At 39.3% G+C, this 115343-nt stretch carries 104 protein-coding genes (2 of these 104 running past the window's edge); 25 read left to right on the forward strand and 79 right to left on the reverse strand.

Translation table 11 applies throughout. The annotated features are described in order from the left end of the window. Positions 1–794 carry the 3' portion of an ATP-binding protein gene (locus tag IHV11_RS13280; protein ID WP_197195093.1) on the forward strand. The gene continues 748 nt to the left of window position 1, outside the view, so 794 of the gene's 1542 nt are visible here — the last part of the coding sequence; its start codon lies beyond the left edge, outside the window; it ends in the stop codon at positions 792–794. Between the two features lie 193 nt (positions 795–987). On the opposite strand, the gene IHV11_RS13285 is transcribed toward IHV11_RS13280, so the two are convergent. From IHV11_RS13285 to IHV11_RS13300, 4 genes are all read right to left on the reverse strand, one after another. Then, positions 988–2361 (reverse strand): GntP family permease, encoded by a 1374-nt coding sequence (locus IHV11_RS13285; RefSeq protein WP_197195094.1) that lies wholly within the window; start codon positions 2359–2361, stop codon positions 988–990. 87 nt (positions 2362–2448) lie between these two features. Next, positions 2449–3480: a 4-hydroxythreonine-4-phosphate dehydrogenase PdxA gene (gene pdxA, locus IHV11_RS13290; protein ID WP_197195095.1), complete on the reverse strand. Its 1032-nt coding sequence runs from the start codon at positions 3478–3480 to the stop codon at positions 2449–2451. Between the two features lie 31 nt (positions 3481–3511). Then, positions 3512–4819, reverse strand: a complete 1308-nt coding sequence (locus tag IHV11_RS13295; RefSeq protein ID WP_197195096.1) for a four-carbon acid sugar kinase family protein — start codon at positions 4817–4819, stop codon at positions 3512–3514. Next, positions 4816–5586, reverse strand: a complete 771-nt coding sequence (locus IHV11_RS13300) for a DeoR/GlpR family DNA-binding transcription regulator (RefSeq protein WP_231620339.1) — start codon at positions 5584–5586, stop codon at positions 4816–4818. Before IHV11_RS13300 ends, IHV11_RS13295 begins: the two co-directional genes overlap by 4 nt. Positions 5587–6081: 495 nt before the next feature. On the opposite strand from IHV11_RS13300, the gene IHV11_RS13305 reads away from it, so the two are divergent. Then, complete coding sequence (locus IHV11_RS13305; protein ID WP_197195097.1) at positions 6082–7212, forward strand: fused response regulator/phosphatase; 1131 nt, start codon at positions 6082–6084, stop codon at positions 7210–7212. 42 nt (positions 7213–7254) lie between these two features. Here the strand turns inward: IHV11_RS13305 and IHV11_RS13310 are convergent, their stop codons facing one another. The 4 genes from IHV11_RS13310 to IHV11_RS13325 all read right to left on the reverse strand — a co-directional run bounded on the left by IHV11_RS13310 (position 7255) and on the right by IHV11_RS13325 (position 12664). Continuing rightward, the gene (locus IHV11_RS13310) at positions 7255–8109 is read right to left on the reverse strand and encodes a CheR family methyltransferase (protein WP_197195098.1); all 855 of its coding nucleotides are present in this window, start codon (positions 8107–8109) and stop codon (positions 7255–7257) included. 13 nt (positions 8110–8122) lie between these two features. Then, positions 8123–10879: a CHASE3 domain-containing protein gene (locus IHV11_RS13315; RefSeq protein ID WP_197195099.1), complete on the reverse strand. Its 2757-nt coding sequence runs from the start codon at positions 10877–10879 to the stop codon at positions 8123–8125. Positions 10880–11026: 147 nt separating this feature from the next. After that, on the reverse strand, positions 11027–11626 hold the full coding sequence (locus tag IHV11_RS13320; RefSeq protein WP_197195100.1) for a hypothetical protein: 600 nt from the start codon (positions 11624–11626) through the stop codon (positions 11027–11029). 270 nt (positions 11627–11896) lie between these two features. Beyond that, a complete protein-coding gene (locus IHV11_RS13325) occupies positions 11897–12664 on the reverse strand; it encodes a LamB/YcsF family protein (protein ID WP_197195101.1) in 768 nt (255 codons plus the stop codon). Between the two features lie 257 nt (positions 12665–12921). Here IHV11_RS13325 and IHV11_RS13330 point away from each other — a divergent pair, with 257 nt between their 5' ends. Next, a complete protein-coding gene (locus IHV11_RS13330) occupies positions 12922–13827 on the forward strand; it encodes a C39 family peptidase (protein ID WP_231620340.1) in 906 nt (301 codons plus the stop codon). Between the two features lie 41 nt (positions 13828–13868). Here IHV11_RS13330 and IHV11_RS13335 read toward each other — a convergent pair whose 3' ends face one another. The 4 genes from IHV11_RS13335 to IHV11_RS13350 all read right to left on the reverse strand — a co-directional run bounded on the left by IHV11_RS13335 (position 13869) and on the right by IHV11_RS13350 (position 21615). Then, complete coding sequence (locus IHV11_RS13335) at positions 13869–15008, reverse strand: glycerate kinase (protein ID WP_197195102.1); 1140 nt, start codon at positions 15006–15008, stop codon at positions 13869–13871. A gap of 15 nt (positions 15009–15023) precedes the next feature. Continuing rightward, on the reverse strand, positions 15024–16697 hold the full coding sequence (locus IHV11_RS13340) for an alpha-amylase family glycosyl hydrolase (protein WP_197195103.1): 1674 nt from the start codon (positions 16695–16697) through the stop codon (positions 15024–15026). Further along, positions 16697–19363 (reverse strand): glycoside hydrolase family 38 C-terminal domain-containing protein, encoded by a 2667-nt coding sequence (locus tag IHV11_RS13345; RefSeq protein ID WP_197195104.1) that lies wholly within the window; start codon positions 19361–19363, stop codon positions 16697–16699. Before IHV11_RS13345 ends, IHV11_RS13340 begins: the two co-directional genes overlap by 1 nt. 290 nt (positions 19364–19653) lie before the next feature. Continuing rightward, entirely contained in the window at positions 19654–21615 is a 1962-nt protein-coding gene (locus IHV11_RS13350; protein ID WP_197195105.1) for a fructose-specific PTS transporter subunit EIIC, read from the reverse strand. A 165-nt stretch (positions 21616–21780) separates the two neighbouring features. On the opposite strand from IHV11_RS13350, the gene IHV11_RS13355 reads away from it, so the two are divergent. The 5 genes from IHV11_RS13355 to IHV11_RS13375 all read left to right on the forward strand — a co-directional run bounded on the left by IHV11_RS13355 (position 21781) and on the right by IHV11_RS13375 (position 25633). Beyond that, positions 21781–22527, forward strand: coding sequence for a MurR/RpiR family transcriptional regulator (locus tag IHV11_RS13355; protein ID WP_197190359.1), 747 nt, complete (start codon positions 21781–21783; stop codon positions 22525–22527). Between the two features lie 397 nt (positions 22528–22924). Beyond that, positions 22925–23650, forward strand: a complete 726-nt coding sequence (pssA, locus tag IHV11_RS13360; protein WP_137790872.1) for a CDP-diacylglycerol--serine O-phosphatidyltransferase — start codon at positions 22925–22927, stop codon at positions 23648–23650. Between the two features lie 146 nt (positions 23651–23796). Further along, positions 23797–24483 carry a hypothetical protein gene (locus IHV11_RS13365; RefSeq protein ID WP_197195106.1) on the forward strand — a complete coding sequence of 229 codons (687 nt, stop codon included), beginning with the start codon at positions 23797–23799 and terminating at the stop codon, positions 24481–24483. Positions 24484–24609: 126 nt separating this feature from the next. Continuing rightward, positions 24610–24966 carry a hypothetical protein gene (locus tag IHV11_RS13370; RefSeq protein ID WP_137790873.1) on the forward strand — a complete coding sequence of 119 codons (357 nt, stop codon included), beginning with the start codon at positions 24610–24612 and terminating at the stop codon, positions 24964–24966. A 199-nt stretch (positions 24967–25165) separates the two neighbouring features. Then, on the forward strand, positions 25166–25633 hold the full coding sequence (locus IHV11_RS13375; protein ID WP_197195461.1) for an NUDIX hydrolase: 468 nt from the start codon (positions 25166–25168) through the stop codon (positions 25631–25633). A gap of 353 nt (positions 25634–25986) precedes the next feature. Here the strand turns inward: IHV11_RS13375 and IHV11_RS13380 are convergent, their stop codons facing one another. Further along, a complete protein-coding gene (locus IHV11_RS13380) occupies positions 25987–26739 on the reverse strand; it encodes a hypothetical protein (RefSeq protein ID WP_197195107.1) in 753 nt (250 codons plus the stop codon). A gap of 588 nt (positions 26740–27327) precedes the next feature. On the opposite strand from IHV11_RS13380, the gene IHV11_RS13385 reads away from it, so the two are divergent. Then, the gene (locus IHV11_RS13385; RefSeq protein ID WP_197195108.1) at positions 27328–27822 is read left to right on the forward strand and encodes a hypothetical protein; all 495 of its coding nucleotides are present in this window, start codon (positions 27328–27330) and stop codon (positions 27820–27822) included. A gap of 115 nt (positions 27823–27937) precedes the next feature. On the opposite strand, the gene IHV11_RS13390 is transcribed toward IHV11_RS13385, so the two are convergent. Together IHV11_RS13390 and IHV11_RS13395 are read right to left on the reverse strand one after the other, a co-directional pair. Beyond that, positions 27938–29680 carry an ABC transporter ATP-binding protein gene (locus tag IHV11_RS13390; protein WP_197195109.1) on the reverse strand — a complete coding sequence of 581 codons (1743 nt, stop codon included), beginning with the start codon at positions 29678–29680 and terminating at the stop codon, positions 27938–27940. 254 nt (positions 29681–29934) lie between these two features. Beyond that, on the reverse strand, positions 29935–30093 hold the full coding sequence (locus IHV11_RS13395) for a hypothetical protein (RefSeq protein WP_197189997.1): 159 nt from the start codon (positions 30091–30093) through the stop codon (positions 29935–29937). Between the two features lie 224 nt (positions 30094–30317). Between IHV11_RS13395 and IHV11_RS13400 the strand changes: the two genes are divergently transcribed. Next, complete coding sequence (locus IHV11_RS13400) at positions 30318–31595, forward strand: helix-turn-helix domain-containing protein (protein WP_197189998.1); 1278 nt, start codon at positions 30318–30320, stop codon at positions 31593–31595. A 406-nt stretch (positions 31596–32001) separates the two neighbouring features. Here IHV11_RS13400 and IHV11_RS13405 read toward each other — a convergent pair whose 3' ends face one another. After that, a complete protein-coding gene (locus IHV11_RS13405; RefSeq protein WP_197195110.1) occupies positions 32002–34437 on the reverse strand; it encodes a bifunctional diguanylate cyclase/phosphodiesterase in 2436 nt (811 codons plus the stop codon). 372 nt (positions 34438–34809) lie between these two features. On the opposite strand from IHV11_RS13405, the gene IHV11_RS13410 reads away from it, so the two are divergent. Together IHV11_RS13410 and IHV11_RS13415 are read left to right on the forward strand one after the other, a co-directional pair. Next, positions 34810–35073, forward strand: a complete 264-nt coding sequence (locus IHV11_RS13410; protein WP_197195111.1) for a hypothetical protein — start codon at positions 34810–34812, stop codon at positions 35071–35073. A 28-nt stretch (positions 35074–35101) separates the two neighbouring features. Then, positions 35102–35389 carry a YesK family protein gene (locus IHV11_RS13415; protein ID WP_197195112.1) on the forward strand — a complete coding sequence of 96 codons (288 nt, stop codon included), beginning with the start codon at positions 35102–35104 and terminating at the stop codon, positions 35387–35389. A 42-nt stretch (positions 35390–35431) separates the two neighbouring features. On the opposite strand, the gene IHV11_RS13420 is transcribed toward IHV11_RS13415, so the two are convergent. From IHV11_RS13420 to IHV11_RS13475, 12 genes are all read right to left on the reverse strand, one after another. Further along, on the reverse strand, positions 35432–35725 hold the full coding sequence (locus tag IHV11_RS13420; protein ID WP_066398362.1) for a ferredoxin family protein: 294 nt from the start codon (positions 35723–35725) through the stop codon (positions 35432–35434). Next, entirely contained in the window at positions 35726–37021 is a 1296-nt protein-coding gene (locus IHV11_RS13425) for an FAD-dependent oxidoreductase (RefSeq protein WP_197195113.1), read from the reverse strand. Then, positions 37014–38039 carry an electron transfer flavoprotein subunit alpha/FixB family protein gene (locus IHV11_RS13430; RefSeq protein ID WP_197195114.1) on the reverse strand — a complete coding sequence of 342 codons (1026 nt, stop codon included), beginning with the start codon at positions 38037–38039 and terminating at the stop codon, positions 37014–37016. The genes IHV11_RS13425 and IHV11_RS13430 overlap by 8 nt, the downstream gene beginning before the upstream one ends. Then, the gene (locus IHV11_RS13435; protein WP_197195115.1) at positions 38029–38868 is read right to left on the reverse strand and encodes an electron transfer flavoprotein subunit beta/FixA family protein; all 840 of its coding nucleotides are present in this window, start codon (positions 38866–38868) and stop codon (positions 38029–38031) included. The genes IHV11_RS13430 and IHV11_RS13435 overlap by 11 nt, the downstream gene beginning before the upstream one ends. Before the next feature lie 145 nt (positions 38869–39013). Next, positions 39014–39940 (reverse strand): tetratricopeptide repeat protein, encoded by a 927-nt coding sequence (locus IHV11_RS13440; RefSeq protein ID WP_197195116.1) that lies wholly within the window; start codon positions 39938–39940, stop codon positions 39014–39016. Between the two features lie 16 nt (positions 39941–39956). After that, on the reverse strand, positions 39957–40304 hold the full coding sequence (locus IHV11_RS13445) for a hypothetical protein (RefSeq protein ID WP_197190006.1): 348 nt from the start codon (positions 40302–40304) through the stop codon (positions 39957–39959). Positions 40305–40425: 121 nt separating this feature from the next. Next, a complete protein-coding gene (locus IHV11_RS13450; RefSeq protein WP_197195117.1) occupies positions 40426–40632 on the reverse strand; it encodes a hypothetical protein in 207 nt (68 codons plus the stop codon). Between the two features lie 11 nt (positions 40633–40643). Continuing rightward, positions 40644–42188, reverse strand: coding sequence for a glycoside hydrolase family 32 protein (locus tag IHV11_RS13455; protein WP_197195118.1), 1545 nt, complete (start codon positions 42186–42188; stop codon positions 40644–40646). Positions 42189–42299: 111 nt separating this feature from the next. Beyond that, positions 42300–43757 (reverse strand): glycoside hydrolase family 68 protein, encoded by a 1458-nt coding sequence (locus IHV11_RS13460; protein ID WP_197195119.1) that lies wholly within the window; start codon positions 43755–43757, stop codon positions 42300–42302. Positions 43758–44043: 286 nt separating this feature from the next. Next, entirely contained in the window at positions 44044–45318 is a 1275-nt protein-coding gene (locus IHV11_RS13465) for an ABC transporter substrate-binding protein (RefSeq protein ID WP_197195120.1), read from the reverse strand. Between the two features lie 38 nt (positions 45319–45356). Next, positions 45357–46499 carry a response regulator transcription factor gene (locus tag IHV11_RS13470; RefSeq protein ID WP_197195121.1) on the reverse strand — a complete coding sequence of 381 codons (1143 nt, stop codon included), beginning with the start codon at positions 46497–46499 and terminating at the stop codon, positions 45357–45359. Positions 46500–46521: 22 nt separating this feature from the next. Beyond that, positions 46522–48300 (reverse strand): sensor histidine kinase, encoded by a 1779-nt coding sequence (locus tag IHV11_RS13475; protein ID WP_197195122.1) that lies wholly within the window; start codon positions 48298–48300, stop codon positions 46522–46524. Positions 48301–48870: 570 nt separating this feature from the next. Here IHV11_RS13475 and IHV11_RS13480 point away from each other — a divergent pair. The 3 genes from IHV11_RS13480 (at position 48871) to IHV11_RS13490 (ending at position 51538) form a co-directional block, all read left to right on the forward strand. Beyond that, positions 48871–50043 (forward strand): MFS transporter, encoded by a 1173-nt coding sequence (locus IHV11_RS13480; RefSeq protein ID WP_197195123.1) that lies wholly within the window; start codon positions 48871–48873, stop codon positions 50041–50043. Positions 50044–50146: 103 nt separating this feature from the next. Next, positions 50147–50860 (forward strand): purine-nucleoside phosphorylase, encoded by a 714-nt coding sequence (deoD, locus tag IHV11_RS13485; protein WP_197195124.1) that lies wholly within the window; start codon positions 50147–50149, stop codon positions 50858–50860. A 108-nt stretch (positions 50861–50968) separates the two neighbouring features. Next, positions 50969–51538 carry a hypothetical protein gene (locus IHV11_RS13490; RefSeq protein WP_197195125.1) on the forward strand — a complete coding sequence of 190 codons (570 nt, stop codon included), beginning with the start codon at positions 50969–50971 and terminating at the stop codon, positions 51536–51538. 203 nt (positions 51539–51741) lie between these two features. On the opposite strand, the gene IHV11_RS13495 is transcribed toward IHV11_RS13490, so the two are convergent. The 3 genes from IHV11_RS13495 to IHV11_RS13505 form a co-directional block, all read right to left on the reverse strand. Further along, entirely contained in the window at positions 51742–52500 is a 759-nt protein-coding gene (locus IHV11_RS13495) for a TrmB family transcriptional regulator (protein WP_197195126.1), read from the reverse strand. Positions 52501–53165: 665 nt separating this feature from the next. Continuing rightward, the gene (locus tag IHV11_RS13500; protein WP_197195127.1) at positions 53166–53645 is read right to left on the reverse strand and encodes an immunity protein YezG family protein; all 480 of its coding nucleotides are present in this window, start codon (positions 53643–53645) and stop codon (positions 53166–53168) included. A 5-nt stretch (positions 53646–53650) separates the two neighbouring features. Next, a complete protein-coding gene (locus tag IHV11_RS13505) occupies positions 53651–55654 on the reverse strand; it encodes a T7SS effector LXG polymorphic toxin (RefSeq protein ID WP_197195128.1) in 2004 nt (667 codons plus the stop codon). Positions 55655–55990: 336 nt separating this feature from the next. Here IHV11_RS13505 and IHV11_RS13510 point away from each other — a divergent pair, with 336 nt between their 5' ends. Beyond that, the gene (locus IHV11_RS13510) at positions 55991–56209 is read left to right on the forward strand and encodes a hypothetical protein (protein WP_197195129.1); all 219 of its coding nucleotides are present in this window, start codon (positions 55991–55993) and stop codon (positions 56207–56209) included. A gap of 164 nt (positions 56210–56373) precedes the next feature. On the opposite strand, the gene IHV11_RS13515 is transcribed toward IHV11_RS13510, so the two are convergent. The 7 genes from IHV11_RS13515 to IHV11_RS13545 all read right to left on the reverse strand — a co-directional run bounded on the left by IHV11_RS13515 (position 56374) and on the right by IHV11_RS13545 (position 60683). After that, the gene (locus IHV11_RS13515) at positions 56374–57006 is read right to left on the reverse strand and encodes a hypothetical protein (RefSeq protein WP_197195130.1); all 633 of its coding nucleotides are present in this window, start codon (positions 57004–57006) and stop codon (positions 56374–56376) included. Continuing rightward, complete coding sequence (locus tag IHV11_RS13520; protein ID WP_197195131.1) at positions 56993–57628, reverse strand: ABC transporter ATP-binding protein; 636 nt, start codon at positions 57626–57628, stop codon at positions 56993–56995. The genes IHV11_RS13515 and IHV11_RS13520 overlap by 14 nt, the downstream gene beginning before the upstream one ends. Before the next feature lie 12 nt (positions 57629–57640). Next, a complete protein-coding gene (locus IHV11_RS13525) occupies positions 57641–58372 on the reverse strand; it encodes a DUF2705 family protein (RefSeq protein ID WP_197195132.1) in 732 nt (243 codons plus the stop codon). Position 58373: 1 nt separating this feature from the next. Then, on the reverse strand, positions 58374–59078 hold the full coding sequence (locus IHV11_RS13530) for a WxPxxD family membrane protein (RefSeq protein ID WP_197195133.1): 705 nt from the start codon (positions 59076–59078) through the stop codon (positions 58374–58376). Further along, positions 59068–59652: a hypothetical protein gene (locus tag IHV11_RS13535; RefSeq protein WP_231620341.1), complete on the reverse strand. Its 585-nt coding sequence runs from the start codon at positions 59650–59652 to the stop codon at positions 59068–59070. The genes IHV11_RS13530 and IHV11_RS13535 overlap by 11 nt, the downstream gene beginning before the upstream one ends. Before the next feature lie 349 nt (positions 59653–60001). Continuing rightward, positions 60002–60427, reverse strand: a complete 426-nt coding sequence (locus IHV11_RS13540; RefSeq protein WP_197195135.1) for a DUF2712 domain-containing protein — start codon at positions 60425–60427, stop codon at positions 60002–60004. A 100-nt stretch (positions 60428–60527) separates the two neighbouring features. Then, a complete protein-coding gene (locus IHV11_RS13545) occupies positions 60528–60683 on the reverse strand; it encodes a hypothetical protein (protein ID WP_197195136.1) in 156 nt (51 codons plus the stop codon). 189 nt (positions 60684–60872) lie between these two features. Here IHV11_RS13545 and IHV11_RS13550 point away from each other — a divergent pair, with 189 nt between their 5' ends. Together IHV11_RS13550 and IHV11_RS13555 are read left to right on the forward strand one after the other, a co-directional pair. Further along, positions 60873–61772 (forward strand): helix-turn-helix domain-containing protein, encoded by a 900-nt coding sequence (locus IHV11_RS13550; RefSeq protein WP_197195137.1) that lies wholly within the window; start codon positions 60873–60875, stop codon positions 61770–61772. A gap of 155 nt (positions 61773–61927) precedes the next feature. Next, the gene (locus tag IHV11_RS13555) at positions 61928–63616 is read left to right on the forward strand and encodes a bifunctional metallophosphatase/5'-nucleotidase (protein WP_231620342.1); all 1689 of its coding nucleotides are present in this window, start codon (positions 61928–61930) and stop codon (positions 63614–63616) included. A gap of 148 nt (positions 63617–63764) precedes the next feature. Here IHV11_RS13555 and IHV11_RS13560 read toward each other — a convergent pair whose 3' ends face one another. The 4 genes from IHV11_RS13560 to IHV11_RS13575 form a co-directional block, all read right to left on the reverse strand. Beyond that, entirely contained in the window at positions 63765–64715 is a 951-nt protein-coding gene (locus tag IHV11_RS13560) for a hypothetical protein (RefSeq protein WP_197195138.1), read from the reverse strand. 193 nt (positions 64716–64908) lie between these two features. Continuing rightward, positions 64909–65643: a hypothetical protein gene (locus IHV11_RS13565; protein WP_197195139.1), complete on the reverse strand. Its 735-nt coding sequence runs from the start codon at positions 65641–65643 to the stop codon at positions 64909–64911. A 164-nt stretch (positions 65644–65807) separates the two neighbouring features. Then, positions 65808–66683, reverse strand: a complete 876-nt coding sequence (locus IHV11_RS13570; protein WP_197195140.1) for an aldose epimerase — start codon at positions 66681–66683, stop codon at positions 65808–65810. A gap of 86 nt (positions 66684–66769) precedes the next feature. After that, a complete protein-coding gene (locus IHV11_RS13575) occupies positions 66770–68035 on the reverse strand; it encodes an O-antigen ligase family protein (protein ID WP_197195141.1) in 1266 nt (421 codons plus the stop codon). A gap of 192 nt (positions 68036–68227) precedes the next feature. Between IHV11_RS13575 and IHV11_RS13580 the strand changes: the two genes are divergently transcribed. Continuing rightward, the gene (locus IHV11_RS13580; protein ID WP_197195142.1) at positions 68228–68791 is read left to right on the forward strand and encodes a hypothetical protein; all 564 of its coding nucleotides are present in this window, start codon (positions 68228–68230) and stop codon (positions 68789–68791) included. 186 nt (positions 68792–68977) lie between these two features. Here the strand turns inward: IHV11_RS13580 and IHV11_RS13585 are convergent, their stop codons facing one another. From IHV11_RS13585 to IHV11_RS13710, 26 genes are all read right to left on the reverse strand, one after another. After that, positions 68978–70030, reverse strand: a complete 1053-nt coding sequence (locus tag IHV11_RS13585; protein WP_197195143.1) for a DUF4179 domain-containing protein — start codon at positions 70028–70030, stop codon at positions 68978–68980. After that, positions 70020–70589, reverse strand: coding sequence for a sigma-70 family RNA polymerase sigma factor (locus tag IHV11_RS13590; RefSeq protein WP_197195144.1), 570 nt, complete (start codon positions 70587–70589; stop codon positions 70020–70022). The genes IHV11_RS13585 and IHV11_RS13590 overlap by 11 nt, the downstream gene beginning before the upstream one ends. 661 nt (positions 70590–71250) lie before the next feature. Further along, positions 71251–71676, reverse strand: a complete 426-nt coding sequence (locus IHV11_RS13595) for an SMI1/KNR4 family protein (RefSeq protein WP_197195145.1) — start codon at positions 71674–71676, stop codon at positions 71251–71253. An 18-nt stretch (positions 71677–71694) separates the two neighbouring features. Continuing rightward, positions 71695–73446: a T7SS effector LXG polymorphic toxin gene (locus tag IHV11_RS13600; RefSeq protein ID WP_197195146.1), complete on the reverse strand. Its 1752-nt coding sequence runs from the start codon at positions 73444–73446 to the stop codon at positions 71695–71697. 203 nt (positions 73447–73649) lie between these two features. Next, positions 73650–74936 carry an alpha/beta hydrolase gene (locus IHV11_RS13605; protein ID WP_197195147.1) on the reverse strand — a complete coding sequence of 429 codons (1287 nt, stop codon included), beginning with the start codon at positions 74934–74936 and terminating at the stop codon, positions 73650–73652. Between the two features lie 196 nt (positions 74937–75132). Beyond that, entirely contained in the window at positions 75133–75852 is a 720-nt protein-coding gene (locus IHV11_RS13610; RefSeq protein WP_197195148.1) for a GntR family transcriptional regulator, read from the reverse strand. 65 nt (positions 75853–75917) lie between these two features. Beyond that, the gene (locus IHV11_RS13615; RefSeq protein WP_197195149.1) at positions 75918–77255 is read right to left on the reverse strand and encodes a glycoside hydrolase family 30 protein; all 1338 of its coding nucleotides are present in this window, start codon (positions 77253–77255) and stop codon (positions 75918–75920) included. 25 nt (positions 77256–77280) lie between these two features. Continuing rightward, on the reverse strand, positions 77281–78624 hold the full coding sequence (locus IHV11_RS13620; protein ID WP_197195150.1) for a glycoside hydrolase family 30 protein: 1344 nt from the start codon (positions 78622–78624) through the stop codon (positions 77281–77283). After that, positions 78621–79247, reverse strand: a complete 627-nt coding sequence (locus IHV11_RS13625; protein WP_197195151.1) for a YesL family protein — start codon at positions 79245–79247, stop codon at positions 78621–78623. Before IHV11_RS13625 ends, IHV11_RS13620 begins: the two co-directional genes overlap by 4 nt. 305 nt (positions 79248–79552) lie before the next feature. Beyond that, positions 79553–81157: a sugar ABC transporter substrate-binding protein gene (locus IHV11_RS13630; protein WP_197195152.1), complete on the reverse strand. Its 1605-nt coding sequence runs from the start codon at positions 81155–81157 to the stop codon at positions 79553–79555. A 74-nt stretch (positions 81158–81231) separates the two neighbouring features. After that, complete coding sequence (locus IHV11_RS13635; RefSeq protein ID WP_197195153.1) at positions 81232–82119, reverse strand: carbohydrate ABC transporter permease; 888 nt, start codon at positions 82117–82119, stop codon at positions 81232–81234. Between the two features lie 14 nt (positions 82120–82133). Then, complete coding sequence (locus IHV11_RS13640; RefSeq protein ID WP_197129899.1) at positions 82134–83096, reverse strand: ABC transporter permease; 963 nt, start codon at positions 83094–83096, stop codon at positions 82134–82136. After that, positions 83077–83253: a hypothetical protein gene (locus IHV11_RS13645; protein ID WP_197195154.1), complete on the reverse strand. Its 177-nt coding sequence runs from the start codon at positions 83251–83253 to the stop codon at positions 83077–83079. The genes IHV11_RS13640 and IHV11_RS13645 overlap by 20 nt, the downstream gene beginning before the upstream one ends. Positions 83254–83493: 240 nt before the next feature. Further along, the gene (locus IHV11_RS13650; protein WP_197195155.1) at positions 83494–84513 is read right to left on the reverse strand and encodes a LacI family DNA-binding transcriptional regulator; all 1020 of its coding nucleotides are present in this window, start codon (positions 84511–84513) and stop codon (positions 83494–83496) included. 277 nt (positions 84514–84790) lie between these two features. After that, positions 84791–85564: an endonuclease/exonuclease/phosphatase family protein gene (locus IHV11_RS13655; RefSeq protein ID WP_197195156.1), complete on the reverse strand. Its 774-nt coding sequence runs from the start codon at positions 85562–85564 to the stop codon at positions 84791–84793. Further along, entirely contained in the window at positions 85564–87714 is a 2151-nt protein-coding gene (locus IHV11_RS13660; RefSeq protein WP_197195157.1) for a glycoside hydrolase family 3 N-terminal domain-containing protein, read from the reverse strand. Before IHV11_RS13660 ends, IHV11_RS13655 begins: the two co-directional genes overlap by 1 nt. Then, a complete protein-coding gene (locus tag IHV11_RS13665; RefSeq protein WP_197195158.1) occupies positions 87711–89114 on the reverse strand; it encodes an alpha-galactosidase in 1404 nt (467 codons plus the stop codon). Before IHV11_RS13665 ends, IHV11_RS13660 begins: the two co-directional genes overlap by 4 nt. A gap of 5 nt (positions 89115–89119) precedes the next feature. Continuing rightward, positions 89120–89857 carry a 6-phosphogluconolactonase gene (locus IHV11_RS13670; RefSeq protein WP_197195159.1) on the reverse strand — a complete coding sequence of 246 codons (738 nt, stop codon included), beginning with the start codon at positions 89855–89857 and terminating at the stop codon, positions 89120–89122. Positions 89858–90546: 689 nt separating this feature from the next. Beyond that, on the reverse strand, positions 90547–91377 hold the full coding sequence (locus IHV11_RS13675; RefSeq protein WP_197195160.1) for a sugar nucleotide-binding protein: 831 nt from the start codon (positions 91375–91377) through the stop codon (positions 90547–90549). A 48-nt stretch (positions 91378–91425) separates the two neighbouring features. Then, complete coding sequence (locus tag IHV11_RS13680; RefSeq protein WP_197195161.1) at positions 91426–92064, reverse strand: DUF4304 domain-containing protein; 639 nt, start codon at positions 92062–92064, stop codon at positions 91426–91428. Positions 92065–92512: 448 nt separating this feature from the next. Beyond that, positions 92513–92689, reverse strand: a complete 177-nt coding sequence (locus IHV11_RS13685; protein WP_197195162.1) for a hypothetical protein — start codon at positions 92687–92689, stop codon at positions 92513–92515. A gap of 257 nt (positions 92690–92946) precedes the next feature. After that, entirely contained in the window at positions 92947–95049 is a 2103-nt protein-coding gene (locus IHV11_RS13690; protein WP_197195163.1) for an SA1320 family protein, read from the reverse strand. A gap of 14 nt (positions 95050–95063) precedes the next feature. Next, entirely contained in the window at positions 95064–95966 is a 903-nt protein-coding gene (locus IHV11_RS13695) for a DUF1672 family protein (protein WP_197195164.1), read from the reverse strand. A 167-nt stretch (positions 95967–96133) separates the two neighbouring features. After that, complete coding sequence (locus tag IHV11_RS13700) at positions 96134–97144, reverse strand: hypothetical protein (protein ID WP_197195165.1); 1011 nt, start codon at positions 97142–97144, stop codon at positions 96134–96136. A gap of 439 nt (positions 97145–97583) precedes the next feature. Continuing rightward, on the reverse strand, positions 97584–98033 hold the full coding sequence (locus tag IHV11_RS13705) for a transposase (protein ID WP_197195462.1): 450 nt from the start codon (positions 98031–98033) through the stop codon (positions 97584–97586). Positions 98034–98041: 8 nt separating this feature from the next. After that, complete coding sequence (locus tag IHV11_RS13710; RefSeq protein ID WP_197195166.1) at positions 98042–98506, reverse strand: hypothetical protein; 465 nt, start codon at positions 98504–98506, stop codon at positions 98042–98044. Positions 98507–99182: 676 nt separating this feature from the next. Between IHV11_RS13710 and IHV11_RS13715 the strand changes: the two genes are divergently transcribed. Next, positions 99183–100130, forward strand: a complete 948-nt coding sequence (locus tag IHV11_RS13715) for a hypothetical protein (protein ID WP_197195167.1) — start codon at positions 99183–99185, stop codon at positions 100128–100130. 528 nt (positions 100131–100658) lie between these two features. Here IHV11_RS13715 and galU read toward each other — a convergent pair. Further along, on the reverse strand, positions 100659–101546 hold the full coding sequence (gene galU, locus IHV11_RS13720; protein ID WP_197195168.1) for a UTP--glucose-1-phosphate uridylyltransferase GalU: 888 nt from the start codon (positions 101544–101546) through the stop codon (positions 100659–100661). Positions 101547–102186: 640 nt separating this feature from the next. Here galU and IHV11_RS13725 point away from each other — a divergent pair. Next, entirely contained in the window at positions 102187–103086 is a 900-nt protein-coding gene (locus IHV11_RS13725; RefSeq protein WP_197195169.1) for an LCP family protein, read from the forward strand. 283 nt (positions 103087–103369) lie between these two features. Continuing rightward, positions 103370–103603 carry a hypothetical protein gene (locus tag IHV11_RS13730; RefSeq protein WP_197195170.1) on the forward strand — a complete coding sequence of 78 codons (234 nt, stop codon included), beginning with the start codon at positions 103370–103372 and terminating at the stop codon, positions 103601–103603. Positions 103604–103840: 237 nt separating this feature from the next. Here IHV11_RS13730 and IHV11_RS13735 read toward each other — a convergent pair whose 3' ends face one another. Continuing rightward, positions 103841–104710: a hypothetical protein gene (locus tag IHV11_RS13735; RefSeq protein WP_197195171.1), complete on the reverse strand. Its 870-nt coding sequence runs from the start codon at positions 104708–104710 to the stop codon at positions 103841–103843. 161 nt (positions 104711–104871) lie between these two features. Between IHV11_RS13735 and IHV11_RS13740 the strand changes: the two genes are divergently transcribed. Continuing rightward, complete coding sequence (locus IHV11_RS13740) at positions 104872–105738, forward strand: SDR family oxidoreductase (protein ID WP_197195172.1); 867 nt, start codon at positions 104872–104874, stop codon at positions 105736–105738. Between the two features lie 199 nt (positions 105739–105937). Further along, a complete protein-coding gene (locus tag IHV11_RS13745; RefSeq protein WP_197195173.1) occupies positions 105938–106336 on the forward strand; it encodes a hypothetical protein in 399 nt (132 codons plus the stop codon). Between the two features lie 579 nt (positions 106337–106915). Here IHV11_RS13745 and IHV11_RS13750 read toward each other — a convergent pair. The 7 genes from IHV11_RS13750 to IHV11_RS13780 all read right to left on the reverse strand — a co-directional run bounded on the left by IHV11_RS13750 (position 106916) and on the right by IHV11_RS13780 (position 111137). Next, positions 106916–107149, reverse strand: a complete 234-nt coding sequence (locus IHV11_RS13750; RefSeq protein ID WP_197195174.1) for a hypothetical protein — start codon at positions 107147–107149, stop codon at positions 106916–106918. A gap of 2 nt (positions 107150–107151) precedes the next feature. Beyond that, positions 107152–107481 (reverse strand): helix-turn-helix domain-containing protein, encoded by a 330-nt coding sequence (locus IHV11_RS13755; RefSeq protein ID WP_197195175.1) that lies wholly within the window; start codon positions 107479–107481, stop codon positions 107152–107154. Positions 107482–107499: 18 nt separating this feature from the next. After that, the gene (locus IHV11_RS13760) at positions 107500–108126 is read right to left on the reverse strand and encodes a class D sortase (RefSeq protein ID WP_197195176.1); all 627 of its coding nucleotides are present in this window, start codon (positions 108124–108126) and stop codon (positions 107500–107502) included. Positions 108127–108129: 3 nt separating this feature from the next. Next, positions 108130–108852: an LPXTG cell wall anchor domain-containing protein gene (locus IHV11_RS13765; protein ID WP_197195177.1), complete on the reverse strand. Its 723-nt coding sequence runs from the start codon at positions 108850–108852 to the stop codon at positions 108130–108132. Positions 108853–108902: 50 nt separating this feature from the next. Then, a complete protein-coding gene (locus IHV11_RS13770; protein ID WP_197195178.1) occupies positions 108903–109682 on the reverse strand; it encodes a hypothetical protein in 780 nt (259 codons plus the stop codon). A gap of 94 nt (positions 109683–109776) precedes the next feature. Further along, positions 109777–110490, reverse strand: a complete 714-nt coding sequence (locus tag IHV11_RS13775; protein ID WP_197195179.1) for a TasA family protein — start codon at positions 110488–110490, stop codon at positions 109777–109779. A 113-nt stretch (positions 110491–110603) separates the two neighbouring features. Then, entirely contained in the window at positions 110604–111137 is a 534-nt protein-coding gene (locus IHV11_RS13780) for a signal peptidase I (protein WP_197195180.1), read from the reverse strand. Positions 111138–111537: 400 nt separating this feature from the next. On the opposite strand from IHV11_RS13780, the gene IHV11_RS13785 reads away from it, so the two are divergent. Continuing rightward, on the forward strand, positions 111538–113964 hold the full coding sequence (locus tag IHV11_RS13785; RefSeq protein WP_197195181.1) for an immune inhibitor A domain-containing protein: 2427 nt from the start codon (positions 111538–111540) through the stop codon (positions 113962–113964). A gap of 235 nt (positions 113965–114199) precedes the next feature. On the opposite strand, the gene IHV11_RS13790 is transcribed toward IHV11_RS13785, so the two are convergent. Both IHV11_RS13790 and IHV11_RS13795 read right to left on the reverse strand, forming a co-directional pair. Next, the gene (locus tag IHV11_RS13790) at positions 114200–114904 is read right to left on the reverse strand and encodes an LPXTG cell wall anchor domain-containing protein (protein WP_197195182.1); all 705 of its coding nucleotides are present in this window, start codon (positions 114902–114904) and stop codon (positions 114200–114202) included. Between the two features lie 124 nt (positions 114905–115028). Beyond that, a protein-coding gene (locus IHV11_RS13795) for a CalY family protein (RefSeq protein ID WP_197195183.1) crosses the window boundary here: on the reverse strand, positions 115029–115343 show its 3' portion. The gene runs 279 nt beyond the window's last position; 315 of the gene's 594 nt are visible here — the last part of the coding sequence; its start codon lies off the right edge, out of view; it ends in the stop codon at positions 115029–115031.

Genomic DNA, 115343 nt, shown 5'->3' on the forward strand with positions numbered 1-115343 from the left:
TGGATACGACGATCGTTCCATTTCTAGATCCAGAAGGTGTGGCTTATCAGCACATCTCAATCCAATACGATGTGACGGAGAAAAAGAAAACAGAGGAGATTCTATTAAAGTCTGAAAAGGTTTCGTTAATCGGCGATTTAGCCGCAGGAATTGCACATGAGATCCGCAATCCACTTACATCGATCGCAGGGCTCGTTCAGCTCATTAACGAATCCGATCAGGAGAAGAATACCTTCTTTAAAGACATCATTCTGACGGAGATCAATCGCATCAATTTTATCGTGAGTGAACTAATGGTCCTAGCAAAACCACATGCTGTCTATTTCAGCTGGTTCAATATCGTTGAAAGCATCCAGAACGTCATCGATCTCATGCAGCCTGAAGCGAATTTACGCAACGTCATTATTTCATTTGAAAAAGAAAAAGACATGCCTCTCGTCTACGGTGAAAAGAACCAGCTGACACAAGTGATCATCAACATGATAAAAAACGCGATGGAAGCCCTGCCTGACGGAGGTAAGATTTCGCTCTCTGCTGCTCCTGTTGACGGCCATGTTGTTCTTACGGTCAAAGATAACGGAGTCGGCATGACAGATGAGCAACAAAAAAGAATCGGTGAGCCGTTCTACACGACAAAATGCAACGGAACGGGCCTCGGGCTCATGGTCTGTTTTAAAATCATTCACAACCATGGAGGAACGATTCTGGTAGACAGCAAACGGAAAGAAGGTACCTCATTTCGGATCACATTGCCCGTTCATGCGGCATCAGCCGTTGATCCTGTTCATAAATAATGCTCGATAGAGAAGAATCTACATGATGTAGGTTCTTTTTTTATTGGATTTAGATGGCATGGGAGGAGTTAGCGGTGGTCGTGAGCTGCTTAGCGGTCGTCACAGCTTGATTACAAGCTGTAAAAGACCCCCTTCATATACAAAAGAGCCTCACCACGATTTCAACATGATGAGACTCTTTTTAAACATCTGTTTAAAAAATCATATTCGCGACTAACAGTGACACTAATCCTACGAACCAACAGATCGTCGTCGGTACAGACCAGACCATAATCTGTTCTTTTACCTCTTTAATGCCTAACATCCGGTTAACTACCCAGAACAAGCTGTCGTTAAAGTACGAGAAGATCATCGAACCCATCGCTGCAGCTTGAGCGGCGAGTGCCATGTTCACATCTAGCTGAGAAAGGATCGGTGCTGAAATAGAAGCTGCAGTTATCATCGCTACTGTTCCACTTCCTTGAACAAGGCGAACAATCGTTGCGACAAAGAACGGAATCAAAATCGCCGGTAATGGAAGATCTGCAATTTTTTCAGCGATAAAGTTCCCCGCTCCACTTTCACGAAGAACATTACCAAGTGCTCCACCTGCCCCTGTAACTAAAAGGATAATACCTGCTGTCTGAATTCCCTCTTCCATTCGGTCAAGTGATTCAGAGCGACTTAAGTTACCGGCTAAAGCGTAGATCGCTACAATGAGTCCGATACTTACGGCGATAATTGGCTTTCCTAAGAAAATCAGGATTCCGTAAAAACCAGATGTAAGTTCAAGTGCAGTTAATGTCGTGTTTAAAAAGATTAGTAGAATCGGCAGAACGATCGGTAAAAGTGAGCGTCCTAAAGAAGGTAGAGCATCCTCTCGCGCACTAGCTAGCTCGATAAACTCTTGATAAGCTGCTTGTTTAGTAGGTCGTGTGAAACCAAGCTCGGAATCATCCGGCACTTGATAGATTCGTTTACCAATCCATTTGGCGTAAAGAACACCCGCGATCATAGTCGGAATGGCAAAAAGAAGGCCAAGACCGATCATAAGTCCGATATCCACTCCAAAGATTCCCGCTACACCTAAAGGACCAGGCGTTGGCGGTACTAAAGAGTGCGTGATTACAAGACCCACTGCTAAAGCTACACCTAATGATACGACCGACTTGCCCGTTTTCTTAGATAGAGCTTTTACGAGTGGATTTAAAATAACAAACGCTGAGTCAACAAAGATCGGAATGGAAACCACATAACCCGCAATTGCCATCGCCCATTCTTCCTTTTTCCTGCCGACTGCTTTTATCAGTGAATATGCCAGTGTTTCAGCCGCTCCTGACACTTCGAGAATCCGTCCGATCATCACACCGAGTCCGATAACGATACCGATAGAGGCAAGCGTACTACCGAACCCAGCCGAGATGGTATCAGCGACTTTACCAGGTTCCATACCTCCGACAAGACCGGCAATTGATGCCGCGATGATCAGAGCTAGAAAAGCGTGAATCTTTGTTTTTAAAACGAGAAAAATTAATGCAATAACCCCAAGAACTAATCCAGCTACCATTTGTGCTCCTGAAACTTCCATTTCATTAACCCCCTTTAATGTAAGCGCTTTTATTTTATTGAAATAATAGTGAAGGGCATGAGAACCCTTCACTTTCATCTGACTATCTTAAAGGCTGTTCGCTGTAAATTTCGGTGCATATTGAGCTGCCAGTTTAATACATTCTTCCATACTCGTGCTCTCTGCAATGTTCTTACCCGCGATATCAAACGCTGTTCCGTGATCTACCGAAGTTCTTAAGAACGGAAGTCCGTTCGTGATAGAAATGGTTCTATGAAAATCCGTCATCTTAGCTGCGATATGTCCTTGATCATGATATAGGGACAATACCGCATCATATTTTCCGTTAAGTGCTTGGAAGAATACAGAGTCTGCTGGAACCGGACCTACTGCGTTGATTCCGTCTGCAACAGCTAGCTCAATACCTGGCTTGATCTGCTCGACTTCTTCCCAGCCAAACAATCCGCCTTCGCCGCTATGTGGGTTCAGTCCAGCAACAGCCCACCGTCTGTTTTCAACACCTAGACGAGCGAGCGCTCGATCACATCGTACTAAATAATCATGCACACGTTCTTTCGTCATAGCTGCAATCGCATCTTTTAATGAAAGATGGCGTGTTAAGAAGAAAATTCTCATCCCTTTTACTTCAAACATGGTTAATGGGTCATCTGAACCTGCAAGTGCTTCAAGCATCTCCGTATGACCGATATAAGGAACATTCGCCGCTTTTAACGATTCTTTGTTGATCGGTGTTGTTGCCAGCGCTTTAACCTCACCAGCTGTAGCAAGCTCTACTGCTTTTTTGATGTATTCAAACGCTCCCTGTCCGCCTTGAGCAGATACTTCACCATACTGAAGTTTGTTCATATCAATATTGTTTAAGTTGATTACATCAACTGTCCCTAGTTCGTATTTTCCTTCTGCTGGTGATGCTACTTCATTAATCGCGAGGTCTTTACCTACGATCTTGATCGCTTTTTCTAGTACCGCAGCATCTCCGATCACAAGTGGTTTACACACGTCATAAATCTCTTTTTTCGCAAGAGACTTCATCGTGATCTCTGGTCCGATACCTGCAGGATCACCCATTGGAATTGCGATGATCGCTTTTTCTGTTGTTGTCGTTTTTGTTGTTGTCATGTTTTGTTCCTCCTTCAGTTGTTTAAAAGATTTATTGAACTTGCTTTGTAGATGTTTGGTTTGCTAAAAGGTGCTTTACAATCGTGTGAATCGCTTTTTTGTCACCAACCATGCCGCCTTTTGTCGCAAGCGGTATACCATCAAAATAACCACCGATGAATTCACCGTATGCGACTAGGGGAAGCACCTCATTTTTCAGCTTAATTCCTTCTGCTCTTCCGACGGAACAGAGTGAAGCCGTAACATCTCCTCCACTAGAGAAGCAGCCGCCGATCTCATAATTCGTTGACTGAATGACAATACGCGTAATCTTTCCTAACCCATCTGCGATTCTTTTTGCGAGTTGATCCTGGCTCACACCTTGCTCTTCAGCCAATCGTTTTAGTTCTAATCGTTTTGCTTCGGGTGAATTGGTCGTGATGATCAGGATGTCTTGGTGATGGATAGCTTCTAAGGCTGCTGTCACAGCTCTTTGAACTTCTGTTTCCCAGCTCTCTGATAGACTTGCTAATTTCTCAGCATCCACGTAGACGGGTTTCGCATCCGTTTTATCGATCAAATACGTTAGTTGCTCACCACTTAAAGAGGTTACACTTCCAACTGTGACGAGTATTTTTTTACTTTGTGTGTGGAGAGACGTGTAAGCCTTTGCGTAATAAGCTGTTAATGGTCCAGGGTCTACCGGTACGAGTTGGTAGTCCTCGATCAATGCCATCGCATGGGCGATGTCTTCAATCTCTTCATCTGTTACCGCATCCATCACAAGAATACGATTTCCCTCGTCTATTTTTCCCTTTAACTCCTGCAGAATTCTTTTCTTTCCTTGTAAAACAGTTTCGAGCCCGATGTGTGATACAAGATGCTCACTCTGTTTACTGATAATAGAAGGAACATATGATTCTGTAAGAGGCATGACCGGATCCTTGGCAACATCTGTCACTTGAACAGGTACACCATCGACGAGCAAGTAACCGCCAGATGTGATTCGGCTTGAATCTGGAAACGATGCAACGACAACCGCAATCGATCGTTCGCCAAGTTCATTCAAGACCATGTCGATCTCTGTTCCGATGTTTCCTCTTACGGTACTGTCGATTCGTTTACAGATAACATCTGCACCCCAACGCTGAAGGTTGTTCAATGACTTTTTGATCCGCATCTCGGACACATCTTTTCGTGCATACCTGCTATCCGTATCGATACAAACGGCGTTATAACTTCCTGAAGCTGGTTCTTGATCGTAATACACCATTGTTGCCGCTTCAAAACCTTGCTTGATCAGTTTTACCCCTGTCGCATTGGCACCTGTTAGATCATCTGCGATAACGCCGACTTTCATCCCTTTTCACCACCTTCAACGGTTACGACTTCTAAATATTCATTCAGTATTTTTTCCGTTTCATCTAAAATGTGCTGATCTGTAATCAAACCGTGTATTTGGTTTAGATCACAAACTTTTGTTAATGATTTTTGATCAAACTTGCTAGAGTCAGCCACGAGCCATGTTTTTTCTGATGCTTCAATCATCAGCTTTTTGATCGCAGCCTTCTCATAAGTCGGTGCTGTAACACCCGCTCGGCTGTGGATCGCATGAGCTCCTAAGAAAAAGAGATCTACGTGAATCCCTTTTAACATTTGCTCTGTTAATGGGCCGAACAATGTTCCAATCGTATTTTGAAGTTCGCCGCCAGTAACGATTACTTTCACATCCGTATCTAGAAGCTCAGCTGCAATTTTTATATCATTTGTAACAACTGTGATCGTCGTTTTCTCTTTTAACAATTTTGCGATCTCTAACGTTGTCGTTCCTGAATCTAAAAGAATAGTAGAGTGATCCTGTATGAATTGTACAGCTCTCTCGGCGATTGCTCTCTTCCGATCGTTGAACTTTCCTTCTTTTGTTCGGAAAGATGATTCCACGACTAACGGCTTGTTAAGTATCGCTCCGCCATGCGTTCTAATAATCTGTTCCGTTTCTTCGAGAAAAGCAAGATCACGGCGGATTGTCATCGCCGAAACATTTAATTCGTTTACTAGGTCCTCAATCTCAATTTTTCCGTTCTCATTTAATTGTTGAAGAATTTGCTCTCTACGCTCTTTAGGCATTATTTTCATCACCTTTGTTATTTTCGAACACCTTATATGTATTATAATGTTACAAACGAACATTAATGTCAACTAAAATGTTTAAAATGAACACAAGGTTGAGCAATGTGTCTTTTCATGAATAATTACTGTGGCGATAAGTGTCGAAAATCGTTTAAATTATTTTATACGTGAAATTATTGTGGTTATCCGTGAAATTATTACGCTTATCCGTGAATATAATTTGGATTACCGTGGATATATTTCAAGCAGTCTATCTGGTGTGTACAAACCGCAACAATGTCCTTATCCTGCACACAGTCTATTACGTAAGACACCCCCACTTCTGCTATAACTAACAGAATCACTCCTAATAACTGTTCCACTACCGCTATCCCACTCTAAATAATCTAAAAAATAGTCCCTTTCCTCATTTACTTGTATACTAGAGTTATAGATATGAATGATATTTGAAGAACACACAATAAATGGTACATATAAGGGGAAGAAGTTTGAATGTCCATTCTGATCGTTGATGATAATACGGTAAATTTATTTGTAATAGAAAAAATATTGAAGAATGCAGGCTACGAAGACTGTACCTCACTCTCATCGGCTCAACAGCTTTTCGATCACCTCGAAGAAAATGAAAAAGAGCTGAACAAAAAGTCGATCGACTTGATTCTCCTTGATATCATGATGCCCGAGATCGATGGGATCGAGGCTTGTCAGCGCGTACAGAAAGACGAGCGTTTCAAAGACATTCCGATCATCTTCATCACCGCGCTTGAAGACTCTACGAAGTTAGCAGAAGCGCTGGACTGCGGCGGGATGGATTATGTGACGAAGCCTATTAATAAAGTAGAACTACTTGCTAGAATTCGAGTCGCACTGCGATTGAAGTACGAAAAAGACTGGCATGCTGAACAAGAGCAAAAGATTCAGAACGAGCTCGACCTTGCGATGCAAGTTCAAAAAGGCTTGTTGAATCCTCCGATCAAAGAAGACAACATTACGATTAACGTGTCTCACCTGCCTTCCTTTAAGCTCGCAGGCGATATGTATTATTGGCATAAGTTCGATGACCACCGGTATGGCATCATCTTGCTTGATATGATGGGGCACGGAATTTCCTCTTCTCTTGTCTGCATGTTCATCTCTTCTGTTATGCGGGATAGCATTAAAGAGCTTAAAGATCCGGAGCTCGTGATCAAAGAATTGAACCGTTATATGGCACTTCTGCATAACCCGAAGAACGACTACAACTACTATTTCACAGGCATCTATCTTTTGATCGATACGGAGAAAAAGACGGTCGAATACGTAAATGCCGGGCATCCTGAAGGCTATGCGCTCGTTGATAACTCCCTTCAATCGATTGAACGCAGCTGCTTTGCGGTCGGTTTCTTTGAACAAATCGAAGTGAAGAAGTCTGTTATCCATTACGAAGACAACATTCAGATGCTGCTCTTTACGGATGGTGTCTTAGAAGCTGATGACGACGAAGAATTGATGCTAGAGAAGCTGAAGTACGTGGCTTCGGAAAAATGGAGTAACATTCGCTCGCCCATCCATCTTGTCATGCCAGAAGAACAGCAAAAAGGTCAGAGCGATGATATGTGTATCATGATGATTCAAGCCAAATAAAAAAGCAGGATTGAAGAGGTTTTCACACCCCTTCTTCCTGCTTTATTTTTTTTGATAGATTTTTACTTGTTCCGCAAAATCAGCGTACTTATCTGCACAGTCCGCAAATTGAATGGATTCTTTATCACCAAGTCCAAGAAAACCATTCGGGCTGAGGCTATCGTAAAACAGCTCATGCACTTGATTTTGAAGAGCAGCCGTAAAGTAGATCAAGACATTTCGACAAAGAATAACATGAAATTCATTGAACGAATGATCCGTCACAAGATTATGCTGCAGAAAGCTGATCTGCTTTAACAACGAAGGCTTTAAATAAGCAAAGTGGCCGTCTGTCGTATAGTATTCAGAAAATGCTTGAGTCCCTCCAGCCGCCATATAGTTCTTCGTGTACGTCCTCATCTTGCTCAGCGGCAGAATCCCTGTACGCGCTTTGTTCAGCACTGGTTCATTCATGTCTGTCGCATAAAATTTCGTCTTATGACTTAAGCCTTCTTCTTCCATCAAAATAGCCATCGAGTATACTTCTTCACCCGTGGCACATCCTGCGTGCCAAATGCGGATCTCTGGTAGATCTCTCAACTCGGGAATCACCTTTTTACGAAATGCACGAAAAAACTCCGGGTTACGAAACATCTCCGTTACGTTGATCGAAAAGTCATTGAGCAGCGTCGTCATAAAAGCGGGTTCGTGCAGAACTTTTTCCAGCACTCCCGTAATCGTTGGAATCTGTTCGAGCTGCATGCGGTTGTGCACACGTCTATGGATGGAGGACCGCATATACTGGCGAAAATCAAATCCAGATACGCGGTACAATCCTTCTAACAACAGATCCATCTCGAGTGTTTCCGTTATGCTATTTTCCTGGTTGTCATCGTTGTTCCATAAGAAATCATTCATCAGTGGTCGATCCTCACTTTGTCATCCAAACGTGCATTACAGAAAAGAGCTGTTCGAGCTTCAGCGGTTTGCTGATATAATCAGACGCCCCTGCTTCAAGACACTTTTCACGGTCGTTCTTCATCGCTTTTGCCGTTAACGCAATGATTGGCAAGTCCTTGTGCTCACCGGTTCCGCGAATGCGCTGCATCGTTTCATAGCCATCCATCTCTGGCATCATGATATCCATCAAAATCAGATCTATATTCTTGTTCGCATCAAGAACGTCCAGACACTCCATGCCGTTATTTGCAATTAGAATGTTCATTCCTTTTTGTTCTAGAGCTGTTTTTAGCGCGAAGATATTTCGGTTATCGTCATCTGTGATCAATACCGTTTTACCGTAGAATACGTTCTCTTCATCAACAGAGATCGATGGTTGTTCTTCCTCAGGTTCTGCAGGTACAATTTTAGCTGTTATTGGTGGTTCTGCGACAGGTAGCGGGTTGCCTGACTGTTCAAGTGCAGTTGCCACTTCAGCTGATGCACCAAGAAACGTTTGAACCGAAACATTTTCATCAGCGATACTTGGAATAAGAAGTTTAAACGTACTTCCTTTTCCTTCTTCACTTTGCAGCTGCAGTCTTCCGCCTAAAAGCTTCGCAAACTCACTGCTGATCGATAACCCAAGACCTGTGCCGCCAAATTTGCGAATCGTTGCTCCATCCCCTTGCTGGAAAGCTTGGAAGATGAGTGCATGCTTCTCTTTCGGAATACCGATTCCCGTATCCTTGATCGCAACTTCTAACCAATAATCAACACCGTTATAGATCACATCTGTCTGAACCTTTTTCACGCTAACAGATACGGATCCTTTTTCCGTAAACTTAAACGCGTTGGACAGCAGGTTCTTGACGATCTGCTGAAAACGTTTTTCATCTGTCTGTAGCAGTGGTGGGACGTCAGGAGCCATATTGATCGTAAAGTTAAGATTCTTTTGATCCGCGATATGCGTAAAGTTTCTTTCCAGGTTAGCCGGGAACTCACTGAGGTTCACCTCACTAAGCATGATCTCCAGTTTACCTGCTTCTACCTTCGAAAGATCTAAAATATCATTGATCAGATTCAGAAGATCTTGTCCAGATGAATGAATCACTCGAGCGAATTCTAACTCTTCGTCAGAAAGTGACTGGTTGCCATTTTCAGCAAGCATCTCGGAAAGAATCAAGATACTGTTAAGCGGCGTTCTCAGTTCATGAGACATGTTCGCCAAAAACTCTGATTTGTATTTAGATCCTGTTTCTAACTGCTTCGCCTTATCTTCAAGGTCCTTTTTCGCGATCTCAAGTGCCTTCGATTTTTCCTCAGCATCTTGTGATCGAGATTCAAGCTGTTCGTTGATCATCTGCAGTTCTTCCGATTGCATCTGTAATTCTTCAGATTGCGTTTGAAGCTCTTCAGATTGCGCCTGCAGTTCTTCTGTCATCGCTTGTGATTCAGATAGAAGTCTTGCAATCTCCATTCGGTCGATCACTCGGTTGATCGTGAGTCCGAATGTTTCAAGTACTTTTTCAATAAATGCAATGTGCTGGTTGCTGTAAGTCGTTAGGCTCGCTAGCTCGATTACGGCTACAATTTCATCTTCGTGCACAATCGGCGCAATCAAGATGCTGTTCGGTTTTGTTTCACCAAGTCCAGAAGAAATGAGCGTATAGTTTCCATCGATCTTTTCGATCACTTGAACTCGTTTTTCGAGTGCACATTGGCCGATGAGACCTTGTCCTAGCTTAAAGCTAGCTCGTCCTACATCTGCATTCGTGTCCGCGAACGCTCCTTTTTTAACAAAGCGAATGTTCTCGTCTTTACCTTCTTTAATATAAAAGGCACCGTACGACGATTCCGTGATCTGTGCTGTCGCAGAAAGGAAGATCTCTGCAAGCGTTTCAAGCGATGAAACGCCTTGGTTCCTACTCACAACATCCGTGACACTTCGTTGTAGCCAGTCGCGTTCTTCAAAAGAGTTCAACAGTTCGTTCGTCGCTTCTCCTAAGTCTCGGATCTCATCGTTCGATTTCACATGAATACGGCTGCTCAAGTTTCCGCCTGACGTCATGGCACGAATCGTCTCAACTACCGCTTTGATCGTCTTAATGATCGAACCGGAAATAATATAAGCAAGCGTAATAGATGCGATAACAACGAATGCGAGCAAACTAAAAAGACCGATCTCTAAGTATCGATTCTGGTCGTTCAGATCATCTGCGCGTTGTTCAGTAAGTACTTTTTCTTTTGTTCGAAAAGAATCGAATTGCTGAAGCACTTGTGCTGTCTTTTCTTGCCCTGGATCTAGTCTGAAGAATTCCGTGATACCCGCCGTATCGTTCTGCTGCTTCATTTTAATAGGCGGATCTCCCGCAACTGCGATCCATTCTTTAATGTTTTCATTAATCGTTGCAGCGTTTTTTTGCTGATTCGGATTATCAGAGAGAAGTTCGTTCAGCGTGTTGAAGTCCTTCGTCCATTTTGAACGAGCTTCATCATAAGACTGAAGATAGCTCTCATCTCCTGTAATCAGATAACCCCTTTTGTTCGTCTCCATTGTTAGCAAATCTTTTTCAATCTGACTCGTAAGGTCCCTGACCGCAATATCATGCTGGATGATAAAGTTCCTCTCACTCTTCATGTTATCCAGCTGGTTGGTCACCGCAAGAATAGCAGCAATTAAACAGACAATGATGACAATGTAGCCAGTAATGATTTTCTGGCGAATACCGAATCTAAAATTATTCATCCCCTATATTCCTGCCTTTTTACAAAAAATGTTTTTATGCCTAATTATACTGTTATTTGTCGGATAAAGGTAGCTCGAAGACGCGTGGAATGTGCTGGAAAAAGAAAAAACTAGATTTCCTTGTAATGGAGTTCTAGTTTTTGACGTTTACGCTGTATGTAGTAGCTTCTTTTTATAGTGAAGGGCGGATAGTAATTTTAGTCCACCTAAGGTACTTATTTGTTTATCGAGAATAGCGAACGCCTCGTCTCTGTTGCCGTTGCGTCGATGCTGTTCAACTGTTAACCATGTCACATAATCGCGGTCTTTCAATTGTTTCTTGTAATTCTCGTATTCGTCTTGTCTGCCTTCTTCCATCGCAACGATTGCAGAATAATAAAGGGTGAGATCACTTTTTTTCATAGTCTGTAGAAGCTCCTTCACATCTGCCCATCTTTCTTGTTGTGTGAAGAGCATGATCTCAGCATATTTTCTCGCCTGAGCTTGTTTAATTTTCGTGAGCTTCGTTTCAGCCTCACTTTCTTCATATAAGAATGCATATAAAAAGCGGTGGTACGGCTGCTTTGATTTTAGTAAGTATTTCTTTACTTGTTCAGCATCTTTTTGCCACATTAACGGATAGAGAAGAGTTAGAAAAGAGCCTGCTACAAATAATATTAGCAGCGTGATGAACATCCACGTTGGTGCACCAAGTATTGAGAGTGTCAATGATAGAATAAAAAAGATAAGGTAAAGAATCCAAATCATAGGTGTGATGCTTCCTTTCTTTAGTAGAAGTTTCCAGTTTTATTATGACATAGAGAGGGGTTTTACGGTACGTGTTTCTATATTTGTTACACGTTCGCCGGTAAAGTCGGTCGTTCCACCTGTAAAGTGGGAGTTTCCACCGGTGAGCCTTCATTTTTTACCGCTCATCGTCCCTCCACCACCTGAAAACCACTCCTAACCACCTGACCAATCTACCACACATTAAAAAAAGCTCAAAGGTGCGTCCCTTTGAGCTTGCTGCAATCTAATTTAAATACTTTCTCCGATTTTACGTACAGAGATCCCAGCATCCTCTAACGTTTGTCTGATTTTCTTCGCAAAACTCAGTGCATGCGCACCATCTCCATGGATGCAAACCGTATCTGCCTTAATATCGACATCAACATCTTGCTGCGTCATCACTTTTCCCTCTTTAGCCATACGAATCACTTGTGCGACAGCCGCATCATCATCCGTAATCACAGCATGTGGCAGTTTGCGTGAAGTAAGTGTGCGATCTTGCTGATACGTACGATCGGCGAAAACTTCAGATGCTGTGCGCAGCCCGACCTTTTCACCAGCTTGAACGAGCTCACTCCCTGCAAGTCCAAATAAAATAAGCTCAGGATTCACTTTGTAAACGGCTTCGGCAATCGCTTCTGACAGTTCACGACTCACCGCCGCCATGTTATAAAGCGCACCATGCGGTTTCACGTGTTGAATCGTTCCGCCTTCAGCCTGTACAAATCCCCACAACGAACCCATCTGATAAACCACCATCTCATATGCTTCCTGTGGAGAGATATCGATGTTTCGGCGGCCGAATCCAGCCAGATCAGGCAATCCCGGATGAACACCGATTCCAACTCCATGCTCTAATGCTAATTTAACGGTTTTTCTCATCGTCGCAGGATCTCCCGCATGAAAACCACATGCGATGTTGGCTGACGTTATGTATTTTAAAATCTCTTCGTCTGTTCCAAGTTTGTAAGCCCCAAAACTCTCGCCCATATCACAGTTAATATCAATAATACTCATGAAATGACCTCCCAATTTTTAAACAGTTGTTTAATTTACACCAACTGTACGATAAGTTTAAACACTTTGTAAAACGATTTATTAATCAGTAGTTTACCAAAAGTTTTATATGCACAATATGGTCTATGCCATATCTCCCGTCGTTTTTCTAAGTAATGGTTATTATGTTAATAAAATAAAGAAGATTGCCCATTGCTGAAAATTCTGTCATTTAATAGAGTTTAAGAGTGCCATAAATTAAATGATGGAGGGGAAAAATGAAGGGGATTTTAAAAAGTTTACTTGTTGTTTGTTTATTGCTTAGTATTTCTACATATTTTTCAGGAATAAACGTTTCTGCTGCTACTAAAGTTAGTAAAACTCTTTATGTAAATGTAGATGTTGCCAATATCCGTTCAGGTGCGAGTACAGACTATAAGATAGTCACTCAGCTTAAAAATGGAACAAAAGTAGTCGCTTTTGAACAGTTTACGAATTCTAGAAACGAGCTCTGGTATCGCATCACGTTACCTGATAATCGAACAGGTTGGATCGCGAGTTGGCTTGTTAAAACAACTGTTCCTACAAAAGTGTTATTGAATGCACCTCTCGTTTCTCAACTTCCAGAGCTTCCAAGAGGTTGTGAAGTTACGAGTTTAGCCATGCTGTTAAATTATGCTGGTGTAAAAGCAGACAAGATGACACTTGCAAAACAAGTTGTAAAAGATCCAACGCCTTATCGCAAGGTAGACGGAAAAGTGTATTTTGGTAATCCAAACGTAGGCTTTGTCGGCGATATGTATGACAAAAGCAAACCTGGTTATGGCGTATATCAAAAACCGATCGACACGTTGACAAGGCAGTATCTTGGTAATCGGGTTGTAAACTTAACAGGAAAACCTTTTACAAGTGTTACAAACCAGCTTGATAAAAAGAAACCTGTTTGGGTAATCGCTAATACGTGGTTCACTAAACTTCCTTCTTCTCAGTTTCAAACTTTTTATACGGAACAGGGACCCGTCAAAATTACGTATAGAGAACACTCTGTACTCGTTACAGGTTATGACAGTCAATATATCTACTTCAACGATCCTTTGACGAACGAGAAAAACCGTAAGATCAATCGAACAAACTTCGTTGCCGCTTGGGAACAGATGGGTAAACAAGCGATTAGTTACAACTAGAAATCATAAATAAGAGAGAGGCATGGAGATTCCATGCCTCTTTATTTAACATACTTTATAACACGAGCTATATTTTCCGCTGTGTTTTCCACATTAGTCGCTCCATGCAGCAATGCTTCCTCTAACGTCACCACACTGTTCATCACGCTAAAAACAGCATCAATTCCGTGATCATACACCGTTTCATAATCAGGACCTATGCTGCCAGCAATCGCAACAACGGGTACACCGTCCACAACAGTCTTCGCTCTTTTCGCTACACCAACTGGCGCTTTCCCATGAATGGTTTGAGAATCGATCCTGCCTTCTCCAACAATGACGAGATTCGCATCACGAACCCTATCTTCAAAATGAATTACATCAAGCACAAGATCAATTCCGCTCTGCAGCTTTCCGTCTAAAAACGCCACAACTCCTGCACCAAGGCCGCCAGCAGCGCCCGCGCCTGGTAACTCATCTACTGCAACACCAAGATTTCGCTCCACTACTTCAGCGTATCGTTTTAAACTTTCATCTAAAATGCCAACCATTTCTGGCGTCGCACCTTTTTGCGGTCCAAAAACAGCCGATGCCCCGTGCGGTCCCGTTAACGGATTTGTTACATCACACGCCACATCTATCTTCACTGACTGCAGTCTAGCATCTAGTCCAGAAACATCAATGGTCAACAGTTCACGAAGCGCTTCACCACCAGCACTCAACTCATCGCCGTTCACATTCAAAAACTTAACACCGAGTGCAGATGCCATTCCAGCACCGCCGTCATTTGTTGCAGATCCACCAAGACCGAGCACGATTCGCTCTACACCGCGATTTAAAGCGTCTAGAATCAGTTCACCTGTTCCCCGTGTTGTTGTCACACAAGGATTCCGCTTCTCTCTCGGAACAAGATGAAGACCGGAAGCAGCAGCCATCTCAATCACTGCCGTCTTCCCGTCACCTGTTACTCCGTAAAATGCATCTACTTTTTCACCGAGCGGACCTGTTGCCTGGACTTCGACCATCTCGCCGCCTGTTGCATCTACAACCGATGTAACGGTTCCTTCTCCACCGTCGGCAACAGGAACGTGCACATATTCTGCTTGGGGAAACGTACTTTTAAAACCAGCTTCCACTGCTCTACAGACCTCAGCCGCTGTCATACTTTCTTTAAATGAATCAGGAGCAATGACAATCTTCATCCGTGTCCACCTACTTTATTTTTTAATCCACATAAACTGATACGGAACAAGTTCAACAGTTCCTTCAACTGAAGTTCCGCTCCACAAGTCTTGCCCGCCGAAAGGAAGTTCCACATCGATCAGTTTATTCGATGCATTCATCACGAACAGCACCGTATCACCTGTTTCTTCATTTCTGCGAATCAGTGAGAATACCTGCTTCCCAAGATCTACAATCGACTGTGAAGCGAATGGCGAGAACGCCGTTTCCTGCTGACGCGTACGAATCAAACGCTTCAATCCCGTAAACACTTTTTGACGTCGAGTAGATGTTTCCAAATCAGCTACCAACTCATCGTATTGAAACTTTTGGCGATTGATTCGACGGTTGATTCCTGACGACTCCAATCCTTCATAATCGTTTTCAGACCCTAACAGCGAATGATAATAGACGGCTGGAACACCCATCACGGAGAACAAAACGGAATGTGCCGCAAGCATTTTTTGCACTTGCATATCTTCACTCGTATCTTCGTCTTTGTTGATGATCGCATCCATGTAATTGATGTTCAGCTCGTAAGGAGATTCCGTTCCGTCTGGGTTACTTTTATACGAAACACGACCGCCGTTACTCAGTACTTTCTTAGCCAATGAGGAACGCTCTTCTTCTGTTAAAATTCCTTCTGTTGGACGCATGCCGATACCGTCATGACTCGCTAAAAAGTTAAAATACGTAGCCGAATCAGACACCTTTTCAATCGACTTCGCCCAACCGGTCAGCTTACTCGCATCATGAGTCGTTAACGTGTGCAATACGAGCGGCGGCAATGAAAATTGATACACCATATGTGCTTCATTGTTTCCGTCACCAAAATAGCTGATATTTTCTTTATGAGGAACATTCGTCTCTGTGATTAAGAGCGTGTTTAATTGCAATTCTTCTAAAATCTCACGCCACAACTGGATGATGGCATGTGTTTGAGGAAGGTGAATACATGTTGTACCAGATTCTTTCCACATGAAACCGATCGCGTCTAGACGAATGCTTGTCCCACCGCGGTTCGCATAATTCAGTAAAATATCCGTCATCTCAAGCAACGCAGGAAAATGCTTAAAGTTCACATCCACCTGGTCCTCAGAGAATGTGGTCCACGCTGTCTTTCCGCCTTCGTACTCGTGAAATAGCGGAGAAGTACGAGGACGCACAACGTTTGAAGCGTCGAAACCTTCTTCTTTCGGGGTAAAATAGTTCGCATATTCTGCCTCACCCTTCAGATAGCCTTGAAACCACTTGCTCGACTTCGACATATGGTTCGCCACAAAATCAAACATTAAACGATAATCGCTTGAGAAATGTTCAATATCCGACCAATCCCCCAGTTCAGGGTGGATCTCACGATAATCAACGACCGAAAAACCATCGTCAGACGTATACGGAAACATCGGTAACAAATGTACATCCGTAATCTCATCTGCCGCGTATTCGTTAATGAACTTGTTCAACGTTTTTAACGTCGGCTCCCCTTCTTCTTTGATGATGTCGCCGTACGTGATCAGATACACATTTTTTTCAGAAAGTGGAGCTGTTTCGCTCCACTTCTTCTTTCTCCAACCCTCTACAAGCATAACGATCTCTTCTTTATAATTAGGCGAAAAATCTTCGCCATAGATTGTTTTTAACAAATTCTCAACTTTTTTTGGAAAACTCATTACACATTCTCCTTCATACGAAGCTTTAATGTAACGTATCCTCTTGCTCGAACCGTCACTTCGTCTTTCACGTCGATCACAATTTTTTCGTTCAGTTTCGTTTGTAGAACAGATTGGATGTGTTCACTTCTTAATAAGACTGTCTGTTCTACCTCACTCGGGTTAAACAAACGTAAGACGACCGAATCATCGTCATGCGCTTTTTTCATCGTGCTTAGGAACAGGTCACCTTCTGTCTCAAACAAGCTGAATCTCGCAGGTAAAATATCCACTGGATAAGGAATTTCAAAACGGTCGAGTCTCTCTTCAAACGTGTTCAACGCTTGCTTTTGATAACTCACACTATGTCCGCGATAATTATTTACCGTGTTAAACAACTGTTTAACATCATGACCTTCTGTGACCGTAATTGCGTACTCGAACGACATTTTCGTCTGCATTTGGGCATCTGGCGTGTAAACGACTTTGTTGTTGATACCTGACGCGCGGCCTGGTCTCCAAGCTAAGTTGTCACGTCCTAGCAGCCCAACACTTCGGAACAGCGTTAAAGCGAGCTGCCCCGTTTCTTTCATCAACTCATACTCTTTGATGCCTTTCGTGATAACAGCAGAAGTTAACTCTCCGTTCGTTACACCTGCTAGATTTTCAAGCGGATAGATCGGCACCGGTGCTTCAGCGAACTTTTCTTTTTTCCAGTTCTCCATGTAAGGATTAACGGTAGGGCGCTGAATCAAGCTGAAGCCTTGATCGCCGAACGAGTAATCTGGTGATTCAACAGAAGTTTGCAGCAACACGCGCACGCGGTGATCTTTTACTTCGTTTTCAATATCATGTGTAACGCGTATAAAGTCTTCACCCCTACGAAGTTCGAATCGGGTCACAATAGCTAGAGACCCTGTTGCGTCTCCAACTTTTCGTTCTTCCAAGTCTTTCGACACCTGCAACAGATGCACGACCTCCATGAATTCTACAGCTTTACTTCCTTCTACATAAACAGATTCGATCTCTCGGGAATAAATCGGAGAATCTCCTGCAAGCGGAGAGAAATCATAAGAATCGCCCGCATCCGCAACATTTTCAAACTTCATAAAATCTGAGATCGTCTTGTTCAATGTCTTCACCGTTAAATGAAGTCTGCCATCTTCCTCAAAAATGCGGAAGCTCTCATTCTGTATCGCTCGGTTATCTTCAACTTTCGGAGCTACATGTTCAATCACTTCATCTTCCACTACTTCAAATGTTTCATATCCCATTGACGGAAGTTTCACATTCTGTAAAAGCACTTCGTTTCTGTAATAACCTGGCGCTTCTACTTCTTTCTCACCTTCTGCTGTCACAACGATCGTCTTTCCACCTGAGATATATTCCTGATTCAATACGTCGAACAAAACAGGATTTCCGTCTAGGTCACGAACACCGAACCCTTTTTCTTTTGTAAAAAGAACGACTTTTTTAGAGCCTTCAAACTCTTTAGGAAGCAGATGGAACATCACAAAGATCGAATCTTTGCCTAGCTTACGGCTCACAGCTTCTGATATCTGTTTTTTTAATAGATTCAAACAGCCGTCAGCAATTCGTATAACTTTCGTAAGACGATTCACAATTTCTTGGTTCGTGTCATCAGAATTACAACCACCAATGCTGTCATGCGCGTGAACATCGAAAAGCATCTTCCACATCTCGTCCAGCCATCTTTGCGGATATTTAAAACCTAGCGTACTTGCAAAACTCGCTAAAGGTTCAAGTTCATAAATGACCTTTTCTTCAGCAATATCATTAAGTTTCTTGATATCATAACGCTGAGAACGAATCGTATTATGGATACGAGATTTTTGAGTCGCGATCAGCTCACCTTCGATCACGTTCTTAAAATCTCCTTCTTGCCACGTATCCTTCATGAACGTTTCATAGTCAGATAGCACATATTCGTGTTTGTCATCTTTTTCGTTCAGCTTTTTTACCGTTTCAGGAAAATGCTCACGCACGAGCACTTGGTCACCACCGGCTGGCAACAACAAGTTATCCGTGCTCGCGTTCAGATCAGCTATTTTTTCTAAAATAGGCAGCAATCGTTCTTCCATGTACTGAGGATCATCAGATAAAAATTTTCCTGGACCGTAGCCGAAGTAGATATTGTTTGCCTTCACGCTCTCGCCGTCTGGGGATTGCCACGTGAAGTTCAGATCACCGTTCAACTGATCGGTATAGATTCCGCGCTGCAACACGCTATAATCGATATCAAACTCTTTGAACAGGGACGGAAGGTACGTGTTTTGACCAAAAATATCAGGCAGGTAACCAACGTTCAGGGAGTGACCCATCTTTTCAGCGATTCGCGTTCCGTACATCAAGTTGCGGATCAATGACTCTCTGTTTACTAATAGGGAATCCGCTTGTGTGTACCATGGTCCTACGAAAATTCGCTTATCGGCGATCAAACGGCTCAACCGTTCTTTTTCTTCTGGACGAATCTTTAGATACTCATCAATGATCGAGCTCTGCGCGTCAAATACATAACCTGTATACTCAGGGTCTTTCTCCATAACATCCATCAGTCGGTCCATGTTTTCTACGAGTAGTAGGTTTGAATCTTCTATAGTAAAGTACCACTCGCGATCCCAATGCGAATGCGGTACGACGTATACCTTTTTTTGTTTCTGTTTCATGCTGTTTCCCTCCCGAGTTGCTCACGTTTAATAGAAAGAGGGGTCACCTTTTTAACAAGATGCGCCCCTTTTCTTTTTTAATATTTTTAGAGTTAATGCTTCAATTTCACTTTGTCCTCTTCGACCTTGTAAGTTGATTGGAGCGTAAGGTGCGAGACTCCTGGGGGATCAGCGGGACAGGTGAGACTCCTATCAGCGCAGAGCGCTAGGAGGCTCACCGCACGCCCCCCGGAAAGCGAGCATCCTGAAGCGGAAATCAATCTCTTCCAAGGACAACAGAGCTTTTCTTTTTACGCTTGTCTCTCTTTTTTCTTTAAAATCGCAAAGCGTATAAAGATGTTGGAGAATGCGATGAATGCTGCGCCGACAACGAGTCCGAGCAAGTAAGCCCAAAGGTTCTCAACGAGTGGCCAGCCCCAAACTGCCGGAAGCGGAAGCCATTGAACAGCTCCAAGCAAGACAGCCGTACTTGCGCCAAGGATCGCACCAATAATGTTGATCGGTATCGTGATCAACGGGTTACGAAGCATGAACGGTATCGCACCTTCAGAAATTGCAAGGAATCCTAATAACAACGAAGTATTTCCTGCTACACGAAGGTCTGCTGGGAATACACGGCGACCGACGATATATTTATCAATGACAACAGCGATTCCAAGGCCGATCGGTGGAATAACGATCGCTAGAACGCGAGCTGTTAACGGATACACTTCATCAGCGGCAAGTCCGATCGCGATTGCACCAGCTGCTTTATTGATCGGTCCACCTAAGTCAAAAGCAGTTGCAGAAGCGATGATCGATGCAAGCACAACGTCACCCGTTCCTTGTGCAGACTCGATCCAGTTGCGTAACACAACGTTCAGACCGCCAAACACAGGGTCTACAATATAAAAGTTCAAGAAAAAGATCGATAGTACAGAGATCGCTGGGATGAGAAACATCGGCTTCATCGCAGCTAAGTTTTTGTTCAACTGTATTTTTCGGTTCAAGAAGCGAGCGATATAACCTGCTGCAAGACCAAGGATCAATGCTCCTAAAAATCCAGACGGAATGCCTTCCGGATTGTTCCAGAACGTGTAATGAAGTCCGCCTGCAAAAGCTCCTCCGATAAATCCAGCTACAAGACCAACGCGGTCAGCCAGTGAATACGCGACGAACGCGGCAAATATCGGATACATGAATTTGAATATGAGTGCACCAAACTTATCGAGATGGTGCAGAATAACGAATAGCTCGTTTGAATGTGTAGCGTATTTCGGATCTGCGAGTTCATTCACAAGCCCGAACGGCATCGCACCGAGTTTTGCGATCCCCATCATCAATCCACCTGCTACGATAACGGGAATCATGTAAGAGATCCCTGTCATTACCGCTTGGACCATATCTTTAAAGAATCCGCCTCCGCCACTTGATTGTGAAGTAGATGATTCTTCTTCCTCAACTTCAACAACACCATCAGGGTTACTCAGCGCTTTTTGGATCATGTCTTTCCCTTTTCGTAACGGTTCAGCTACTCGTGTCTGCACATACGATTTACCTGCAAAACGGTCTTTTTGCTTTGGTGCAATATCCGTTGCAAAGATGACAGCGTCTGCATTTTTGATCACATCTGCTGATAACTCATCTTCAATTCCGCTCGCACCTTGCTTTTCAACGAGTACAGAAACACCTAGCTCACGTCCCGCTTTTTCCAGAGCTTCAGCTGCCATGTACGTATGTGCGATCCCTGTTGCACAAGCTGTAACAGCAACAACGGTCTTCGTGAACTCTTTTTCTGGAGCAGCTTCTTTCTTCTCTTCAACATCCAGCCTGTTTAAAAATTCCTCCGTTGTTCCCGCTGACATCAAACCTTCCGAGTAACCGTCACGCATCAGATTCGTGCTTAATGTAGACAATACTTTTAAATGCGTCGTTCCGGCTTCACTTTCAGGAATGGCGATCAAGAATACGAGCTGAACTCTATTGTTCGGATCGATACTTTCCCAATCTGCGAGTGGTGTTTTGAGACGAGCTACCGCAAAGACGGCTTGTTTTACCGTTGCCGATTTTCCGTGCGGAATCGCTAGCCCTTTCTCCATGCCTGTCGGAGATTGCTCCTCACGTTTTAACACCGCTTCCAATAAAGCTTCTTCAGATTCTATATAATTTTGTTTTTTAATCTTTGAAATTAGCTGCCGAATAACTTGCTCTTTATTTTGAGCATCCACATCGAACAACACTAAATTCGGATGGGTCATGTTTCTTAGTTCCATGACGTTCACTCCAATCTCCCCTAGTATGAAAGCACTTCCAACTTTCTATACTCTATTTGTAACATGAAAGTAAGCGTTATCTTTGTACAGAGTCCGTACATTTGTACAGAATGAAAAATGGGCTATACTAAAAGAAAGAATCGTACGGAAATGAGGAAGTTAACGATGGGGAAGTTTCTAGATCAGTTCAGTAGCAAGTTAGCTGAACTTACACCGACTGAAAAACAAGTACTGTATTACATAGACAACCATATAGATGAAGCAAAAACGCATTCGTTAACCGAGATCGCAAAAGTGAACAATGTGAGTACAACAACGATTGTACGCATGTCGCATAAGCTCGGACTTGAAGGCTTTTCGGAACTGAAATACATTTTAAAAACGATTGAAAATCAGCATGTGATGTTGAGGGATAATCCGGTTGAGCGCTATAAAGAGGAATTTGTCTCCGCGTTTGAAACCATTCAAAAAACGGAGCTCGAAAAATTGAGTGAGAAGATCGTGAACGCAAAACGTGTAATGGTGGTAGGTGTAGGTCTATCAAAAATGATGGCGGAGTATTTTAGTAAATTGCTCATGCAGACGAACAAGCAGACTCACTATACATACGAATCACACATGATCGACCTTTTACCGAATATGGTAGAACCGAACGACCTCGTGTTCTTTATCTCGTCAAGCGGCGAAACGAAAACACTCGTGCAAGCAGCCGAGAAGCTTTCGTATAAAGTCGTTGATACAGCAGCGATCACGAACGCATCCGACTCTACTTTAGGCAAGATGGTGAAGACGAACCTGAGCATGACCGTCGGCAGAGTGAAGTTCGCAGGCTATGATATTACAGCAAGATCAACATTGATGCTGTTGATCGACCTTTTGTTTGAGAGTTATTTGAAGAGAAGTGTGAAGTGATCTTCATGGGGTGGACTCAAATTATCATATTTTAGATGAACAAAGTTGTTTTTACGGTACGTGTTCTTATATTTATTACACGTTCGCTCAATATGGCTATCGTTTCACACCAAATGTTGAGCGTTTCGCTCACGGTAGCTCACGTTTCACCCCAATCCTCTTCTTTTTCGCTCAATCGTATACTTGTTTTGCTCAGACCAAGCACATGAACCGTACCAAGTCTCTTTCTGTACATTTTTGAATGTGTTTAGTTCATAAGCTATCACTCACTTAAACATCTCCCCTACCCCAACCACCCAAAAAATATGGTAAACTACTCACTTAACCAAAAAAACATAACTTTTTCCAATAAAATCATCTATTATATAGAGAAGAGTATTTTTTAAGGACGTGAACAATGAAAAAGCATATTCCAAACTTATTAACTTTAGGAAATCTATTCTGTGGGTTTCTTTCCATCGGTTACGTTTCAAACGGTGATATTCGAAACGCAGCTATCCTCATTTTCATCGCGATGATGCTGGACGCGGTCGACGGAAGAGCAGCTCGGATTTTAGGAGTCTCAGGAAACCTCGGAAAGGAACTCGATTCACTTGCGGATGTTGTATCATTTGGGGTAGCACCCGCCTATTTTGTAGCGAATACCTACTTCGCTCATCTGGGGATGTGGGGCTTTCTGTTTGCAGGTCTTTTTCCACTATTCGGTGCATACCGTCTAGCACGATTTAACATTACGGCTGCAGAAGAATCGATGAAATATTTTAAAGGAATTCCGATCCCGCTTGCAGGTGGAATCGTTGTATTCTTAGTCTTTTTCGTAAAATGGATTCCACTTTGGATTTTTGTACTTCTGTTTTACGGACTCGGTCTCTTAATGGTAAGCACGATCAAGATTCCAAGCTTCAAGGATATCCCGATGCCGCGATACGGAACGATCATCTCGCTATTCTTGTTTTACATGTTTTACTTGCTTGCGAAGAACCGATTCGAAAGCGTACCGATCTTCTTTTATGTCGCACTAGCTACTTACTTCCTATTTATCGGGGTTCGTTTTATTAAGGTAAAAGAGATCAAGATCAGACGGCCGAGACGACCTCGTCGTAACAAAAGAAGAAGGTTTTAATCAAAATACTTTATTAAAAGATGAATTTCCAAATTGGGAATTCATCTTTTTTCTTTTTTTTCCTTTTGTTATTGCAATGCACTAAATAATGGTTTATTATAGGTAAGGTTTTACATTATATTGGAAAAATAAAAGGGGATATTATATTGAATAAATGGGTTGGGGTTTTAGGTAGTTTTGCATTAGTTAGTTCTTTACTTATTGGATGTGGATCCGCTGAAGAGACAAGCGGGTCAAGTGACACAAAAAAAGAAGCAAAAGAAGCAGAGCAAAAAGAAGTAAGTAATAATGTAAAAAAAGACAAGGATGGAAACTACATTCTCGATACAGTTGGTCAAAAAGTAGAGACTAGCGGTGCAACTGCAGAGCTTCTGAAAATCAAAGAGATAAATGAGACAATTGAAATTGCACCGATTAAAGTAACGATTAATGACGTTAAAGTAATCAAGGTAACTGAAGTTAGTAACGAATTCGCAGTGGATGTCTCTTTAGGGTCTATGGTTGACTCAGACGTCCTTGAAAAAGGTTTTTCTTATGTACAAGTTAGTTTTACAGCAGAAAATACAGAAGAAAAAAATGTTGAATGGTATGAATTAATGAAGGTTGTGACAGATAAAGGTGAGCAAGTTGATGCTCAAATGGTCGACTTTCTTGTAGATGACTCTGAAACAGATTCTGTGTTTTACGGTAAAGTTAAAAAAGAATATAAAGACGGTTTTATTATCAAAAACGATGATATAAATAAAGTAAAATTCATTTTCAGTTCTTCAATGGATGCAGATTCTTATGAAGACATCACACCTGAACAACAAGTTGAATATACATTTGAATAATACATTGAGAGCTGAGAATAGCTCTCTTTTTTTATCATCTTTTTCTCTCTCCCTTCATATAATGTCACAATAAGCGAAACATGTACTTTGTGAAATGGACAAATCATGTTTGAGAGGAGAGATGGTATGAACAACTACCCAAACCTTAGGGAGTTCTATGAAAAGGTGCCTATTTTAATCGGCGAAAATGATCGGGCTGCTCTAAAGAACACAGCTCAGGAAGACGACGCAGCACTCGAGAGCTCCACACATTGGCTCATCGCGATGGAAGGCAGTGAAAAGCAACGAAATGTTTACCACTGGAAGGTGCTCATCTATCCTTCACAAACGAAAGTGATACATTGCTATAAATCTCCTTACTATGCATCACAGCACTTTACATCCATTTATGAGGCTATTGAGTACTCTAATGAGCTAAGTCAAAAAGCCCGCGAAGATCTGCTAAGTACGATTGAAAAGCCTGCCTTACAAAGAGAAGCTTAACGAGATTCACCCTCGCTTTTCTTTTTGTAGTAGATTGTGAAACAGTGTACAAAAGACCTCAAACTCTATAAGAAACACACCAATGAAGTGGATGATAAACCAGTTCATTTTTATTATGTCTTTTTACAAAAAAATGCAGACGAACTTACATAATGAAGGTATAGTAGAAAAATAAGGAAATAGAGAAATGGGGATTCTGATGGATTACATAAAGTATGTGAGAGCAATGGTGGGTCACTCCAGGATCATTACGGTGGTCGCCGGAGCTTTTGTTTTTAATACAGAAAATGAATTACTTCTTAATAAACGGAGTGACAACGGTCAATGGGGTTTACCAGGGGGCTTTATGGAATTCGGAGAAACGGTGCAAGATACAGCCAGACGAGAAGTTTTTGAAGAAACAGGACTTACACTAGGTAAACTTGAGCTGTTTGGCGTTTATTCTGGACAACGCCTTGATAAAACCTTTTCAAATGGCGACCAAGTATCCATGGTAATGCATGTGTTTACTTGTCATGATTTTACGGGGGATCTCCTTACTTCTAATTCGGAATCAATGGATAATAAATTTTTCCCAATAGATAAGCTTCCACAAAACCTATTTACGGATCACCTTGAGATGATACACGATTTTCTGAACGGTATTGAAAGACCTGTAGTGAAGTAACGTTGTTAGAATCGTCTTTTATGTTTACTTTGACAAGTACATGTATGAATCGAATCAAGTCTATATTAAAGGGAAAAACTTAACGAAGATGATTCAATTGATTATGAACTATATATTGAGGAAAATTCTTGGTAATTAAAAGGGAGTTGCAAGCAGCTCCTTTTTTCTTATATCGTTCTCCATTCACAACCCGTGTAAAGCTTTAGCTCTCCTTTGTAAAATACCATGCGTCCCGCAGTAGGATTATTAGGTAAGCTTGATACATTTATATTAATACCGCCTTTTGCAATGACTTCTCCAGAATCTGTAATGGTCACTCACTACATTGGAAGTTCCGTTCAGATCAGTAATGTTTAAGCTGTATCATCACGAATTGTCCATTTTCGCATTTTGTTCGGCGTGCTTAAGCTAATTTCCAAGTTATCTGTATGTGATTCAAATTTCACTTCCCCTTTACAGCCACGCTTTGTTTTAAAATAAAATTCTTTGTCAGGATTCGCCATTCCGCCGAAACCCCAATATCCATTCGTTTTGTTGATAGCCAGCATCGTTTCAAGTCCTCTACCACCGGCTACTTTATTACCTATGATCTTAAAATGGGCTAATTCATCATCTGATGCGCCTTTTGAAACACCACTCGATACTCCTGCTGTATTGATTCCTTGGCCCACTCCCCAAGCCACTTCTCCTTTTATTCCTGTAAAATAAGTGGCTCTTCGGTTATTCGTGCTTTCTCCTTCATGCATCAGCATGAAGGCTGGGTGCCAATTTCCATTTAGCCACTGTGTATTTCCATCATTTTTGCCAGCCGTCTCATTGTGAGTCTTCGTAATGATTCTGTATTGCATACCGTCCCCGTTATATGAATCATAACGAGTGTTGATGGAATAATCATGAATCAGAATATCATGGCGTGCTGAAGAAAAATCAGGATAGGTACTTGGGATTCCACGTTTATATCCATAATCAATCTCTGGAGGTACCACGACTACTCCTCTACCCCTGCTGTCTACATCCGCGATTGCCGCTTGGAGTGCAGCGCGGTTATGATACTGCGAGCGCATTGGGGCAGCACCATAAAAAATAACTGAGACCATTTGCGGCAAACATCTTACCACTCCTTAAAACGTTACGTTCTTTTCTAATATCCAAAACGAAGAAACTTCAACCTTCTAAATAATGGTACGATAAAGATAGAGAATCATTAGAAGAAAGTTGGGGTCGAATGCGTACTATCATTAAAGAAAGTCCTTTATACATAGGTGCAGGTACCACATTTTTATTCACCATGTTTTATTTCTTCCTGAGCACAGGATTTAGCGGAGAAAATGACGGGCTTCCTTTTCTTATGCCTTATTTCATCTTTTTCGTTTATTTCATATGTTTTCTAGGAGAAGCTGTACTTTATCTTGTTCCTAATAAGAAACACTCATTGAATCTATCTCTATTATTGCTTCTATCTATCACAATTAGTATATTTTTTAGTTTACTATTTTATGGGGATTTATATTTTATGATCTTAATCACCCCGTTATTAACAGTGGGCAGCTTCGTCTATTATATTTCTAGTAGAATGATTAAAAGCAAAAACATAGCACTGCTTCTATCTACATCCCCTTTGTACGTCATAGTATTAATGTTAGGATTCATTCTATAGTAGATATCTATAAAATAAGAAAAAGGAGTATGTAAGAATGGAAGAAGCTTTTGGAAAACGCAAGATCTTCGCTACCATAATAACATGTTTTCTTTTTTCACTAGTTTTGACAGTACTGTCTGTTTTAGACCGCGATACTGGTGAAAGTGGGTTAGAGATCATCTTGATTCCGATTTTTGCCGCATTTATAGCGTCAGGTGTCATCGTATGTTTTGGGTTTATAACATCAGCGGTTATTGAGTATATCATTTGTAAAGTAGGTATGAATTACATCATTAGTATTCCTGTGTACATTGTTTTACTTGGAACAATGGGCCTATTAATAGGGCGACTAATCTTTGGTTTCTGGGGATTATATACGTTTACAGGGGGAGTATGTGCGACAGTATTCGCAACCATTGACATGTGGTTACTATTTAGAGTAAAGAAAGGAAAAGGCACCTCTGAAGAGATTCTAAAGATCTATCTATGGACCATACTCACCGTTATTGTTGTTACGCTTTCTCTATTTTTATTTATTCAATTCTTTTAGATAAAAGGGTACGGCAAGTGCAGATGATTTACCGATTTTTTTTACAATTCGATACTTACCCTTTCTCAAATAAAAAAGCCTCTCCGTTTTATTGGAAAGACTTTTTTGAAAACATCTAATACAGCACTTCAAACTGCTTATTGTAAAGCTGCGCATACGCTCCATTATAGCTAAGCAATGCATCGTGTGTACCTTCCTCCACAATGCCTTCGTTCGTTAGAACAATAATTCGTTCAGCATTGCGGATTGTGGAAAGGCGGTGAGCAATAACAATCGTCGTACGCCCTTTTGCTAGTGACTCAAGTGATTGCTTGATTACAGCTTCGGATTCATTATCCAGTGCACTCGTCGCTTCGTCTAGAATGAGTACAGACGGATTCTTCAAGAATACGCGGGCGATACTGAGCCGTTGCTTCTGACCACCAGAAAGCTTCACTCCTCGTTGACCGATGTCAGCGTGATACCCATTTGGCAAGCTCATAATGAACTCGTGAGCGTTGGCTTGCTTTGCGGCCGCCACCACTTCTTCATCAGTCGCTTCATTATTACCATAGCGAATATTATCGATTACCGTTCCCGCAAACAAATAAACATCTTGCTGAACAACACCGATTTGATTTCTTAAATCATTTAAATCAAGCTCTCTTATGTCCACACCATCAAGCTGCACTTCCCCTTCTGTCACTTCATAAAATCGAGGGATGAGCGAGCATAATGTTGTCTTTCCCGCACCTGATGGACCCACTAGCGCAACGTACTCTCCAGGCTTTATATGAAGGTAAAGATTCGAAAACACAGAATCTAAATGCGGTTCGTACTGAAAGCTAACTTCCTTAAAAACAACCTCCCCTTTCACCGTGGAAAACTGTAAGGCATCTTTTTGACTTTCAATATCTGGCTTCAGGTTCATGATCTCCATAAAGCGCTGAAAGCCTGTAATGCCTTCTTGAAACTGTGTGCTCATATGAGTCAGACGCTGAATGGGCTCCACCATATAGCCGACATATAACAAAAACGTGATCAGATCAGCTAAATCCAACGTTTGATTAACGATACTAGCGCTTCCGAACACAACAACGGTAATCGTGATGAGTTGAATCAAGATCTGTATGCTGTTATAAAAAGTTGCTTCTACTTTATACGTGTTTCTTCGACTTTCTAAGAAACGAAGATTTTCTCTATTAAACTTACGAATCTCTACTTGTTCGTTTGCAAAGGACTTTACGACTCGAATGCCTGAAAGTGTATCTTCAAGCTGTGCGTTGATATCTGCAATACGCTCCTTATTTCGCCGCAAAGCAACGTTCTCTTTCTTATTAAAATAGAGCGAGAGAAAACCGATGATCGGCAGGAATAAAAATACAGCAAGCGTTAAAGGCACATTGATAAAGAACAGAATCACAAATGCCCCTACGAACCTCACGAAATATTTGACGTAATCTTCTGGACCATGATGATACAGTTCAGCAAGTAAAAATAAGTCGTTCGTTACGCGAGACATGAGTTGGCCCGTCTTTTCTTTATCGTAAAAGCTAAAAGAAAGTTTCTGCAGATGCTGAAACAACTCGCTGCGAATATCACTTTCCATTCGGGCACCGACCACATGTCCTTTATAGTCTACAAAGTAGGTTCCAAGATTTTGTACGACAACTAATAGGAACATGATTCCGCCAATCCAGTAGACTTTATGAAGAGCAACAGACAAGTCCCCTTCTAAAACATCTTTAGTTATATACCGAACAAGCAGCGGAAGGATGAGTGTGATTCCAGAAACAATAAACGCAGTAATTAATACAGATAGAAATAACCCTAAATACGGTTTGTAATAGGAGAAAAAACGTTTGATTGGAAAATTCATGATTTACCCCTTTTGTGTTTTTTTACGAGGCACACATAAGGGGACACACCGTCTATAAGTTAAGAACGTGTTCCACCCTTATATGTTTGTACGGTTTGAGTAGTCATGTTTTTCATGTTAAATTCCTCCTTAATCATTAGTACTATTATTGTAAATGATTACAGAAAATTCTGATACATTATTTTATAAGTCAAATAAAAAAACTCAAGTGTGGTAACATCACTCTTGAGTCAGTTCATGTATATAGTTATTTATCATGGCTGGGCATTAACTTCCGATTTATGAACCAAAATAACACGTGGTATATATGGTTCGTTTACTTTTCTGATCTCAAGAAAATCAGATGAATACACGTGAAGCACTTTGTGTAATTCATCATGGTATGTTACAAGATCGCCTCTTTCAATAGTCATAGCCTTCACCCTAGTTGTTAGTTTCTATAGATAATTATACCTAATAATTAGCCCATGAAAATTGGGAAACATGAAGTGATTTAGGGGATATATTGCAATTATTAAAGACTAGTTTCCTCTTACAGTTAAAGTTCATGTATATTTAGAGAAGGGAAAAAATTTACCGTGAGCTTATACCTAATAATTGTAAATCCAATTTATGAACAAAGGCGGGGTAACAAAAAATGAACTTAGGGGAAAAGATTCGTTATTTCCGAAAAGTCAAAAACTTATCCCAGCAAGAACTCGCTGTCGGGATATGTTCAGTACCTTATTTAAGTAAGATTGAAAATGGAGTCACTGAACCATCAGAAGAAATACAGCAGCATCTAGCAGAACGATTAGCTATCAGACTACATACTAAAAACGAAAAAAGTATCATGCAAAATTACGTAGATCTCTTCTATTCTCTATATATGAGAGATTATTCAACTGCAAAGCAAAAATATGATAATTTGATAGATTTACCTTCACAATCCGTAGAAGAGGATATCTTGAACAAAATTTTTAAAAGTATGTACATCATGATGACTACACAAGAAATAGATGGTGTACCTGAAATGTTAGATGAAGTTGGTTATATTGACGATGTGATCAAAGGGGAAAAAGCTTTTTACTATCTGCTGGCTAGATCACAACTCAGTTTTTTTATGGAAGAATTTGAAGACTCACATAGCTATGCTTTAAAAGCTGAAAAATTGTTAGAAGAACATCGTTTTCAGGAATGGGAAAGAGGCTACTTGCTCTACATGATTGGTCTTACAGCTAATCAGCTATTTAAAAGCATTACCGCTCTAGAATACACACAATCGGCTCTGACCATATTTGAAAAAACCTATTTCTTTAAAAGATGTGCAGATTGTAGGATTATACTTGCTATCGTCCAAACGAGGATTAAAAATTTCGATGAATCTATTAAGCAATTACTCCTAGCCGAAACCATCGCGAATTCGTTTGGTGATGAAGTGATTAAAGGGATTGTCTACCATAATTTAGGTAGTATTGCGAATCATAAAGGTGAAACGGAAAAGGCGATCGAACTATTTTCTAGAAGTTTACAAGCAAAAGAGAGTGAACCTTTTATCGCTAAAGTTATGACGATTTATGCATTAATCAAAAGTTATGAAAAAACAAACCAACCAGAAAAAGGCCTACAGTTACTGAACACTTGGATGGATCATGTGAAGGATAACCCCATTTTCAGAGGATATGAACTTCATTTCCTTTATCACAAAGAACTCTTTACTCATGGGGAGCTTAATGACTCAACTGTTCAATTCATGATAAAAGAAATGATTCCTTACTTTAGAAAAAGAAACGAGTGGATCTTTTTAGCAGAGTATTATCCTATACTCGGAAAATACTTTGAGGATCACCAGAAATACAAACAAGCAAGCATGTACTATAGTTCCGCCATGGAAGCCATGAGAAAGATGTATGACTTAGGTGTTACATATATTTAAGGATGCAACCGACACTATCGTTGAACAAGATAAATGAAGAAGAAACATAGGAATAATGATAAAAAAGCATAAATGAGAGACTCTTTTTTAGATATTCCTTGTAATTCAAAGTAACTTCTCACAACGTATAATAAATATAGTGTCGAAAATAACACCAACATATCAAATAAGAAAAGACCAGCACTAAATGCACTAAAAGAACTCTTCAGTTCTTCATTAGTAGTGGCTAAAACACTTAAGTAGAAGATACAAAAATAAGCAAGAAGCTGTTTAATCTTCATATTTGTTTCTCCTTCCCCAGTTTGAGGTTCTTATTTTACCACAAATCTGGTTTTATTCACTTAAAAACCCCATCTCAATGTGTATGATGGGGTTTTTTTCGTGTTATTTTTGTATCAATTCAGACTTAACTAACTTCACTTACCGATCGCTCTTGTAAAATCACTGCCAGCTCCTCCGCCGAAATCGGCCGGCTGAAGTAATACCCTTGTGCCTCGTTACATTGCTTTTGTTGCAGAAACTGAAGCTGTTCTTCCGTCTCTACCCCTTCTGCAATTACCTTCAAATCTAAATTATGTGCCATCGCAATGATAGTTTCTACGAGTGACGCATCTTTCGGATCGGCATAGATGTTACGCGTAAAGCTTTGATCAATTTTTAACGTATGAATCGGGAACGTCTTCAGATAGCTTAGAGACGAATAGCCTGTTCCAAAGTCATCAATCGATAGATGAATTCCCATCTCTTTTAGCAGCTGCATCTTAGCTACAGCATACTTCGAATCTTGAATGATACTTTCTGTCAATTCAAGCTCTAAATATTGTGGTTCAAGCTCTGTTTCTCTCAAAATTCTACTCACCCGCTCAACTAGATCACTCTGCTGAAACTGACGAGATGAAATGTTGACGGCCATTCGTAACGGCGCGTATCCTGCGTTTTGCCACGCTTTATTTTGACGACAAGCCCCGTGAAGCACCCATTCTCCGATCTGTAGAATCAGTCCTGTTTCTTCAGCAATCGGAATAAATTCAGCTGGTGAGATCGTACCCCATTCCGGATGATGCCAGCGTAAAAGAGCTTCAACTCCAATGATGCCGCCGGTTTCCACATCGATTTGAGGTTGATACACAATTTTAAACTCATTGCGTTCCAATGCCTTTCGAAGACCGATCTCAAGCTTCATTTTCTTCGTAACCGCCTCATTCATCTCTGGTGTATAAAATTGAAAGTTATTTTTCCCTTGTTCTTTCACTCGATACATTGCAGTATCCGCATTTTTGATCAACGTTTCTATATCACGGCCATCTCCTGGATACATCGCAATTCCGATCGACGGAGTCACAAAGAGCTCTTGCTCATTGACCATAACGGAACTGCTAAACAGATCTACGATTTGCTGAGCGATTTTCGAGACTTCATCTGCCGTTGTATTTGGTATGAGTACGATAAATTCATCCCCACCTTGGCGGCAGACCGTATCGTTCTTCCCTACACATGCTTGAATCCGCTTTGCAATTTCAATCAACAGTTGATCTCCAACCGCATGTCCTAACGTATCGTTTATATACTTGAATCGATCGAGGTCGATAAACATGATGCCGATCGTCTGCTTGTTCTCATCTGCCAGTTCAAGTGCTTGAGAAAGACGGTCGTTCAACAGAAGTCGATTTGGCAGACCTGTTAAGGGATCACGGTAGACCATCTGATTAATCTTTTTCTCGTTTCTTTTTCGCTCTGTAATGTCACGAATGATGCTGCTAAAATAAACTTGATTATCTTCTTGCCAAGCTGCGAGCGACAATTCGATTGGAAACTCACTTCGATCTTTTCGAACTCCCTCTAATTCAACCGTATTGCCAATAACTTTTGGTTCTCCAGACAACAGATAACGTTCCATGCCTTCTTTATGAGCTTTCCTAAATTTGTACGGTATAATGATTTGTAGATTTTTTCCAAGCACCTCTTTTTCTGTAAAACCAAAGATCAGCTCTGCTCCTTTATTCCACGAGATGATGGTTCCTGTTCGATCTGACAGAATAATAGAATCGTTGGCAGACTCAATAACAGAGCGGAACTTTCTTTCTGATAGAATCGACTGATACTCAAACCTTCGATCGATGAACGTGCTGATGAACACCATCCCTAATAGAATAAGGATTACGATTCCGATCGCATAAGCTAATAGGGTGCTGTTAAACGGTGTTGATGCTAGATCCGTGTGATGCTGATGCGACTTATAGGTAGCAGCCGACATACCCGTATAATGCATGCCGGAAATCGCGATACCCATGAGCACCGCACTTCCTAGCTTCACGAGCCATATTTTACTGGTTTTATAGTTTTGGCTAACAAACGAAAGTAGATACAGAGCTACGACTGATGCGACAAAAGCAATGACCGCCGAAAGTGTCCATAATACTGGATTGTAGTTTATTTCAGCGTTCATTTTCATCGCTTCCATACCCGTGTAATGCATAGAAACGATACCCGTCGCCATGAAAAGAGCTCCTAACAATACCTGCTTTTTCCCCATAACAGGGCGGCTGATGATATAGAGTGCGATTCCGGAAGAAAGAATCGCTGGAATGATTGAAACAATGACGAGTGTTACATCATAAGTGACCGAGATCGATAAGTGAAAAGCAAGCATCGCCACGAAATGCATGGCCCAGATGCCCATCCCCATCGCAAAAGCTCCCGAGATCATCCAAATGTACCGTGCGTATGATTTTGTTTTTTGTACCTGTATCCCTAAATCCAGCGCAGCATAAGAAGCTATGACTGCAATAATGATTGATAGAGAAACAAGCGGAATGTGATATGTACTAGAAACGGCGTCCATTTATAGAAACTCTCCTTGTTAATGAATCGAAATTACTTTACATATTCTATATCGGTAAAATATTTACCGTATTTAGAAAGAGTAATAATAATATTTTAAACAGTTGTTTAATTGGAAAGTAGACCCTTTTGAGCGAAACAGGTGCTAGTTTGGAGTGAAACGTTGACGGTTCTGGGTGAAACAGCATTCATTCTGAGTGAAACGGCTGTAGAATTGAGCGAACGTGTAATAAAAATAAGAACACGTACCGTAAAAACAAGCTAAAATCATGTGACTATCGTTAATTAAAGAAGACTCATACAAAATAAAGGGAAATTATGTATAATGTAATTAAATGGAATTAAATCTGAATCAATTATTAGGAGTGGTCTTATGGTGTTAAAAAGAAATGCTGGCATACTTTCAATTCTTTCTTTATTAATCGCAGGATCTCCAATCATTCTCGCTGCATATAGCCCATTCATTGCGGACTATATGTTTCCTATTTTTTTCACGTTTATCGCCTTATCTTTGTTCTTGGCTTTTTACGCAAAAAAAGGGTCATCCAAACGTATTGCAACAACTTTAGTTTTTGGATTCATAGGCTTGGCCGCGCTCTTGTATTTAGGCATGCATCTCTTCTGGTCTAATCCTTAACCCACTATAATAGCAGGAGGAAATTAACATGTTTTTTGGAATGCCTTTTCTTATCAGCTTAATACCAGGCATAATCGTTCTTTTTCTCACGTGGTGGCTAAGAAAAAAGAACGTCTCTTTGTTCATAAAACTTCTGCCTTGTTTGTTAACCGTGATTAGCTCCTTGGTCATTTTTTATGCGAGTATAGAATTCGTTCGAGGTTTTGAAGGAGCAACTTACGGAATCCTTGCGTTTTTCTTACTTTGTTTTGGAGCTTCTGCTTATTTCCTTGCTACAAAAAGAATCACCGTCATGTCAAACACAAAAAAAGGATAACCTGGCTTAAACCCCAGGTCATCCTCATCTTTTCCAGCCTTTTTATCCCAAACGAAACACAATCCCATGCCCGCCTTTTGGGTATTCCCACTTTATGTTTTGATGGGGACAACCGATTCGGCAGCTTCCGCACTCGTGACAGCCCTCGTACCCGACGTGCATCCTGATTTCTTCCCACTTATACACTTCTGCCGGACAGAAGATCGTGCAGATTTTATCAGGACAGTGGTTCAGACAAACATCCGCATCCATAACGGTGAGATGTGACTTTGTGTCTGCGTTAAAACGAACGAGATACTGTTTTTCTTCGATGCTCTGACACTTTCTTTCGCTCATTTACTTCATCACCTTCCACGCCCGGTAAGCGTCACGAGCTAGTTTGAATTTCTCTCCAGCCGTTCCTACATCACGCCAAATTTTCTTTTGTTTCTCCCATTTCGATGAACCATCGACCGTAAACATTTGGCTCGCCGCTTTGTTCACCATCGGAATGTACTTATCGAAATACTGAGGAAACTTATCAAAGTGATGCGTCGAATCTTTATACTTTTTCATATCCTGACCGACAAAGCTGCTCATCAAGCGCGTTTTATAATGATTGAGTGTCGCTTCCGAATAGTCGTCACTTTCCTTCGCGAGGAGCACCGCTTCAGCTGCGAACTGACCCGACTTCATCGCAAGATTTGAGCCTTCTCGGTGGATGGCATTCACGAGCTGAGCGGCGTCTCCAACAACGAGCACCCCGTTGCCCGCTACTTTTGGCATCGATTTATAGCCACCTTCTGGAATCATGTGCGCCAAATATTCGACCGGCTCACCGCCCGCGATGTACGGTCGAATCATCGGATGATTCTTCACATACTCTAACAACTCATATGGTTTTATCTTATGCTTGATTAAGCCAGATAGAAGTGAGCCGACACCTAAGCTCAGCGTGTCTTTGTTCGTATAAAGGAATCCGGTTCCGAGAATTCCTTTGGTCGCGTCACCAAAAAGCTCGATCGTCGTTCCTTGGTTTTCTTCTAAATTGAACCGGTCCTCGATCGTCTTTTTGTCGAGCTTGATGATTTCCATCGTGGCGAGGGCCACTTCATCCGGTCTGAACTCTTTGTGAAAGCCGAGTGACTTTGCTAACAACGAATTTACCCCATCAGCCAATACGACAACGTCCGCATACAGGTCACCGTCTGGTCGATCCGTTCGCACTCCAACTACTTTCCCGTCCTTAACGATACACTCTAGAACAACGGTTTCATTTACGAGCAGTGCTCCCTGCTCAACAGCCTTACCCGCAAACCATTGGTCAAATTTCGCCCGCAGCACCGTAAAGTTGTTGTACGGCTCCTGTCCCCATTCCATCCCCTTATAGCCGACGGTTACCGCAGATTCTTTGTCCATCATCATGAATCGCTGCTCAACGATCGGTCGTTCGAGCGGCGCTTCTTTCCAGAACTCTGGGATCACGTCCTCCATCATTTTGCGATAAAGCACACCGCCCATCACGTTCTTTGAGCCCGGATACTCTCCGCGTTCGATGAGTAATACGTTTACGCCGGCTTTCGCAAGTTCATATGAACAGGAAATGCCGGCAGGACCTGCACCAACAACGATTACATCAAACTTTTCAGACATGATCTACCACCTCCTGGTTAAACGCTTGTTTAAATTGTTGAATCAGAAGCGGTACGATCTCAAAGGCATCCCCAACAATGCCATAATGGCTCGATTGGAATATTGCTGCTTCAGGGTCGTTGTTGATCGCAATGATCAGTCCCGAATTCTGCATCCCAACAATATGCTGAATCGCTCCAGAAATGCCGATCGCAAAATAGATTTTTGGCGTGACCGTTAACCCTGTCTGCCCTACTTGGTGATGGTGCTCGACCCATCCGGCTTCAACAACATCACGACTTGCGCCAACCGCTCCCCCAAGCGTTTCAGCAAGATCATGAATTACCTGAAATCCTTTCTCACTACCCAGCCCTTTTCCGCCCGCAACAACAATATCCGCTTCATCAATTCGGACCTTTTGCGTCGTGAACTGCACGATCTCGAGCACCTTCGTTCGAATGTCTTCTTCTTTAATAGAAGCCGTTTCTTCTATTAATTGTCCTCTTCGACCCGGTTCAGGCGTCAGTGCTTTCATCACTTTTGGCCGTACCGTCGCCATCTGTGGTCGATACTTTTTACAAAGAATCGTTGCCATGATGTTACCGCCAAACGCTGGTCGGCTCGCAAGCAGCAACCCTGTGTCTTCTTCTATATCTAAAATCGTAGAGTCCGCGGTGAGTCCGGTTGGAAGGTCCGTCGCAACAGCACTTGCGAGGTCCTTACCAGTTGAGGTGGCACCATATAAAATAACTTCAGGCTTATGCTTTTGACAGCATTCCAACAATGCCTTCATGTACGATTCGGTTCGGTAGTTTTTAAAAATAGTGTCATCATACACATAAACCGTGTCCGCTCCGTATTCATAAAGCGTGTCAGCGAGATGTGTAACGTTCTCTCCGATCAATACGCCAGCAAGCTCGGTGCCACGTTTGTCTGCGAGTTCCTTACCCGCTCCTAACAACTCAAGCGAAACCGGTACGACTTCACCGTCTTTTACCTCAATAAACACCCAAACGCCTGAATAATCCTCAAAGCTCAACGTCAGACCCTCCCTTCACCGCAAACAATTCTTTTTTCTCTAAAAGAAGGTTCAGGAGCTTTTCAGTCTGCTCAGCTGCATCCCCTTCTAACATCTCTCCGCCACTCGGTTTAGTCGGTGCCCACACTTTTGAAACAATCGTCGGTGAGCCTTTCAGTCCGAGCTGTGTTCTCTCCACATCCTCTAGATCGGCGACCGCCCAAATCACCGGCTGATAGCGAGCCGCTTTCAGCATGTTCGTCATCGACGAGTACGGAACGTCGTTGATCTCTTTTTCCACAGACATCAAGCACGGCATCGTCGATTGAATCACTTCATATCCGTCCTCCAGCTTTCGGTGAACGACCGCATACCCTTCTTCCACGTTGATCTCTTTTACCTTGTTGACCGAAGTGAGTGGTGGCATGTCTAATCGGCGTGCGATTCCCGGCCCAACTTGTCCCGTATCACCGTCGATCGTCATCTTTCCGCAGATGATCAGATCGACCGGCTGAATTTGCGAGATTTTCTCGATCGCTTTCGTAAGCGCATAGCTCGTCGCAAGCGTATCCGCTCCCGCAAACGCTCGGTCTGAGATCATGTAGCCTTCATCTGCCCCGATCTCGATGCATTTTTTGATCGCTTTTACCGCTGGCGGCGGACCCATCGTCAACACCGAAACCGTTCCACCGTATCTTTTTTTTAGACGCACCGCTTCTTCCACCGCATGCGCGTCGTATGGATTTAGTATCGCAGGAGCACTCGCGCGGTCCATCGTATTCGTCTTCGGGTTCATCTTGATGATCTTCGTATCCGGCACCTGCTTGATGCAAGCCACAATATGAAGCATTCGACCCCTCCTCTAATCACAGGCATTTCTCACATAAGAAACCAATGGTATGATGATTATTACTACTATATGGAGGGCTTGTTCAATACATGACGGATTTCTTTTGAACATAAAAAAGAGACTCTATTGAAAAGAGCCTCTCGTCTCACGAGTCTTGATAGTCAGGATGTTGATGGCGTTCACAGCCGAAAAGGTAACAGTCTCTTTTTGCTGAAGGTTCAAGGATAAATGCAGGAAGAATTCCAGTTTTTAAGTCCTGAAGCATGTTTTCGAACTCTTTTATTTCAGTCGTAATTTGAATGATGTTTTCCTGTTTATCTTGTTCTGTATAATCTTCATCTACTTCTTCATTTTCCCCATCTATCAATTCTTCTTTTTTGAAACGAAGAAACTCGTTTTTTATTTGGTTCGCTTTTGTTTCTTGATTTATTTGAGATAAAGAATAGATGTACCTTGCAACCCAATCAGCTTGTTTATAATAATTGTCCCATCCTTTTTCAAACCAGTGAGCTGCTTCTTCGTATACTTTCACCTCAACGAATAAATCAGCTAGATCGACGGCACCTATAAAGTCATCTGCATACTCATCAAAAGTACCAAGTAATTTTATAGCTTCATTTGATTGACCACATTCAATCAAACATTTTACTTGATTGTTAAGCGAGTAGTCTGAGTTACCTGCTGCTAGTCCAAAATGAATGGCCGCTTTATCTTTTTCACCAAGGTAATAATAAGCAACTCCAAGATTATGATAGGTAGTGTTCGTTGGTTGTATGGAGATTGCCTGGTGCAATATCGGCAATGCTTCTTCATAACGCTTGCTGTTAATAAGCAGTTCCCCACACAAACTATATGGAAAATGTGAAGTTGGATAAAGATGAATAGCTTCAGATACAAGTAACAAGGCCCGCTCCAGATCATCTTCCTCGTGCCACAGAACCCATGCTAAGTTCGTCAGCGATTGAACATCTCTCTTTTCTAATACAGCTTTTTGAAATAGTTTCATCGCTTTATCTAAATTATTTTCTTCTAGCTGATGAATAGCTTCTTTGTTCGTATTGATACTAAACATCTACCTTTCCTTGTTGTTAAAACGCGTAACGGAATAGCCCGTAATAAAGTGGGCCGATCATAATTAGTGCCGTAACACCGAATATCGCTGGGCGAGCTGCTCTTGGAATCTCGTTCGCATCTTCATTAAATTTTTTAAGTCCATACGCTAAATCCCACACCAGTCCGCCGATGAAAACAAATTTCCATAGAAGTGGTGTGAAGATTTCATTGCTCGTTACGTAACCGAATAATCCGATCCAGGTGATGATCGAGATAACGAAATCTAGTTTTGCTGAGTGAGTCTTGTATCCGCCCTTGATGAAATAGCCGATGGCAAAAGCTCCGATAATCCCTAGATAGATCGTCCAAAGAATGTCTGTCATGATCCTCATGTCCCCTTTTTTCTGTCTGTGATTTTATTATAAATCTTACAATAACTTCCGTGAAGGTTTGCTGTTAGTCTTTTTATTATATGAAAAAAGCAGCTCCACTTAGGAAGCTGCTTTAATTTAGTATGATAGTCGGTTTCACGGTACGTGTTTTTATATCTGTTACACGTTCGCCGGTAAAGGATGTGGGATCACCGGTAACTGGCCGCAGATCACCTGAAGCGTTGCTTGGACCACCGGTAAACAAAGCATGACCACCCCAAAACCACGAACAACCACCGACAACATGAACAAACACTGCTCGATAAACACACTTGAACACTAAAATCACACTCATTCTACATGCTTAACCTGTAAATTCTCAAATATAGCTTCTCCACCCTCAGAAAACAGTGTGATCCCCTGATCATTATGCTCCGGATACACTAAACTTGAGTGCGCGACTCTTCCATCATCTACAAACACTTCCACACTTGTCTTATCCACAAGTATTTTTAAGTGAACGTTTCTGTTTTCTGAAGAAAATGGCGCTTTGCTCTCTACATATTGACCGGTTTTATCTGGTTGGTTAGAAGCGGATCGGTTCACATACGAAAACTGTCCTTCTGTATGAATGCCCACATCCATGTGACGAGTCTTATCTTCGGACTCACGAAGTCTCAAACCAATATTTTGACTGTCTTCCCAACTAATATCCGTTTCTAGAACGTATGAATCTCCAGATACATCAAGCGTTTTTTCCCCATCCACTTTAATCTGCTGAAACGAATCCCTATAACCCGTCAAGTTATCTAGTGCCGCAACCGGTTGTGACGCTAAATAATAATGATCGGCATCAGCATCTCGTTTCAACTGTAGTTCACGCACCACAGAATCCATACCGTTAAAATCTTCTTTCTTCGTCGGCGTTTCATGCGGATAGCTCCAGTTGTTCATCCAAGCGAGCGCATACCTTGTCGCATTAGGATCACTCTTCTCTCCTTCATCAAACGTTACACCGCCATACCAATCAAAGCCGTGATCCAGCCATTCTGGTTCCTCATGATCAACGGTAAATGATTCTCCATTAAAGTCTCCTGTCCAATACGCGTATGTGTTCGGTTTTCCAGACGCGAGACCGTTCGCGCTCACACCGAGCACCCATTTCAACGTTCCATCTTCCGCACGCATCAAAAAGAGATCAGGACATTCGATCAACCCAATTTCTTTCGTTTGAAAACCGCTCGTAAATCTCCAGTTTTTCAGATCATCAGACTCATAAAATCCGATTTTCGTCCCTTCTGCCATCAGCAAGATCCACTTATTCCGCTCATCATCCCAGACGACTTTAGGGTCTCTGAAATCTTTCGTTCCAGGGTTATCTAAAACGGGATCCTCTCCATGAGGCTTGAACGTCTTTCCTTCATCCGTACTGTACCAAAGAAATTGCTTCTGTTTTCCTCCGTCTTTTGAAGGCTGTGTCAGAATCGCGATAAACGCATTCTTCCCGAAACCAGCAGTATTTTCTTTATCGATCACTACAGAACCTGACCAAACATCTCCGTTGCCATTTGTAAATTTCGGTATCGCCACGCCTTCATCCCTCCAGTTCACAAGGTCTTCTGACGTTGCGTGGCGCCACTCTGTTCCGTTACCGCCTGGGTAATCTTTGTTATACAGATAATAATAGTGATATTTCCCTTTATAATAGACCGGTTTCTGAGGATCATTCTTCCACTTATCAGGCGTTGTAAAATGATAATCAGCCCGGTACGAAGGGTCGTTCTCCTTTTTCGGAACAGGTTTACTCGATTCATCTATCAAATGATTCACGAGTATCATGCCTGCAAACAGTAGACTAAAAATGAATAATAAGGGCCATTTATCATACTTATACATAACTTAACCTCCTATCCTAGTGATCCCTAAATAAAAAGAAATGCCATCTCTGGCATTTCTTTTTGGTTGATGTGTAGGGTAGGTCGAAAAATGATTGATAGAAAATCTGTATTACTTCGTTAGTTGTCCTTGTTCAAGAATGCTATTTTTAACAACAGATGTTTTCTGGTTTTTGATGTTCATCTCGAAGCTTGGTGCAAATGTTGATTTGCGGTCTTCGAAAAAGCCTCGATTTGTCATATAGCTTGTTACAACGACATTGTCGCTATTTTCTTGAGGAATCGCGTAGTGTGCATATGTCCAAGTGATGTCGTTCGGATCTTGGTCTTGGTGCAACACGATACCTGTTTTGTTCAACGGCTTGAACGGGCCGTCTAGAGAATCAGCTGAATACCCGAGCATGTAGATGTCTCTGTCATCGATGCCGTCGATCGTCATCTTAGCGCCACGGCTGCTTGTGAAGAGGTACCATTTGCCATCTTTTTTGAAGATGTTCGGTCGCTCGATCTCATCTGTTACCGTGTTGGATACGATCAGTGGCTTCATCACTTTTTTCACAGAATAATCGTCGTTAATCTCGATGATTCCGATCGCACCGTTTGCTTTTTTAGCCGTTTCTTTCTTATCGCTTGCTAACAGCTTCTTCTTTTCATCTTGGAAGAAAGCGTTGCTCTTTCCGTAGTACGCTTGGTTATAAAGAGATTCTTCTCCTTGGTAACCTGTTTCTGTACCTGTGTTCGCTTCAAATACTAAATATTTGCGTCCATCTTCTTCAATATAATGAGGATCTCTGAACGTATGGTTATCGTTGTAGTCTCCACCACCGAACGCTTTTTCAACCGTTTGGTACATCTTGCTGTCTCCGCCTTCAAAGATAGACTTGTAATCTTCTACACCGTCGATCTCCAGAGTTTTGCTATCAGGTTGAGAAAGGTTTACTTGTGCAGTTGTTAATGTTTGTTTACCGAAACGGTCTTGATCTGGCTTGAATGCTTCACGGTTTGTATAGAACAAACGAACTTCACCGTCAGAAGTGAACGTTGCAGAGCCTGACCATTCTTCAGATTGATGCTTTAAGTATTTATCGTTCGCTTTGAACTTGTCATCGTCCTCGAAAACACGTCCAGCATTTTTCCAAGCATCGATGGATTGGTCATCCGCTTTTTTATAGAACATGTAGATGAACGTGTCGTTAGGGTTCTTCGGGTCACCTGCTAGACCGAAAACAATGTGGTAGCCCTTGTATTCAGCAACCGTTCCGTCCGCGTTTTGAAGTGGCCATGTATCCCACACGTCCATGTCGATCTTCTTGCCGTTTTCATCAACCTTTTTAGCTGATTCAACGTTCTTGATTGTAGATGCATCAAATTTTGGCACTGTATATTTTGGGTCGTTATGTTGATTGATCATCTGCTTCATGTCGTAGCGCGTGATCTGTGAAGTTCCGTACGTTTCTTTAAAATCTGAAGGGGTTTGACCTGACGCGAATGTTGTTGAGCCCCCTCCTAATAAAATCGCAGTACTGAGTGATACGACAGCTACTTTTTTCGCCATATTACGATAGTTCATACGTATTCCTCCTATGTGATTTTCGTTGGTCCTGTCTGGCAGTTCCAATCTGTTGTGCCTTGCAAGTACAAGTATAGGGGAGGTTTCGGCTTGTAGATATGGCATGGATTGATGAGGATTTCGTCTTAAATTGATATCTCGTAAATGTTGATGGTGAAAAGCGTCATTGATAGGTTGCTGCTGTGTAAGATGCGAGACAGGTAAAACTATTAAGTGCTAAGCACGCTCCCAGCAAGGGAGATCCACAACTTTAACAACAAAAAAGACCCATTATCAAGGAGTCTTATCATTCTTGTGTTTCACGTGCTCTGTCCCAAGAAAGCTGAAATTCTCGCAACAGCTGCTCACGTGTCAGTTGTTTACCTACATACATCTGCATGGCAGATCCAAACTCTTCTTTCACCCCAGCCGGAAAGCCGTTCCAGTTGGCATCTAACGTGTTGCCTTTTTCGTATGCGTCCATCGTTTCTTTTGCAAGCGGTCCTAAGTCATCCGTTTTAATGTTTTTGAAAACCGGAATGAACTTAAAACGCTTGGTGATGAACGATTGCCCTTTTTTTGAACTCACCATCCAGTTTAAAAATCGCTTCGCTTCTTTCTTATCTGATGAATCTGCCTGCTTGTTCACGACCCAATAGTTGGGCACGCTCACCACAAGCTGATCTGTCGGCTCGTCGTTAATTGGTATCGGCATAAAGCTTACATCTAGGTCTCGTGCTCGTTCATCGATCATCGGCTGAATCCAGTTTCCTTGAAGAATCATCGCGGCTTTTTCTTTTGTGAAAAGATCCACCTCCATGTTGTAATCCGTCGTTAACGGATCAGCGTTTCCGTATTTCAGCGTAACATCTAATAGATCAATCACATCGTGAAACAATGGATTGGCCGGAATCTGTTCTTCACCTGCATTCAACCTTTTTATAAAGACTTCCGGATCTTTTTGTCTCGCAAAAGCCACGTTTAATAGATGGACACCGAGCTTCCAGTCCTCGTAATAGCCAGTTGCGAACGGGGTGATTCCTTTTTGCTGTAATGTTGCCGCTGCATTTTTCAAATCTGATAGTGTCTCTGGTACTTGCTCAACACCCGCACGTTGAAACAGTTGCTTATTGTAAATAAAGCCGTAGCCTTCTAAGTTCATAGGCATGCCGTATACTTTACCGTCCATCTTTATCGCGTCCAGCGTACCTGGATAGGCTTCCTTGACCCAGCGCTCCTCTGACAAGTCTTCTAGGTACGGCCGCCACGTCTCAGCATTCTCATACCCCGTGTTTGTAAAAATGTCCGGTCCCTTACCTGAAGCGAGCTCTGCTTTTAAGTCGGAATAATCATCAGCCGCTCCTCCGACCGTACGAATCCGTATATCAATCTCAGGATTTTCTTTTTCATAGACTTTCGCAAGCTCTTCAAATTCAGAGGCAATCTCTACTTTCGGGTTTCGGATATCGAGAACGACCTTCTTCTCTATCTTTGCTTCTTTTTGAGGCCTCGAATCACTTTCTTTCTGACAGCCCGCAAGAAGAATCGCTATCATTCCAATGATTACATAATGCTTTTTCATGTTTCGTGGAATCACCCCTTTCTCTATAAAATCTCTGCTTACGAATTTTCACCATTTCGAAACTCAAACGGTGTTATCCCTACTTCTTTTTTAAAAAGCTTAGAAAAGTATTTTTCATCCTGATACCCAAGCATCGTCGAGATCGAAAAGATGCTTTCATCACTTTCCTTCAACCACCGTTTTGCCTGGTCAATCCTCAATTTTGTTATAAATTTTGATAACGTCATGCCCGTTTCTTGCTTGAATTTACGAGAAATATGCTCGCGGCTAAAAAAGAACCGGTTCGCTAGTCTTTCTAAGCTCATATCTTCCATGTAGTATGTTTCAACATACGAAATAATATCGTTCATGCGCTGTTTCGCTTCGAGTTCATCTAACCGCTGGATGGATCGGTAGTTTTGGTGTTCTAGTTCACTTTGAAGCTCCATATATGTGGCGTGAATCTCTTGAAGTGACTGCAGCTCACCCTTTACAAGGCGCACCGGAATATCAAGCTCACGGCTTAAACGCTCTTCAACGAAAAACCACTCTTCCGGCAAGGTGATGAGCACACTTTGATTAGAGTCACCCGGCAGCATCACAGCGTTTCCGATTCCTTGTTCCACTAGCTCATCAGCTAGTTTTTCGATAAAAGGTGCGGGCTGATGCATTTGATAGAACGTTAATAATGTAAAATCATATTTTTCCGATGGTGGCAGGTTTGAGGCGATGAAATCAAGGTCAGCCGGCTCACCGAGACAAGCGGCTAACATCGTCTGACTCCATCGAATCTTGACCGCGTCCTCTTGATACAGACGAGACTTGCTTTCCTCATCATAAGCCGCAACTGCTTTTTTCAGCACGTTGTTAAAAGCCTCATCCTCGACCGGTTTTAATAGATAATCGAAGCTATTATGCTGAATAGCTTTTCTCATAAACTGATAATCATCGTAACCTGTAATCAAAATAACCTTGCCTTCATACGCGATAGAATCCAGCCACTCGATCAGATCCAATCCACTCATTCCCGGCATCTTAATATCGGTAAAAATAATTTCCGGCTGCTCTTTTTCGATAACTTTCTTTGCTTCGTTTCCGTTCGCTGCTTCCAAGAGCTCTGTTATCCCGTGTTCATCCCACTTGCCGATATACCGGATCACATCGCGGACATTGAACTCATCGTCAGCTATCAACACCTTCATATCCGTTACCTTCTTTCTGTTACTAAACCCTTGGCTCGTCATTAAGATCTTTTGGAATAACAATCGTCACCGAAAAACCTTGTCCATTCGGTCTATCCACTAAGAATTCCGCTTTTGTGCCATAGTTTAGAATCAGTCGCTGATATATATTCTTCAGTCCGATATGCTCGTTTACAGGGGTACCTTCCGATGGTGATTCGTAAATGTTTTCTCGTAAACGTTCTAAATCACTTTGTGTGATTTCAGGTCCATCACTATTTTCAACAACAAGATAGAGAGAATCTCCTTTTAGCTCACCCGAAACCGTCAGTTGTGCTTCATAATACCCCTCTTCATACACATGCTTGAAAAAATTCTCAACGAGCGGTTGTAAAATCATGCTCGGAATCCTACTCTCTAGTACCTCGTCACTAAACTCAAATGAATAGTGCAGATTTTTTCCAAATCGAGCCTGTTGCAGAGTGAGGAAAGCCCTCATATAATCCACTTCATTCTGCACGCTCACCCACTGGTTGGCTTGCATGGAATAACGCATCATCTTAGACAACGACGTTATAAGGCCGTACACTTGCGGTGACTTGGAACGCAGCGCCACCGCTCCGATCGATTGCAGAGCATTGAACAAAAAGTGCGGGTTCACTTGTGACTTCAACGCGCGAAACTGATTTCTTCGGTTCTCAATTTCTAACTTATATTCACGATTAATATGAAGATTGATCCGATCCGTCATGTCTTTAATATGTCGTTCCAAGTGTCCGATTTCATCTTGCCTGTCTTGGTCAAATGGTATCGTAATATGTCCCCCTTCAATCCCGCGCACTTTCTCACTCAGTTTGCGAATCGGCCGAGAGATTTTGTATGAGATGAAACTGATCATGAGTAGACCTAAGAGACCCACCCCAAGTCCGACGAGGATATTGATCGTTGCCGTCTTCCGAACATCACGAAACAGTACGTCACTCGGCGTCTTTTTCACTAACTTCCAGCCTTCAACTGGTCCCGATAAGGTCTTTGTTAATGAAATTTCTTTATCTGTTGTGCCTTTTTCAATTCGATTTTCTAGGTTGGTGGGAACTTCTTTACCGACCAAAGATGAATCCGTCGCATACATAATCTCGTTTTGGTCGTTAATCAGATAAGCAGATGACCCGTTTTCTCCGGCTAAGTTACTCACGATCTTTGAATACTCACCTAAACTGATGTCCATCGTCATGATTCCAAGAAACTTGTCAGATGGCACTTCCTTAATTTTATGATGAATGCTTAGTACTTTCGTCCGGTCAGATTCTGGAATTATCGCCGCGTTGTTGTAGTTTTTAATCACATGAGGCGGCTCGATCACGTAATTTTTATTAGATTTAAACAATTGTTTAATGTGTTCTTGGTTCAGTAGATTCGGCTGCGGTTTTCGCGTACTAACTGTCGCGTTGTAAACGGTAAACGACTCTTTTCCTTCATTTAAATAAAATCGGAGCTGACGAATCTCATTTCTTGCTAAGTAAAACGTCTCAATACTCTTTTCAACCGAATCCTGATCAAAATAGATCGAGTCTTCAAATCCTTCCGTAAAAATGCGGAACAGATCTGGATTACGATACAAAATAAATGGCAGGTTCACCATGTCATCAAAATATTGTTGGAGGTCTTCCGCATTCTTCTCCAGCTGCATCTTGCTGTTGTTGAGTTCATACTCTTCAACACTGTTCTTCGTGTAAGCATATATAAGAAAAATCGTTAAAAAATACGGCACGATAATAAAACTTAACAGCATGAGCAACAAACGACTATGTATACTTTTCACGTGCGACCTCCTTTACTTGAAGCTTTTCCTATTATGGTTCAATCAAAACAAGGTTTGGATGTTTTAGTTGTTCGTCTTGGTGGGTGGTTTTGTGAGGATTTAGGGTGGTGAGGAATGAGCTGTGAAAGGTTTTTAGCAAGATATTTTGAATCGGACAGATTATCGGCCGAAATGGACAGATTATGTTGGAGATTGGACAGATTGTGGGGCTAACTGGACAGATTAATTGGTCAAACGGACAGATTAAACATCGAATCCGACAGATTACAGTCGCCAACAATATGATCAGCCCGGATGAAGACACATTTTCGGGGTGCACCGCCACCTCTACAACCACTTACTGTCGACTTTCATGAAAATACTGTCCACTTTTTGAGTTTTACTGTCCACTCTCGATGAAATACTGTCCACTTTTACATATTTACTGTCCACTTTCAACAAAATACTGTCCACTCCCAATTCCCCTCTCCCTCAAACCCTATTTTTAACATCATTTTCGTTATTGCCACCACACTCAAAATAAGTTACCATTACAGGGGTAACTTTTATATAAAAGAAGGTAGATAAAATATGAACAAAAGAGTTTATTTGTTAACTATCGTTTCATTTGTAGTTGGGATGGTCGAGTTGATCATCGGCGGCATCCTTGACTTGATTGCGGAGGATCTTGGCGTTAGTCTCGGTAAAGCGGGCTTTCTGATTACGATTTTCTCACTCGTGTTCGCCATCGCGGCACCTATCCTGCTTACAATGACCGCTCACATTGAAAGAAAACGGTTAACAATCATTTCTTTATTTGTTTTTCTAATAGGAAACGCACTCGTGATCGTAAGTCAGACGTATTCGATGCTGCTCATCGCTCGAATTCTATCCGCGGTCAGTGGTTCGTTGCTCGTTGTACTCTGTGTGACGATGGCGTCTAACATCGTGGAAGAAAAATACCGAGCTCGCGCGATCGGTGTTGTGTTCATGGGAATCAGCGCTTCGCTCGTACTCGGCATTCCGGTCGGCTTAATGCTCGGAAATGCGTTCGGATGGCGCTCACCATTCATCCTGATTACAGCACTTACCGTTTTATCCATACTCGGTGTGCATTTCTTCATGAATACGTTGGCTCCAAAACCAGCGATACCAATCAAAGAGCAGCTGCGCACGTTGAAAAACAGACGCATTTTGTTTGCTCAAATTACGTCGTTCCTGTTCTTAGCTGGTCACCTAACGTTATACGGATACCTGACTCCATTTTTAAAAATGGCACTTGGACTTAACGGAACATGGGTCAGCATCGTATACTTAATATTCGGTGTAGCCGCGGTCTTTGGCGGCGGAATCGGTGGTATGCTCGCTGACAAATTCGGCACAAAGCCTACGATTATTGGCGTTATTATTGTTTTTGCGATCTCAATCTTTATGATTCCTTATACAACGTTTGCTTTTCCGCTATTTTTAGTAGTCATGGTAATCTGGAGCATGCTCAGCTGGGCGATCACTCCGGCGATGCAGAGCTATCTGATCGAATCATCTCCTGAAACGTCCGATATTCAGCAGAGTCTGAACAACTCTGCGCTTCATTTCGGGATCGCGTTCGGGTCCATGATCGGCGGAATCGTGATTGAGAACGCATCTGTCGAAAATAACGCAACGGTCGGCGGACTGCTGATCATCTTAGCACTTGGTACCGCTGTGCTTTCTATGACAAAAAAAGCACGCCGTTCCCGAGAATCTGCACATACTATTAGCTAGGTTGCGAAAACTATGGCATGATGAAGGTAGAGAAATTTTTGGTAAGTTACAATCTTTTGAGGAGGTGAAACCATTACAATCGTAACGATGTAATGGTGAACAAATGAGTATTCATATCGGCGCTAAACAAGGTGAAATCGCAGAAAGCATCCTATTACCAGGGGATCCGCTTCGTGCAAAATATATTGCAGAAACATTTTTAGAAGATGTAACATGCTATAACGAAGTTCGTGGCATGCTTGGATTTACAGGAACATACAAAGGAAAGCGCGTATCTGTTCAAGGGACAGGCATGGGGATTCCATCGATCGGGATCTACACGAACGAATTGATCCGTGAATATGGTGTGAAAAACTTGATCCGCGTTGGTACGTGTGGTGCGATCCAACAGGACGTAAAAGTGCGTGACGTAATCCTTGCGATGACAGCATCTACAGATTCTCGCATGAACCACTTGACGTTCCCGAACATCGACTTCGCACCTTGTGCGAACTTCGATCTTTTAAGAAAAGCGTATGAAGCTGGAACGGCAAAAGGCTTGAAGATCAAAGCAGGTAACGTGTTAACAGCTGACCTTTTCTACCGCGACAGCATGGATATCGTGAAAAAGCTTGCGGATAACGGTGTGTTAGCGGTTGAAATGGAAACAACAGCACTTTACACGATCGCAGCAAAATACGGTGTGAACGCACTATCGATCCTAACTGTTAGTGACCACATCTTCACAGGTGAAGAAACAACATCTGAAGAGCGCCAAATGACGTTCAACGACATGATTGAGATGGCTTTGGAAGTTGTGAGTACTCAAGAAAACTAAAAAATGTTAGAAGCTAAGCTCAGAATTGATTCTGGGCTTTTTTTCTTACGTACTCTTTACTTCTAACTTTGATACAATTTTTAAGAATTTTAGATGAGGAGCCGCATAATGAAGATCGACCTAGAAGTTATACCTCATGAATCCATTTCTAACATGCCGGATGAAGGTGGCTATTTCCCTTTTGCCATTGATGGACCCAAGAAATATATTGTTGAGTGTTCTCTGATAAGTGAAGCAAATCCAGAAAAGTTAATCACAAAGTGGATGCAGCAAATAAATCAATTTCCCATTTTCGCAATGGCAGAAATCTATAATGATCAAAGAAAAGAACTCGAGCAAGATTATGAATCCCTACAAGTACACTATGAAACCATTCCGCCGGAAAAAAAGAATGATTGCTTTTATAAAGTGAAAATCGAGAACCATGACCAGTTTAGTGCTTTATTCCCTTACTTCTATGGAAACGGAAGCTCAAATAATCTGGTGTTATGGTCGTTGAAGCATGATGTTTTTAGTAATGGAAAAAGAAAATTTGCAAATTCCCGTTTTGACAGGGAAAAACAAACGGTTATCGTAAACATGAAAACTACGAGCTGTGTTTTTTGGATTAGTTATGATGGGTCTAGTATTGTTGCAATAAGTAATGAAGATTTGTTTTCTTTAATGAACAACGAATAAGCACAATTTGAGCACTACAAATAAAGAACCCTTAATTTAAACCTAATCAGTATCACCGCTTCAATTTACTTTTATCAATGTTTAACCCAGATGTTCATTTTGACTCAAAGGAATCTGTTCCTCAACTATCAGACTACAAAATGAAATAAGGCTGACCTACCAAGATCACGTGAAGTGCTCTTTTGTGGTCAGCCCTATCCTCTTTAATATCTCAATTTCATCAAAACGCTCTTAATCTCTTCATCATTCATCATCAGTTCCGAATGCTTCTCCGTAATCTTAGCTAGTGCCACATCATGATAAAAGAACTCGATGAAAACTTTGATGAATGGTCGAGATTTAGTCTTCAATGCTTGCCAGCTCTGCCCTTCCATCCCTGCAAAGATGACTTCTGTCTCATCAACGACAACAAGACGAAAACGCTCCAGGGAGTGATGTTCTTGTGCAGGAATCAAAGTATGCGCATGAGACAGCGTCGACACCAATTCACCTACAACAAGCACTTCCACATCCACACCCTGCTCTTCTTTTTCTTGGAGAATCGGTAGGATTTCTTGAATATCGTCTTGCCAGCCAGAAACTCGAATGGATTTCTCCGCGGTTTGCAGAAGCTGCTTCGTTTGTGCACGAATCGACGAATCTACCTTCAGACTCCAAACGTGTTCATCGTAGAACTTTCTTTTCGAAGTATTATTTTTGAGCTGCTCTACGTTTTCCTGAAATTCTGTAGTCAGCTTCTCGATCACAATTGATAGTGGCAACGCGGTATACAACTTCTTCTTTTCTGACACCGAATCCAGCACCATGCCTTTTTCGATCATGCGCGATAGCACTTCATATATCTTGGATTTCGGAACACCCGAGTATTTAACGATATTCGTCGCGTCCATCGGCTCCTCGCTTGATGCAAGAACCTCGAACACCTGACTTTCATATTGTGAAAAACCGAATTTTTGTAGCATGGTTCCTCCTAAAAATAGCCTCTTATCTTCTACAGCTATCTTAAAACAATTATGGCCCTACTGCTAGTGCTTGAAACGTTTCTTTGTAAGCTAATCCTATGATTTGTTTTAATCTCGCCAATAGCCCACAATATTATTGCTTATATAAATATAAATACAATGCAAATTAACCATTTGCATTGTTTTTGTTTTACTGTTTAATGAGCTTAGTCTAGTTATTTATGTAAGCTTTGGTTTTTAATATCTTGTCACTTGTATGGTCTTAATGATTTTCATCATCAGCAGGCCGAATACCTATTGAAATCAAACTCCCGAATATTAGCAACATGAGATCACCTAGAAATAGATAGAAAAATAATGTATATAAGGCCGAAGCATAATGTTAAATGATTGCAATTCCCTGATTCTTCTTTTTTCTAAATTTGTACTTGTCTCTCTTTCAGTTGTGAAAGAAGTTGCCATTCACTAGCAACAGTTTTGTAAGATTCTGTGAACCAGTTAAACATTTTTTCATTCCTGTCAAAATTCACAATTTAGTTAGAACGAATTCAGTAAATCTCTCCTACTTTAGTTAATATAAATATACTGAACTGAACCAATTGTAATTTAAAAAAACACTTGACCGCCTTTTGTTAAAGACAATCAAGTGTTTTCTTTTTTTTTGGCTACTTTTCTTCAAACTCTCTCATTTCCTCTATTAGATTTAAATCTAGTTCTTCGTTGTTATGATTTGCATATTTATATTCAAAATACTTAATTCTAGCTGTTGGACCAAATTTACTTTCATGCCATTTTGTATAATCAAAATGAACATTTAGTTTTCCTGTATCACTTAATAATATTGTTACTGAAAACCAAGGCTCTTGTTCATTTTTTATAAAAACGTTTTGTAGTTCAGCCGTTAATTGAAATAATTTGTGAAGCTCTTTATTATAGCTTCTTTTATCTACACTATATAATTTCGGAATATAATGTGAAAAAATGTGTTGTTGCTCACCTTTAGGAGTAAAAAAGAAATATACTCCTCCTTCTCCATCTTTAACTTCACCGTTAAAACAAAAGTTATCCCACTCAGTTGGTATCATATCGTTAACTTGTTGAGCAATTGTTTTATATAAAACATTTAATTCCGTCTCAAAACTCATTGATTTTAGCCTCCTAATTTATTTGCAATCTCGCGAATTACTGGGAATTCGCCTTCAATTTCATATTCGACCAAAAAGGAATCTGGCCTCATGGAATTATTTGAATACATCGGTTCTATGGTAACAGAGACTTTTTTTGGTGGTATCTCTTTCAATGCTTGTGCCCACTCAGACTCCATTTCATACCAAACTCCGCCTCTTCTATTAATCTGGCTGTTTTGAGGCACAAGATTATCAATATCAGGAGGGCCATTAAATTGTGCTCCAATTAAATGACCACCATCATCATCTGTTAATCTATCTTTTCCACCTACGGTTGCTTGTGCATATTTATTTCTATCAGCTTTTTTTAATACTAGTTCAGGAGCTTCCACATTTACAATACGTCCAATTTCATCTGTTGTATATTTGTAATTATCATTTGTAACATATTTAGTATTCGGAATTAATTGTTTCTTTCCATTTTCACCTTTAATAATATGTTTACCAAAATCTACTTCTTTAACTTCTTGAATTTTTTTAGGTTCGATAAAAGTATTCACATTATCTGTATTCTTACTAACCGCACTCTGCTGCATCAATTCCTTAACAGTCTTCGTCTCCGTGCTAATCGTCCTAATCACGTGACCGGTCGGTGACACCAATGCGTGGACTTTGAATCCTACTGGTATGTGTGTGTTGCCTACATTATGCTTTATAGTCTTAGCCATTTCTTCAGCCTGCAAAAGCTTTTGTCTCGCGTATTGTGTGCTATACGGGAACTTTGTCTGAACAAATTTCCCCATATCTACTTTACTCAAACCATATCCTGCACCGCTTACTCCTAAGATTGCAAACGCATTAAACAGACTCTGGTTACGCTGTTGTTCCGTTAATTTATTGCCAAACATGTCTTTCCCGGTGAAGTACTCCCCAAAACCGTTCGCTGACACAAGTCCGTATATGCCGTATTCGGCTTTTTGGAGATTCTTGAGTCCTTGCGCCGTTCGGTGGGCATCGAGCATATGATTCGCAGCGTTTGCTCCTTTTACCGTTTTGTAGATGGCCGATCCACCTTTGCCGATTCGTCCCGCCCAACCGACGAATGGAACAAAACCTGCTGCTGCCATCGCGCCAGATGTTACGCGTTCCGCATCACTCAGCTTGCGTCCTGTTACAGGATCAACACCCGTCGCGGCTCGCTGTGTATCGTAATAACCCGTTACTTCACCTGTAAACGTACAGACGGTGTCCCAAGCCTTCTCATAAAAAGGTCTGTTTTCCATTTCTTCGATTTCTTTTGCGATCCTTCGATCCTCTTTTTGTTGCTTTTTAAACGAAAGATAATCAGAAGTATCTTTTTTCGCTTGTCCGATCGCTTTATAGACTTCGCTATTGTGGTAAGCTTCGGCGTTAAAGTTGAGCGGAGATATGGTCTCCCCTTGCCTTGTGGCTTCCATCAGCTGTGCGAACAGCCCGTAAATATGCTGTTCTTGGTTTTGTGAAATGCTGTACTCTTCTGATAAGCGTTGGTCGAACTCGTTTACTTTCTCGACCGTATCAGAACGTTTTTTCTCTGCTTTATCCATCTGATCTTCAAATGCATCTTTAGAAAAAACCGATAAAGAGACAAGGTCATTGACTCTATTAAAAATATGCTGCAGCGCTTCTTGTTGATCAGCGACCATATCCTTCGCCTGTTTTCCCGCTCGCTCCACATTCTCTTCTAAAAAAGGCACCTGTACGAACGTATCTCCAGAAAGGTCCACGTCCTCCGTATCTCCAGGAATGCCTTTAAAAAAGCCAACATTCGTGTCGATCAACCGAATCCATGCATCGATAACATCCATCTGCCCCTGGTAGAATCCTTTGATCGCATCTGCTCCATGCCCCTTGAAGTCATGGTTCTCTACTATTTTACTAAACTCTTTTTTTAAAGTCTCAAATTGTTCTCTTAATTGCTCATAATGGTGGGCTCGTTCACTGGTTGCAGCTTTTAAGGTTGAGGCTTCATACACTTTGCTTCCCATTTACTGTTGCCCTCTTTCATCTGTAATGTTTACCTATTTTACACTTCCTTTATTATCCAATATGTAAACCGTGATTTTCAATGAAACTTGTGTACTATTTTCCGCATATGTTTATAAGTAACTTCTTAGAGGTTTCTATTTTATAAAGACTCTATTATAGGTTTACAAAGATATTTGAGAAATCACTAAAATCATATATATTTTTCATGATATGTAAGAGGATTGACTCTTCAAATTTAAACTTTCCTTCATACTGAAGTGCCTTCAATTTTTAGTGATAGTATTAATGCTAGGGTAATATTCTTATTTAGTTAAAGTATAAAGGGATGAAAACTAATGGATATTGTTTTTGCAATATTAAACGGATTTATTGTTTTTATTTATCTTGGCATTTTAAGAAAAGGCACAAAAAGAATTAGTATGAACACTTTAACTATAGAGAAAAAAGCTCTATTAATTAGTTTAATGATACTCATTTCTTCTTTGGTTCTAGTAATTCCAGAAGGTATTCATACTAGCTTTGCAAAGGGAGGTTTAATCATTGCTTTTTGTTAATAATGTTTACTATTTGGCTAGGAATTATAAAAAACATAAGTGATAAGACATATGAAAAATCTGTTGGGTTGCTGAAAAAATTCTTATTAAACCTTGTTTAACTGTTTAATACAGCCTAAAAAAGATAGGACTCAATTTTGCACGAAGCTAATTGAGTCCTATCTTTACTTTATAAGAGTTAATTCAATAACAACAGAATCATATTCTTCCTCTAAGGACTTACGTACATCTAAAATATTTCCAGTCTCCAGATTAATTTTATATGTTGATGCCTTCTCAAAGGCAAAGGAATCCAACTGATCTTTTCCGTAACCAGGTAATATTTGAACAAAAGGCTTTTCTTTTACTTTCCCTTTGCCCCTAACCTTATAGCTAATTTTATATTTACCCTCTAAAATTTGTTTTCCTACCATATAATTTCCGGAATGAACTATACGATACTTATTCTGTGCGTCCATTTTTAAAGGCACATATTCGGCTGGTAACAATTTTACACTTCCATTCCCTACAACAATGGCATGAGCATTATTTTCTAATCGTTGACCAACTATCATATCTCCTTTTGATAACTTGACAGGCATTAACGACACATCATCTGATAAGGAAATCACATCATAAAATCCAGCTTTTACCTGCTTACCTATTAAGTAATCACCTTTTGTGAGAGTAACTTCTTCTGCAGCATTCAAAAAAGTTGGGTTATCATTCTTAATGATTTTCAAGAGATATTTTGTCCCTAGGAAACATAAAAACAAAACGACCAGCGCAATAAAAACTACTTTTTTAAAATTGTTCATCTATTAACAATCCGTCTGACATCTTAAGCGTATAATCACACAATAAAGAAAGATCTTCTTTATTATGGCTTGCAATAATTACTATTGCACCACGTTCCTTTTCTTCCGTAAGTACTTTGTGGACAAGGCTAACTCCTTTTTCATCTATAGCGTTTGTCGGCTCATCTAACAAAAGTATATCAGGCTTCTCAAAAATTGCCTGAGCAAGATTTAACCTCTGTTTCATTCCTAGAGAATATTTCTTCACTTTAAGTTTCCCATGTTGTTCAAGTCCTACTCTTTTAATAGATTCATTGATTTCGTCTTTTGTAGCAATTTTTTTGATCTTGGCTAACATTTTAAGATTAGTAGCCGCGTCGAATTGCGGAAGAAGTTGCATATTTTCAATAATGATTCCTACACTAGGAGGTACGGATATATCGTTATGCAGTTCTTTGCTGTTTATTAGAACTTTACCTTCCGTAGGAATGAGAAGTCCCGCCAGTGATCGAAGAAGCATTGTTTTCCCTGAGCCATTCTTTCCGTAAATACCGTATATTTTTCCGCGTTCGAACTGAAAAGAAATATCTCTCAATACGTATGTTTGTTTGATTTTTTTACTAAGATCTTTAACTTCAATCATAGGAATCCCACCTTAGAAAATATCCATTTTTTTTATTTTCTTACTCGCGATAAATAATACAAACACTAAAATACTTATAAGTATCGTTATCCCTGTCAGATAAGAAATAACAGGGGTTTGAAATTCTGGTATTGAAGTTAAACCGTTTTTAAATCCCATTGCATAGTTTGGAAGAAGTAAATAATAAATGAATCCTCCAGCCCCGAAAACATACATCTGCTTTGCAAGAATGATTGAGATCACAACATAGGCATTTACCATTAATTGCGAAGCTTGTGGAGATATAAACAGTTCTATGGTTAGCTGCAAGGAAATTAACGTCGATATAGTTAAAAAATATATAAATAAAAGTTTAGTAATATCTTTTACTTCTAAATTGATGTTTGAATCTGTTAATAGATACTTAAATATAAGAGCCTGTATAACAACAAAGATAAAACTTATGATCAACATAGATAGGTAACGCTTATATAGCCATCTTGTTCTTCCATAGTTCCGTATAATTATTATTTTTCCATATGTTACAAGAGCATCTCTACAATATCCTGTAAAGTAGAAGCTCATTGCAACAAATGGTAATATCCAATAAACAAGAAATTTGTTTTCCAATGCATATGAAGAAGTAATTGGAACGCCATCCAGAAATGGTAGAGATGAATATAACGTTTCAAAATCATTAATTAATAAAGCTTGTATAATCATAATAATTATAACCAGTAAGAATAGAGCTTTATTTTTGACCATTTTATAAAATATCCTTTTTAAAAAATAACGGTGATCCAATTAGATAGAAGATAACACTTAATGCAAATAGTCGTATGTATGATAGAAAAACATCGGTTATTGTTTTTTTATTTTCTAATAACGATTGAAAGATATTTAAATCCTTATAAGGATCCCAAACATTTTCTGGAATTAATAGCAGACCAAAGGAATAGAGGATACCTACAAATAAGTAAGTTGCAAATATGGCTAAACCAAAAGAGTTACTAAAGTCATAGAAAATCCTATACATTATTCCTATCCAGGAAAAGTAGAAAACAAGCCCTATCATTTGAACAAAACTAATAAAAAAATAACGAACTTCTTTTAATAATTCTACATCTATAAAAAGAAACGTTAAAAGGTTGTTAATCATCATGTGGCTTAACGAAAACATAAAAGCTATTAAAAAAACTTTCCCTACAACTCTGAAATAATGTCTTTCTCTTGAAAGCCTAACAAGTGTATACGGTTTTTCTAAAGGTAAGAAAAAATTTAAAAAGAACAAAAATGGAATGATATAAAACAGAGCATACGCTTTGAAAGAATTATAGCCAAATGCACTATTATTCATATAAATTAAAGATTCTAATGTAGAAAATCCTAGATACCGGCTATTATTTATAAACCAGAGCACAATGAATAATAACAGAATTGCAAATGATACTATGAATCTTTTACCCGTCATTAAATTTCACCTCATAGAAGTAAATGAGCGCAGGTATCGAAATAAAAACAGCTAAGGCAGTAGCTAAGACCGGTAGAAGCGTATCAAACCCATACTCTGCAAATGGTTGGAATAAGTACATTAACGAATCATCTCTAATGACTAAAAAGAACCAAACAAAGAATGCCGCTGAATAAGAATACTTACGATCTTGAAAAAATAAACTGAACGATGCACCGAGCAGCCCCGCAAATCCTGCAAGCAAACACGCAGTAAAGCTAAATACAATGACCGCCAAATATGGATGTTCAATACTTAATGTAAAAAGCAGATTATCTGGCAAAGAATATTCTTTAGTGTTTTTGCCACCCATAAAAAAAAGAGAGACTAAAATAAAATTCAATATAAGAGAGATAAACATTGCAAAAAATGAGACAAGAAACGACGTAGCTAATTTATATGAAAAATATTTCTTTTTTCCGTATTTACTAATAAAGATGTTTTGACTTCCTGTTCGATAATCTTGAATGACGTTATCAGAACCTAAAAGCAATAGAAAAAGGGGAAGAAACCATAATAATAATGCTTGTGTCATATGCCCCCTGCTAGAGCCTGACAAAAAGAAAGAAAAGGGGGGATAGAGTTCATGACCTGATTGAAGCTTCACTAGTAATAATTGAACAACTTCAACACAGGGAATGAGTAAAATAATAAAAAAAATGGATCGACTTAGTTTTGTATGAAAAATACGATAGAATTCACTAGCCATTGTAATCACCCAGCTCATATATTATTTAATCCAGAAAACAAGTGTAAGAGAGCTAAAAATAATAATTAATATTCTATAAATATATTATTATTTTAATTTTTATTTATGCAAACATGTCCTACATTGTTTAAAAACAGTGGCAACGATAATTGCCACTGTTCCCTCTTAATATTAATTAGTTGATTTCTTCATCCCAATATCCAGAAGCAGTGAATCCACTCGTTGTGTAGTTATTATTTTCAACACCCAGCCTAACATCCTTTTGGTTTGCAGTACTAAATGCAGTATAGTATTTAGCACCTGAACCTTGAGCAACATCATGTGTATCAGATACTCGTGTACCGCTCTTATCTAACCAATATGTAGCGACTGTTCCTTTACCTTCACTAGAATAGGAATAGTTAACTTTCCACTTATTACTCGTATCAGTCGTTTGGCGATATCTTTCCTTAGAATAAGAATTACCATGCTCAGGTTTTAAGCTGAAACTATACTCAACGTTATCATTACTTGCTAATGCCACGTTTCCTGCTGTTAGTAATGTAATGCCCATCACACCTGCTAATCCTACTCTGTAATACTTTTTAATCGTTTTCTTCATTTCATTTCCTCCCTTATTTAAAAACAATTTATATTTAAAGATTGTAATTGGTTAACTTAAGCAAGTTACTCTATTACAAATCTTGAAATATCATTATGAATCAATGTTCAAACGGTAAATCATCTTCGTTTGCTTCTGGCGTTACAACACTAACCGATGCGTGGTGGTTAGATTTTTCTTTTGATTGATCTAAGTTGTACACACCCCCGGTTATCAGAAAAATACCTAGGACAAGATAAATTAGAATCTTTTTCACTGTTTTTCTCTCCTTAAAGTAACAAACTAATTACCTATATTTCGCTTAAATCAATGCTACAATATATGGAAAAATACTGTTTTCTCGAAATATACGGATTTTAGATACTACCTATCTCGTAATTTAGTTTTTTCAAGTCAAAAGACAAAAAATATAACTTTTGTTATATTTTTCTATAAGGGGTGGGAGATGCTTAACTTAAACATGAATAGACTAGGGGAAGAAATACATAGGTTACGAAAGCACTATAAGATGTCACAGAAGGATTTGGCGAAAGGAATATGTTCGCAGGCTGCAATTAGTAAAATTGAATCGGGAGAATGTTTTCCGAGCATAGATACGATTTATCTAATATCAATTAAATTGAGAGTTGAAGTTACTTATTTTATTTCCTTATTAATCCAGGAACGAAATGGATATGTCGCAACAACTATTGATATGATTGAAAAATTAAGCTCAGATAAGAAGTATGATGAAATTTTTGAAATTACAAAGTTCGAAAGATTGAATAACCTAAAGCAATATGGATATCAATATGAGCAATTTATTAGTTGGTATTATCATCTATCATCATATTATTTAGACTTAGTTTCATATGTGGAAGTTATCAAGAATTTGCAGCAACTATTATCAACTAAAAATTTATTGGATCAGGATAATTATCAAGACTTAAAGATACAAAACTCTATAGCCGCTATTTATGCCGAGAATACGGATTACACAAATAGTTATAGCTATTATAAGAGTATTCTTAGTAATACCATTCACATTGATTCATTCCAAAAATTCAGAATAAAAGTCATGTATAACTTATCTAAAGTGTATACTCTAGACGAAAAATATAATGAAGCTCTTATTATAATAGATAAGGCCATTGAGTCATGCCTGAAACTAGAAAGTTTTTATATCCTCGGTCAACTTTATTATCAAAAAGGTGTTTGCCAAGAAAAAACCAATTTTGACCTTTATGAAATTTCATCAAATTACAATAAGGCAATATTTATTTTTGAACTAACAAATCAAAAATCATATGTCCAACATATACAAGAAAAAAAGGAGAATTACTTAAAGATACATGCAGAGAACTAAATTTTTAGTGATTCTACTACTATTTCCCCAAGAATCTTTGTTAAATTTACGTTAAACTTTTAAATTCAAACTTTTTTCGACAAATTACGACTCCATTTCTAATTATTACATGCTAAATTAATATAGTATGACTAATTTGAAAGGATAGTGATGAAATGCCCCTTAAACAAACGTTTAAAAGATTACTAGCTAGTTCCCTTGCTGTTGGGTTGATCTCTTCCCAGCTGGCTATAACTGCATCAGCAGACTCGAATCATAAGCATGGTAAGAATCATCATAAGAACAACCGCCCTTTTAACTTATCTCTTATGCATACAAATGATGCGCACGCACGATTAGATAGTGTTGCCAAAAAAGTCACCGCAGTCAAAGAAGTCCGCGCGACAAAACCAAATGCCTTATTGCTTGATGCAGGCGATGTATTCTCAGGTACTCTTTACTTCAACGAATTCAAAGGACAAGCTGATCTTGAGTTCATGAATCTTATGGATTATGACCTTATGACTTTCGGAAACCATGAGTTTGATCTTGGTGCAAGTCCAGAAGGACACCAAGCTTTGGCAGACTTTGTTAAAAACGCCGATTTTCCATTTGTCAGTTCAAACGTTGATTTTTCAAAAGATGACAAGTTAAGAAGCTTATATAAAGGTTATGATTTTAGACCTAAAGATGGAAAAATCTACTCATCAATAGTAAAAAAAGTAAACGGCGAATACGTTGGTTTCATCGGCCTAACAACTGAAGAAACAAAAGATATCTCAAGCCCAGAAAAAGTTAGTTTCCAAAACTACATTAAAGCAGCTACTAAAGAGGTAAAGCTTCTCCAACTTCTTGGTATTAATAAGATCGTTGCCCTCACCCACCTTGGGTATGATGACAGTGTCGCTTATGATAATGATCTACAACTTGCAAAATATGTTGATGGTATTGATGTTATCGTTGGTGGTCATAGTCACACACAACTTGACGCTCCAGTTGTTGTATCAACAGATGAAAAAGGGAAAAAGAAAGACCCTACTGTTATCGTTCAAGCCTATCAGTATGGTGATTTCTTAGGAACACTGGATGTTCAGTTCAATCATAAAGGAAAAGTAATCGGACAAGCTGGACAGTTGATTAAGGTAGCAGACAAAGCAGCAGATCCAGAAGCTGCTGAGTTACTTGTTAAGTATTCCACTAAAGTGGCAGAAATTAAGAATAAACCCACAGGCGGAATTGCAGAAAAAGTATTACTAGCTCCTCGTACGAACGATGTTGGACCAAGTGTAAGAAATAGTGAAGTCGAGTTAGGTAACCTTATTACAGATGGCATGCTTGATAAAGCAAAAGACTATAATTCAAACGTCGTAATGGCGTTCCAAAATGGTGGAGGTATTCGCGCTACAATCGACCAAGGTGAAATCACATTTGGTGATGTGTTAACTACCTTACCATTCGGAAACACGCTTGCAACAATGAAACTCACAGGTGCAGAAATTAAACAAGCATTAGAGCACAGTGTTAAGGACGCCCCTAAAGAACATGGCGGATTCCTTCACGTGTCAGGCATGAAGTTCACTTATGACAGCACGAAAGCTGCTGGTAGCCGTGTAGTATCGATGGAAGTGAAAAATGCAGACGGTACATTCACTGCAATTAACCCGTCTCAAGAATACGTGATTGCAACTAATGCTTTCACAGCTAAAGGCGGAGACGGATTCACGGTATTCAAGAATGCTTATGAGCAAGGACGCGTTACAGATCTAGGTGCATCTGACTGGGAAAATCTACGTGATTATGTTGCAGAGTTAGTAAATGTTAATCCTGTAATTGAAGGGCGCATTGTAGATTTAGCACGACAATAAGCAGTAAAAGGCTGGCTCATTTTTGAGTCAGCCTTTTCATATTTTAAATTAATTACCTCGTATTAGTCTTTTATAGGTATCGATAAGGTGACAATCCATCTTTTCAATTCAATAAAAGATCATTCAGTCTTTATATTTGTACTCTTATTTAGAGCCGATATCCCATCTTTATATTCCCAGAAGATGTATAGCCTATAGTTTGGTTCTCTAGATAGTGGAGAGCAATATTCCTGTTTGGTGATGAGGATCTTTTGATAAAATGGTACATCTCTTCCCATGTTGTGCGTTTGAAAGTACCCATCCCTGAAGTTAGGTGTTTTCCAAATTCCCGTTCAATATTTCGCTCTTTAACTTTACGCACAAGGTTAATCAAATAAAATTCCTTCTTTTTTTGTTTTGCCATCCAAAGGCCAAGCAGCCAAAATCGTAACAGTTCATACTTTTTTTCTTGTATAGCAATCGTATAAAAACCTGCATTAAACACTTTTGTAAAGAACCAATTGTCAGCCTCTGTATATAACTTCTCTACTTCAGCACGAGACGGTATTGTGTTATTACTTGATCCGGTTTTACACTCAATTACTATGATGGCGTCCTCTGTTTCTATTAAAAGATCAGGTTCGCTTCCACTAGAAGGCTTTTCTCCAAATGTACTGCGCGCTTTTAATAGCAGTGGATATGCATTTTGAGACTCCTTATCATAGCACCAGTAATGAATTTTCGGATTTAGAGCATTATGGATCCCTATAGATTCTAAGTATTTCTCCAATTGATTACTAGTTTCCAAGTAACGAAACATATTCCACGTTACGGCATCTTCAGAATTATTTCGTGCCAATCGGTTTTCCCGCTTCTTTTTTAATATCGTTCTTAATAACTGTATATCTTCAGGACTTTTTGAGAGTAAGTTCATGGTGTAATCTGTGTATTCAAAGGTTGTGGGAGATAGGAAGATGTTATGAGTTGGACATAAGTAATCGTCTGTTGTTTTAAACGTTTTCTTTTGTCTAGGCACTTGATGTTTACAGTTTAGTACAGGACATTCAATCCACTCGGCAGTTTGGGAAACTTTTTCTTTTAATGTTGTCCGATTGTACATAAGGAAGCCTCCTAGCCCAATAAACAGAATTTATTTAAATATACCAATAATTGTAAATTTTTTCTACTTAATTCATTAAAAGGTTTTTTGTTATCAGATGCAAAAAAGGTCACTGCATAATTACTATGCCGTGACCTGTTAAGAATTATTGAATAAAACCGCTAAGAATACGAAGTTTGTATGCATTTTAAACTTATGAGTTGTATTCTGTCTTATTCTTATTTCTATAAAATAGAACAAGACTAGCTATAATTAAAATAGTTCCTATAAAAAACGTAACTATAGGATAAAACAATGGATAAATGAGAGTGAAAATGGTTGGGTATGCCGACCAGTCGTCTGAATAATATCCTGCTGGCCCTTGCTTCATGGGTGGAATTAGTTTTGTTTGTAATTTGGATTTTGTTTTGTAGGTAAAGTCTTCTGTTTTCACAATACCCTTTTCACTAATAGTAAAAATCCGATATTTTTGTTCTTCATTAGGTATGAACCCATTCATATCCCTCATGATTCCTCTTTTCATTTGAACGACAACTGCAAAAGAATCTTCTGTTGTCTTTTTGTTATGAACGAGCCAATAAGATACATAATGTGAATATTGGTTAAGTCCTTCATCCATTTGAACAGGGAAATTCTTTAAAACCTCTTTATTCTCACCATCTATTGTAATATACACATCCGCTAAGTTTATGATGTTGTCCCATGGATCTCGAAAAGGAGGCTCATCTTTTGTTATATGAAATGTTTCAATACTTGTTGATCCGAATTGATAGCTAGTCGGAGCACCTGCATACATTTCATTGATCTCCGTAATTTTGTATTTTTGATCCATTTCCCACTGGTAAATGAACTCTTTAAACATATCATTTTGCACTGAGAGTACCACTAATAGAACTCCTGATATGAATAGTTTTGTATACCTTTGCATGGCCTTCTCCTACCTCTTTATTTAGTTAATGATCTAATTATAACAGCACCAGCTAAGGATAATGAGAGTTTGGTATGAACTTAAGGAGCTAGAATCACCTTTAATAAATTTAAGTCTTTACAACAAGCAAAGTAAAAAGCACGCAAAATTGCGTGCTTTTTGTATTAGACAATATATGGTTCTAGTTGAATACTAATTTCCGTTTTCAGGCTTTCATTTCCCTTGATCATAGTAAGTTCTTCTTTTCTGTTGAACTCATCGGTTTTCGCCATCCAAGGTTCTACACAAATAAATTCTTTGGCGGTTTCTGCCCATAACATGACATACTTAAAGGGTTCACTATAGTTAATTCTAACTCTTCTCTTCAATGTGGGAAGGTTAAAAGTGATGTTAGGTTGTGTACCATTTAATAAAACTACTGCCTCTTTCAAGTTTCCTAGATCAACGCTGCCTTTAAACTCTTTCTCTTCATTATCATTATAGTCAAAGTATCTTGTTGCATCTGTTTCATAGGAAAGGTGCTTTTCACTCGTTTTAAAATAGGGATGGAAGCCAGCATAAATAGGCATAGGCATATCCCCCATGTTCATATATTCTTGATGGATAGTCAGCTTTCCCTTCTTTAATACATAGGTAAATAGGACTTCAAAGTCAAAAGGATAAGAGATTTTCGTCTGTTCATTACTCGTCAGCTTAATAGTTAGTGATGCACGGTCTTCCATCTCGCTATCAATCACTTCCCAGGTGGCGTTACGGGCAAATCCATGGTTATTCATGGAATACGTTGTTCCATCCCATTCATAGGTTCCATTAGACAACTGACCAGAGATCGGAAAAAGAATTGGAATACCGCCTCTTACATTCTTGTCTCTATCATAGAACGTTTCTTCATTTAGATAGATCAGTTCTTCGCCTTCTACCCCATATGAGAAGATGATACCTCCACGCTCTGGAGCTACCTTAACCCAAGAATTTGTAGCAGCATCCTGTAGTTCGTAAATTTTATATTTGGAATCACTTAACTGTTTTACGTGATACATGTATCCATTCCTCTCAATTAAAAATCGTACCAACTGTTTCACATTTATTTTAACTTATATTCACAATATCTGTAATCTTGTCATTTCTACATTCTTGTAGATTGTTTTTTGTTTTTCCAAGATTTAAAAGGAATTGATGAGACCCATTTCTTCACATAGTACATTACACGTGGACTTAAATGTAGTTGTTCCGTATACCTATCCCAACAAGCCATTAAGATGATAGCAAGTACTGCAACCTGAGGCGAATAGAGCACATAGTCAAAGACACCCGTTAGCAAAATGACTGGCAAGGAAAGCAAGAAAACATCCAGATGTTCTTTGTTTCCCGTCTTGGCTAAATAAAAGGATGCTACCTTATAGATATTAATGATTACAACGATAACAAAAGCCACTCCACCTAGAGCACCGTATTCGGTGAAAATTCCGATGATTAAGTTATGAGCATGAGGAATTCGTTCGTTAAAATGATAAAAGTATTCTTTATAAAATCCTAACGCTGTCACTCCAAATAATGAATGATCCTGCCATAATTCATAGGAATTTCTCCAAATTTCCTTCCTGATACCTGTCGATTCCACCAGTTGTTCACTTCTTGGCATCCAATTAACAATTATATGGTTGCTCATCCCTAACAAAAGAACAAATAGACTCGCCCATAGTTTGTTCCATCTGAAGGAAAGAAGAACGAAAATAATGAGCATGATGGAAAAACCCGCTCTCGATTCCGTTAAATAAATAGCATGGATAAACATTCCGATTATAACTGCTTGTAAGGCAGATTTTCGATAAAGCGTTCTTCTAATGTTTTTATGAAACTCTGCAAGAAGAAACGATAGTCCGAATAATAGCAGTGCTACAGAGAAGTTTGGATTATAAGCAGCACCCATTAATCTTTCATAATGCTGCACATTCGAATGACCAATCAACACTGTTCCCATAAAATAGCTTATAACTTTTTGATTCATGAGTACTTGCTGAATCGGATACAAGCTATAAAAGTAAATACCGCCTAAGATGTTAATCCATTTAAACGCGTAAATGGTTTTCTTCACACTATTATTTTTAATCTTTACGTACAACCCTAAGTACGCCAAAAGTAAGGCTGAAACAAGGAAATACGAATAATCACCCATCGCAATTGCTGCTCCGAAAGAGGATACAAACAGGGAGCTAATCAGAAACACACCCGGTGATAAAATGATTGGCTTTCTTTGTTTGAATATTTGATGTAAATAAAGCCACCCTGAAAACACAAATAGAGCAATCCCTACTGGGGGAAGTGTGAAACAAAGGAAGATACTTATCTCAGTAAAATTCTTTTTTAATTTATTCAAAATGGCATTTATCATAAATAACCTCTTTTTTGTCGCATAATGAAACATCATACTAAATAAAAGAAGCATCCATGCCATATTTACAATAACTAAACGATATCTTAATGGTGCAGCTATAGGCTGTCTTAAAATACTATTCTCTTTTTCAACTCTCTACGGATATAATTTCATTAGTACTATTTTAAGAATTGATGGGGGCAACAATACGTGTTGAAATTAATTAAAACTATTAACGAGCAATACCATTATTGGGAAGTCTGGAATGAAGGAAAGACCATTATTGAACATTGGGGAATAGTTGGAAATACTGGTGAAAGCAAAGAAATGAAAGTTTCCCTTTTCCAACGTACAAATAAGGTAATGGACAACTTAGCTGATGAAAAAGTTAAGCAAGGCTATGTTTTTTTAGATGAAGATCAACTTCCTGAAATCATTATTCAGCATACGAACGAAGGTTTAAGTATGAAAGAAGCTTTTGAAAAGCGGCATCAGATTGAAGGATTAATTAATGAATGCCTCGGATGGACTGGAAATGGAATTGTTGATGGTGGAGAAATGGAAGTGGAATCTTTTTTGACTAACGTTTTTTGCCCTGTAGTAGATGTGGAAGCTGCATGTAAGACAATTCTAAAAGAATTAAAAGCTAACCATTTAATAGATGGCGTTACGATTGCATACTGCCAACCCGAACAATCTGAAGAAGAACAAGATGAAGACTATGATAATCCGTATATCATTCTTTATCCTGAAGGTGGTAGTATCGAGTTTTAAGTGAATAATATTGTAAATTATCTCGAATAATTATTCTTATGAAAAATTTTGAAAAGCACCCATTTTACAGTGGATGCTTTTCAAGTATTTACAGATAGCAGCTGGATAGTTCTCCAATATACAAAGTTCTATTAACGTAGGTAGTTCATTTAATGATCTTCGCTCTCTAAGTTCCCGTTTAAAATTCTATTCTTTAAGCGGTACCTTAAACTGTACACTTTCAGTAGAATCAGATGGATTATAGGCTTTAATGGTAATAAACTCAGGTACTTCTTTCATTGGAGAAAAACTTGATTTAGTTGTTATCTGTATTTTACCGTTCTTTAACTTTTTAGCATCTGCTATTACCCCGTTATCTGCACCTACTTCAACGATACTAAATAAGAAGTAATCATCTTTATTCTCCTCAGTTATTTTTCTAATTATTTTGGTCTCAAGTCCAATGGCTGTTGGAGTAAAATCTACTCTACTCACTATGATCTCTCCATCTAATCCCTCTATTTTATAGTTAGGTTCAAAAGAATGTACATTTTCTTTTACTTTCTCATTAGTGACAGGTACTTTGAACTTCCATTCTCCTTTTACTCCTTGAATTTCTGTAAAGAAACAATCTATAGTAAACTTGTCTTCTTTTGGAAAATTATAAGGATAGAATTGTAAAACCCCTTCATATTCATTAGGACCGACTTTCTCAAATGAATCATTCTTTCCACCCATTACCTCTGTACCGTTTATTTTAAATTCATGAAGACCTTTAAGAATTAAGAAATGTGAAGCTCCAACTCCCATTTCAGGAGAATCTGCCCACTTCTGTGAAGTGTTGTTTTTCACTTTATAACCAACTGAAAGGTTCACTCCATCGTAATAAATTTTTGTTAACGTCACCTCAACACCTTCTGAGGTTACCGTTTTTTGATAGTCTTCTGTTAAACCTACTTCTTCAGCTTTTTGAAGTCCTATATCTGATTGATAATCTTTATAGATATAACCGACAACCGGAATCTTTTGTAATACAGTTCCTAGGCGTGGAGAAACAAAACCACTTCCAAATAATAAAATTAATATAATAAAAACTGTGCTAACACGCACAATATTTATCTTTAGTTTTAGCCAGGATCTAGTCGTGCTTTCTTCGCTTATTATTCTTTGCTTAATTTCGGCATGTAAGGATGATGGAGGATGAATGTTGTGTAAGTGGTCATTTAGATTCTTTTTTAAATGGTTATTTTCATTTAGCATTATTAATTTCCACCTCTCCTGTTATTGATGCTCGTTGTTTTTGTATATACTTAATAGCTGTATGATGTCTAGATTTAACTGTTCCAATTGGGATACGTAATAGACTAGCAATCTCTTTAAGAGGATAGTCATAAAAATAAACTAACAACAAAACTTCTTTTAGTTTGTAAGGCATGGTATTTAACTGCGATAATATCTCATCTTGGTTTTCACTTTTTAAAGTATCGTCGTTTGCAAAAGACTCTTTCAGACTAAACTTTTTGATCTTACGAAGTAACTCCGCACGCTTCCATGCTTTCATTTTCCAATTTTTAACCTGGCGAAACACTAGACCGTTCAACCAAAATAAGAATGGCGATGAATCATTATAATTTGAAATGGATTTCCAGACTTGAAAATATATTTCATTTACAATTTCGTTAACTTCTTGCTTATTAGGTGCAAGGACATAAACAGTTCTATAAACTTTATGAATAGTAGCTCCATACATCTCGTCAAAAGCTGCAAGGTCCCCTTTTTTTAAACGATCTATAACTTCTGGTGTTATTTTTGGTTCCATGAAGGTCCTCCTAATAGTTGGTCACTCATATGTAATTGTCTAAAATTCGGTAAAAGGTTCAGTTATTTCTAAAAAATATATTGTGAATCGTGCATTTACAAGTAGATTCTTAGATAACTCCTATTAAAGTAATAGCTCACAAGGAGAACTTACAAGTAACAATAAACTATTGCAAATTTCACATTACCATATTAAACCAGTTTTTTTCATAAAAAAACACCTAAGCCATCTGGCTAAGGTGCTCCTGTCTCCTCTTTTTTCGGTTTAGTGCTATCTAATTTTGGATAAGCACGCTCTAGAAACTTATTAAGAAGAAAAACATTTTTTGATTTTTATTAATTTACTATTTTACCACTCGACTCAACGGTTTAACAATGCTCGTTTTCCATGTTTTCATTAGTAGTAGCCTCCAATTCGTTATAAATGCATTTCATTCTTGTTCATTTCCCTTTCAAGACGTGCCATTTTTCTACTCTCCATAAGACTCTCCATATGGTTCCCGAGCTTTGCTAACACGACGGAGATAACAAAAAGAGAGACATAAAAAAACCTTGAAAGTATTTTCATCTTTCAAGGTTTTAAATGGATAAGTTATTATATTTTAGGAACATTGGAACATTGATCAGATCATGCAAACGGGTTGGTTTTAGGCAACTTGTTTTTACCAGTTATCAATTCCTTCTTGAAATATGTCTATTACATAGTCATCAAATGTATTATATCTTGGGTGTAAATCTTTTCTGCCCCTTTCCCAACTAAATACTCTGTCATCATTAATATCTGCACAATACATACATCTAACAAATTCTCCCGCGTCCTCTAATACAATTAAGTTCATACCTAACCCTAATTTTCTCCATCTCTCTGTTGCATCAACTACAGATGCTCCCAAATTACCCTGAATACCTTCAAGCTCAACTCCACATATTCCTCCCGAACCATATTTTTTTATAAAATCGCGATATATTGGAGGAAATTTTACTCTAAGTTTTTCTTCAGCCTTTATAATATATTCTTCTGATACTTCTCCAAAAAAATCATCTGCTTCACCATGATTTTCAATCATCTTAATAATTTTCTCATCCATAATTTATACTCACTCCTATTATTCACTAGCACGCATTTTCCAATAATTACTCCTAAAATTATTATACATTTTTTCAAGTTCTAGATTATTTCTAAAACTATTTCCATTTTCAACCAAACCATGTAGCGTCAAATCGTATTTATCATGAGTTAACTCCGCAATTTCAACCATTCCACCAGGTTCTTTTTGAATTAAATGGTGTAATTCAACTTTACTTTCCACCCCGTCCTTTACAATATATGGAGATTTACCCTTTTCCATTAATTCTCTATTCGACTTTCCTAATGCCCTCGGATTATTAGGTACATAATTTTTATCAATATCAATTTGGTACACTCTTCTGGATACATCTACTTCTTTTCCACCAACTTTAACTGTTCCTTTTACTTCTACAGCGCTATACTTGTCAGCTAGCCAATCTAATTCAATTTGTTCAGAAGATATTTTTCTGGATTTAAGCCCTGCAACTTTACTCGTACCCTTACCCTCAACCTCTCTCACCTTGGAAGCCTGCAAGACCATCATTTCTTCTTCAACATTATCAAAATCTTTTCCATCAAGATTATAACCATCTGTAGCCAATCTCTCTTTAGCAAACAAAAGATTAAATCTCTCAAGATAAGCAGTGGATTTCTTGTTCACTACATACGTGTGTTTCTTAACCTTCCCCATGCCTTTTGCCAGATCTGCTTTCGACACTTTAGAGAGTTTATCAATCCCTTTTCCACCTAAGACGCTGACTCCCAATTGGGTGCCCATATAGGAAAAGTAGTGCGCCCGGCTGCCCGCATCTCCGTGAATAACTTCTTCGTTAAATGATGTAGATAACTGATCCCAAGCCGCACTTCCTGTTTTGATGGGGTGCGCTGCGGCATATTTTAAACCATCGAAAGTTTCTAATGGGTTTTTCACCATATCCACAAGACCGTCTACGGTATCATCAAGAGCGCTTCCTGATCCACTCTGAACGTTATCCCAAATTTCTGTGAAGAAGCCTTTTTCTTTTTTTAATGTATATACTTTAGCTTCCTGAGATAGTTGCTTCATCGCACTCGGCATTCGTTCTGATCTCTTTTGCTTCACATAACCGGCTGCCTGCGTTTTTAGTTCGCTTTGCATCTGAAACACTGTGCTCGTCTTATAAGCTTCTGCGTTAAAGTAAAGAGGTGAGATATTCTCGCCTTGACGCGTTGCGTTTATCATGGCAGAGTACAATTCGTTTACTTGCTCTACTAGGTTCTGTAACCCAAGATATTCTTGAGTGAGCTGCTGGTCGATTGCGTTAACCGCTTCAACGGTTCGCGTCCGTTTCTTTTCAGCTTGATCCATCTGCTCATCAAATGGATCTTTTGAGAAGACAGTTAATGATACAAGATCATTAATACCATTAAAAATGTTCTGTAGAGATTCCTGTTGGTCAGCGACACTATCTTTTGCTGACTTTAATCCTTGGCTTACATTTTCCTCAAGAAACGGTACTTGGACCATTGAATTTTCGGCTAGATTAGCATCTTCGGCATACCCCGGGATGCTTTTGAAGAACTCAATGTTCACATCTATGAATCGAAGCCAAGCGTCTACGATATCACTTTGCGCTTGATAAAAGCCTTTGATCGCTTCTGCTCCATGTCCTTGGAATTGTCCGTCATCTACAATTTTACCAAACTCTTTTTTTAATCCAACAAACTGTTCTCGTAACTCCTCATAATGTTGGGCTCGCTCTTTGGTTGCAGATTTTAAGGTTGGTGCTTCATACACTTTGCTTCCCATATTCACCGTTGCCCTCTCTAAAGTTTTCATTCACAACACAGTTACCGTTAAAATTTACCATTAAATCTTATACCCTAATAATTGTAAATCCAACCGCATATTGTACTGGTTTTAGAGAGTTTGCCCTAGTAAGACATTCCTAGTTTCCACTCCTACTATCACGAAAAAAAGACTCACAATAAATATGAGCCTTTTTCTAAAAATCAATGCTTCTTTTGTTTAATACTAACTGACAACTCGTCTCCTGCATGTTTTGATGTAAAATCTAGCTTAATACGCAATCTTCCCTCTTCATCCGCACGTGTCTTCACAACTTTAGCACCTCTATCACCCTTAATCTTCAGTTGATATTTTCCGTTCGGCTTGAACCAAGGTGCTGTTTGAACATCTGCTTTTCCTGAACCCTGAAGTTTGAATCCTTTTTTCGTCACGTCAGATAATCTAGCAAACTCCATTTTATCCCGATTGAATGTAACATCCCAGCCGTAGACAGAAAAGGATGATTCAGCTGACTTATATTGAAAAGGAATTGGTGCTTCAGGGGGATTATTAAAGATGTCCATGAACCGCGGCAACGTTTGGTGCAGATCGCGCTGCCAATAGCCCCACGTATGGGAACCAGGTCCGTAACTATCCCACACATGCGAAATGTTCAGTTCTTCTAGTCGATTATGAAGACTCGTTGACATCACAAAACAAGTCTCTTCAACCGGAGATTCCAAACCACCATCCAACGGTCCGCCCGCTTCACCTGTTCCCGTGTGTATGGCAAGATCCACACCTTCCAAGTTCTCTGCTAGGTCCCAAGGATTATGGCTTCTCCAGATAATCTCGTTCGTTTCCCTGTCACCCCAAACCGTTCCAGGTGGCACTTTTTCCTGATTCTGAAAAATTGTTTTCTCTAAAAACTCAGGATCTAGGTTCGTATCGAGTACACCTGAAAATGATGCTGCAGCTACAAATAGATCAGGGTGTCTTGCCGCATAAGACATCGCACCAAAGCCACCCATGGATAAGCCAGCTACTGCTCGTCCTTTTCTCGTTCCTTTTGCACGATAATGTTGCTCCACCCAAGGAATGAGTTCTTCAATATGATATTTTTCCCACTGTGGCGGTCCATAGACACCTCCGTTATACCAATCCGAATAACTTGCACCTCTCCCTGCATCAGGCATAACAACAATCAACGGCAGATTCTCCGTGATCTTTTCAATATCCGTCCGAGCCGTCCATGCTTTGTAGTCACCACAGCAACCATGCAACAAATAAAGAACAGGGTATGTTTGCTCTGATTCCTCATACCCTTTAGGCAAAATAACTCGCAGTGATGTCTGTTTCCCTAATGCCGGACTATGGAGTGAAATGTCGTGAAGCCTCTCACTTAGGGGAGTGTCGGAAATCAGCTCCACTTGTGCATGAACGTGTCCACTTGGATAAAGGGGAATAATTAATAGAAATACAAGTAAACACTTAAGTAAAATCCGAAACATGGTATTGCCTCCTCTTCTACTTACCTTAAATTTCCTTATATAAGAATAAGATTACAGAGCATGAATTAGATTTACAATGAGGCGAACGGCATTAAGTGAGTTACAAGTGTTAGGTACAATTTCCTTGACTATCATTACATCAAAAAAGCTGGTCTTATGATTTCTCTATTGAAAACTCATAAAACCAGCTTTATTTTTAAGTCAACTCCACCGTATACGTAAACTTATCTCCTCTTGCAACCGAAACCGTGTATTCAATGATATCCGATTGTTCGTAGGCGATCCGCTCTAATTGAAGACATGGTGTTCCTTCTTCAATATTCAGTATTGCGGCTTCATTCCTCATTACACTTATCGCTTTAAAGCTTTCCGATGCTTTTGAGATATTCATATCGTACTTATTGCGGAACCATTCATACATAGACGTATTCTCTAGGTCTTTTCCACTCAGTTTCTTAAAACGACTGGCCGGAAGATAAGACGTTTCGATCAACATTGGATCTTGATCGGCGAGCCTTAGTCTTTTAAAGATGTACACTTCATCTTCAACAGACAGATTCATGACTCGGGCAACTTTACTGTTGCACACCGCCTTCTGAAAAGAGATGATCTGAATGGACGGAATCTTCCCTACCTTTTTCATCTCTTCTGTAAAACTATAAATTTTGACTAGATTCTGATTGTGCACTTTTTTGGCTACAAAGGTGCCTTTACCATGAATCTTATAAATATAGCCTTCTTTTTCGAGTTCTTGTATCGTTTGCCTCACCGTTGTACGGCTCACTTGATACGTTTCGCACAGCTCTCGTTCTGAAGGCAGCTGATCCTCTTCGGCAAACTCGCCAGATTTGATTTTACCGATCAATAGATCCATCAGCTGATAATATAAAGGAAGTCGATTATCTTTTAGAATCACGTTAAGCTCCTTACGGGTACGTATGTCATTACCAGTAGTATATAGGAAGCTTTCTGTTGAAACAATTAAGAAATGACACCTGTCACGATCGATCCTGCTGGTACTTCAAAATCACTCACTTTTCCACCTAGTCGAAGTGATACAGGAACGTCTTCAGCCGAACGATTCAATAGCACAATCACAAGAGAACCATTCGGGTTTTTTAAACTAACTACATCTAGCTTGTCCGTATATTTCGTTAATGCGATGCGCTTTGCTCCTGGTTCAATGTAACGGCTGAAGTGACCGATATACGTATACGACAGCTTTTCCTGCACGATATCGTTTTCTGTGTCACACATGATTGGCGCATCACAGAAATTGTTCACGTGGTTTGGTCCACCTTCTTTGTTCAGCAGGATGTTCCAGTCGATAAACGCGTTCATGCCGGCATTGATGTTCCCGATAATATCATACGCGTACATCTGTGCGTTTTGAAGCTGACCCGCTTCACTAAAACGGCTATACTCGACGCAGCCTTCTGTAAAGATCAATTTCTTATCCGGAAACTTCTCGCGAACAAGCTTGATCGCATCAAAATGCTCGCCCGTATACCAGTGGAACGCCACGCCTTGAACCATTTTATTCGTTTCTTCATCAATAATGTCACATGCGCGTTCGTACATTCTTTCTTTGTTGTGATCCCAAATCAGTACATCCACATCTAACAAATCATTCTCTTTTAACGCTGGATAGAGATAGTCTCTTAGAAATTCTTTTTCTTGTTGGGCTGTATATAGGCAAGAATCCCAAGTCTGTCTCGCGTTCGGTTCATTTTGAATCGTAAGCATGTCGACCGAAAAGCCTTTTTTGCGGTATTCCTTGATGTAGTGAGCGATGTATTTTCCCCAGAACTCTCGATATTCTGGCTTTAGTGAGCCACCTTCCACACGTTGCTCGTTCGTTTTCATAAAAGATGGTGGTGACCATGGTGATAGCATCACACTCAGTGACTTGCCTGCTGTTTTCTCTGCTCCCTCTAACATCGGAATTATATATTCTTCGTCTCGTTCCAGACTGAACGTGTTAAATTCCGTATCAGATGGATCGCTCATCGCTTCATACTGACCTACTGAAAAATCGCAGCTATCGATGTGTGTACGCACGAGGTTATAACGATTTCCTTCAGAGCTGAAATAAGCATCTAGAACTTTCTTTTTGTTCTCATCACTCATCAACGAGAAAGTGTGACCCGACGCTTCCGTGATAGCACCGCCAAATCCATCAAACGTCTGGTATTCCATATCTGGATAAAGATTGACGACTTTCATCTCAACGCCTGTGTCTTTGGAGAATTCTCGGCTGTCTTCAACGGTTTTCTTTGTGTCTTCTTGGTAGGTAGTTGTGATCCATTTTATCTGCATTTTTGTGTTCTCCTTTTGTAGAAAATCATTTTGTAAGTAGTGTCATCGCGCATTTTGAACCTAGTGTAAAGTGGAGGATCTCATCGTTATCCTGCTTGAGCTCAATGGATTGTTCCTTCTCACCATCATTAAAAAGTACAGTTACGATTGAATCATCAGTATTTTTAAAAGCGACTGTTCGGATTTCTTCTGTACTTGTAGAACCAATTCGTACTGCTTTTGGCCGGACGAACTTGCTAAAGTGCGCGAGGGCATAGTAGTCGAGTGTATAGGTTAACTTTTGGGTTTTCTGTTCGACCGTTACGACACCGCGACATGTACTCTTGCCAAAGCCTGGAACAGACGGTCCGTTCTCTTCATCTAGTGCCATGTTCCAGAGGACAAAGGACTTTGAATCGTTACGCATGATCTCGATTCCCGTACGCATAACGTTTGAGAACGCGGGTTCAAACGCTGGAATCCACTCTCCACCAGATCCTTCTGTAAAATGCACTTCTTTTTCCGGATAGACTTTATGTACTTGATGCTGAGCAACCGGACGCCCTCCGTACCAGTGCCACGCCACACCATCTACCGCATCTCCTACATCATCGATCACATGCAATGGATAATTCGGACGGTCCCAGTTATGGTCATAACAAAGAATCTTTGTGTCCAGTCCGTTCTCAATAAAACGCGGTTTCAGGTAGTTTTTTATAAAATCAGCCTGTCGCTCTGCGGTCATGAGCATGCCCGGATAATGCCCCGGCACAAAAAGAGGCTCGTTTTGCGGTGTAATCGCATAGATGGGAAGGCCTTCTTTTCCGTACGCTTTAATATAGTTCACGAAATAATCGGCATACACACTGTAGCATTCTTCCTTCAGCTCGCCGCCAATCATCGAATTGCTCGTCTTCATCCAAGCAGGCGCACTCCATGGAGATGCCATGAGTTTAATCGATGGATTTAACTGCAGCGCCTTTTGAACAAGGGGAACGATATCATCTAAGTCATGTGCGATGGAAAAGTGTGACTGTGAAAAGTCTGTCTCTCCGTCTGGAAGATCGTTGTAGCTATACATCTCACGCGCATAATCGGAAGATCCCATCGGATTACGCAACACAGATAGCCCGATTCCCCTCTCAGGGTGAAACAGCTTTTCCATAAGATCTGTTCGGTCGTTCTCATCTAGGATTTGATGAATGAGATACGCTGCAGAATCTGTGAACGAAGCACCAAATCCGTCGATCTCTTGAAAGGTTTCTTCTATATTCACAGTGACGGTCACCGTGGAATCAGAAGATGGTGTACTCACACGTACTTCTTCGATCTCTTTTTGAACAAACAGATCATGTTCTCCCGTAGATTGATAGATGGTTAAGTTTTTCATGCGATCTCCTTTTCTTCCTTGATGGAAGCATAGTTGTTAAATAATCTTTCAAATAGAAACGATTTTACATAGGCTGATAGAGAGAATCCTAAGAACAGCCAAAGAACGATCAATTGTGGCAAAAAGATAGGGATTAGTCCTAGACACAATAACGTAATCGCAAACAGTAGGATGGAATAAGCCATCGAATGAAAGCTTATGAAAATAGCATTTTTTATGATCTGTGTACTACGATTTTCAAACTTAGCAAGTAGGGGGAATACGTATAAAAACGAAAGCAACGAAACCGTGACTACGAACAGCAGTGGGAAGAGGATAGCAGAGCCTTTTCCCATTAAAAATTGAGCAGCGAATAAGAAAGTGACCGCTGTTGCGAATAAGGCTAGCCAGATTTTCGTGCTTTGTTTAAAGTTGCGTTTGAATCCGTTCGAGAAGTCAATGGCTATGCTGGTTTCTTCGTTTCGGACCATTTTAAAGGTTGTGGTGTACATGGCTGTAAGTGCTGCGCCGATTGTTATGATGGGCAGGCAGCTCATGATGAACAGCAAGTTTAGTACGAGTAGGTCGAAGATTCTGGCTAGCGTTGTGAAGATTTTGCCTTCTATATGAAAGATTTTTTGCACGTTTGATTCCCCCTTTTAGAGCTTTTAGAGCTAAGCTTTGCTGTCTTGAATGTGGTTGATTTCCGTTTCAGGTGCTCGCTTTCCGCGGGGCAGGCGGTGAGCCACTTGCCGCTTCAAGAAAGTATCTTGTTCCTGCGTCTACCAGTTATGCTACCGTAGTAAGCTTCCTCGTCACATGCCTTGCGAGAAGTTTCTCATGCGGTTGGCACGCACCTTCCACTACAATCAACTTGTCGATGAAGAAAATAACAAATCTTTAGATCAAACTACTTACATAGAAACGACTGTAACAAGCCTACCGCAGTTTATTTCATCCCCAACTTCTCGCGGTTTTGTTCCATTTTCTTGGTCTTGATGTCTGTGATCTTATCCCAGTTGTTTTCGTCTAGGAACTTTTCGTAGTTTTTTAGCTCTTTATCGAACTGATTGTCACTCTTCGCTCGGACCATGCTTACGACTGTTTTTTGCCACTCGGTGTCAATGGCACTGAATGAGCGTGCTTCTGGTGTTCCTTGATCAGGATTTGTTCCTTCTAGTACGAAGTGTGGCACGAGCTTTCCTTTACCCCATTCTGCCATCTGTTTGGTTGCTTCGATCGTTGAGTCATCGCTCAGCAGGTTATATTTGTCATGTCCGAAGAAGAAGAATTCTCCGAAACGATATTCTTTTTTGTATTGATCAGGATTCTTTGTACGCATTTCTTTGATTTCTGGCTTGTATTCGTATTTTCCGTCTGCGTTCACTGTGTACGTTTCGCCTTCAATTCCGTACGTTACGAGCGTTTGCCCTTTCTCGCTCAACAAGTACGTGAACAACTGAGTTGCTTTTGCTGGGTCTTTACTCTTTTTCGTAATATAGTTCATCATCCAGCCTGTGATACCCGACTGATTTAATGTTGGTGCATTACCTACTGTGCTTTCCGGTCCATCTACCGCGATGTATTCACTTCCAGGGTTGTTAGTCTTAAAGCTTTGCAGTGCGCCACCTTTTTGCGGAATACCACTGATTAGCATAGACGCATATTTACCTGCTTTGATCTTTTCCTCCATCGCTGTGTTGTCGTCGGCAAAGCTATCATCACTGATGCCGCCTTTTTGATACACGCCGTTAAACGTTTCTAACCACGTTAAGTAATCTTTATCTAAGTTACGGTTGTAAAACTTTCCATCCTTTGTTTCAAGCGGAACGCCGATATAGTCTTGCAGCACTTCACCAAACGCTTCACTCGGTCCAAAAGGAATCAGTTTCGGAAATTGCTCTTTGATCTTTGTCATTGCACTCTGGAATTGTTCTGGTGTTTTCATCTCTGGCTTTCCGATCGCTTCATACACATCTTTACGAATAACAAATGCTGTTGTTGCTGGGATCACACCTTGATCATAGTCTGCTTGTGTGTTGGAAAAGTTAGCGTAACCGTATGTTTTTCCGTCTTTCAGTTCGTGCCATTTTAACGTATCTTTTACCGCTACTTTATGAAAATACGGATCATACGTATCTGCTAATTCGTTTAATGGCAATGCCCATGTGTTCGCTTTTTTCGCGATTGGAGCATTTGCATCAAATAGGGAGATGATGTCCGGAATGTCTCCACCAGAGAATAGTGCGTTCAACTTCGTATCATCACCCGTGATGAACTTTACATCGATGTTTAAGTCTTTCTTGATCTGCTTTGTGACGAAGTCGTTACCGAAATCAGCATTCCACCAATCGGCGTTTACGTACCATGTTAACGTAGTCGTTTCATCTCGCTTATCTAGCTTCCAAGCAGGTGTCTCTTTATCCACTTTGTAGTCTGGCTTTTTTAATCCTGCACTCTCTGTTTCAGAATCACTGGAACAGCCTGTTAATACCATAAAAATCGCTAACAACAACACTAAACCTTTTCCAAACATAGATTTGATGCCCTTCATTTTTCTTCCTCCTTTGGATTAAAACTAAAACGCTTTCAAAACGAGTTAAAAGAGTCGTTAATTTTCGTTTCAAGCTATTCCTTCACCGCTCCAAGCATCATTCCTGATATGAAATGCCTCTGTAGAAGTGGATAGATTAGGATGATTGGTAAGGTGGTGATGACAATTGTAGCCAACTGCACACCTCTTGCCGTTGTTTCGATGACGACTGAACCGCCGATATTTTGCATCGTATTGGTTTGAGACTGAACGATAATTTCATAGATTTTCATCTGTAACGGATAGAGTGCTTGATCCGTTATGTACAATTTTGTTGTGATAAAATCATTCCATTGACCGACCCCGTTAAAGAGAGCGATTGTTGCTAGTGCTGGTTTGGATAATGGAAGGTAGATGCTCCAGAAAATTCTCCAATCGCCGGCGCCATCGATCTTAGCTGAGTCCTCTAGTGACTTGGGAACATTTCTGAAAAAGTTCATCAAGATAATAACATCAAAAAAGCTGAATAATGCCGGAATGATATACACCCAAAAGCTGTTTAACAATCCTAATGATTTAATAAGTAGGTACGTCGGGATCATGCCTCCGCTAAAGAACAGGGTGATGATTCCGAGTGCCGAGTAAAGCTTACGTCCTCTTAAGTTTTGTTTGCTGTAGGCATAAGCCACCATCGCACAAAACAGGACATGTGTACTTGCGCCAATAACTGTCTTTGCAACAGAGATGAAGAATGCCTGCCAGATCGTCTCGTGTCTAAACACGGCTCGATAGTTTTCCATCGAGAACTCTTGCGGCCAAAATACAAATCCGCCTTCTGCTAGCGATCTTCCAGAACTGAATGAAGAAACGATAACGTTCCAAATCGGAATAATAATGATAAAAGTAAAAATAATAAGCAGTGACATATTGATAAAGTTAAAAATCCGGCTATCTAGATCTCCTTTAACTACTTTTCCTGCCATGAATGCCCTCCTCTCTACAGGACGGATTGTCCTTCGTTTAATCTTTTCGTGACTTTATGTGCACCGACTAAAAGGATAAGCGACACGATCGACATGCCAAGACCAACGGCTGTCGCATATGAGAAATCGCCTTGTGTCATACCAATTCGATACACGTACGTACTAAGTACTTCTGCTTTCTCCTGATTTTGCGTGTTCATGAGTACTAACGTCTGATCAAAGTTTGATCCGAAGATTCCACTCACTGCCAGAATCAAGTTTAGGTTGATGATATATTTCATAGATGGAATGGTGATATGCCAGATCTGCTTTAAGCGGCTAGCGCCATCAATTTTTGCTGCTTCATAATAAGTAGGATCGATCTTAGACATAACAGCGAGATACAGGATCGTTCCCCAGCCGACTTCTTTCCAGATGTCAGACAGTGTGGCGATCCACCAATACTTGCCTGCATCGAGCAAATAGTTTTGTGGATTATCCATGAGCCCTACAGCCATCAACGTTTGATTCAATAATCCCGTCGTTGAAAACCATGTGATGAGCATTCCACCTAATACAATCCACGATAGAAAGTGAGGCAGATACGAGATCGTCTGCATAAAGCGTTTGATCGGACCATCGTGCAGTTCATAGATCATAATCGCTAAAATGATAGGAGCGATGAATCCAATCGCAAGCTTCATTAAACTGATGGCCACCGTGTTGACCATCGCTTCCCAGAAGAACTTGTCTGTCATGATGATTTGAAAATTCTTTAATCCAACCCAAGGTGCGGTGGAAAAGGTGTCGAGCGCTGTGTATTGTTTGAATGCAATTAAAAGGCCATACATCGGAATGTAGCTGAAGATAATCATGAATATGAGACCTGGGATAATCATGGATTGCAGTTCCCATTGATTTTTAAAGTCTTTGAAAAACCGTTTGAATCTTGGTCCTAGTGGCTTTTTTTCTTTTATTTCAACGTTGTTCTTTCCCATAACCGTAACCTTCACAATTCATCTCACTCCCTTGCTCATTTTTAATACGCTTTGTTGAACTTTGAAAGTCGTTGATTTCCGTTTCAGGTGCTCGCTTTCCGCGGGGCAGACGGTGAGCCACTTGCCGCTTCGCGCCATTAAGTGTCTCACCTGTCAAGTTGCAGTGGCTAGCCCCTCGAGGTCAAAAGGTAAATGGCTCAGAAAGCAGAGGGCGCCTTCAAACCCATTTATCTTTTGCTAGTCGGGGCTGAACGAGCCACTTCCACTCTTCGGACTGACCGCTTGTCCCGCATGAGTCTCCCACCTTACACTCCAATCAACTATTCTACGGTGTATGTAAAATGAAACAAATCTTAGAAAATACCTAAAAAAACGTTTTTATTAGAGAGTAAAAAAATTATCTTCCTACCATCTGTTCTACTTTTAGGTTGCTGGAACGTCGGACGATGATTTCGCCTTTTAGCTTTTGGATCATGCCTTTTTCTTTTTGTTGGATTAATTTCACAAGATGATCTACGGCTAGAATGCCTTGTCTTGCGATTTGATTCTTAACTGTTGTTAGTGGTGGCGAGAAATATTCGGCTAAGTTGATATCGTCAAAGCCCATTACGCTAATGTCTTCTGGAATCTGATAGCCTTCTGATTTCAGCGCTTTTATACAACCGATCGCACTCACGTCATTTCCTGCTAAGAATGCATCTGGTAACTTTTCAGGATGCAATTTGATAAAGGATTTTACGGCGTTATATGTACCTTCTTCTTCAAAGAACCCTTGTAGGACGTAGCTTTCGTCAAACGGAAGATTGTGTTCTTTTAGTGCTGCAAGATAACCCTCTCTACGCTGAACACTGTCATACATCGTGTCCACGCCTGAGATGTACGCGATTTTTCTATGACCTAAGCTGATCAGATACTTCGCAGCGTCATAGCCCGCTACATAAGAATCAAAGATTACGCTTCCCATCGTTTCGTTCTGCAATACGCGATCCAGAAAAACGGCTTTTACTTGTGCCTTTTCCATCACAGACACATCTTTGTCATCGATGAGCAGTTCTTCAAAGATAAGCACACCGTCTAAACGCTGTCCTAAGATGTTGCTCAAGATCACGCGTTTATCTTTTGCGACCACGATGTTTAAGCCATATCCTAACTTTTCGCAGTGACGAGCCATCGCTTCGACCAACACATAAAAATAAGGACCGCTGACACTTGTTGTAAAGAAACCTAGCATCTTGCTCTCACTTGCTTTCAAGAGCTTACCGTTAAGGTTGGGAATATAATTCAACCGTTCCGCAACTTCTAACACATGCGCTTTCGTGGCGGGTATGAGCACATCAACGTTATTTAACGCGTTGGAAACGGTGGAGATGGATACGCCGGCTTCCCTTGCCACATCTTTTATCGTTACTTTTCTCATTGCATTCTTCCTTCTTAAAACGTTTTTATTTCGGTGCAAAAAAAGGTTTTTACTTATCTTCCTATTATGTAAGCGTTTTCTAAAGATCTCAAAAATAGTGGGAGGGTCATTAATTTGTCCTCCCTTCGTATTTTCGGTTCTTTTCTCAGCGTTTGAAATATAAAATCTCGAATCTGCACAGAAATATAAAAACGTTTTTATTTTATTATAAATTACCACATCCATTTCTAACTCACAATCTATTTTTGTTAATTTTCTGAAATTTATATATTTGTACCTATTTTTTTAGCTCTATTTCCACAGTTACTGGATAGTGATCAGAGGGGTAACCGTGTTCCATTTTTGTTCTAATAACCGTGGATTGAGAGACCTTTACGTCTTGAGATGTAAAGATAAAATCTATCGGTTCACCTTGCACATCTCCTTTAAAATCATGAAAGGTTAGTCGGTCTTCCTTCTTTTCTTCCATTACCAAATAAACATTCTTCAACTCCAGCTCTTCTTCACAATACTGTAGAGTCTCACTGCTAGGAACATCATTAAAGTCTCCCATCAACAGAAAAGGCAGATGCGATGTCTGGTTCAATCTATGAATCGTCTCTCCAATAAGCTTGATTCCTTGAACTCGCGCCTCTTCACTCATATGATCCAGATGGGTGTTGAATACTCGGAATCTAGTATTGGGTTCTTCAATAAACGAGAACTCAGCCCACGTACACACACGTGGATAGCTCGTATTCCAGCTCATACTGCCTACCTCGTTCGGCGTTTCAGATAGCCAAAAAGTGCCTGAATCTAGTAAAGTAAATAGATCTGTCCGATAAAAGATCGGTGTCCCTTCATCACCTTTTCGGCGTGGCTCACCTGTCCAGTCATAACTTGATAGATTCTGCATCACATCACGAATCATAGACTCATTCGCTTCTTGCATGCCAACAATAGCAGGCGACTCGGCGTTAATTACCTGACTGACACCGTTATACCGATCACGCCAAGCGTTCTCTTGAAGACCAGGAATATCTACTCTTATATTAAACGTCATCACTTTCATCAGCTTTTCTGCACCCCTATCGTTTCAGCTACGTAATTGAACGTACCTACAGGTTTATTCAAATCATTGATATAAAGGTTGAATGCACCAGGCTCAATACTTGGTTGCAGATGATTATTTAAATACGTTAAGTCCTCTATCGTTAACGACAATTCCACATGTACCGTCTCGTTCGCTGGTATGTGCACCACTTTGTATTTCTTCATTTCGCGTGTTGGACGCACGACTTTTGACACTAGGTCTTCCAAGTATAAAATGACGATTTCTGAATACGCGTAAGAACTCGGGTTTTTCACACTAAACGAAATGGTTAGTTCATCGCCATCTTTCAATACGTTACTTGAAATCTTTATATCGTTATAAGTTGTGTTCGTATACGTAAGTCCATCACCGAACGAGAACAGCGGACCAACTTCACAATCCTGGTAACGGCTGCTATAGCTAGAGTCATTAGCCGGACGACCTGAACTATATTCGTTGTAGTGAATTGGAACTTGTGATGAGTAACGCGGAAACGACATCGTTAGTTTTCCAGAAGGTGTATCTTTTCCTGTTAAAAGTTCAGCAATCGCTCTACCCGCTTGAGTTCCCGGATACCAGCACCAAAGGAGAGCTGGAATATCATCAATAATATTTTGAAGTGCTAAAGGTCTTCCGGAGAAACAAACGCAAACATAAGGCTTGTTCAAACTCTTAATCTCCCGGATCAATTCCTGCTGCTTATCCTCGAGCTCAATATGCACACTGCTGTGTCCCTCACCACTTAAATCCCAGCGCTCACCAACAGCCGCAATGATATAGTCAGACTGAACCAGTTCATTCTGCGGACACTTCTCTAACGTTTCATAAGCTATTACATTTACCCCATCATTAATGAATCGCATGCCGTCCCATAGCGAGGTAACATCTTCAAATTTCCCTTTGCATGGCCAGTTGCCGAGCAGCTCTTTCGTTTTCGCGAACGGTCCAACGATCAAGACGTTTTTCACATTTATCGGAATGGGCAGCATTTCTTTATTCTTTAACAACACACAACTCTTTTTCGCTGCTTCCTTCGAGAATTGTTGAAATTCCTCATTTAAGATAACTTGTTTCTCTTTCTCCTCATCTACAAAAGGATTTTCAAACAAACCAAGTTCATTTTTAAGTTGTAAAACCTTAAAAACAGCCCCATCAATATCTTCTAGTAGATTTGGGTTTCTCGATAAAATCTCCTGATAGTTTTCCAAATACAGTGTGGACACCATCTCAATATCGATTCCAGCGGTTAACGCTAACTCTGCCGCTTCTTTTCCATTGGCTGCCACTCTATGATTTTGCAGCTCAGCGACTGCACCCCAGTCTGAGATCACAATGTCTTTAAACTGATAGCGATCTCGCAAGATTTCTTTCATCATCTCGTCACTCGCCGTAACCGGTGTTCCATTAAAAGTGTTGAACGAGCTCATTACAAACTTTGGCTTGTCCTTAAGCGCAATTTCGTACGGCTTACCGTAATACTCAAAAAACTCTCGCATCGACATATCGACCGTGTTATAGTCCTTGCCACCAACAGCCGCGCCATAAGCTGCAAAGTGTTTAAGACAGGCTGCTACTCCATCACCAGATATCTTTCCGTCACGATCTTTTTGGTAGCCTTTAATCATAGCTCCACCAAGGTTACCTGATAACCTATGATCCTCACCGAACGATTCCATCACTCTTCCCCACCTAGCATCCCGGACGAGGTCGACCATTGGAGAGAAGTTCACTGTAATGCCTGCAGCCCGTAATTCCGATGCCGTCTGTGCAGCAACTTTCTCTAAAATCCCCTCGTCCCACGTACAAGAAAGAGCAAGTGGGATCGGAAAGATCGTCTTATAGCCATGAATGGCATCGTGCATAAAAAGAAGAGGGATCTTCAATCGCGATTTTTCTAAATAGGCAGACTGAATCATGTTCGTCGCTTTGGCACTCGACACACCGATCACACTACCCATCGTATATAACGTGTCTCCTTCTAAAAGCTGATCCCAATAACCAGGACCCGTTTCAACCATCTCATCCTCGATCTTGCCGACGTAATGTTCTCCCGTAATCTGAATGAGCTGTCCGATTTTCTCTTTTAACGTCATTTCATTTAGCAAATCTTCTATTTTCTCGTTATTCATTGCAGCTCTTCACCTGACTTCCACTCTAATTTTGGCAGGATTTCTTTTTGCAGCTCACACATCTCATCGATCATTGCGCACGCTTGGTAATAGGTTGGTGCTTGCGGATCTAGGAGGATCGCTTGCAGTAACTTTGTCTTTGATTTTTCTAGAAATGCCTCGATCAAAAGCTTATGAATCGTCCCTTGAATATGAATGGTTCCGATGATCGCTGTTGGCAGTTCTACCGTCATCGGCTTTAACGAGATTCCGTTTCCGTTCACGATCGCTTGTGTTTCGACCACCATATCGTCAGGCAGTCCTTTTATCGCACCGTTATTCTGCATGTTAACAGCGTTTAGCTCAATCTCTTCATCGAAGTAAATCGCTTCAATAATGGGAATCGCATATTCATGACTTCGCTGTACGTTTTCCTTTTTAAAGATATAAGCTTGTTCCGTCCACTGCTCATAAGAATCGTCTTTCGGAAACAGCTTCTTATCTAAAATATGACCACTTGCACTGTATACAAAATCAGGCACCCTTGAATCCTTTTCCCACAGCTTCTCTCGGATTGGATCGTACCGGTACAGAAGAGACAACCCTGCGTAAAAGTCTTCGGCATATGACACATACTCACCAATATGGTTTGTTCCTGGATATGGATAGTACCCGTACGTGCGATACATCGTTCTCGATAAACCTAGATGGTCGAATTGCGCTAAGGCGTTCGCCTCTCTTTCTTTTTGGTCAAACAGTGGATACAGATTTTCGCCTGTGTTTTTATCGTAGATTTTTGTAAAAAAGCCGAAGTGGTTCAGCCCTCCACCTTCTACTCCAATTTCGTTCACATCTCGCTCTAAAAACTCTGATAACTGATGAATGCCCATGTCTAAGCCATGACACAAACCTACCACCTTAATTGATGTAAGTTTTGAGATGGCTTCAACTAACTTTGCTTCAGGATTTGTATAGTTAATGAACCATGCATCAGGGCAAACTTTTTCCATCGTTTTTGCGATTTCAAGCATAGGACCCATGTTTCGGAGCGTATGGAACATCGACCCGGGACCTCCGTTCTCTCCATAGATCTGTTTGCTGCCGTAACGGCGCGGAATATGAAAATCTTGAGACCAGTATTGGTAACGTTCTCTCTCAATGGCAACGATTACAAAATGGGAGTCACGTAAAGCTTCATCCAGATTTGTAGTCTGCCAAATCTTCGCCGGATTCTCAAAAGATTGAAACATTTCTGTCGCATATGTATACGTGCGGTTCACGTTTTCTTCACTGATGTCCATGAGCGCAATCTCTAGTTGAACTTCTGTTTTCAGTCGTTCTGACAGGACGAGATCCTGCAATGCTCCTAAAGCAAACGATATACTGCCTGCGCCGATTAGTGATATCTTCATCTGATTCATACCAATCATTCTCCTTTGTTAAGTGTTTCTTTGTTAATCCACTTTGCCGCTTCTCGATCTAGATAGAAATCAATATGTTCATGTCCTAACAGAACCTGAGCTGGTATTTGAGCTTCCCGGTTCATTATGATTTCTTTTGCGATTTCAGCTTTTCTTTCACCCGTCATCACTACAATGACCCTTTTACTTTTCATGATTTGACCTAGACCGAGCGTTATTCCCTTTTCAAGTGAAGTTGGTTGATTAAAGTACTTTTGCGCGACAATCTTTGTTTTTTCCGATAGGTCGACAACACAGCTATGATCTAAAATCGAACAGCCCGGCTCATTTAAACCGATATGCCCGTTCATCCCAACACCCATCAAGCTAAACGTAATGGGATTATTCTCGATAAAGTTATCAATGCGATGGCACTCTTTTTCTAAATCAAGCTCTGTGCCGTTAAAAAATTTAATCTGTGAATCCCGAAGTTCCAACGGAGAAAACAGATCCTTATTCAGCATCTGATAACAGCTTCCTTCAGATGTTCGACCAATGCCCACCCATTCGTCTAGACTTACGATTCTTAAATCTTCTAGCCTTGGATTGTTCTTTGCTCCCCCCGCAAATTGACGGTAGCTTTTTTCTGGTGTTGTGCCAGATGCTAAGCAGAACACGGGATTTTCGTCATTTAATAGATGTTGCTTCATTTCTTTGGCGATTTCGTTTGTTATGGCTTGTTTGTCTTCAAAAATTTTAATCATGATATTGTCACTCCAATTTGAGTACAAAGAGGTTACATATAGTAATGATGTCATTACCAGTTAAGGTAAGTATAACAGTTGCTTTTTAAAATGAAATACCTATTTCTTAATTTTCCAAAAAATATAACCGCGCTAATGTTGCATACTGGTTAGCAACTCACAATATACAAAAGAGCCTTTCCCTCTTGGGTTGGCTCTTTCATTAAGTATTATTCTTTTGTTTGATTTTATCTTTCTGTTTCTTCGCACTATATATTCTGTAGATAATCCCAATAGCTGCAATAACCAACACAACCACAAGGGAAAAAGTCGTTTTGAAATAGGTGTTATAACCCATAGCGAGTATAAATGCTAAGAGAATGAATATGTTTAGCATGGATCTAACCCCTTTCTCATAAGTTTCGGGATCTTTCCGCCTTTCTATCATAGATATTTAAGAACGCATCAACTACAAAAAACACGACTAGACCTACAATTAAAATAGTAAATGAATGCGTAATAAGCTCTCTATCTTGAAAAAATTCAAAGAACGAATTAATTAACAGTAACACTGACCATACGGTAAAGGTACACCAGCAAGCAATATTAACATTCCTCTTTTTAATTTTTTCGTTGTGTTTGAAGAACATCGTTATTTCCCTCTCTAAATGTATTATTGAATATCCTTTTTTGTATTCTTAAACATTTGTTTAATACAGTGTGCGAAATTTTGTACGAAGCAATTGGTGGGCTTTTTGAGTATTAAGTGTTGTATCAAGTGATAGAAATGGATCGTTAATTGTTGAAAATACAAGTGTTTCCGTGCTCCACCCCAGTTGTTTGAACCTTTTCATGTAGAAGGTATAGTAACTCTCTTTTTGTGTTGGTCCCACATGCAACGTTCCCGTAAAATTCATCATGCTTAATTCAAGGATTGCGTTCGCTAAATCATCCACATTTACAAACGTTTTATATACGTTCGATGCAACTTCAATCCGCTGAGACTTTCTAATACGTTCCATCATTCTTAAAGTCCTTTTTTCAATGATTGGATCGCTCACATCGCTGTATAAAGGACCGGTACGTATGATGACGTGATTTAAATGTTTCTCTCGAATTAATTTTTCTCCGGTGACCTTTCCATTTACATATTCAGCCAAGGGAGCTTCTTCAGGTAGCGTTCCGATTGAATCTGATTCTTTGTAACCACCATCACCACCTACAAAAACAGCATCTGTGGAGATAAAAATAACTTTGGTGCTTGGTTTTACTGCGTAGAGAAGATGGTTGAAACCTCTATCAATTACTCTCTTTTCATCTTCAAAACTCATAAGCGTCCAAATCACCACATCAGGTTCAAATTCAGCAACGACACTCTCAATGGAATGCTTTTGAATAGCATCAACTTGAATAATACCCGAATTTTCATGTGGAGACCGAGATGTTCCAATGACTGTGAAGTTTTTGTTATTTGAAGTTAGATTATAGATTTTAGACCCCAAAAATCCTGTTGCACCTAATATAAGTAGTTTCATTTTCATATCCCTCTCTCTTCAAGGAGGAAAGCATCTCTTTTTCCCAAGATGTACTTAAGATATTAAATCAGATACTTCATAACCTAGCCGTTTTGCAAAATTTTTTGTATCTGCCCTTTCTTCATCTGTTTCGCATTCCGCGTATACATTCTTCAAACGTTCTTTTGCAGCCTCTTTATCACCGCATTTATAGTAAAGAACTGCTAGTACATGTGGATTCTCATAATATCCTTGTACTTCTCTTTTCTCTAACCCCTGTATAACATCTTGTAAACTTTGAAACTGTTGAAAATATGGGATGATTATTTTCTCAATGTCTTGTTTAATTTGTTCTGTAAGATCATCTAAAATAGTGACTGGAGTTAGCTTGTACCAAATTTCTTCATGTTGATCCGATGTACTTTTAAGATCGGATATTCTTAGCCTCATCACAGAATCCACTTTTAATGGAAATTTTGACGGTTCATCCTGATAGTACGTTCCATATAAGCTCTCAACCGATATACCTATATTAATCGTGAACGCTACATCCTCACTGGTATTCCAACTAGAGGATTGAACATTGATTGTCCACGAAAACCCCAAGAATGTTCGTACAAAGTTATTTCCTTTCTTTTTAAAACCGTGCATTTTTAACAAAGGAGCTATCGTTTCCTTCAGTATTTGTTTAAAAACGTCTTGCATCTTCACCATAATTCTCTCCCTAATTAATGAAAACTTTTCACAAATATGGCTATTTTTCAGGTTAAAACAAGCCAATTATGATTCATAATAATGGTTCTAAAAGTCATTAAATTCTTTTAAAACACAAAAAGAAAGCACGTGAACTGACTCGTCTTCGTGCTTCCTCCCTTAAAATATTATCCATATTGTAACCACAATTAATATAGTAAGCAGCCATAAAGGCAGTGACAATAAAATTCCCCATAAGATGACCTTTGCCATCTTCTTTTTAGTCATATAGATCCCTCTATCATTTTTGAAATTATCATTTTCATTATATATTTTATACGCTGGTCGTATCAAAAAGTTTCGGTTTTCATCTCCTAATATTTTCTTTCATGGATATAACTCAGCAATGTGTTATTCGGGAATTTATGTATGAATAGCAAACTAGTAAGGGAAAAGTACATTAATGAAATTATTTGTTTTTCATTTCTCTTATTAAAGTTACAAACGTAAGGGTTGCTATAATTAAGAAGGTAGCAGAAGTCGCATCACTTAGACCAACTTTCCTAAAATACATGTTGTAAAAAAGACTTATAGATGCTGCTAAAAATAATAAGAGGGTAATTATAATGGAAATTTTGCTTTTCATTAGATAGAACCTCCAACTGTCAGTTAAAATTACTTTTTCATAAAATGAGTAGATGTATAAATGTATTTTAAACTACTTTTTTCACTCCTGTTTATCTTTTCCTGAGGTTCTGTAAATAAAGCATTCAAACGATTGGAAGAAATTAAAGAATAAAAATGAGTCCTTCTCCGTTTTGGAGGACTCATAAGATTTAACTCCAATTTAATTAAGATAAAAGACAGAGCTAAAAAAACCTCAAAAGCATGAAGCTTTCGAGGTCAACCATACGTCCCGCGTTCTGTTTGCTCATGCATCACGAGCATATTGTTTTTTACATGTTCCGAAATTTCACTCAAGGCATCGATCGCGAGTCCTTTGTTATGGGTCAGTTGATAAACGATGTCTTTGAATAGCATATCCATTTCTTCAAGAATACCGGTTGCCGCCGTATTATATAAGTAGATATTGAAATAGTTGCTTTCACTGAACAGAGCAGATTTCAGGTATGGCTTGAACTCTTGGATAAGTACAGGAAAGTAAACAATAAGATTGTCGAGTCCACGTCTAAGACCTTCTACGGTATCAGCAAGTTCATCGAGTGGCTCGAGCGCGTCATTTACCATCGCACGAAGCTTATCGTCGAAGTCCGTGAACATACCAGCCAATTTAACAGGTAAGCTTCCGTTTAAAATAACATACACCGCACCTTTTATCGCAGAGGATATGCCTTCTAGTATTCCTTCTAACGTGGAGGTGATTAATTCAAGTCCAACAAGTAGTGGTAATGCAATTTTATGAGCAAAATTTCCAAAAGCTGCGATAGCGAGCTCTAGTTGAATATCGAGAATTTTCATCCCCATTTTTAAGTATGGAGAGTCTAGCATTTTGAAATCCTCGGCTGAACCAAAGTTTGGTATGATAATCGACTGAGGAACACCAGTTGAGATCCCACTTGCGAGCAGCTTGTCTCTCTCTGTAAAATTGTCAGCCGTTGCCGTAACATCTGTGCTGTAAGAATCCATGTGCTTTTTAACCGTTATATTGTTCTTGCTCAATATCTTATAATGAGCCATAAACTCACCAACAACAGCATCGGTAAAATGATCCGTTCCACCTTCAAAAAGTTCAGGGATCTTTTGCGATACCATTCTAGGAAGTACATCGGTTAAATCTTCAACGTCTGAGCGCAGACTGTAGAGAAAGTTTCTAGCATCTCCAAAGAGCGATTCTACGTTAATATTTTTGTTCATAAGAAATTCCACGAGTTCGGCAGGTGGAGAGTTCAAGAAATAATTTAGAGATTGAACTTTGGATTCCGCGCTATCTAATAATGTGATGAGATGGTAGATCTCTGTTTTGATAACGTTACCCGTTGTGGTGATTCCTGCGAATAGAGGATTTTCAGCTGCCTCCTCGAACATATCGCGGAAAGTCTGTTGCAGCGTATGAAGTCTCTCGTAATAGCGGCTTCCTTCGTGATCCACGATATCAGCAGAGTTCTGTAAATAGGAATGAACGTATCCCATGCGGGTGCCAACATAACCTTCTAGAGACTTTGAAAGCTGGTGCATGTTCTCTGTATTCATGTCAATCCGTTCAGAACTTCCCGTGTGAAGGGATTGCCCCGTCCAGATGCTCGACACCACGCTTGAGTCAGCTTCATCAAAATAAATTTTCCCATAGCCAGGTTGTCCAGGTAGTCCAAGCACATAAACCAGCTTATCCGCTTCATCCTTACCGATATATCCGGTATGATTGTTTAGAAAATGCTTGGCATTTGGAATTCCATGATTGATTTCAATTTGTTTCCCAGGTATACGATGACCGAGCATCAACCCTGTTTCTAAACTGGTCAAGACATCATATCGTCCAAAATAATTCGTGATGTTACTATACTCTTTACCATAATCCACAACACCTTCTGGCAACATCGCGGGGTTAATCGTTACGGTTTTGACATCAGGATTTTCCACCCCGACCGCATTCGCATTCCCTCCTCCTAGTGAGTTGCCGCACACGTAGGAGATGTTGCCAAATTCTTTTTCCATTTGGTTAAAGTAGTTACGTGCCTCTTCTACTTGAACCGGAACCATGTCACTTAGAAGCTGTCCATCAGTTTTTAAATCATTAAAATCCGAAGAGTCAGTGCCTGTATAGGCTACGATATATTCCTTGGTATTGATAGATTGAAACGTAATGGCATCTAATCCATTTGTTTTATCAGAATGTACATTTACTACTCTATATTCGTTTCCATTAACGGTTACTCTATCAGAATTTTTGTAGTCCTGGTAAGCATGAAATCCAGAAATCTCAACTAAATCTTTGTCTGCTACACTATTTGTTTTTGTGTTTGTAATGTTTTTATTAATAGTAGTCATAGCAACCCCCTACGTTATTTCTTAATAATATAATTAGGATTACCGCGCATAAGAGTATTGTCTTTTTGGCTGTGCGCATTTTCTTTTTGTATTAGATTATCATTAAGTATTACTGTGTAAGAACCAGGAGGAAGACCATCCATTTTTTCTATATCTGCTTCAAGCTCATCGAAAATCTTTTGATCAGGTTCTTTGTTTTCTTCTTTCATAAATAATTCAATTACAATATTGTAATTTTCCGGATCAAAAGTTAAGGACTGAGATTTTTTCTGATACACTTCCTTTTTTGTTTCAGGGTTACTTAAATATTGATTTAAGTATGGAGTTAGACTGTCTCCATAAGTAATAATATAGTAATAAGGTGTTGTATAGCCTGTTGAAGCAGTATTCTTATATGCTTCTTCTCTAAGACCGACAACAGGATGCTTCTTAACAAATTCGTTTAAATAATTGTTCAGATTATTTAATTTCTTCTCATGAATTAAAGCGTAGATGCCACTCTCGATATCGCCTTCCACTTCACGTTCTTGGGTCCAAATACCATCTGGCCGCACGTTTTCTTGTGTGTCGATTGGGATAACAACGAATGTCTGAAAATGAGGCTCTCCAATGGATTCTACATATACAGTAGCACCGTCTTTATTCCCAACAATGTTGTTAACCTTCACTTTTGTATTATATTTTTTCAGAAAAAACTCTTCCGTTCCTGAAATCACTTTCTCTCTGCTTCCTTCAGCAATTTTGTCGTTCTTATCACCATTCTGCAGCCTAAACTCCTTACCCGTGTAATCCTGAACACGAACATATGGATTTTCTTCCTTTTCCACTTTTTCTGTTGCTCCTTTCAAACAGCCCCCAAGCAGCATGATACTTATTAGAGAAGCTGTGATTATTCCCATCTTTTTAGTCTTAAACATATGTAGTGAACCTCCCTGGTTGGTGAGAAATATGATATCAAGTATACGTCCTATATTATTGTAAAGTTACACATTATTGCCTGCCACCTAATATATACCCAAAAAAAGTAAAAAAACAACATCAAATGAACGATGTTGCTGTGAGGTTTTTACTATTTATTTAAACTTTATTGGTAATTATTCAAGGATCCCCCATGCTTACTTTTACTACAATAGTCTTTACTAGATACATACTCTACTAACTTAGAACACATACTCTTCGCAGCATTTGGATTATCGCACTCTATGATATTATTCATTGAATCAAGAGTGAGATAAAGAAACTCTTCGTCGTAATAAATTTGAAGGTAATACCCCTCTTCTCTTTTGGGCAGCCATTCTACAAATTCTTGTACTTTTTTAGATGAAGGCTGATCATCCTTTTTCATGATTGTTAGGTCTAGTGTATAACCATTTTCAAATGAGCGAACAGGATCAAACAGAAACTCTGGCTTCTCTTTCTTTATTTCTTTGTATAATTGATATAATTCTTTATCTTGTTCAAAACTACGGTGAACTTGTTTTTGAATTGTAGTTATTATAAAAACGGAAGGCAGCGTAACTACTGATATTGAAACACCCATAATGATGAATTTAAACCATGTCTCTGTTTTTAAATATTTCAGCCCAACTATTATAATAATTACTGCTCCTATAAGGATTGCTGCGTATAAGTTCCATAAATAACTAAAACTAAGATCACTGCTACGACTAAATTTTGATTCTAGCCAAATACCATTGCTTATAAAGACAACCAATACAGCTAAACTATATAAGACTTCCTTTGTCTTATTGTTCTTAAGCAATAAATAAAAAATGGCATAGAACAATGCCACGATATTCCCTAAGAAAGGAAAAATCGAGTGAGTTATTGAACCTCCCAAAGCGTGCAGCACAATGAACAAAATATAATATAGATATTTATGGTCAATCTTAATTAATTTTAATAGCCACTCAATAAAAATGGAAATTATACTTCCATAGACAAGCGTTATGATAAATCCTACTATCCCAAGCCAAAATGCTATAGCTATAATTTCTCCAACATTACCATCTTTCAGAATGCTAGAGATTAAATAAACTAAAAGAACACTCATAGATGCCATAGCTGATATGATCCTCGTAACTATCCCGCTCAAAATTTCACCTTCCTGTTTTTTTCTCCTTCCATTTTAATCCTATTGTATAATCACAGTAAATAATGAGTTGAATTATCCCCAATTTGATAAAAAAAACCCTATCTCATTCCGAGAAGGCTTAAATATTTAGTCTTTTCTTAACGTCATCTTGAACTGAACACTTACAGGAGTCAGATAGATTTGAACGGCTCTTCCTTTTTTCATCCTCTACGCCTTATACACAAGACTAGCCGATATTCCCAAAATTATGGCTATCTGCCGCTGAGAAAGTCATTTGATTTTTTTCATCTTTCTCAACGACTGTCCTCTGTTCTCATGGCAAACTCTTCACCTGCGGAATTTCTAAATTCCCAAGACATTTCTTCAACTTCACCTTTGCTTCGTCATCACTTAGCCTTCTTTTTTGAATCTCTTCAATATCTAGACATGTTTCATTAGTTTACAACTCATTAATTACCTTGAAAAGTTCGCGTGCTAGTTTGATATCAGAAAAGAACAAATTTAAGATAATGTGAGGCTTTAATAAGTCACGGAATGGCGTAGGTTTACCGTAATAATCAAGACAGATGCTCCACGACCATTCTTCGGGGAAGGCTACGACCCCGGCTTTAACTGAATTTTGATGGATGTATTTTGTAACAGTGAGCAGGTAATGTGTTGACTCTATATTCTCGCTTTTAAAACGGTCTTGAAAAAGATGGCCTGTGATTATGTACTTATAGTTGTAATATAGGGCAAAGCTTACGCCTATTCGTTTCATTGTGATCGAGATACTTTCATCTCCTTCTCTTAAAAGGAGATGGTTACTCATCAAGCACCATGCGTAGATTTTTACTCCAAATCGATGACTGCATCTCCTTAATTTATATGTTTCTCGGCATAAATTAATTAGAAATCCTAACGAATATTAAACTTCTCAGGCTCAATTTTATTAAGAATTTCTATATATTTTTCATCTTTTCGCTTTCCCCAATACTTTATTAATAGTAGTTCTTTAGTTTCTTTTTTATTCATTTTATCTGTAAACCCTATATAACTAGCTAACGATAGAACTACAAGCACAATACTAACAATGACTTGTGAAACATGTGCTATTTTCCATGCTAAAGGTGTAGCATCTCTAAAGTCATAAGAAATGTTAAAGAACGTAACAGTTGCACTATAAAGTATCATTTTAATAAGTTCATTGTATTCTCCATTTAATACGGTAGTTCTAATTGATGGATACACAGTACAATAAACTTCTAAACTATGTACTTTAAAATCGCTTAAAGTACAAGGAGAATTTAATGTTGATCCTATATACAAATAATAAAAAATCGAAAATAAAAGTAAAATCTCTATGTAGCTATGAACTGCCAAAGAAATTCTTTTCCTCCAGAGTACTTCTAGTTAATGTTATATTTTACCATAATCCTATGTTTAATTTATAGTGGGTTACATCTTGGTTTGGTAAATAAATTAAAGGTGCAAACCACTTTTCAGTAAGCATCTGCACCCCATTTAACTTAACTACTATTCAATGATCCGGGAGAGTAGTTAGTAACATTATCTTATCGAAAAGGCTGTTAAACACGATTGAATTCACTAACTTAATTAACTACCAATTGTTCAACTTCATTGAGCTGATCCAAAAACTTTCGCAATTGAACATAAGAAGATAAGAAAAGGATTGCAAAGATTCCATTAGCTTTTAAAAATACGTTTTAGAAAATACGACAAACCCCAACTCAACATAAAATGAAATGGGGTTTGTCAATGTTCTGTAAGGACTATAACTATAGTCCTCTTTTTTTATATTAATCGTTCTTTTAAAAGCACAAAAATTATTATATTGACAAATATTTACCACTAATTGTAAGATATAATAGTAATTTGTTCTTATTTAAGAACAACGACTAACTACACAAGTGAAAACACTTAGGTAGAAATACTTATAATACTTTCAAAAGTATTCACTAGTAAAAACAAATAAGTGTATTAAACGAACTGTAGGAAGATTTTAACTAAATTATAATTTGAAAGGTTGGGATTATTGATGGGCGTTATATCAACAAAGGTAGTTGCAAGCGCATTAGCACTTGGAGTAGTAGCAGGCGGGGTTGTTTGGCAAGGTGAAGCAACAGTAAATTATGCAAAGAATACATTTGCTGATTTACAAGCTAAAATTTCAAAATATGAAGCAGCAGAAGGATCACTATTGGAAAAAATAGGTTTTATTAAAGCAGATGCAACAGCTAAATTGACAGATGCTAATGGTAAAATCGTAACGGCCAAAGAAGAGATTAACAATCTTAAAGCAAACAAGGATAAGTTACAAACTGAGATCAAAGGTCTAAATGCTGAAATTACAGGTCTTAAGGCTGAATTGAATACTGCCAAAGAAACGATTACTGCGAAAGAAGCAGAATTGGCACAAAAAATTGCAGAACTTTCAACTATTACTGCACAACTATCTGATTTGGAAGAAGATTATAACCAGCTTGTTGCTGAATACAATGATCTTGTACGAGTTAGTGAGGCAAATGCTACTGAAGCTCAACGTGCAAATGCTCAACTACAAGAAGCTAATGAAGATATCGCTGAGTTAAGAACAGCAGCTGAAGCGGCAGCTAATGCAACTGAGTTAAGCAATCCATTAACTAAAGAAGAGCTTGATGCAATCGGAACTACAAATCAACCTGAAGTATTCTCTAGTGAACTAGTTGTACAGAATCTAGGATTAACTTATATCCAAGATGGAAATAGTGAGGCGTTTAAATCACAACATCCTGATCTTAACATCCAAGATGGAGACAGAGTGTGGAGAGTAACCAACAACAATAAGTTTGATGTGTATGTTGAGTACACTAAAGGATCTGAAAAGGGTTCACTTGTCGCTAGACCTAATCAAACTTTCTATTTAACTGAGACAGGCGGTACAATGATTATTAAATGGCAAGATGAAAATGGTGTGTGGAAACAATCGGTTAAAGCAGGTGCATAATCATAAACTTTAGTTAAGTATACAAGTAAACAAATATTATTAGGTGGGGGCTTCGTCCCTCACCTATTATTTGTATATATGCTAAAGGAGAGAACATCATGAAGGTAGAGAGAAAGATAAGAAAGATAGGAAACTCTTTAGGAGGTCATATTTGATCAAGATAAGAAAACAGATGGAGTTAAAAGAGGGAGACACAGTATATGTCTCTTATAAAGGATATAAGATTTACAAGAACTACTGATGAGGTTACAGAAGAATTAAATTATAGTTTTCCAGTCTACCTTTTAGAAAATAAAAACTAAGACTCTACAATAATGTAAAGTCTTTAATATACTTTATATTTCATATCGATCGAATTGGTAACAGTTTTAAGTGGTAGGCTTGAACGTATAGCACAGGGTCGTTTTTTTCTCCTGATGGGATTATTTCGCAAATTCATAGGATAAGGTTAATTTCGTCTTTAGCCTTAAGCTAGGAATATATTAGGTTATTATATTTATTCTGTTTTGTTTAAAGATAGAATTTAAATTAAAAAGTATTTAATTTGACTTGCTCTAACAACCGTTCAAGCTCAGGCAACAGTTGTTTGCTAATCTCTTGATCTTTCAGTGCAAATTCAATCGTCGTCATAATAAAGCCTAATTTTTCGCCAACGTCATATCTCGTACCTTCAAAGTCATAAGCAAATACTCTTTGAAATTTGTTCAGTTGCTGAATAGCATCGGTTAACTGGATTTCTCCCCCAGCACCTGTTTCTTGCTTTTCTAGATAATTAAATATTTCCGGTGTTAAAATATATCGGCCCATAATGGCTAGATTAGAAGGAGCTGTTCCTTGTGCGGGTTTTTCAACGAAGTTCTTCACACCGTACAAATTATTAAAATTGTTTAGTGGATCAATAATTCCATAGCGATGCGTTTGATTTCCCGGAACCTGTTGTACCCCAATTATAGAAGCCGTTGTCTCTTCATATCTCTCCATCAACTGTGCTAAACAAGGTTTTTCTGCCTGAACGATATCGTCTCCTAGTAGTACGGCAAAAGGCTCATCCCCTATGAATTTTCTTGCACAAAATACCGCATGACCCAACCCTTTTGGTTCTTTCTGACGAATATAATGGATATCAGCCATTTTTGAAGAGTGTCTTACTTTTTCTAATAGTTCTATTTTCCCGTTTTCAATCAAATTCTGTTCAAGCTCAAGCGCATGATCGAAGTGATCTTCTATTGATCGCTTGCCTTTACCTGTAACAATAATAATATCTTCAATGCCCGATTCGATGGCCTCTTCCACAATGTATTGAATGGTTGGTTTATCTACAATCGGCAGCATTTCTTTAGGCATAGCTTTTGTCGCTGGCAAAAATCGTGTCCCTAATCCAGCTGCTGGAATGATGGCTTTTTTAACTTTTTTCAATATACGTCCTCCTTACAAAAGATAACCGATAGTTTCTATTTATGTATATATGAGGGTTGAGGGGTGAATATACTCTTCCCTTGCATTACCACCTCGAAGTTTCCTTGCAAATTACGATAGGCGTGTAGTTAATGCTTCATTTGATTGTAGTAGATAATAATCTTCAACCACTATATCTATTATGATAACTTTCCATAATAAAAGCTTTAAGTGTTAATAATATCTACATTTTGCCAAGCGTTGGTTCTGTGCTTGTTTTATGATCGACCAAGATTTGTGTAGATACTTGACACCAGTGTAGTATGAAGTATGTGATAACACCGCTTAACGCAACACCTACTGTTGCTATGAACGAAATGTTTTGCGCAGTGGAAGTTCATATCCTTTAATGAATTATAACTTACCCTAGTGCCACCCTCTATTTATTATTAATAATTTTTATTTTGCTGTATTATAGTATGTTTTTTTGTGAAATTAGGAATTTAATTATATAAAATTGGTATAAAACTCATGTTATAGTAATACATTTATTTCTTTCTGTAATCTAAATATATATATTTAAATCATTATTAAACAAGCAGGTGTATAGTATACTTCCTGTAGTACCATATATTTCAATATGAAAGAAGAGATTCTATAAATGAAAAAGTTCATTATAATTATGGGAATTATTACGGGACTATGTGTTATTATTATCGGCGGATATGCTTACTATCTTTATGACTCTACTAAAGATGCTGTTAATGAAATGCATGAAAAAGTAAAAACCGATCAGCCTAAACCGACGGTGACTGGTAAAGAAGAAGATTTAAAACCAATCTCAATCATGCTTCTAGGTGTTGATGAGAGAGAAGGTGACAGTGGGCGTTCAGATACAATTATGGTTATTGCTGTTGATCCAAAAGAAGATAAGATGTTAATGTTCAGCATTCCACGAGATACCCGGACTGAAATTATCGGTAAAGGGTTTGACGATAAAATAAACCATGCGTATGCTTTTGGTGGAACCCAGATGGCAATGGATACAGTCGAAAATTTTCTGGATACATCAATCGATTATTACGTAAAAGTAAACATGGAATCATTTAGAGAGATTGTTAATGCTGTTGGTGGTGTTGAAGTCAATAACCCTTTCTCCTTTTCTGATGGTGGATACACTTTCCCAAAAGGATTTCAAAAACTCAACGGAAAAGAAGCTTTAGCCTATTCTAGAATGAGATACAAAGATCCTAAAGGGGATTTAGGACGTAATGATCGTCAGCGGCAAGTAATTACTTCTATTATAGATAAAGGTGCACGTGTTTCATCTATTACAAAGTTTGATAACATCATTGATATTCTAAGGGACAATGTTAAAACAAATATGACATTCCAGGAAATGAAAGACATTCAAGCTAATTATAAAAGCGCTCGGCGTAATATTGAATCTACCGAAATTAAGAGTTCAGGTGAGATGATCAGCGGAAAATATTATGGAATTGTAGAAGAAACGGAAAAATTGCGCATTCAAGATCTCTTAAATGATTATTTAAAACAATAGTAGACAATTAGACCCTCAGACCTTTAAAAGGTCCTTTTTTGTATTGTTTTTTTAATGTAATAATATCGTGTCGTATTTTGGTGAAAAGTATTTATAATAAATGCTTTACTACGTAATCTTACTTAATAAATTTTTCTAGTAAAGTAATTGTTCGTATGGAAATTTTCGGCAAAAACTATCAATTTACACCTATTACCATTTTTAAGGGTGTATGATACCATGAAAATAGTAGGATAAAACGAGGAGGAAGTGACGCCCGTCTATTGTCTCAATTGAAATTAATTTGAATGTATTTGAAAACATCGTAAACGGCCCTTTGGATATGCAGCCTTTTTACAGATCCCCTTTTAAAATTGTTTGCAATGTGGATAACGGCTATGAACTTACATACGGAAAGAAAAAGCCCATTGATAGTTTTTTCATTGTAAAGCATGATGGTCAGTTCTTGGGCATTGACAGAACAGAAGCAGAAGAAGTACGAGATTACTTGAAAGAAAAAATGAAAAAATGGAAGTAATGAAAAGTCAGCGCAGAAGCTGGCTTTTTTTATTATATATAGAATATAGATAAATGAAATTCAAGCAGATCTTCTGCACGACTGAAACTCTAGCATTCATCGTCATCTAATTCAGGGATAAAGATAATAAGCGCAAAGAAGATTGTAAATTTCCCCGAGATTCATAGACTTTAATTTAAAAAGCTCACTAAAGAGAACACGTCTTTAGTGAGCTTTTTTAAGTTGTACGTAAATCTATTAAACATCTAGCCAATTGTATCGCGGTTTCAATCTATGTTCAGCATACTCTCTCCTTTTTTCTGCACTTAACATTGCAGATAATGTCCCATAATAGTACTGGACGAACGTTGTTTTGATATTGCGATGTTTATAATGAAAGACTGTTGTTTTGAATGCTTCTATCACAATAGTTGTCATATGTTCTAGAGGTGTATCGAAGTTGATCTTCTTATAGACCAGAAGTGCTTTTTGCCAGAAAGTGTAGATGTCATCCGCTCTATCAAAGAATGGTTTCACCGTATGTATAAAGTTGTTCGGCACAGTATTCGGTACGAATGTGTAATCAAGGTCTTTTGATAAAAGTTGGTTATCATCGTGTAATGGTTGGACTTCTTTTTCCTGACGTATGTTTAGATCTTTATTTTTCAGATTTGTAAAGAGCTTTTCAGTTTCCTCAGTCGATTGTACAGCTCTCTCCTTACTGTCATAAGCGATTTCCAGGTTCTCGCATTGTGTCATTTGCGTGTCACACGTTGCGTCAAATGGTTGAAAAACAAAAATATTATGACTGAATCCTCCGCATGACCGATACGTTTTATACGTTTTTAAAATTCCTGCTTTCTTCGCTTTTCGCAGCATTCTAACAAATGTTGCGCGTGAAATTCCTCCTTGTTTGGGAGAGCAAGCTGATACAAGCGTCCCGATTTTTGCGTTGGCTACTCCAGGCACTACCACACTGTACTGACTTAACACTTCAAATGCAATGAATTCTGAATGTGTAAATAGATCAGGGTTTCTTTGTAAAAAGACCTCTTTATGCTTATTAAAATTCGCCACGTTATGGAATTGGCTCATATGTTTGAACTGATAAATGTTCCCTGCTCTCATCTCTTCTTCCCCCTTTTAATTGACTCATCCTATAAATGTCTAGAGGTTGTGAAAAGGAGCCACCGTGAAGATTTTTTTTATTAAAGCATGTCACGATGTTTATTCCATTGTGGGATGGGAAGAAAAGAATTATGAAGAAATAATAAGGAGTGATTCATTACATGTCTAATCAAAGTCATCCAACAGGTCAACCCGCACAGCATCAAAACCAACAGCCAGGCGTAGAATCAGAAATGACACCAAAACCCCAATCAGAAAGCCCTACATATAAAGGAAGCGGAAAATTAAAAGGGAAATCAACGCTGATCACGGGTGGTGATAGTGGAATTGGAAAAGCCGCTGCCATTGCGTTTGCAAAAGAAGGCGCAAATGTCGCGGTCGTCTATCTCGAGGAATCTGGAGACGCAGAGGAAACAAAAAAACAGATTGAGCAAGAAGGCGTGAAATGCTTGTTGATTCGTGGTGATATCGGAGACGCATCGTTCTGTGAACAAACTGTCCGCGATGTGGTTGGATCGTTTGGCGGATTGGATGTTCTCGTGAACAATGCCGCAGAACAGCATCCACAGCAGAACTTTGAAGATATTACAGCGGAACAGCTTGAGAAAACATTCCGCACTAATATTTTCAGCATGTTTCATTTAACAAAAGCCGCTCTTCCTCATCTGAAACAAGGAAGTTCAATCATCAATACGGCTTCTATTACAGCGTATCAAGGTCATCCTGAGTTGATCGATTACGCGTCAACAAAAGGTGCCATCGTTTCGTTCACTCGTTCGTTGTCGAATAATCTTGTGAAGAAAGGAATCCGAGTGAACGGTATTGCGCCAGGTCCGATCTGGACGCCACTTATCCCTTCTACTTTCACAGCAGATAAAGTAGAACAGTTTGGTAAAGATACACCAATGGGCCGACCAGGTCAGCCAGAAGAACTCGCACCTGCTTATGTCTATCTAGCGAGTGAGGATTCTTCTTATGTATCTGGACAGATGATTCATATAAATGGCGGTAAGGTTGTAAATGGGTAAGGTATATAATTAAAAAATATGTAGCGTGCTGGCTCAAAGGTGAAATTTTTCACTTTTGAGCCAGTTTTCATTTGATGATAGTAATAATTTTATTAATACGTTCGTATGCTAACTTAATAAAAAAATGGAAATAAATGCTACAATTAATAGATTACATTCTAGCTTGAACTACTAAAAGTTATAAAGGATGGAGATCTTTTTGATAAGAAGAAAATGGGTTAAATCTGTCGTTCCGCTAATATTTGTTTTACTATTCGCATTTACGTTTATTCCCCATAAAGTCTTGAATATAAAAGCTGATGAAATTTCTAAAATAACTGTTTTTGATGGAAATACAGGTTATCAATCAGAAATCACTAATAAAGAAGATATATACCATATTATTAATAATTTGAACGAAATAACATTTCAAAAAAATAAACCTTCATTCGGTGCTATGGGCTATAGTTTTAGAATGACCATTTATGATGATAAAGGAAAATCGACTAAGAAATTTACAATAAATTCACATGATACGATAAAGTATAAAGGCTTCTTTTATTATTCTGAAGATAATTCCATCGACTATCATTTTATAGAGAAATTAGTTCACAAATAAATCGTTTTTATAGCTTCCTGCATTAAACATTAATTCGCAAATCACATGAAGCAGTATAAACCGGTTAATAAGATTAAAATAGTTAATAGCGTTTAAATAAGACCACCCTCCTTTATTAAACAACATTGTAATAATGTCAATTACCCAATAAATAGTTATATTGAACTATGAATCATCCATATTATTTTCTGTTACACTTAAAAATGAATGCTTAATAACTATTTAGCTAAATCTAAATTTACCGATATTCATAATAAAATTATGTCTATTTGTTGGGGTGTCATGTGCTTAAATTTAAGATGTACTACCATAGAATAATGCTCGCATACTTTACAATTCTTTATAAGGACGCTATTGATCATCAATTGAAGGCAAAACTGTTGGGTAAAATATATCATCACGAAGAGCGGTACAATTTTTATCTTTTGAATATTACAAAGTAACATCACATAAAAGAGGTCTCTTTTCCATTAGAAAAACTTCATTTAGTAGTAAGGCATACAAATTGAGCTCTTCGTACGGTCTTCCTTTCTTTTTTCCATAGAAAAAGCCCATACTAATGTATAGTATCGGCCGTCATCAAATTAATTGATTAACTGTAGGATGTAACTCTTTATATTGATACTTTTGAATCTTAGAGGTGCTCCAGCGTTTCTCCATGAGTGACAGCTTTTTTTTGACATAATCAAACGGAGCTCTCCCCTGAAATTCGTCACCTAAATAGATCTCACATTCGTTGTTTCCTTTATAAACGACCTTCAATACGTGGCCATTTAGATGGCAAACATACAAACCATTTCCTAATCGGATCACGGCTATTCTCCTTCCTTTTCGGAACGTTTCCAAGCCTCATATGCTAAAAATTCTCGAATGTCATCCTGTTGTATCCCCATTTCCTTTGCTTGTGATACGAGTTCTACCCATTCGGGGTCTAGTGTTTCAACTTGGCTATTCAATAATTTTTCCACGGGAACCTCCAGCGCTTGAGCTATTTTATGAATCATATGCGCAGATGGGTTTGTTTCATGATTTTCTATACTGCTTAAATAACTTTTTGAAACGCCTGCAGTAGAAGCCAGTTTTGATAGACTTAAATATTTTTTCAATCGATATTTTTTAATTTGTATTCCGATTTTTTTGTTCACAAATAACAACTTCCTTTGCTATAAAACCTCCTCTTTTTCTAGGACAGCTTTTACAATATAGCGATGCGTTGGATTTTTCATAGGATGACAGGTAATCAGTGTAAGGATATTTTCGTCCTTCCTGCTCTGCAATACGGAAAGATCCGTAGGCAGGACGAGCTGTTTTTCCATAACTTTGTATGTGAAAATTTTTTTTGTGGTTTCAACCTGAATCAAGTCACCAGACTCAACTTCAGGAAGCCGGTTAAATTGCTTTCCATACGTGTAGCTTCTGTGCGCTGCGATAGCTGCATTTCCATTCTCACCTATTGGAGATGTGCCGTTCATGTGCCCTGCTGCAACTTTTAAGTTTTTCTGTGATGCACCCTCCATTATTGGAAGGGTTAAGTCGATTTTGTTGATGGAAAGTTTTCCGATGATAGAGCTTTTCACTTTCTCAGCTTTCCCATCTTTATTAGGGGGCTTTTCTTCTGTGAAAACATCATCAAGCTGTTGTGAGCTTTGTTGAATGAGGGAATCAGACGAAGCTGATTCCCAGTCATCCAACAACTGTTCTTCTTGATAGGAGTAGTACACGCTTTTGGCTTTCGGATACAGCATGGTCGTGAGCCCTGCAACTATCAATACATATGCAAGCCACTTCATCACTTATCCCCTTCTAAACGGATTGGGTAAAATAGATTTCTTAATGAGTAATAACCCTAGACCAGCCACAGCCATGAACACCCCTGATAATAGGAAGAATAAAGGGTTCTCTTCACCTGTTTGCGGGAGTGCCCCTGTGTCTTTTGTTGGTGGGTTAGCTGGTCTCTCGGTTCCGTCTTGAGGAGGCGTGTTGTTAGTCGGCGGTTTGTTTCCATCATCTTTTCCTGGATTTTCACCTGGGTCTTCTCCGTCAGTTGGCGGGGCTGATCCCTCACCTTGGACTTGAATTTCATAAGATGTTTTTAAACCTTGAAACTCATTTCCCGCTTCACCCGGTAAACCAATTGAAAAAGTTAGAAGAGCTTCTGTTTTTGCAGGAATTGTTCTAAATGAGATCGTTAAGTCACTTAATTTCCCTTTATACAATTCTGTATTTTCTTGTTTCACCGTTACATTTAGTTCGTTAAATAGCTTCTCGCCTGACTTGACCGTTGTTTTGAGTGTGTATTTCATGATCGAACTTCCAATGTTTTTCACAGTCAATGTATGGTCTTGTATATACCCAGGACGCATATTATCCATATGAAATTCGGAAGGTGTCAGCTCAAGTCCATAACTATCATTGCTAAACGAATAAATTTTTTCTGGTTGAAAAGAGATAACTCCAATTATTAAAACCCAGATGATCCCAGCTATCATACGGTGAACTTTTTTCCTTTTAATCAAAGAACTACACCTCCACTCCCAAATAATTGTTCATGTTAAACAAAACTATCTTACTCATCTTTTGAAGTGACTTCTTTACTTTCAGTCGAAGGTGGTCCTACAGATTGAGTAGCGGGAGTGGACGGCTGGCTGTTTTCTGTATTCGTTGTTGCTGGGTTTTCAATAGGTGCCGTTGGTGCCTGCTCTGTTGATGGTGCAGGAGTATTCGTCTCTGGTTCAGTTTGTTCAGGTGCTGCAGGTTGTTCAGGCTGTGATGGTGCTGGCGTTGGTTCTTCTACCTTCACTTCTGGTTGCTGCTTATCTTCAGTTTTTTGATCTTCTTTCTTGTTTTCTTCAACTATTTTTTCTTTCGGTAGTTCGACTGGTTTAATCATTTTCGTTGAATCTAAAGGAATGACGATTTCTTCATCCACAAAACCCTGAAAACCAAATAGATGGTATGTGATTCCAGTTGATTTACATGAAGTAAGGTAATTGCTATCCTTTGTCGCACTAATTAATGATTGACCAGGCTTTAAGACATTTGATTTTGAATATTTACTTTTGCTATCACTTAACAAATCTAGCTTGATAGGGATATCGATTTTAGAGATGTTGGTGATCTTCACACTGCTTTGCACTTGACAGTTATCAAAATACTTAACATTCCCTAGTTGAATATCCAACAGATCGGCAGTCTTGGCGTTCGTGATTTTGCCATTGGCATAAGATTGTGTTGAAAACCAAGCAAACGTATCATACTTCGAAACCATAAAAAGTAAGCAATAGCTCATGATGATCATCGATAAAATCACGTGTCTTTTCTTCTTTCGTTTACTAATTTGTTCCAATAAGCACACCTCCTGCTTTAAAACCTTTCCATACACGGGCTAAAAGAATAAAAGGGCAGCCGACAAAATCGACTGCCCGCTTGATAAATCTTACTTATTCCGCCGTAGGTTGTGTACCAGCTTCTGGTCCAAATTCAGCACCATCTTCAGTTTGCTTCGCTTCCACTTTGAATTCTGCATCATAGTGTGCACCTTGATATTCATTGCCCGCACTATCAAGAAGTTTTACCATAAAGAAAATGTCAATTTTTTGACCTTCGTTAAGTTTCCAAAACTTTCCTTTGCCAAATTTAATCGTCTCTTCATTGCTTACTTTTTTTGCTTGTAAAGCATTCACTTGCTCTTCTGATAAATACGCTGCTTCCACTTCATAATTAACAGATTTTTTTGCCAAACCATTATCCATTACGATATTTGAGTTACCATTTTCAAAACCTTTTTGAGCAAATGCCTTAAAACGGACTTTTTCAGCTTCATCAATGTTTCCTGTATATTTCATCGCCAGATAGGCTACTTTATATTTTTTAATAGAGGCTTTATTTATGGAATGTGTATAGGTAGCTCTTAATACTTGATCCAGGTCCCCAGTATTTTCAATCGTTTTATAATCACTCAATAAAACTTGAGAAGGCGCAAATTTTTTGTGTGCAAATAGCTCCGTATCCATTCCGAGTGTTAATGAACCGTTATCGATTGTTCCATTAGCCGTCTTTACATCTGTAAACCATGAATAAGTTCCAAATCCTGCAGATACTACCATTGCACCAGCTAACGCTGTTCCTAATAACGCTTTCTTTGCTACTTTCATTTTTGTTGCCTCCCATTATTTTTAAATTTTATTTTTCTACTCATTCAAGCTATGTAAACCGCCCCTATCAACTTAATGAATAGCCCCACCTCCTAAAATAAATAAGATTATAGTCATACCGTTTTTTCTTTTCTAGATAGAAATCTCGTGATCAAGTCATAGATTTCTAAAAGTAAATAACCTAGTAAAGGTACTAATATGAGGAGCGTAATTCCCACTGGACTGCTTACAAACTTAGAGACATATCCAGCCTTTGGAATAGTGAATGCATGAGTTCCTACAACATCGTCTGATGCAACAATCTCTGAATCTATAACGTTATTGTTATCACCTTTTGTAACAAACCCTTGATTCGTTCGTTCGACTACTCGATGTGTGATTAATTTCCGTTCTCCTTCTTTAAATGTGATTACATCATTTACAGCAATTTCGGATGCTGGTTTATCTTTCACGAAAACCATGTCCCCAGCCGAAAAGGAAGGCTGCATACTGTTTGAAAGAACGGTAAAGGGTTTATAGCCGAAAAATGACGGGATCTCGTCTGGATTTTTGCTTCCTTGATAGGTGATGTATAACAGGGAACCTATGCTGATCAACATACAGAAGACAATTGCACTTGATACGATCTTCAAAATCCTTTTGTACATTCCAACACTCCCTTTTGTTCGATATAAAGCACTTTGTGATTTCAAATTTACACCAGCATTTATTCGTTGTCAACCTTTATAACGAACAAATTGTTCTTTATTTTGTCGACAAGTTTCTACAAAATCCATATAATTCGGATTCACACACCAATTATCCGATAAAAAAGAATACCAGGAGCTTTTAAAATGCAACGACACTTACATCGTTACGTTCTTTATACAGCACAAAACATATTTTCTACTAAATTGTTTATTTTGCCTTTACAAATGTTTACTATTTTCGTATTATTCTAATTATAGAACTTTTCGTTCTATATATTGAACTTACATAAGGAGATGATGTTCAGCTACTTTTTTTTGCTTTTGTACTTATAACAATGAAAAAACAGGAGGAGAAGAAATGGGAAAATGGAGTAAAAAGCTCGGCACTTCTTTAATGCTGACGGGGATTTCTATGAGTCTACTGGCACCATCTGCTTTTTCTACGAACAAAGCTCCGGTGGAAAAATCCTATTCAAAAACATCCGCTATCTTAGAATCTGCACCTATTGATATGCATTTAGTAGATCAAGACCGTTTAGCAAAAGCACTTAAGGAACAAGGTATTATTGCTAAAAATGCTTCTAAAACGGAAACTGAAAAAGCTGTAAAGAAGTATATTGAACTCAAAAGCAAAAAAGGATCAGCTGCAACAACAGAAACAAAAGATAAGCATGCAAAAGACATCTCCAAACAATCAAAAGAGTTCTTGAGCAAACAAAAAGAAAAACTTTCTAAGAAATTAAATAACTCGCAAACCCTAACGACTGGTAGCGGATTTATGAATGTAGATCCTGCAAAACCTGCAAAGTATAAAGGCGGCGTGCGCGAAGATAAGGTACTCGTGCTTTTAGCAGAGTTCTCGGATTTCAAACACAACAGCATTGAACAAGAAGAAGGCTACATGTACTCAGGTGACTTCAGTCGCGAACACTACGAAAAAATGTTATTCGGCGATGAAGACTTCGAGCTGTTCGATGGATCAAAAGTAAAAACGTTCAAACAATATTATGAAGAACAATCTGGGGGCAGCTACACGGTTGATGGCCATGTAACGAACTGGGTTACCGTACCAGGAACGGCAAAAGAGTATGGTGATGACGCGGCATCCGGACATGATAACCTAAATCCAAAAGGTCCTCGTGATTTTGTAAAAGATGCTCTAAATGCTGCAGTTGCAGACGGAGTAAACTTAGCAGATTTTGACGAACTAGATATTTATGATCTTGACGGCGATGGAAACATGAACGAGCCTGACGGATTGGTTGATCACCTTATGGTCATTCATGCTGGTGTTGGTCAGGAAGCTGGCGGTGGCTCATTAGGTGCAGATGCAATATGGTCTCACCGCTGGGTATTGAACGGCGTATTTGCAGTTCCAGGTACTCAAACGGATGTTCCTTACTGGGGCGGAAAAATGGCTGCTTACGATTACACGATCGAGCCTGAAGATGGTGCAGTCGGCGTTTTCGCACATGAATTCGGACATGATCTAGGTCTTCCAGATGAGTACGATACGCAGTACACGGGCGACGGTGAACCAGTTGCATCTTGGTCGATCATGAGTGGCGGAAGCTGGAATGGAAAAATTGCAGGAACTGAGCCAACGAGCTTCTCTCCTCAAAACAAGGAATACTTCCAAAAAGTGATGGGTGGAAACTGGGCAAAGATCACTGAAGTCGATTTAAAGGATATTACGGCGTCCGGCAAGTTGGTTAAAGTGGATCAATCAGTAACAAAATCGAAGAACCCAGGTATCGTGAAGGTAAATCTTCCACAAAAAGAAGTACCAAGCAAGATCCAACCGGAATTTGGTGAAAAGTACTACTACAGTACGAAAGGGGATAACCTTCATACTAGTATGGAATCTCCTCTATTTGATCTTACCGGTAAGACCTCAGCAACGTTCAACTTTAAAGCAAACTATGAAATTGAAAATGCTGGAGAGTACGATAAGTTATCTGTTTACGTTCAAGATGAAAGCGGAAAAATACTTAAGGAAATTGAAAGACTTGGATGGACTGCTTCAAATGCGGAAAAACCAAAGTACACAACTGAAGGTAAATGGGTTGATAAATCTTATGACCTAACTGAATTTGCAGGACAAAAAGTTAAGTTAGTATTTGATTATTCAACAGATGGCGGACTTGCACCAGAAGGTTTTGCTCTTGATAATGCTGAGTTGACAGCTGATGGTACAGTTCTATTCTCTGATAATGCAGAAGGCACAACACAATTCAAATTAAATAATTTCATCGTTTCAAATGGTATTTCATACGCAAACCACTATTACTATATTGAGTGGAGAAATACTGAAGGATCTGACATAGCGCTTCAATCAAGCCGTGGAGTTAAATACAACACAGGAATGGTTGTATGGTATGGTGATGACAGCTTCACTGACAACTGGACAGGAATTCACCCTGGTGAAGGATTTATCGGAGTAGTTGACTCACACCCTAAAGCAATAGTAGGAATGAAGGATGGAATGCCAACAGTTGAGGATTCTACTCGTTATCAAATTGCAGATGCAGCTTTCTCTTTTGATAAAACACCAGCTTGGTACCTCAACTCACCAAGCCGTGGAATCTTTGATTACAAATCTCAAAATGGAGTACCTGTATTCAACGATGCTGTAACGTACATCGATAACAAAGATTATAACGGCAGTTTAACAGATGGCATCATTAACGACGCTGGTAAGATTCTTCCTAAGTACGGTCTGAAGTTCACAATTCTAGGAGAAGCTTCTGATAACTCTGCTGGATTAATTAGAATCAGTAGATAATTGAAGTGAGAAAGACCTTCGTTCATAATGAGCGAGGGTCTTTTTGTGTGAAGAGATTATGAGAATGATAGAGTGGTAATTTGCTGATGTGTAGGAGTACAGTTGATTGCACAAAAATAAACTAGCTGTTGAGACGGCTGCTTTCATTCTGCAGTACAACGTCTAACAGCTAGCTAATGATCGTGAATACTCTTATCATGTCCTATCGTTAATCTTAAAACATCTCGTTTCATCCCTAAACTCTCTTAAAAGGGTTCGGAAGGATTGATTTTTTTATAAGCAATAAGGCGATACCAGCCATGGAGATGAATAGCCCTGACAGGATAATAAAGATTGGATTGTCTTCTCCTGTTTGCGGAAGTGAGCCTGTGTCTTTTGCAGGCGAGTTGTTGCTGTCATTGCTAGGTGGAGTGCTTCCGTTATCTTCATCAGGGTCTTCCGTATCTGGCGGTGGCGGTTCGTTCTTTCCTTCTGCATAAAGAACGAATTCAACCTCCGTATTTAATCCTTGAAACTCGTTGCCAGATATGTACGGAAATTCAACTGTTAAGGTGAGCGTCTCTTCTGAAAAAGCAGCTAAAGGACGTGGATCAAGTCCTTTGAAGTCTTTCAAATCCCCTTGAAAAACCAGACCTGATTTGTCTTCAATTTTCAGCTGAAATTGATTATAAAGTTCCTCCGAACCCGCCTTCATTCGGGATTGAATGTTATAAGAAAAGTCCTGATTGCCATTGTTCTGAATCGTTAACTCACGAGGCGCCCAATCACCCGGTTTGAAATTTTCAATATCAAAGAGCACCTTTTCGGGCAGCGTATCTATTTTGATTTCTGGTGTGCTGGAGTCAGCACCGGTGTTTCCGATCGGGGTAAAAACGACAATGGTTAGTAATACTAAACTATAAATTAGAATTAACTTTATTTTATTTGACTTAAACATCATAGTCATTACCTCTCAACCTTTAATATAGTAGGAGATAAAAAATACTTATCGGCTTTCCTCGAACAAGCAATCAATTAAAAAGGTGGGAAATATCCCACCTTCATATTTTTTAGCTTTAAGAAATTTATCTTGCAGTTCCATCACCCTGCATACCGTTGAACGTCCACTTAAGTTGTAAGCTATCGCCTTGAAAACGGTTTTGATCTTGACCATTGTCAACAAACTCATATTGTACATAAAGCTTATCACGAGTTCCTGCTGCAAGATTCCCTCCTCTTTCAGCAAAGAATTGACTCCAGAAATTACCTTCAATTACATCTGGTGACATACCTTTAAGCTGAAATAAAGTTGTTGACCAGATTGGAGTATCAAGCTTATCTCCATTAATCAAAAAGTTAACTCGGATATGCTTACCTAGGTCGTCATTGTTATTACCATT

Source organism: Fictibacillus sp. 26RED30 (assembly GCF_015903845.1).
GTDB classification, from domain to species: Bacteria; Bacillota; Bacilli; order Bacillales; family Fictibacillaceae; genus Fictibacillus; species Fictibacillus phosphorivorans.

Bases quoted from the DNA above. Each gene is read 5' to 3' on its own strand.
- IHV11_RS13285 (WP_197195094.1), bottom strand. From the start codon at position 2,361: ATGGAAGTTTCAGGAGCACAAATGGTAGCTGGATTAGTTCTTGGGGTT.
- pdxA (WP_197195095.1), bottom strand. From the start codon at position 3,480: ATGACAACAACAAAAACGACAACAACAGAAAAAGCGATCATCGCAATT.
- IHV11_RS13295 (WP_197195096.1), bottom strand. From the start codon at position 4,819: ATGAAAGTCGGCGTTATCGCAGATGATCTAACAGGTGCCAATGCGACA.
- IHV11_RS13300 (WP_231620339.1), bottom strand. From the start codon at position 5,586: ATGCCTAAAGAGCGTAGAGAGCAAATTCTTCAACAATTAAATGAGAAC.
- IHV11_RS13305 (WP_197195097.1), top strand. From the start codon at position 6,082: ATGTCCATTCTGATCGTTGATGATAATACGGTAAATTTATTTGTAATA.
- IHV11_RS13310 (WP_197195098.1), bottom strand. From the start codon at position 8,109: ATGAATGATTTCTTATGGAACAACGATGACAACCAGGAAAATAGCATA.
- IHV11_RS13315 (WP_197195099.1), bottom strand. From the start codon at position 10,879: ATGAATAATTTTAGATTCGGTATTCGCCAGAAAATCATTACTGGCTAC.
- IHV11_RS13320 (WP_197195100.1), bottom strand. From the start codon at position 11,626: ATGATTTGGATTCTTTACCTTATCTTTTTTATTCTATCATTGACACTC.
- IHV11_RS13325 (WP_197195101.1), bottom strand. From the start codon at position 12,664: ATGAGTATTATTGATATTAACTGTGATATGGGCGAGAGTTTTGGGGCT.
- IHV11_RS13330 (WP_231620340.1), top strand. From the start codon at position 12,922: ATGAAGGGGATTTTAAAAAGTTTACTTGTTGTTTGTTTATTGCTTAGT.
- IHV11_RS13335 (WP_197195102.1), bottom strand. From the start codon at position 15,008: ATGAAGATTGTCATTGCTCCTGATTCATTTAAAGAAAGTATGACAGCG.
- IHV11_RS13340 (WP_197195103.1), bottom strand. From the start codon at position 16,697: ATGAGTTTTCCAAAAAAAGTTGAGAATTTGTTAAAAACAATCTATGGC.
- IHV11_RS13345 (WP_197195104.1), bottom strand. From the start codon at position 19,363: ATGAAACAGAAACAAAAAAAGGTATACGTCGTACCGCATTCGCATTGG.
- IHV11_RS13350 (WP_197195105.1), bottom strand. From the start codon at position 21,615: ATGGAACTAAGAAACATGACCCATCCGAATTTAGTGTTGTTCGATGTG.
- IHV11_RS13355 (WP_197190359.1), top strand. From the start codon at position 21,781: ATGGGGAAGTTTCTAGATCAGTTCAGTAGCAAGTTAGCTGAACTTACA.
- pssA (WP_137790872.1), top strand. From the start codon at position 22,925: ATGAAAAAGCATATTCCAAACTTATTAACTTTAGGAAATCTATTCTGT.
- IHV11_RS13370 (WP_137790873.1), top strand. From the start codon at position 24,610: ATGAACAACTACCCAAACCTTAGGGAGTTCTATGAAAAGGTGCCTATT.
- IHV11_RS13375 (WP_197195461.1), top strand. From the start codon at position 25,166: ATGGATTACATAAAGTATGTGAGAGCAATGGTGGGTCACTCCAGGATC.
- IHV11_RS13385 (WP_197195108.1), top strand. From the start codon at position 27,328: ATGGAAGAAGCTTTTGGAAAACGCAAGATCTTCGCTACCATAATAACA.
- IHV11_RS13390 (WP_197195109.1), bottom strand. From the start codon at position 29,680: ATGAATTTTCCAATCAAACGTTTTTTCTCCTATTACAAACCGTATTTA.
- IHV11_RS13395 (WP_197189997.1), bottom strand. From the start codon at position 30,093: ATGACTATTGAAAGAGGCGATCTTGTAACATACCATGATGAATTACAC.
- IHV11_RS13400 (WP_197189998.1), top strand. From the start codon at position 30,318: ATGAACTTAGGGGAAAAGATTCGTTATTTCCGAAAAGTCAAAAACTTA.
- IHV11_RS13405 (WP_197195110.1), bottom strand. From the start codon at position 34,437: ATGGACGCCGTTTCTAGTACATATCACATTCCGCTTGTTTCTCTATCA.
- IHV11_RS13410 (WP_197195111.1), top strand. From the start codon at position 34,810: ATGGTGTTAAAAAGAAATGCTGGCATACTTTCAATTCTTTCTTTATTA.
- IHV11_RS13415 (WP_197195112.1), top strand. From the start codon at position 35,102: ATGTTTTTTGGAATGCCTTTTCTTATCAGCTTAATACCAGGCATAATC.
- IHV11_RS13420 (WP_066398362.1), bottom strand. From the start codon at position 35,725: ATGAGCGAAAGAAAGTGTCAGAGCATCGAAGAAAAACAGTATCTCGTT.
- IHV11_RS13425 (WP_197195113.1), bottom strand. From the start codon at position 37,021: ATGTCTGAAAAGTTTGATGTAATCGTTGTTGGTGCAGGTCCTGCCGGC.
- IHV11_RS13435 (WP_197195115.1), bottom strand. From the start codon at position 38,868: ATGCTTCATATTGTGGCTTGCATCAAGCAGGTGCCGGATACGAAGATC.
- IHV11_RS13440 (WP_197195116.1), bottom strand. From the start codon at position 39,940: ATGTTTAGTATCAATACGAACAAAGAAGCTATTCATCAGCTAGAAGAA.
- IHV11_RS13445 (WP_197190006.1), bottom strand. From the start codon at position 40,304: ATGACAGACATTCTTTGGACGATCTATCTAGGGATTATCGGAGCTTTT.
- IHV11_RS13455 (WP_197195118.1), bottom strand. From the start codon at position 42,188: ATGTATAAGTATGATAAATGGCCCTTATTATTCATTTTTAGTCTACTG.
- IHV11_RS13460 (WP_197195119.1), bottom strand. From the start codon at position 43,757: ATGAACTATCGTAATATGGCGAAAAAAGTAGCTGTCGTATCACTCAGT.
- IHV11_RS13465 (WP_197195120.1), bottom strand. From the start codon at position 45,318: ATGAAAAAGCATTATGTAATCATTGGAATGATAGCGATTCTTCTTGCG.
- IHV11_RS13470 (WP_197195121.1), bottom strand. From the start codon at position 46,499: ATGAAGGTGTTGATAGCTGACGATGAGTTCAATGTCCGCGATGTGATC.
- IHV11_RS13480 (WP_197195123.1), top strand. From the start codon at position 48,871: ATGAACAAAAGAGTTTATTTGTTAACTATCGTTTCATTTGTAGTTGGG.
- deoD (WP_197195124.1), top strand. From the start codon at position 50,147: ATGAGTATTCATATCGGCGCTAAACAAGGTGAAATCGCAGAAAGCATC.
- IHV11_RS13490 (WP_197195125.1), top strand. From the start codon at position 50,969: ATGAAGATCGACCTAGAAGTTATACCTCATGAATCCATTTCTAACATG.
- IHV11_RS13495 (WP_197195126.1), bottom strand. From the start codon at position 52,500: ATGCTACAAAAATTCGGTTTTTCACAATATGAAAGTCAGGTGTTCGAG.
- IHV11_RS13500 (WP_197195127.1), bottom strand. From the start codon at position 53,645: ATGAGTTTTGAGACGGAATTAAATGTTTTATATAAAACAATTGCTCAA.
- IHV11_RS13505 (WP_197195128.1), bottom strand. From the start codon at position 55,654: ATGGGAAGCAAAGTGTATGAAGCCTCAACCTTAAAAGCTGCAACCAGT.
- IHV11_RS13510 (WP_197195129.1), top strand. From the start codon at position 55,991: ATGGATATTGTTTTTGCAATATTAAACGGATTTATTGTTTTTATTTAT.
- IHV11_RS13515 (WP_197195130.1), bottom strand. From the start codon at position 57,006: ATGAACAATTTTAAAAAAGTAGTTTTTATTGCGCTGGTCGTTTTGTTT.
- IHV11_RS13520 (WP_197195131.1), bottom strand. From the start codon at position 57,628: ATGATTGAAGTTAAAGATCTTAGTAAAAAAATCAAACAAACATACGTA.
- IHV11_RS13525 (WP_197195132.1), bottom strand. From the start codon at position 58,372: ATGGTCAAAAATAAAGCTCTATTCTTACTGGTTATAATTATTATGATT.
- IHV11_RS13530 (WP_197195133.1), bottom strand. From the start codon at position 59,078: ATGACGGGTAAAAGATTCATAGTATCATTTGCAATTCTGTTATTATTC.
- IHV11_RS13535 (WP_231620341.1), bottom strand. From the start codon at position 59,652: ATGACACAAGCATTATTATTATGGTTTCTTCCCCTTTTTCTATTGCTT.
- IHV11_RS13540 (WP_197195135.1), bottom strand. From the start codon at position 60,427: ATGAAGAAAACGATTAAAAAGTATTACAGAGTAGGATTAGCAGGTGTG.
- IHV11_RS13550 (WP_197195137.1), top strand. From the start codon at position 60,873: ATGCTTAACTTAAACATGAATAGACTAGGGGAAGAAATACATAGGTTA.
- IHV11_RS13555 (WP_231620342.1), top strand. From the start codon at position 61,928: ATGCCCCTTAAACAAACGTTTAAAAGATTACTAGCTAGTTCCCTTGCT.
- IHV11_RS13560 (WP_197195138.1), bottom strand. From the start codon at position 64,715: ATGTACAATCGGACAACATTAAAAGAAAAAGTTTCCCAAACTGCCGAG.
- IHV11_RS13565 (WP_197195139.1), bottom strand. From the start codon at position 65,643: ATGCAAAGGTATACAAAACTATTCATATCAGGAGTTCTATTAGTGGTA.
- IHV11_RS13570 (WP_197195140.1), bottom strand. From the start codon at position 66,683: ATGTATCACGTAAAACAGTTAAGTGATTCCAAATATAAAATTTACGAA.
- IHV11_RS13575 (WP_197195141.1), bottom strand. From the start codon at position 68,035: ATGATAAATGCCATTTTGAATAAATTAAAAAAGAATTTTACTGAGATA.
- IHV11_RS13585 (WP_197195143.1), bottom strand. From the start codon at position 70,030: ATGCTAAATGAAAATAACCATTTAAAAAAGAATCTAAATGACCACTTA.
- IHV11_RS13590 (WP_197195144.1), bottom strand. From the start codon at position 70,589: ATGGAACCAAAAATAACACCAGAAGTTATAGATCGTTTAAAAAAAGGG.
- IHV11_RS13595 (WP_197195145.1), bottom strand. From the start codon at position 71,676: ATGGATGAGAAAATTATTAAGATGATTGAAAATCATGGTGAAGCAGAT.
- IHV11_RS13600 (WP_197195146.1), bottom strand. From the start codon at position 73,446: ATGGGAAGCAAAGTGTATGAAGCACCAACCTTAAAATCTGCAACCAAA.
- IHV11_RS13605 (WP_197195147.1), bottom strand. From the start codon at position 74,936: ATGTTTCGGATTTTACTTAAGTGTTTACTTGTATTTCTATTAATTATT.
- IHV11_RS13615 (WP_197195149.1), bottom strand. From the start codon at position 77,255: ATGCAGATAAAATGGATCACAACTACCTACCAAGAAGACACAAAGAAA.
- IHV11_RS13620 (WP_197195150.1), bottom strand. From the start codon at position 78,624: ATGAAAAACTTAACCATCTATCAATCTACGGGAGAACATGATCTGTTT.
- IHV11_RS13630 (WP_197195152.1), bottom strand. From the start codon at position 81,157: ATGAAGGGCATCAAATCTATGTTTGGAAAAGGTTTAGTGTTGTTGTTA.
- IHV11_RS13635 (WP_197195153.1), bottom strand. From the start codon at position 82,119: ATGGCAGGAAAAGTAGTTAAAGGAGATCTAGATAGCCGGATTTTTAAC.
- IHV11_RS13640 (WP_197129899.1), bottom strand. From the start codon at position 83,096: ATGGGAAAGAACAACGTTGAAATAAAAGAAAAAAAGCCACTAGGACCA.
- IHV11_RS13650 (WP_197195155.1), bottom strand. From the start codon at position 84,513: ATGAGAAAAGTAACGATAAAAGATGTGGCAAGGGAAGCCGGCGTATCC.
- IHV11_RS13655 (WP_197195156.1), bottom strand. From the start codon at position 85,564: ATGAAAGTGATGACGTTTAATATAAGAGTAGATATTCCTGGTCTTCAA.
- IHV11_RS13660 (WP_197195157.1), bottom strand. From the start codon at position 87,714: ATGAATAACGAGAAAATAGAAGATTTGCTAAATGAAATGACGTTAAAA.
- IHV11_RS13665 (WP_197195158.1), bottom strand. From the start codon at position 89,114: ATGAATCAGATGAAGATATCACTAATCGGCGCAGGCAGTATATCGTTT.
- IHV11_RS13670 (WP_197195159.1), bottom strand. From the start codon at position 89,857: ATGATTAAAATTTTTGAAGACAAACAAGCCATAACAAACGAAATCGCC.
- IHV11_RS13675 (WP_197195160.1), bottom strand. From the start codon at position 91,377: ATGAAAATGAAACTACTTATATTAGGTGCAACAGGATTTTTGGGGTCT.
- IHV11_RS13680 (WP_197195161.1), bottom strand. From the start codon at position 92,064: ATGGTGAAGATGCAAGACGTTTTTAAACAAATACTGAAGGAAACGATA.
- IHV11_RS13685 (WP_197195162.1), bottom strand. From the start codon at position 92,689: ATGAAAAGCAAAATTTCCATTATAATTACCCTCTTATTATTTTTAGCA.
- IHV11_RS13690 (WP_197195163.1), bottom strand. From the start codon at position 95,049: ATGACTACTATTAATAAAAACATTACAAACACAAAAACAAATAGTGTA.
- IHV11_RS13695 (WP_197195164.1), bottom strand. From the start codon at position 95,966: ATGTTTAAGACTAAAAAGATGGGAATAATCACAGCTTCTCTAATAAGT.
- IHV11_RS13715 (WP_197195167.1), top strand. From the start codon at position 99,183: ATGGGCGTTATATCAACAAAGGTAGTTGCAAGCGCATTAGCACTTGGA.
- IHV11_RS13725 (WP_197195169.1), top strand. From the start codon at position 102,187: ATGAAAAAGTTCATTATAATTATGGGAATTATTACGGGACTATGTGTT.
- IHV11_RS13735 (WP_197195171.1), bottom strand. From the start codon at position 104,710: ATGAGAGCAGGGAACATTTATCAGTTCAAACATATGAGCCAATTCCAT.
- IHV11_RS13740 (WP_197195172.1), top strand. From the start codon at position 104,872: ATGTCTAATCAAAGTCATCCAACAGGTCAACCCGCACAGCATCAAAAC.
- IHV11_RS13760 (WP_197195176.1), bottom strand. From the start codon at position 108,126: ATGAAGTGGCTTGCATATGTATTGATAGTTGCAGGGCTCACGACCATG.
- IHV11_RS13775 (WP_197195179.1), bottom strand. From the start codon at position 110,490: ATGAAAGTAGCAAAGAAAGCGTTATTAGGAACAGCGTTAGCTGGTGCA.
- IHV11_RS13780 (WP_197195180.1), bottom strand. From the start codon at position 111,137: ATGTACAAAAGGATTTTGAAGATCGTATCAAGTGCAATTGTCTTCTGT.
- IHV11_RS13785 (WP_197195181.1), top strand. From the start codon at position 111,538: ATGGGAAAATGGAGTAAAAAGCTCGGCACTTCTTTAATGCTGACGGGG.
- IHV11_RS13790 (WP_197195182.1), bottom strand. From the start codon at position 114,904: ATGATGTTTAAGTCAAATAAAATAAAGTTAATTCTAATTTATAGTTTA.